We start from the raw sequence: 115,343 nt of genomic DNA on the forward strand, positions 1-115,343 counted from the left end.
AATCATAATTGGCACTGGCTTTACAAGCACCCTGTTGAGTTCTCAAAGAACAACCACACACCGAACCAAACACCACACTCAGTGGCACCAGCCCGGGGCTTTTTCGCTCTGCGTCCCGGCGCTTTCAGCGCCAGGCACTTTTACTACGTTACCCGCCCGTTTCCGCCGTGTCAAACCGGTGTTTCGCGGCTCGTCGTGCTTCATCCGGTAATGCGGGCACCATGCCTCGACCGGCTTGCGCCGCTCTCGTCACGGATTTGGTAGGCCGGCCGTCGCGATTTCCCGCGACCCGCCCGGTGCCCTACCGACTGCCAACCATACCCGGTCGGTTTCGCCGCGCCAAATCCGCCTCGCGGCGTTTCTGGTGGCACCTCCCGGTCCAGGATCCGGCGGGCACGCCCGCTCGGCTCCGAGGCCGTTCGCCGCGCTCCGCCCGATTTCGGCTTTCGCCTGTTTCGTCCGTTCCGCGCTGGCAGAGAGAAAGTTACGCGTCCGGCGGAGTGATCGTCAAATCCGCCGGACGCGTCCCCCGTCACACCGTCGACGGTCGACTATCCGCCCAGCTCAACGCCCGCGAAGGAGCGCTTGCCGCGGCGCAGCACCAGGTACCGACCGTGCAGCAGATCGTCCGGAGACACCGCGGCGTCCACCTCGGTCACCCGGTTGTTGTTGACGTACGCGCCGCCCTCGGCGATCACCCGGCGGGCCTCCTTGAGGCCGTTCACGAGCCCGGAGTCGCGAAGGAGGCCTGCCACGTCGGGCAGCTCGCCGGTGAGGCGTACCAGGCCCGCCTCGGTCAACGCCGCGCGCAGTGTCTCCGGGGCGAGGTCGTCGAGCGAACCACGCCCGAACAGCGCCTGGCTGGCGGCGACCGCCTGCCGGGTCTCCTCGGGGCCGTGCACGAGAGTGGTCAGCTCCTCGGCGAGCGCCCGCTGGGCCAGCCGGGCGGCCGGTCGTTCGGCGGTGGCCTTCGCCAGTTCCTCCAACTCTTCCCGGGAGCGGAAGCTGAAGTACCGCAGGTAGCGGTCGACCTCCCGGTCGTCCACGTTGAGCCAGAACTGGTAGAACGCGTACGGGCTGGTCATCGTGGGGTCGAGCCAGACGGCGCCGCCCTCGCTCTTGCCGAACTTCGTACCGTCGGCCTTGGTGACCAGGGGCGTGGTGAACGCCTGCACCGGCCCCGCGCCGCGCCTGCGGACGTAGTCGACGCCTGCGGTGATGTTGCCCCACTGGTCGGAGCCACCGAACTGGAGCTGACAGCCGCGCCGGCGGTGCAGCTCGTAGAAGTCGTTGGCCTGCAACAGCTGGTAGCTGAACTCGGTGAAGCTGATGCCGGTCTCCAGCCGGGCCCGCACCACCTCCCGGGCCAGCATCTTGTTCACCGGGAAGTGCTTGCCCACGTCGCGGAGGAACTCGACGATCGACATCTCGCCGGTCCAGTCCAGGTTGTTGACCAGCTGCGCCGCGTTGTCGCCGGTGTACGACACGAACGGTGCGAGCTGCTCGCGGATCCGCTCGACCCAGCCGGCGATCACGTCGAGTGGGTTGAGTGCCCGTTCGGCGCTCTCCTTCGGGTCACCGATCTGCCCGGTGGCCCCGCCGACCAGCAGCAACGGTCGGTGCCCGGCGAGTTGCAGCCGGCGGGCCATCAGGACCTGCATGAGGTTGCCGACGTGCAGGCTCGGGGCGGTGGGGTCGAAGCCCACGTAATAGGTGGCGGCAGCCCCGCCGTCGAGCAGCTCGCGCAGCTCGTCGAGGCCTGTCGAGTCCTGAATGAGGCCACGCCAGAGCAGGTCGTCGGTCAGGGAGTCCCGCTCGGTCGGCGGGGGGCTGCTGTCGGTCACGGTCACCGATTCTCCCCCATCGTCCGCCCCGACCCGTACCGGGTTTCGCGCAACACGTCCCGGTTAGGCTTGCGCCCCGTTGATCGAGGAGGGTTTTGCCGTGGAGAAGCCGGATCTGACGGGTGGGTTCGTCGCCCTGCTCGGGCTCACGTTCGAGGAGGCCACCGCCGACCGGGTGGTCATCAGCTGGCAGGTCCGACCGGAGCTGCACCAGCCGTTCGGCATCCAGCACGGCGGGGTGTACTGCTCGGTGGTGGAGACCGCGGCCAGCGTCGGTGGTTCGCTCTGGCTGGCCGACCGGGGGACTGTCGTCGGCGTGTCGAACCAGACCGACTTCCTGCGGGCCGTCCGGGAGGGCGAGCTGACCGCCGTCGGCACGCCCGTGCACCGGGGCCGCAGCCAGCAGCTCTGGCAGGTGGAGATCACCGACGGTGACGAGCGGTTGGTCGCCCGCGGGCAGGTCCGTCTCCAGAACCTCTCCCGCGACTGAGCCGCGCCCTCGACGGCGTCAGCTGCGGGCCTCGTCCAGCACCGGTTCGGCGTCCCGCTCGGCGTCCGTCTCGTCGGGCACCCGGCTCAGTCGTACCTCGGTGATGGCCCGGTGGTCGATGCCGGCCACCATCAGGACCCAGCCGTCCAGGGTCACGTCCTCACCGGCGACGGTGGGGATGTGCCCGAGGCGGGCCAGCACCAGCCCGGCGACTGTGGTGTAGTCGCCGTCCGGGCGCGACGGCAGCTCGACGCCGATGTCCGGAAGGTCGTGCACCGGGAAGGTGCCCGGCAGCACCAGGGCGCCGTCCGGTTCGCGGCGCACCGAGTAGCCGTCCCGGTCGGTCTCGTCGTAGATCTCCCCGACGATCTCCTCCAGGATGTCCTCAAGCGTGACGATCCCGTCGACGGCGCCGCGCTCGTCCACCACCAGGGCGATGTGCTGACGTTCGGCCTTGAACTGGCGCAGCGCGTCCACCACGGGCAGCGAGTCGGGCAGCAGCATCGGCGGGCGGGCGATCTCGTCGACCGGCCGGTCGTCGGGCACGCCGACCAGGTCACGCAGGTGGATCACGCCGGCCGTGTCGTCCAGGCCGCCGTGGCGCACCACAGGCGCGCGGGAGTGCCCGGTGGCGGCCAGCACGAGCCGCGCGGCCTCCGCGGTGGTCCCGCTGTCGAGCGTGAAGACCTGCAACCGGGGTACGAGGACAGCCCGCAGCCGCCGGTCGGCGATCTCGACGGCGCCGGCGATGATGGTGCGCTGCTCCTTGGTGAAGCCGTGGTTGCCGGCGACGATGTCGCGCAGCTCGTCGGGGCCGATCTCCTCCGGCTGGTGCTTCGGGTTCAGCCCGACCAGACGGACGACCAGGTCGCTGGTGGCGCCGAGCGCCCAGACGGCCGGGCGGGTGATGCTGGCGAGCAGGTCGAGCGGGCGGGCCACCAGCAGGGCCCACCGTTCGGCGGACTGCATGGCGATCCGCTTGGGGGCCAGCTCGCCGAAGACCAGGGTGACGAAGGTCAGCGCCAGGGTGACCACCACGATGGCGACCGTCTCGGCGGCGTTGCCGAACATGCCGAGCAGCGGCACGAGGGGCTTGGCCAGGGAGACCGCGGCGGCGGCGGAGGCCAGGAAACCGGCCAGGGTGATGCCGATCTGGATGGTGGCCAGGAAGCGGTTCGGGTCCTTCGCGAGGCGGGCCAGCACCCGCCCGGCCCGGCTGGTGCGCTCCAACCGCTGGATCTGGCTGTCCCGCAGCGACACCAACGCCATCTCACTGCCGGCGAAGAGCGCGTTGATGACGACCAGGATCCCGACCAGGGCCAGTTGGCTCCCGTAGCTCTGCACGCCCGCTTCGCTCCCTCAACGGTGGTGACGCCGGCGGGTACGCGCGGCGCCGCCGGTCGGCGAGCCGGCCGGCGTACGCGCTTCTGTGCCCCGTCCGGGGTCGACCGAATCCTGCTCGGGTGACGCTACGCCGATCCGGTGGTCGCCGGCGCCGGCAGGTCGAGGACGTACGAGCCGCCCTCGGGGCGGAAGCCGAGCCGGTGGTAGTACGGGGCGAGCATCCCGGGCGGGCTGACCACCCGGTGGAAGCCGCGTTCGGTGAAGAGGCGGCTGCGCCGGTAGACGAACTCGCCGGGGGTGAAGTCGCGGAACTTCGGGGTCACGTAGTCCAGGTCGATCTGGGCGATTCCGCGGGCCTCGGCGTGCGAGAGCACCACCCCGACCACCTCGTCGGCGGTGACCACCAGGAACGCGGAGCGACCGGGCGCGTCCGGCTCCCACTGGAAGTCGGGGTTGAACCGGGCGATGTCCGCACCGTGCACCCGCAGCGTGTGCGCCAGGAACTGGTCACCGACGCCGACCTCGACCACCTGGTAGGTCTTCTCGTCGTGCCGGGTGGCGAGCATCGCCCGCAGGTACCAGATGTTGATCACAGAGAGGACGATGTTGAGCCCGACCATGGGCCACACCTCGATGGCGGCGTTGTAGCCGATCAGCACGACGCAGCCGACGAGGTTGAGGGCGCGCAGCCGCAGGACGCGCGACTGCAACAGCGACCACACCAGCACCGCGGAGCCGGCCCAGCCGACCAGATCCAACCAGTTCACCCCGCGAGACTAGTGCCCGCCCAGGTCAGCGGAGTCGGCGGGCAGCTCCAGCAGCCACTCCTGGACGTCCTCGCCGCGCCCGTTGGCGTACCCCGAATCCTCGCCGACCACCACGAAGCCGCACTTGCGCAGCACCGCGAGGGAGGCCGCGTTGTCCTTGGCGGCGCGGGCGTGCACCGGCCGGGGCAGCTCGCGCAGCAGCGCGGACAGGGCCGCGGTGGCGTGACCCCGGCCCCAGCGGGCCGGGTCGATCCAGTAGCTGACCTCAATCTGGTCGTCAACAGGGAACGCGCTCACGTACCCGACGACCTCGCCGTCGGCCTCGACGGTGCGGACCAGGTTCGCCGGGTTGGTGAGCACCCGCGCCCAGTGCCTGGCGAACTCACGGTGGTCGGTCGAGTCCTTCGGGCCGAACGCGGCCATCCGGTTGGCCTCCGGGTCCTGCTGGTGCAGGAAGAACTCCACGAGGTCGTCCTCGCGGACCGGGCGCAGGCGCACGTCGGCGGTCATCCGACGAGGGTACGCGGGGAACGGGCCCTGCCCGCCGTGCGGCCCGGACGCCCGACACCGGGGGTCGTTGGTCCCGGGTCCGGCGGGCGCAACGCCCCTGCCGGCCGGGGCTCCACCAGGCGAGGGTTGGTGCGGACGGCGTGCCTGCGACACGCCGCGCGAGGGTGGGGAGCGCACGGTGGCAGAGACCGGCGGACAGAGCCGGACGCTGGACGACGCCGTCGACCAGCTCGTCCCGGTCGGGCTCGACGCGGCGGAGGCCGCCGCCCGGCTGCGCACGGACGGGCCCAACGCGGTGGCGCCGCCGCCGCGCCGGCATCTGGCCGTACGTGTGCTGCGCCAGCTCACCGATCCCCTGGTGGCGCTGCTGCTCGCCGCCGCAGTGGTGACCACCGCGCTCGGCGACTACCCGGACACCGCCGTGATCGTCCTGGTCGTGCTGGTGAACACGGTCATTGGGGTGGTGCAGGAGATCCGCGCGGACCGCGCCGTGGCGGCGCTGGGTCAGCTGGCCGCGCCCGCCGCCCGGGTCGTACGGGACGGCCGGGACCTTGCCGTCCCCGCAGCCGACCTGGTCCGGGGCGACCTCGTCCGGGTCGAGGCCGGCGACATCGTGCCCGCCGACCTGCTGCTGGTCGAGGCGAACCGCCTGCAACTGGACGAGTCCGCGTTGAGTGGCGAGTCGGTGCCGGTGGGGCGGACCGTCGGGCAGGACGCCCTGGCCGGAACCGTCGTCACCACCGGCCGCGCGGCCGGCACCGTGCGGCGGACCGGGCCGGCCAGCGCGCTGGGCCGGATCAGCACGCTGGTGGCGGGCACCCGGCCCACCGCCACGCCGTTGCAACGCCGGCTCGCCGTCCTGGGCCGCACGCTCGGGTTGGTCGCTGTCGCGCTGTCCGGGCTGGTCTTCGCCGCAGGGGTGGTCGCCGGCCGGCCGGTGGTCGACATGGCCATCACGGCGGTGAGCCTGGTCGTCGCGGCGGTACCCGAGTCCCTGCCCGCGGTGGTGACGCTGGCACTGGCTCTCGGCGCGCGCCGGATGGCCGCCTCGAACGCCATCCCGCGCCGGCTGCACGCGGTGGAGACGCTCGGCTCGGTGACCGTGATCGCCTCCGACAAGACAGGCACCCTCACCCAGGGGCGGATGGCGGTCCAGCAGGCCGTCACCACCGACGGGACGCGGTACGGCGTCACCGGCAGCGGGTACACCCCACACGGCGCCGTGCACCGTGACGGCGCGGCGGTGGCCGTACCTGAGGAACTGCGCCGCCTGGCGCGGGCCGGGCTGCTCTGCAACGACGCCGCCCTGTCACCTCCCGACGAGGAACGCGCCGAGTGGGGCGCCGTGGGCGACCCCCTGGAAGCGGCGCTCGTCGCCTTCGCGGCCCGCTGCGGCCTCGACCCGCAGGCCACCCGCAGCGCCTGGCCCCGGGTCGCCGAGCACCCCTTCGACCAGGCCCAACGTCGGATGGTCACCGTGCACCGCTCCTGCGACCGGCGCCACCTCGTGGTCTGCAAGGGCGCTCCGGAGAGCGTCCTTCACCCGCACCTGCTCGACGCCACCGACGACGAGATCGCCGCGCTGACCCGCACCGCCCACCGGCTCGCCGCGGAAGGGCTGCGGGTGCTCGCCGTCGCCGCCGCCCTGGTGGACATCCCGCCGGACCTCGCCGCGCCGACCGGTCTGCGCCCGCTCGGGCTGGTCGCCGTCGGCGACCCGCTGCGCCCGGGCGCCCCCGAGATCGCCGAGAGCCTCGACACCGCAGGGGTACGACTGCTGCTGATCACCGGGGACCACCCGGCCACTGCCGCCGCGATCGGCTCCCAGCTCGGCCTCTGGCGCGACGGCGACCCCCTCGCCCGCGGCGACGACGCGGCGACGCCGCACCCGGACACCCGGGTCTTCGCCCGCACCCAGCCGGAGCAGAAGCTCGACATCATCGCCGACCTCCAGGCGCGCGGGCACGTCGTCGCGATGACCGGAGACGGGGTCAACGACGCCCCGGCGTTGCGCCGCGCCGACATCGGGGTGGCGATGGGCGGCGGCACCGAGGTCGCCCGGCAGGCCGCCGACCTGGTCCTGGTCGACGACGACCTGTCCACCGTGGCCGCCGCCATCGGCGAGGGCCGGCGCATCTACGACAACATCAGGCGGTTCCTGCGGTACGCCCTCTCCGGCGGGGTTGCCGAGATCCTGGTGATGTTGATCGGGCCGCTGTTCGGGTTGACCGTGCCGCTGCTGCCCGCGCAGATCCTCTGGGTGAACCTGTTGACCCACGGCGTACCAGGGGTGGCCCTCGGCGCCGAACCGGCCGAACCGGGCACACTGCGACGGGCGCCCCGCTCGCCACAGGAGTCGGTGCTCGGCGCGGGGCTGGGTCGGGACGTCCTGCTCACCGGCGCGCTGATCGCCGCCGTCGTGCTCGGCGCCGGTGTGGTCGCCGCCGGCCGGGACCTGCCCTGGCAGTCGGTGGTCTTCGTGGTGCTCGGCCTGGCCCAGCTCGGCGTCGCGCTGGCGGTGCGGGCACCCCGCCCGGCGGGAGCCCGGCGTGGCAACCCAGGCCTCCTCGTCGCGGTCGCCGTGTCGGCGCTGCTACAGGTCGGCGGCGTGCTGATCGCCCCGCTGCGGGACCTGCTCGGCACCGACCCGCTGGCACCGGACGTGCTGCTGGCCTGCGCGGCGGTGAGCGCCGTCCCCGCGCTGGTGCTGTGGCTGACCCGCCGCCGCCCGACGCCGCCACCGGCACGAGGAGCCGACGGCGGCGACGACCCGGGCACCCGCGACGACGACGGCGGCGGCGAACCGTCCCGGCGAGGCGACCCGACCGTCCCGGCGGGGCGGCGCGGGGACGTGGTCGTGACGGGACCAACGGCCCCCGGGTCCCCTACCGTCCGCCCCTGACCGTCGGAGCAGGTACGCGTGACGATGGAGGCGCAACGAAGGAGGACGGAATGACCATCAGATCTGGTGCCCCCGTGGTGGTGGCCGTGGACGGTTCGACATCGGCGCTGGAGGCGGTGCGGGTCGCCGCCCGGGAAGCCGTGACGCGGGGTCGCCCGCTGCGGGTCGTGCACGCGTTCATCTGGGCGCTCTACGGCGTGTCGGTGGAGCCGGCGCCGGGCGCCCCCGCCGACTCCGGCTTCCGGCGCCAGGCGGACCAGTTGGTCGCCGACGCGGTGACCGAGGCCGGCAAGGTCGCGCCGGATCTCGCCGTCACCGGCGCGATCGTCGAGGGCGCTCCCACCCCGGTGCTGCTGGCCGAGGCCAGGGACGCGGCGCTGCTGGTGCTCGGCAGTCGGGGGCTCGGCGGATTCGGCGGACTGCTGATCGGCTCGGTGGCGGTGCAGGTCTCCGCCCGCGCCGACTGCCCGGTCCTCGTCGTCAAGGGTGAGGCCCGCGCCGACGGGCCGGTCCTGGTCGGAGTCGACGGGTCGGCCCGGTCCGCCGAGGCCCTGGGGTTCGCCTTCGAGGAGGCCTCCCTGCGGGGCACCGGTTTGGTGGCCGTCCACGCCTGGATCATCCCGGTCGCGCCGTCCGACCTCCTGCCTGTCGGGTACGACGTGGAAGCGCTGGTCGCCGAGGAGGAGCGGGAACTCGCCCAGGCGGTCGCCGGTTGGGCGCAGCGGTACCCCGACGTGCCGGTACGGCGCGTCGTGGCGTACGGCGCGCCGGCGCGGATGCTGGTGCAGGAGTCGGCCACGGCCCAGCTCACAGTGGTCGGGGCACGCGGCCGGGGCGCGCTGGCCGGCATGCTGCTCGGCTCGGTGAGCCACGCGGTCCTGCACCACGCGCACAGCCCGGTGGTGGTCGTCCGGAACCGCGAGGATCGAGAAGGCTGACACCCCGTCCGCCCGGGCGTGGGGCGCCGCGTCCGGGCGGCGGCGCGTACCGGCAAATGCCGGCGTCGCGCGGTGGGTGCGCCGACAATGGCCTGACCGACCCAGGGAGTGCCGATGAACCGACCTGTCGTGGTGGGTGTGGACGGCTCACCGTCCAGCCTCGTCGCCGCCGAGCACGCGGCACGCGCCGCCCTGCTCCGGTCCCGCCCGTTACGGCTTGTGCACGGCTACCTGCATCCGCTCGGCTACGGCGTGCCGCTCAACCCGTACGACCTCGGGGTGCCGGCGCCCTCCGGGGAGGCGCAGGAGATGCTGGAACGGACGGCGGCCGACCTCACCGACCGCTGGCCCGGCCTCACCGTCGAGGTGAGCCAGGTCGCCGGGGGCCCCGGCGCCACGATGGTCGAGGAGTCCCGCCGGGCCGAGCTCGTCGTCGTGGGTAGTCGCGGGCTGGGCGGGTTCACCGGGTTGCTGCTCGGCTCGGTGGGCGCACAGGTCGCCGCGCACGCGCACTGCCCGGTGCTTGTGGTCCGCCCGGACGAGCAGCCGATCCCGGTGGACGCGCCGGTGCTCGTCGGCGTGGACGGGTCCGGGTCGTCCGGGTTCGCCGTGCGCCTCGGCGCGTACGAGGCCTCGCTACGCACCGTGCCGCTGGTGCTCACGCACATCAGCCCGCCGCCGGACGGGGACCGGCCGATACCTGAGGAGATCGAGGAGTCGCAGGCCGCGTACCAGGCCGAGTCGGTGCGACTGCTCGCCGACGCGTCCGCCGCCGTCCGGGCCGAGCATCCCGACCTCGTGGTGCGGGAGCATCCGGTCCAGGCGGCCGGCGCGGCCCAGGGGCTCATCGAGGCCAGCGGCACGGCGTCGCTGCTGGTCGTGGGCACCCGGGGCCGGTCCGGATTCACCGGTCTGCTGCTCGGATCGGTCAGTCAGGCGGCGATCCAGCACGCGCACTGCCCGGTGCTGGTCGCCCACCCGGTCAGCTGACAGCGGTGTCGCCGCCCCTGCCGAGCATCTGGAGGAAGTCGGTGGTGAGGGCGAACGGGTCGGCGGGGCCACTCGACGGCGGCCGACGCTCGATCTGGTCGGCCAGCTCCCCCGCGGCACGCCGGATCCGGCCACGCAGCGCGCCGTCCGCGGTGCCGTCGGACCAGTCCTCAGGCGCGGCGAAGACCGCGGTGGGGACCACCACCGCCCGCAGGTAGCTGAACATCGGGCGGACGGCGTGCTCCAGCGCCAGCGAGTGCCGGGCGGTGCCGCCGGTCGCCCCGATCAGCACCGGCCGGTCGACGAGCGACCCCGCGTCGAGCACGTCGAAGAAGGACTTGAACAGACCGTTGTACGAGGCACTGAAGATCGGGGTGACGGCGATGATCCCGTCCGCCCCGGTCACCGCCTCGATGGCCTCGCGCAGCGCGGTCGGCGGGAACCCGGTGAGCATGTTGTTCACCACGTCGTGGGCGTACTCCCGCAGGTCGACGACGCGCAGATCGACCTCGTGGCCGCGCCGGACCAGCTCGTCACGGGTCGCCCCGGCGAGCTGGTCGGCGAGCAGCCGGGTCGACGAGGGCTGACTCAGCCCCGCCGAGACCACGGCCAGGGTGCGGCGGGTCATCGGGTCGCCCCCTCCGGTGCCTTGCCCGTCACGTCGTCCACCGCGTGCACGGTGCTGTCCTTGCCACCGCCGGCGGCGGCGACCAGCGAGGCGTGGGTCGGCGCCTGGGGCACGTGCGCCGGGCGCAGCGCCTCGAACTCCTTGCGCAGCACCGGAACGACCTCCTCGCCGAGCAGGTCGAGCTGCTCCAGCACCGTCTTCAGGGGCAGCCCCGCGTGGTCCATCAGGAACAGCTGGCGCTGGTAGTCACCGACGTACTCGCGGAAGCCCAGCGTGCGGTCGATGACCTGCTGCGGGCTGCCCACGGTCAGCGGGGTCTCTCTGGTGAAGTCCTCCAGCGACGGCCCGTGCCCGTAGACCGGGGCGTTGTCGAAGTACGGTCGGAACTCCCGGACCGCGTCCTGCGAGTTGCGCCGCATGAACACCTGCCCACCGAGGCCGACGATGGCCTGGTCGGCGGTGCCGTGCCCGTAGTGGGCGTACCGCTCGCGGTAGAGCCCGACCATCCGCTGGGTGTGCTCCTTGGGCCAGAAGATGTGGTTGGCGAAGAAGCCGTCACCGTAGTAGGCGGCCTGCTCGGCGATCTCCGGGCTACGGATCGAGCCGTGCCAGACGAACGGAGGCACCCCGTCGAGCGGGCGCGGCGTCGAGGTGAAGGACTGCAACGGGGTGCGGAACTTGCCCTTCCAGTCGACCACGTCCTCGCGCCACAGCCGGTGCAGCAGGTCGTAGTTCTCGATGGCGAGGGGGATGCCGGCGCGGATGTCCTTGCCGAACCACGGGTACACCGGACCGGTGTTGCCCCGGCCCATCATCAGGTCCACCCGGCCGTCGGACAGGTGCTGGAGCATCGCGTAGTCCTCGGCGATCTTCACCGGGTCGTTGGTGGTGATCAGCGTCGTCGCGGTGGACAGCAGCAGCCGCTCGGTGCGCGCCGCGATGTAGCCCAGCATGGTCGTCGGCGAGGACGGCACGAACGGCGGGTTGTGGTGCTCGCCGGTGGCGAAGACGTCCAGGCCGACCTCCTCGGCCTTCAACGCGATGGTGACCATCGCCTTGATCCGCTCATGCTCGGTCGGCTCCCGACCGGTGGTCGGGTCGACCGTGACGTCGCCGACGGTGAAGACTCCGAACTGCATGACCAGCTCCTCGCGTGTCTACCGGGTCCGTCGTGGTACCCGGACGCAGCTCACAACTTATTTGACGACGCAACTATTCCGTGGGCGGCCTATCTGCGGGTGGCGCGGGTCACGCCGGAAACGGGATATACCCGTACGTTCGGCTTCAACCGCCCGCCACCGAGGGCAGCACCCGCACCTCGGCCCCGTCGCCGACCGGGGTGGCCAGCCCTCCCGAGTGCCGACAATCCTCGCCGTCGACGTAGACGTTCACGTACCGGCGCAGCTCGCCGCTCTCGTCGCGGAGCCGCCGGGCCAGCCGCGGATGCGCGACGGCCAGCTCGTCGAGGACCGCCCGCAGCGTGCCGGCGGCGGAGACGCTGAGCCGGCTGGCACCGCCGGCCTCGCCGCGCAGCGGGCCGGGTAGCAGCACGGTGACCACGTCAGACCGCCGCGGCGCGGACGCAGAGCACGTCGGGCAGGTGCGCGGCCACCAGCGACCAGGAGTCGCCCTCGTCGCGGCTCGCGTAGACGGCGCCCGAGCGGGTGCCGAAGTAGACCCCGCCCGGGCTGGCGTCATCGGCGCACATCGCGTCGCGCAGCACCGCCGGATAGAACGGGCCCTCGGGCAGACCCACCGACAGCGGCTCCCATCCGGCGCCGGCGTCGGTCGAGCGGAACACCCGGCAGCGACTGTCGACGGGGAAGCGCTCACCGTCGGCCACCAGTGGAAACGTCCACACCGTGTCGGGCCGCGACGGGTGCGACACCATCGGGAAGCCGAAGTCGCTGGGCAGCCCGCCGGCGATCGAGGCCCAGGTGCGCCCGTCGTCGTCGGAGCGGTAGACGCCGTGGTGGTTCTGCGCGTACAGCCGCTCGGGGTTGCCGGAGTCACGAGCCACCTTGTGCACGCACTGGCCGAACTCCGGCCACTCGTCGGGCAGGAAGGAGGCGCGGATGCCCGTGTTGCCCGGCGCCCAGCTCGCCCCCGCGTCCTGCGAGCGGTAGACGCCGCCGGTGGACATGGCGACCAGCAGCCGAGCCGGGTCACGCGGGTGCGGCAGCACCGTGTGCACGGCCTGGCCACCGAACCCGGCCCCCCACTCCGGCCGGTGCGGATGGTCCCAGAGGGAGCGGACGAGCTCGAAGCTGCGACCGCCGTCGGTGGAACGGAACAGGGCCGACGGCTCGGTGCCGGCCCAGACCACGTCCGGCTCGTCGGGCCCGGCCGGCGTCAACTGCCAGACCCGACCGAGCGAGACGCCCGTGTCGGCCGGGAACGCGACAGGCGCGTGGTCGGGCTCGTCCCAGGAACCGCCGAGATCGTCGCTGGTGGCGACGCTGGGCCCGAAGTGCGAGCTGGTCATCCCGGCGAGCAGGCGCGGCGTGGCGCGACGGGTGTCGACAGCCACCGCGTACACCCCGGTCATCGGAAAGTGCGGGCCGCTGATCTCCCAGCTGCGCCGGTCGTCGGCGCTGGTGGCGAGGAACAGACCCTTGGCGGTGCCGATCGCGAGCAGTGTTGCCATGACGTCCTCCGAACCGTCCGTGAGCAGGTCCGGGTGATTATGGCCACATCCCCCGACACTTCGGGGAACGCCACATCCGGGTGTCAGCGCCGGGTGCGGGGCACATGCCGCCGGTAGGCGCTGACCGTCGGATCGCCGTCGAGCCAGAACCGCCACGGCAGGTCGTGCGCGCCCGTCACACCGACCCGCGGACCGGCGACCACCGCCTCCGGCGGCACCCGCCGTGCCGGTGGCCGCAACCGGACCGGTCCGTCGCCCAGCAGATACCCGCCGTACGCCGAGCGGTCGATGCCCAGCGTCGCGCAGAGCCGGGCCGGTCCCCGGGCCAGGTCCACGTCCCGCCGGATGGCCGGCCGACGCTCCCGTGCCGTGGCCAGCCCGTCGACCACCTCGCCGGCGCGCAGCAGCACGGCGGAGGCCTCCCCCTCGACACCCGTCACCACGTTCATGCACCAGTGCATCCCGTAGGTGAAGTAGACGTAGGCGTGCCCGGCGGGACCGAACATCACCGCGTTGCGCGGGGTGCGGCCCCGGTGGGCGTGCGAGGCCGGGTCACCGGCCGTGCCGGCGTACGCCTCGACCTCGGTGATCCGGACGGTGACACCGCCAGCGTGCAGCAGGCAGCCCAGCAGCCCGCGCGCCGCCGGCAGCAGAGGGCCGGCGAGCAGATTCGCCAGCGTCGCCAGGTCGGTGTCGGTGGCGTGGTCACCTGTCGACAGGTCCATGGCACGACGGTACCCATCCCGCCGCCCCGGCCACCGGGTCGACCTCCTGAGCCGGACCGGCACAAGGCTCCTGTCACACATCCGTCATCCGGGCCTGCGGCGGAACCCGGACGGCGGTCCGGGGGTGTGTGAGGCGTGTCGTCGCAGGGGGCGACGACCGCACCGAGAGGAAGTCACCATGACGGTACGGAGCATCCGACGGTCACTGATCGCCACCGGCCTCGTCGCGGCCGCCGCGACCCTGGCCTTCACCCCGTCCGCCAGCGCGAGCGTCCCGCTGCGGGCCGCGGCGCAGGCCGACGACAGCGCGCTGACCGCCCTCACGCTCGGCAGCACGGGCAAGCTCGACGCGAACGGCGCGGCGGTGTTCGTGCCGGTCACGGTGACCTGCTCGAAGGCCACCGAGTTCGACGTCACGGTCAAGGTCGCGCAGGCGGTCGGCCAGACGATGCGCGCCGGCACGACCGTTCGCCGGGTCACCTGCGCCGCGACCACCCAGGAGGTGCGGATCGCGGTGATCCCGGTCGAGCGTCCGTTCGCACAGGGCGTCGCGTTCGGCGTGGTCAGCGCGAACTCCTGCGACCCGGGCCCGACCTGCAACGCCTTCATCGACGAGCACCGGTTCGACCTGGCGCGTTGACATGTCGCCTGGCGGCACGGGAGGACCGTGCCGCCAGGCTTCAACAATCTATTGGCAATACGCCGTTCATAGGGTGTGCTCGGGACATGACGACCGACGATCCGTTCATCACCCCACCCAGGTCGGTGCCGCCTGACCGCCGCGCCAACCCTCCTGCCGCACATCTGCGCCGAATTGGACGCCCTGAAGGCGGCACTGTCGAGAGCGGACCGGTGCTGCTGAGAGCCTCAACGGAAAGTGAAGACCAGTCGGGCTATGGATCTGATCCAGGCACAGGATCAGTGCGAGAGGTAATGAAATTTCCCGCCAAGCGGTCTATACACGACGAAATTCATGGCTGCGGCATCGACTCGGCCGTTCGACCCGACATATCCAAACGACACGCTGCGTAGGTGTTGGCTGCAGTACGAGTCGGGTCGGCCATCCGCGGCAAGTCGCGGTCATGCCGCGTCAGTCATCGACGCCTGCCGGGCCTGGTTCGCGCCCTCTCCAGCGGATAGACCAGCCAATGCCCTCAATGCCGGATTTGCACGTTGTTGCTGACAACACCATGTAGACGACGAAGGATGCTGCCGCGGGTCATGGGCGACTGATACCGCCTTCTAATGGATAATGGCGTCATGGCATTGATCAACGTGTCGTTGCTCGACGGCAGCCAGAATGATTTACATTCCCTGTTCAGTTGGCTTCAGCGCACTGACGAACTGCGCGGGAGAGTACGGACGCTGCCTCGCCAACCCGGCCCGCACGAGATGGGCGGCGCCGTGGAGATCGTCTCCGTGGCGCTGAGCAGCGGTGGCGCGGCCGCCGTCCTTGCCAGCGCCCTGACAACGTGGCTGCAGACGCGGCGCGCTCGGATCAGCGTGGAGTTCGTCGTCAACGAGACGGGCGAAACCCTTCGAAGGGTAGAGGTCGAAGCCCGTAACGAAGCGTCGGTCAAGGAGTTGTATGACGCACTAGCCTCGGAGCGGACGCAGCCGTGAGCGCGAGGATGCCGGATCGACAGACGTCGCGGGCGCTACTCATCGGGGCGTCACGGTTCTCCAACCAAGACCTGCACGATCTTCCGGCGGTGGTGAACAACGTGCAGGCGTTGGCCGAAGCGCTCACCGATCCGACTCTCGGCGGCTTCGATCAATCGGGTTGTCGAATGCTGACCGACCCAACGACACAGCAGCAGATCGGAGACCAGCTCCATGCTGTCGTGGACGAGGCATTGGACACGCTCGTGTTGTACTACGCGGGCCACGGGGTACTCAGTCGGCGTGGTGACCTGTTTTTGGCCATCGAAGGCACCGACCCCGACTCGCGCCGGGTGCACTACTCAGGTGTGCCGATGGAGTGGTTCCGGTCCGCGCTTGCCGACAGCCCTGCACGTAACCGAATCCTGATCCTGGACTGTTGTTTCTCCGGGCACGCCGCGGAGTCGATGTCGGGCACGACCTCGGCGGTCAGTGGAAAGCTCGACATCCGTGGCACGTACACCCTTGCCTCCGCACCTGCCCACGAAACAGCGGTCGCACCGGTCGGCGCGCAGTTCACTGCCTTCACCGGTGAATTGTTGAACACGCTGCAGCAGGGTGTCCCGGGTGACGGACCGCTACTGACGCTCGGCGAGATCTACCCCGCGCTGACCCGGGCGCTGCTAGCGAGCGGCATGCCGTGTCCGCAGCGTCTAGGCACTGGTCTGGCCGACCACATCGCACTGACCCGCAATCGCGCCTATCGCCCAGCGGCTTCACCGGCTGCCAAGCCGAGGCAGGTGTCAGAATCGCATCGAATTTCGACCGTGCCATGCCGGCGAATCGCCGAGGAGCAGGATCCGAAGGCCGCCGCCGAGTTCCATGCCGCCATGCTGGAGGGTTACCGCAAGGCCAAGAAAGAGCTGAACTACAACGCCGCCTACTTCCTGAAAATGGTGCAGGAGGTAGGCGGACTGGAAGCGGCCCGGCGGCTACTCAGAGCAAGCTCTGTGTCCAGCGGCTTCACCACCCTGTGGGAGAAGGGCCGGCTCGACCTCGCTGTGGAGGCGGTGGTGCTGCAGGACCGCTTCGTCGGGCTATTCACCGACGAGGAACTCGAGATAGCCCGACACCGGTTGGCGGAATATGGCTACCACCTGCCCGCTCAGACCTCGTAGACCTTGACCACCTCGTCGCCGTAGTGGTTGACCACCTTCACTGCAATCTTGCCGGACTCGGGCGGAGGAAACGCGCGAGAACGGTGGCCGTAGAGGCTACCCCAAGCCGATTCGTCGATCTGCGCCCGAAGTGCCTTGCGAAGGCGCTCGTACGGGTCAAGCCCGTCTGGCTTACCCTCGCTGCCGGCGAAGTAGATGTGCCGGACGAAGAACTCTTCCCCGTTGTAGTCGGTATCTATCATCCATAGAGCAATGTCTTCGACTCCGTTATCCGGCCGCAACTCACCGGTCGTGGGGTTGTAGACGTCAACGCCACGGATCTCGACCACGAGCCCATCCGGTGCGGGGTCGATGGCGATATCGGGCTCGCCGAAGACCGTGAAGAGGTTCGCCGTGCCGGTCTTCTTCAACAAAGTGTCGCCCATCGCCAGGTCCGCGTTCATCCGAACCAGCAGCACGGGAAGCCGACCTAGCTGACGCTGCTCTGCAACAGTGGCGAAGTCGTCGCCTTCCGGCGCGAATTCGCCGGCAGCTTCGCTGGCGCGCCCGCCGAAACCGAACGCGCATACCAGCAGCAGGTCGAACCCGACACCCCGGAGCGCCTCCCGGGCCGCGTCCTTGACCCAATCGGCATCCACCGTGCCGTACTGCGGGCCGACGCTCACCGCGATCCGGGCCGACGTGCCGTCGTCGTTGCGCCTGGCAGCTTCCGCGTGAATGAGCTTCCCCGGGTGCGGGGCCAGCGACGCGAACTCCAACCGTTCGTTGCGCCAGCCATTCTGCACGCCTGCCTTGGCCAGGTTGTCCAGGATCGTCTTGTGGTAGGCGTTGACGTCGGTACCGCTCGACTGTTCCTCGCCTACGGAGAACGTTGCCGGCCGGTGCGGTGACAGGCTCTCGACGGTGAACCTGCCGGCGACGCGGACGCGCTTCTTGTCCTCGTACGGCCGGTCGTACAGCAGTTCTGTGTCGGCGTGCCGAGCAATCGCCGCGTCGATCTCCTGACGGCTCATGCCCTCCTTGATGTCCGGATTGTTGGCGATGGACTTGAGGGTCACATGCGCCACACGCTCGTAGACAAAGCCCTTGCGCATGTCGTGACCAGGCGACATGGGCGGCGGTTCAACGCCGGACAACTCCCGCTCCTTTACCCGACCTTCGACGGAGTCGGCCAGCAGGTACGCGGGGTACTTAGCACCGATCAGCCGCTGGCGAGCAAGCGTGATCGCGACACGGGAGGTGTCGATGGTTATCCACCGCCGCCCCCACTGCTCGGCCACATAGGCGCTTGTTCCCGAGCCACAGGTTGGATCCAACACCAAGTCCCCCGGGTCGGTGCACATCAGCATGCACCGCTCAACCACCTTTGTATTCGTCTGCACGACATAAAGCTTGGGGTCGCCGTATCCAGCGACGGTCGTGTCGCTCCAGAAGTTCGTTATCGGGAACACTGGAAAGTCGTCCAAATAGCGAACGTATCGGAGGGTTTTTCCAGCGACAGTCAACCGCCTAGCTAATTGGAGGCGTTTCATTCCTGCATCGTTAGTCTTCCAGCGAGCTTTTGAGCCAGGGTTGAACTCTCCACCCTCGAACTCTACGTTGAACCAGGACGCCGCACCTTCACCCTTAGCCCGGCCCGCGCTTTGGCTAGTTAGATTATCGGCAGTGAAGACGCGTCGGTCGGGTCGAATTTCCCCATCTTGATTGAAGTCTTGCCCGTTGATCGTCCGACGACTCCCATCCAAAAGCTCCACCCGCGTATATCCCGACCCACCCACACCCCCAGTAAACTTCGCCTGAAAGATGGGGCGGCGCCTTAAGTTCGGTCGATCCTTTGCATACCACAGAATGTAGTCAGAAACGCCCCCGAAGTCTCCCGTGGAGGACGTTGTTTTAAGGAACGTGATCAGTGAGACGAAATTGTCTGGGCCGAAGATCTCGTCGAGGAGGCAGCGGACCAGGTGAACATTTTCGTCCCCGATTTGAAGGAAAATACTGCCGGAATCAGTAAGCAAGTCACGAGCGATCAATAACCTGTCCCGAAGATAAGCCAGGTAGGAGTTGATCCCCAGCTCCCAGGTGTCCCGGAAGGCTTTGATCTGCTCGACCTCACGGGTCACGTCGGCGAGGTTGCCGTCCTTGACGTCCCGCTTCCGGGCCGACATCTGCCAGTTAGAGCCGAACTTGATGCCGTACGGCGGGTCGATGTAGATCATCTGAACCTTGCCGCGCAACCGCTCCTTCTCCGCCAGCGACGCCATGACCCGCAGCGAGTCGCCGAGGATCATCCGGTTCGACCAGTTGGCCTCGTGCTGGTAGTACTCGACCGACTGCCAGTCGTCCAAGCCGTCGAAGTTTGTGTAGTCGTCCGCGAAGAGGCCGAGTTGTTCGTTCTCGCGAGGGCGGGATTTTTCGCTGGCCCTCCGTACCTCCTCGATGAGGGTGCGCGGGGCGATCTTCTCCTGGATGTAGATCGGCGGGGCCTCGACCACTAGATCTTCGGCGTCCTGCTCCTCCTTGCCGATCCAGACGAGCTGAGGGTCCAGACTCGGGTCGCGCTCCTTGACGACCTGCTCGATCCGGGCGGCATCGGGCGAGAGGAACTCCTGACCGTCCGCTGTCGGCAGGTGCACTCGCCGGTCGGTCGGGTGCGCGATCGCCTGCACTGGGACGCTGGCGACAGGCTTACGACTTCTCGGGGGCATCAGACCAACTCCTCCTCGGCGGATACGACATCCGTGAGCGCCGACGCGCCTTGCAGGTTGAAGAGTGCTTCGATCGCGGGCCGGAGATCACGTTTGGCGGTGGTCGGGTCACGAAGCTCGCAGAAGCTCCAGCGCCCGAATGTGCCACTGTTGTTGACCGCCGGCACCCAGAGCTTGCGGGCGGCCCACGCCTTCTGCGCGGCCTCGGCCTGCGACTTGCGGCCTCCGGAGACCTCGACGATCAGAGTGCGGGGGATCCCGTCGCCGGCATCGGCCAGCTTTACTAGAAAGTCCGGGTAGAACCGCCGGCTCCGGCCGGCATGCTCGTACGGGATGAAGAAGTCGAGGTGATCGTTGCGGACGTACGCCATTACCTCGTCATCGGGTAACGACTCGATCGCCTGCGCCACCGCTCGCTCCCAGGCGTTGCCGTCCTTGCCGTCCAGTGTGACGAGGTTGACCTGGCACCGCCTCGGGTCCGTCGGCCAGACCTCCCTTGTCGTCCGGAAGTCCACACTGGACGTGGTACCAACTGGATCGGTTGTCCTCAGCACCGGCAGTACCCAGCGTTCCTTTCGGCCTTCCTGCCGTGTGATTGACTGCCAGATTTTCTCGACCGCCTCGGCCTCGCGCAGCAGGATGAGGCCGATCGCCTGGTCATCGCGGAGGTCGACACAGCGCCGCAGCCACTCCTGGGCGATCTCCAATACCTGTGGGAAATACCAAGGCCGCAGGTCACCTTCCTCGGTGCGTAGCTTGCGCTTGAGGACCTCGCTGGCCAGCCGATACGCCACAAACTGGCCGCGGTGACGCTTCAACCGCTCAAGGTCGTGGACGTCTTCCTCGCCAACCTGGCCTGCCATCGTGGTCTTCGTCGGCAGGTCAGCCCGGGAGAGGATCATCCGAACGCCCGGGTCCGAGAAGTCGGGCACCAGCCGTTTATCGAGCGCCTCTAGGTGGTAGCCGACCACCCGCGGGAAGGTGATTTCCAGCTTGCTCGCGTCTCGGTCCGGCTCGGCCCGCACGTTACGAACCGGTTTCATCGGCAGTTCGCGGCTCACGGCCACGGTGGGGATGAACTGGAACGGAACCCCGTAGACATCCGCATATTCAGGGGTGAACATGCCGTTCTCGTCGGCAACGTACGAGCGTCGCCGGAGGCCGCGGCCAACCACTTGCTCGCACAGCAACTGTGTGCCGAAGGCTCGCACCCCCAGGATGTGAGTGACCGTGTTGGCGTCCCACCCCTCTGTCAGCATGGAGACGCTGACGACGCACCGCACGGGTTCACCGAGTTTTCCGGGCTTGCCGACGGTGTTCATCACCTCTCGCATCAGCTCCGCATCGCCGATGTCGTCGGCCGTCCTGCCGGGGAACCGCTCCGCGTACTCCTGCTTGAACTCGGCAATCTCACGAGCAGCCGCCCCCCGGAATTCTGACGACAGGCTGCCGGACTCGAACTCTGCGGCGTCGACCAAAATCGTCCTCGGTCGAGTCAGCCACTGCCCGTCTGCCACGTTGCTGAACAGGGAGAGCTGTCCGGCCGTCGGCAGCAGTGTGCCACCCTGTTCACGGTCGTAACCACCGATCCACTCGTAGACCGCTTTCGAGATGGTCGTGTTGCTGCAGACAACGATGAAGACGGGTGGCGGTTGCCCGTGCGCTGCTGCCGCTGACCTCTCCCATGCCTCATAAGCCGTCACGTAGGAGCCGTAGAGACTGTGCAAGGCGGCGGTCAACGTCCCAGGCAGATCCATTGCGGTGAAGCCCTGATTGGACCTACGTCCTCCCTTGGGCAGGGCATCCCGCACCTCCTGCCACAGATCTAGGTACGTCACCCGGTTGGCGACTCGGTCGTCGTCCACGGGCACCCGCGGAATCTTGACGATGCCGGCTTCAATGGCGTCGATCAGGGAAAAATCGCTGACCACCCAGGGAAAGAGCGTGCCTTCGCGGTAGCCGGAGCCGGATAGGAAGAACGGCGTCGCGGAAAGGTCGTACACCTTCTTAATGCCGATCTTGGCACGGATTGCTTCGAGGCCGTTGAACCAGACCCGCGCCTCCTCAGCCCGGTCGGCGGCTTCCTTACGCTCCTCGCCGCGCAGGTTCTCGACCGTGTCGGCGTCCGGCTCCGGGTCGCCGATGCGCCCTCGGTAGCAGTGGTGCGCCTCGTCGTTGAAGACCACGATCTCCGAAGACCCGCCGAGTTCGCGCAGCACCCGGCTGACCATCTGAGCGGGCGCCTCTTGGAAGGGATTTGGCCGGCCGGGCGCGACCAAGAGCTTCGTGTTCCCGGTCGCGTTCCGGCCGAACCGCGTTTCGCGGAGCTGAAAGGCGTGGAAGTTGGTAATGACGATCTTTGCCTGGCCGAGATCATCGGCAAACTCGACCGGCATCAGGTCCCGCTCGCGGTAGTAGTTGCCGGCGTCTTCGGGAAGCAGCACTCGCAACCGGTCGCGGATGGTGAGACCAGGTGTCACCACCAGGAACCGCTTGGCGAACGTCTTGTCGTACGGTGCGTGGACCTTGTTGACCGTTTGCCAAACGATCAACATGGCCATCACGATCGTCTTGCCGGTGCCGGTCGCCATCTTCAGCGCGACGCGCGGCATCCCGTTGTTGTACTCGGCGTTGTGCGCGTTCAGGTCATTGTTGATCCAGCTCCCGTGCCACTTGGTCGCGCCCTCGGCCAGGAAGATCGCCGTCTCGACCGCCTCAAGCTGGCAAAACAGGAGTTTGTTGTCCCGCTCCGGATCGCTCCAGTACTCCAGTAGGCGCCTGGTTACCGGAGTGACGTTGGGCCAGCCGGCCTCCCGCCAGGCGTCGACACGCTCACGGACGTCGTTGACCTGCTTGTTGGGCTTGATGTCGTCTTCGGTGAAGACCTGCAGCTCAAGTTGCTGCCCCCGCTTGCGGGGCCGGGGTACCGGGATGAAGAAGCTCGACGGGCGTCGCTGCTCCTCGATCCGGTGGTGATGCCGTCGCGGTCGAAGGCGAAATGGCGGTTCGGACGCCCGTATGGTGAGTTGATAATCGGGTTGTCGATGACCCGGTCGCTCACCGCTAGACCTCCTGGTGGAGTGGGATGTTGCACAACAGAGCGAGAGCCTATACCGGGCGTTAAGACACTCGGCATGGCACCTACCCCCAACATCCCTCTGTGGCAGCAGCGGAGAACTGATATCGATGACACGCCCGCCCACGCTTCAACAGACTGTTGACAATCGCTCGTTTATGGGCTGAGCTTGTGGCATGACGACGGACGACCCATTCACCGCGCCCGACCCGGGTCGCGCCCGCGCCCACCGCACCCACGAAGCTCTCCAGCGGATCAGCGAGCGGCACGCTGGCTCCGATGCCCGCCGGGGACGGTGGGCCCACCCATTAGTGCTGGACCCATGGGAAGCCGTTGCCCTGGTCACCGCCCTGGCCGCCGGTGGGGCCGAACGGGAACCCACCGAGGAACCTGTCGACGCCGCCGACCTGACCGCCGCGCTGACCCTCCTGCCGCACGTCCGCGCCGAGTTGGACGCCCTGGAGGCGGGGCTGTTGACGCTGGCCCGCGACCGGGGGCTGACCTGGCAGGCCATCGCGTACGGGCTGGGCCTGGGCAGCGCGCAGGCGGCCCGCCAGCGCTACGAGCGGGTGGCCGCACGCTCGTCCGAACAGGCCGGCTGACCGGTAGAGCGGCACGCCGCGTGCCTGTGGACACCCGGACGGGCAGACTGAGCCCACGACGAGGAGGTCCCATGGAACGCGCGGAGATGCTGGCGTACTGCCTGGCCAAACCGGGAGCATGGCTGGACCGGCCATGGGAGAACGACGAGGTGGTGAAGGTCGGCGGGCGGATCTTCGCGTTCCTCGGCAACGGCGACGGGAAGCCCACTGTCGGCATCAAGTGCGGCGCGACCCGCGAGATCGCCGACGAGTGGCTGCACCGCCATCCCGGCGACGCCCGCCCGATGGCCTACATCGGCCGATCGGGATGGAACACGCTGAGCCTCGACGGTGGCATCGACCCCGACGAGCTGACCGAGGCGGTCGACGCGTCGTACGACATGGTGGTGGCCAAGCTCCCCAAGCGGGAGCGTCCGACGGCCTGAACCGACCGCGGCGCCGGCGACACGCGCCGGCGCCACGGCGAGGTCAGCGGGGTACGACCCGCTCGGTGGCCCACTCCCGCCAGCCGACGAGGCGGTCCGCGGCGGTGGCGAGCTGGTCGGCGACCGGGCCCGGGCCGGTCGAGCCGGGCGTCGTCCGGGCCGCGAGTGCCGAACGCACCGACAGCACGTCCCGCACCGACGGGTCGAGGTGCTCACTGACCGCGGCCAGGTCCTCGTCGGAGACGTCCTCCAGCTCACACTCCCGGGCCGCGCACAACGCCACCAGCCGGCCGGTGATCTCGTGCGCGTCGCGGAACGGCACGTTGCGCCGGACCAGCCAGTCGGCGACCTCGGTGGCGAGGGAGAAGCCCACAGGCGCGGCGGCGACGAGGCGGTCCACCCGGACCGTCATCGTGGAGATCATGCCCGCGAGGGCCGGCAGCAGCAGTTCCAGGGTGTCGACCGCGTCGAAGGCGGGCTCCTTGTCCTCCTGCATGTCCCGGTCGTACGTCATCGGCAGACCCTTGAGCATGGTCAGCACCGTCATCAGGCCGCCGACGAGCCGGCCGGACTTGCCCCGGGCCAGCTCGGCGATGTCCGCGTTCTTCTTCTGCGGCATGATCGACGAGCCGGTGGCGAACGCGTCGTCAAGCTCCACCCAGCCGAACTCGTGCGAGGTCCAGAGCACCACCTCCTCGCCGAGGCGGGACAGGTGCACGCCGATCAGGGCGGTGGTGAAGAGGAACTCGGCGACGAAGTCCCGGTCCGCCACCGCGTCCATCGAGTTGGCGAACGACGTGCGGAAACCCAGCTCCTTGGCCACTGCCACCGGGTCCAGGGGTAGGCCGGAACCGGCAAGCGCACCCGCGCCGAGCGGGCTGATCGCCGCCCGGTGGTCCCAGTCGCGCAGCCGTTCCAGGTCCCGCAGCAACGGCTGCACGTGGGCCAGCAGCCAGTGCCCGAACGTGACAGGCTGGGCGTGCTGCAGGTGCGTCATGCCGGGCGCGGCGGTGTCGACGTGCCGCTCGGCCTGCTCGACCAGCGCCTCGGCCAGCTCGACCAGGCGGCTGGCCACGCCCCGGGCATGGTCCCGCAGGTAGAGCCGCAGGTCCGTGGCGACCTGGTCGTTGCGGGACCGGCCGGCGCGCAGCTTGCCGCCGAGGCTGCCGAGGCGCTCCAGCAGCCCCCGCTCCAGCGCGGTGTGCACGTCCTCGTCGTCGATGGTGGGGCGGAACGCCCCGGAGGCGCAGGCGGCCTCCAGGTCGTCCAGGGCCGCCAGGATCCGGCCCAGCTCCTCGGGGTCGAGGAGGCCGGCGCCGGCGAGGACCCGGGCGTGCGCCCGGGAACCGGCGATGTCGTACGGGGCCAGGCGCCAGTCGAACTGCACGCTCACCGACAGTCGGGCGAGCGCCTCGGCGGGGCCGCCGGCGAACCGGCCACCCCACAGGCTCGTCCGGTTCGTGCCGGCGCTGTTCTCGGTGAGGCTCTTGTCGTCCACGCCGCCCATTGTCGTCCCCATGCTCGTCAGCCACCCAGCCGGGCGTCGCGGGCCGCCGCCATCCGACTCGGCAGCCCCCACAGCTGCACGAAACCCTTCGCCAGGGACTGGTCGAAGGTGTCGCCGGTGTCGTAGGTGGCCATGCCGAAGTCGTACAGGCTCGCCTCGGAGCGCCGGCCGGTGACCGTGGCGCGTCCGCCGTGCAGGACCATCCGCACCTCACCGCTGACGTGCCGCTGCGCGTCGTCGATGAACGCGTCGAGCGAGTCCTTCAGCGGCGAGAACCACAGGCCGTCGTACACCAGCTCGCCCCAGCGCTGGTCCACGCTCTTCTTGAACCGGGCCAGGTCCCGCTCCACCGTCACCGCCTCCAGCTCCTGGTGGGCGGTGACCAGCGCGATCGCGCCGGGTGCCTCGTACACCTCGCGGCTCTTGATGCCGACGAGGCGGTCCTCGACCATGTCGAGCCGGCCGACGCCCTGCGCGCCGGCGCGCCTGTTTAGCTCCAGGATCGCCTGGTACGGGGTGACCGTCTCACCGTCGATCGCCACCGGCACGCCGCCGTCGAAGGTGATCACGATCTCGTCGGCGTCGCGGGGCTCGGACGGGTCGGCCGTGTACGAGTAGAGGTCCTCGACGGGGGCGTTCCAGATGTCCTCCAGGAAGCCCGTCTCCACGGCGCGACCCCACAGGTTCTGGTCGATCGAGTACGGGGACTTCGCCGACACGTCGATCGGGAGGCCCTTCTCCTCGGCGAAGGCGATCGCCTTGTCCCGCGTCCAGGCGAAGTCCCGGGCCGGCGCGATGATCCTCAGGTCGGGGGCGAGGGCGTTCAGGCCCACCTCGAACCGGACCTGGTCGTTGCCCTTGCCGGTGCAGCCGTGCGACACGATCGTGCCGCCGTGCTTGCGCGCCGCCGCCACCAGGTGCTTGACGATCAGCGGTCGGGACAGCGCCGAGACGAGGGGGTAGCGGTCCATGTAGAGGGCGTTGGCCCGGATCGCCGGCAGGCAGTAGTCGGCCGCGAACTCGTCGCGCGCGTCCACCACCTCGGACTCGGCGGCGCCGCAGTCCAGGGCGCGCTGCCGGATGGCGTCGAGGTCCTCGCCGCCCTGCCCGACGTCGACCGCCACCGCGATCACCTCGGCGCCGGTCTGCTCGGCCAGGTAGGGAATGGCGACGGAGGTGTCCAACCCTCCGGAGTACGCCAGGACGACCCGGTCGGTCATGGTGTGGTGTTCCCTTCGACTGTGTCTTCCCGGCGGGCCCAGCCGGCGAGCTTGTCGCCGAGCGCGGCCCCGCCGACGGACTCGCGGGCCACCACGAGAATGGTGTCGTCGCCGGCGATGGTGCCGACGACCTCGGGCAGTCCCGCTCGGTCCAACGCGCTGGCCAGGTACTGGGCTGCGCCCGGCGGGGTACGCAGCACGGCGATGTTGCCGCTGGAGTCGACGCCGTTGAGCAGTTCACGCAACAGCCGCACCAGCCGGGCCGGTGCGGCCTCGGCGTCGCGCAGGGGTCGGTGGCCGTCCTCGGGGATCAGGTAGACGGCCGGGCCGTCGCCGCCGCGCACCTTGACCGCGCCCAGCTCCTCCAGGTCCCGCGAGAGGGTGGCCTGGGTGACACCGACGCCGTCGGCGGCGAGCAGGTCGGCCAGTTCGGTCTGCGAACGCACGGCCCGGTCCCGGATCAGCTCCACGATCCGGGCGTGCCGGGCGGCGCGGGTCAACGGGGCGGTCATCGCGTCGTCCCGGTGGCGGCGAGCAGGAACGTCAGCAGCGCCTTCTGGGCGTGCAGCCGGTTCTCCGCCTGGTCGAAGACCGCGCTCTGCGGCCCGTCGAGCACCTCGTCGGTGATCTCCTCGCCCCGGTGCGCGGGCAGGCAGTGCAGCACAATCGCGTCCGGCGCGGCCTGGCCGAGCAGCTCCTTGTTGACCTGGTACGGCAGGAACGGGGTGACCCGGTCCAGACCGTCGGCCTCCTGCCCCATCGACGTCCACGTGTCGGTGGCCAGCACGTCGGCGTCGCGGACCGCCTGGGCCGGGTCGGTGAGGACCCGTACCGACCCGCCGGTGCCGGCGGCGATCCGGGCCGCGGCGTCGACCACCGCCTCGTCCGGCGCGAACCCGTCCGGCCCGGCGACGCGGACGTGCATCCCGGCCGTCGCCCCGGCCAGCAGGTACGACTGCGCCATGTTGTTCGCGCCGTCGCCCACGTAGGTGAGGGTGCGCCCGGCCGTGCCGCCGCACCGCTCCCGGATGGTGAGCAGGTCGGCGAGCAGTTGGCAGGGGTGGAAACCGTCGGTGAGCGCGTTGACCACAGGAACGCTGGCGCCCTGCGCCACCTCGGCGATCCGGTCGTCGCCGTGGGTGCGCAGCACGATCGCCGCCACGTAACGGGACAGCACCCGTCCGGCGTCCGCGAGGGTCTCGCCCCGGCCGAAGTGGGTGACCTGGGTGTCCACGACCAGCGGGTGACCGCCCAGCTCGGCGATGCCGGCGTCGAACGAGATCCGGGTCCGCAGGCTCTGCTTGTCGAACAGCACCGCCACCGAGCGGGGGCCGGCCAGCGGCTGGTGACCGAACCTGTCCGCCTTCATCCGCGCCGCCAGGTCGAGCACCGTCGACTGCTCGTCGGGCGAGAGGTCGTCGTCGCGCAGGAAGTGCCGGATCATGCGATCGTCCCCGTCGTGGTGGGCTGGGTGGAGGGTTCGGGTGCCGTGCCGGAGGCCGCCGGGGCCGGGTGGCCGCCCGTGCCGGCGGCGGCCGGGGCCGTCACGTCGAGCGCCGCGGGGAGCGCGGCGAGGAAGGCGTCCGCCTGGTCGACGGTGAGGATCAACGGCGGGGCGAGCCGGAGCACACCCGGCTGCACCGGGTTGACCAGGAAACCGGCCTCGCGCAGCGCCTCGGCCAGGACCGTCGCCACCGGCGCGGTGAGCGTCACGCCGAGCAGCAGCCCGGCGCCGCGTACGCCGTCGATCAGTGGGTGTCCCAGTGCCTCGACGCCCCGGCGCAGCCGCTCGCCGACGCGCTTGACGTGGTCGAGCAGCCCCTCGTTGGCGATCGTCGCCACCACGGCGAGCGCCGCCGCGCAGCTGACCGGGTTGCCGCCGAAGGTGGTGCCGTGCGAGCCCGGGGTGAGCAGGTCGGCGGCCCGGCCGAAGGCGACCGTGGCGCCGATGGGCAACCCACCGCCCAGGCCCTTGGCCAGCGTGACCACGTCCGGCTCCACGCCCTCGGCCTGGTGCGCGAACCAGTGCCCGGTCCGGCCGATGCCGGTCTGCACCTCGTCGAGCACCAGCAGCGCGCCGTGCCGGGCGGTGATCTGCCGTGCCGCCGCGAGATAACCCGCCGGCGGGACGACCACACCGTTCTCGCCCTGGATCGGCTCCAGGATCACCATGGCGGTCGCGTCGGTGACCGCCGCCTCCAGCGCGGCGACGTCGCCGTACCCGACGTGGGTCACCTCGCCGGGCAACGGCCGGAACGGGTCGGCCTTGGCCGGCTGGCCGGTCAGCGCGAGGGCGCCCATGGTGCGGCCGTGGAACCCGCCCACTGTGGCGACCACGTGGCTGCGCCCGGTACGCCGGGACAGCTTGAACGCCGCCTCGTTCGCCTCCGCGCCGGAGTTGGCGAAGAAGACTCGGCCTGGCCGGCCGGCGAGGGCCAGCAGCAACTCGGCCAGGGCGACCGGAGGTTCGGCGATGAAGAGGTTGGAGACATGCCCGAGGGTGGCGACCTGCTTCGACACGGCGGCCACCACTGCCGGGTGGGCGTGGCCGAGCGAGTTCACCGCAATGCCGCCCACGAGATCCAGGTATTCCCGGCCGGCGTCGTCGACCACCACCGCGCCGGCCCCGGACACCAACGCCAGCGGCGGCGTACCGTAGTTGTCCATCATGGACTGACCCCAGCGCTGCGTCAGCGCGGTCATGACCCGATCACCATCGTTCCGAACCCTTCCGAGGTGAACACCTCAAGCAACGTGGAGTGCGCCACCCGACCATCGACGACGTGCGCGGCGGGCACTCCCCCGCGCACCGCCCGCAGGCAGGCCTCCATCTTGGGAACCATCCCCGACTCGAGGCTGGGCAGCAGCTTCGCCAGGTCGTCAGTGGTGATCTCGGAAACCAGGCTTGTGGTGTCCGGCCAGTCGGCGTACAGGCCGGCCACGTCGGTGAGCACCACGAGCTTGCGGGCCCGCAACGCGATCGCCAGAGCGGCGGCGGCCGTGTCCGCGTTCAGGTTGTGCAGCACCCCGTCGACGTCCGGCGCGACAGTCGAGATCACCGGGATCCGGCCGGCGTCGATCAGGTCGGTCACCGCCGACACGTCCACCGACTCGACGTCGCCGACCTGGCCGACGTCCACCGGCTGCCCGTCCACGTACGCCGGCCGGCGCACAGCGGTGAACAGCCGGGCGTCCTCACCCGACAGGCCCACGGCGAACGGACCATGCGAGTTGATCAGCCCGACCAACTCCCGACCCACCTGCCCGACCAGCACCATCCGGACGACGTCCATCGCCTCGGCGGTCGTCACCCGCAGACCACCACGGAACTCACTGGCGATGCCGAGCCGGCCCAGCATGGCCGAGATCTGCGGACCTCCCCCGTGCACCACCACCGGCTTGAGGCCGGCGTACCGCAGGAAGACCATGTCGGCGGCGAACGCCCGCTGCAACTCCGGGTCCGTCATGGCGTTGCCGCCGTACTTCACCACCACAGTCGAACCGGAGAAACGCGCCAACCACGGCAGCGCCTCGATCAACGTCTCCGCCTTGACCTGCGCGCGGGTGAGATCACTACTGAGACTCATGTCGAATACGCCGAGTTCTCGTGCACGTACGCGTGGGACAGGTCGTTGGTCCAGATCGTCGCGGTCGAGTCGCCGGCGTGCAGGTCGATCCGGATGGTCACGTCCCGCCCGGTGAGGTCGGCCTTCGAGCGGTCCTCGGCGGCGGCACCGCCCCGGCACAGCCACACGCCGTTGACCGCCACGTCCACCTCGTCCGGCTCGAAGGCGGCGGCCGTGGTGCCGACCGAGGCGAGGATCCGACCCCAGTTCGGGTCGTTGCCGAACAGCGCGGTCTTGACCAGGTTGCTGCGGGCCACCGACCGACCCACCTCGACCGCGTCGTCCTCGCTCGCCGCGCCCACCACGTCGATGGCGACCTGTTTCGTGGCGCCCTCCGCGTCGGCGATGAGCTGCTGGGCCAGGTCGTGGCAGGCCGCGGTGACCGCGGCGGCCAGCTCGGCCGGCGTCGGCTCGATGCCACTCGCGCCACTGGACAGCAGCAGCACGGTGTCGTTCGTGGACATGCAGCCGTCCGAGTCGACCCGGTCGAACGTGACCCGGGTGGCCGCCCGCAACGCCTCGTCCAGCGTGGCCGGCCCGGCCACCGCATCCGTGGTGAGCACGCAGAGCATGGTGGCCATCCCCGGCGCGAGCATGCCGGAGCCCTTGGCCATCCCGCCGACCGTCCAGCCGCTGCCCCGGGCCACAGTGGTCTTCGGCCGGGTGTCGGTGGTCATGATGGCCTCGGCGGCGGCCAGACCACCGTCCCTGGACAACCCCCGGATCGCCGAACGGACACCGGGCAGCAGCTTCGGCATCGGCAACCGCTCGCCGATCAGGCCGGTGGAGCAGACCGCCACCTCCCCGGCACCGAGGAGCAGCCGCGGGCTGACCGCGCTCAGCGCGGAGGCGGTGTGCTCGGCGGTCGCGTGCGTGTCCTGGAAGCCGCCCGGGCCGGTGCAGGCGTTGGCGCCGCCGGAGTTGAGCACCACCGCCCGCACCACACCGCCCTGCACGACCTGCTGGCTCCAGAGCACCGGCGCTGCCTTGACCCTGTTGGTGGTGAAGACACCTGCCACACCGGCGTCGGGGCCGTCGTTGACCACCAGAGCGACGTCCGCGCCGCCACTGGCCTTCAACCCGGCGGCCACCCCGGCCGCCCGGAACCCCCGAGGGGTGGTGACGCTCATGGTGCGACTCCCCAGATCGACAGGCCCGTCGTCTCCGGCAGGCCCAGCATGAGATTGGCGTTCTGCACGGCCTGACCGGCCGCGCCCTTGCCCAGGTTGTCCAGCGCGCTCAGCACGATCAGCCGGCCCGAGTCGACGTCGACGGTCGCCTGGAGGTGGCACGCGTTGGAACCCAGCGTGGCGGCCGTATGCGGCCAGCGGCCCTCCGGCAGCACGTGCACGAACGGCGCGTCGGCGTACGCCCGCGCCAGCACCTCCTGCGGGTCGACGCCACGCGCCGGCGTCGCGGTCACCGTGGCGAGGATGCCGCGCGGCATCGGCGCCAGGACCGGCGTGAACGACAGCCCGGTCGCGCCGGACGCCTGCTTGATCTCTGGTACGTGCTGGTGGGTGCCGACCCGGTACGGCGACAGGTCACCCATCACCTCGCTGGCCAGCAGGTGTGGCTTCGCCGCCCGCCCCGCGCCCGACGTGCCGGAGGCGGCGACCACCACCACGTCGGCCGGGTTGGCCGCGCCGTCCGCGATGAGCGGGGCGAGCGCCAGCGTGATCGCCGCCGCGTAGCAGCCCGTGTTCGCCACCCGGGTGGAGCCGGCGATCAACTCCCGCTGGCCGGGCAGCTCAGGCAGGCCGTAGGTCCACTGCCCGGCGTGCGTACCGCCGTAGTACTGCGCCCAGGCGTACGGGTCGGCCAACCGGTGGTCGGCGCCCAGGTCGACGACACGCACCTCGGACGGCAGGTGGGCCGCGAGGGCCGCCGACTCGCCGTGCGGCAGGGCCAGGAAGACCAGATCGGCGTCGGCCAGGGTCGCCGCGTCGGTCTCCCCGAGCACCAGGTCGAGCCCGGTGAGCTGCGGGTGCACCACATCGACGCGATGCCCGGCCTGACTGTGCGCGGTGGCGGCGACCAGGTCGAACTCCGGGTGCCCGGCGATCAGGCGCAGCAGCTCACCCCCGGCGTACCCGCTCGCACCGGCGACCGCGACTCGGATCCCCATACCCACCTCCGCATGACTATGCAGGGGAGGTTAACAAACAATGAGGGCGCGCTGCAAGTTCATGCAGAGTAATGCATGGCGATGAGGCGTTCGGCTCGTTGCTCGACGGGGGTTCCCGCAAAGTTACCCGTCCAAATCGGCGGTGGCGGTGGTGCGGCCCCGCCACTCGAGCCACTTTCGCAGGAACCCATACACGTCGTCGTTCTCCCCCTCCACCGGCGGTCGCGTTTCCGTCGCCAGGTCCGCGTCCGGCGCCACCAGGAGGAGCGAGGCTATCGCGGAGGTCCGGTTGTCCATGTCATCATCCCGCGCCCCCTGCCTGAGCGCGGCGAGCGTCGTCGGGGACTGCGGCCAGTTGCTTGCCAGGTGGGCCAGTGCGCTACGGCGTACGGCGGGGTCCGGATCGGCGGTGGCCCGGCGAAGGTACGCCGGGGTGTCGACACGATCGGCCCAGGCGGAGAGGATCGCGCTCATCGCGACGTATCGGACGCCCGGACAGGATGATGCGGCGGCCCGGCGCAACGCCGGCAGGGTGTCCCGATGGTCGGCGAATCGGCCGGCCAGTTCCTGGAGGGCCTCGCATCGGGCCGCGTGGTTGCGGCTTCGTACCGCGGCCAGCAGCGCGGCCGGCCCAGCGAGCCGAGGGGTGTGCGGACCTGCGGCGGACCCACCCCACGCGGTGAGCGCCTCGTTGGCCACCCATCGCGTGTACATGCGCGGGCTGCATGTCGCGACGCGGATGGCCGACACAATCTCGGGCGCCTCGGGCCAGGCGGCGCCCAGCACCACCACCGCCTGCTGACCCACCCCGTTGTTCGCGTCGGCCGTCGCCGCGGCAGCCACCGTCGGCAGGACCTCGGCGCGGTCGAGCCAGCGCGTGGCCAGGAGAATGATGGCCAGGGAACGCACGAGCTGATCCGGGTCTGTGGCGGCCGCGTGAACGAGGCCGAAGGTCGCGGGGTGATCCGGCCATCTCCGCACCAACACCTGCACTGCTCCGTACCGGACCCACCAGTCCACGTCGGTCGTCGCGTCCTGGACGGTACGGAGCGTCGCCGGTCGGTCCGACCAGAGGCCGGCCAGCACACTGATGGCGTGGTGCCGGACCTCGGCGTCACCATCGGCGGAGAGCCGGCGAACCGCTCGCAGGGTTTCCGGATCGTCGGGCCAGCGAGCGGTGATCGCGGTCAGGCTGTCGAATCGGACGATCCAGCTCGGAGCGCGGGTGGACCGGTACGTTTCGGCCCTGGTCGGCAGCGGTCCCCGTTGTTGCCGGGCCACGGCGTCGCGGCGGGCCGCCCGCACATCGGCATCCGGATCGTCCGTCGCCCGACGCAGGACGGCGAGCGTGTGGGGATTGCCGGACCAGTGATTCGTCAGCGTCTGCACGGCATCGGCGCGCACCCTTTCGTGTGCCTCCGCGGCCGCTCGGCAGAGCGCGTTCACCGTCTCGGGGTGCTCGTGCCACCAGGCGGTCAAGGCCCGCAGGGCGGCCTGGCGCACATCCGGTTGCGGATGTCGCGTCGCGCCGAGCACCGCCGCGAACGTGTCCGGATGATCCGGCAGATGTTCGACAAGCGCCTGGAGCGCCGCGACGGCGGCCTTGGCCGTCCCGGAACGGACCGCCCGGTGGAATATGGGCCGCGCCTCCGGATGCGTCGGCCACCAGCACCCCAACGCCCGCACCGCGCTCCCCCGGACGTCCGGATCCGGGTGGGTGGCAGCCCGCAACACGGTCGCCCCGGACTCGGGATCAGCGGACCAGCGCGCACCGAGGGCATGGAGCGCGGTCGCCCGGACCAGCCCCATGGTCGCGTCGACGACCGCGGCCCGCGCGGCGGCGAACGCCTCCGGCTGATCCGGCCAATGCATGAGCAGCGCCTGAAGACCGGCGAGACGGTGGACGTTGTTCTCGTGCCGGGTGGCAGCCACGGCGTCTTCCACCCGCACCACCCGATCGGAGCCGCCACCGAACACCTCGGGTGCCGTGGCGGCCATCCACCGGATGTCGCAGTCCAGGTCCCGTTGAGCCCGGCGGACCACCTCCCGAGTCCGTGCATCGTCCCGCCACCTGACGGCCAGGAACTCGAAGCAGGTGCGGCGGACGTGGGAACTGTGGTCACGAAGGCCGCTCTCGATCCGGCCGCGGGTATCGGGATGGTCAGCCCAGCGGGTGGCCAGCGCGACCAGGGCCGCGGACCGGACGTTGTCGTCGGGATCCAGCGACGCGTCGCCGACCGCGACCAGGCTCCCCGGATGTCCGTCCCACCGGGCGGCCAACGTGTCCAGGGCCGCCCGGCGTACCCCCCAGTTCCGGTCACGGCTGGCCTCACACAGCGCGGCGTGGATCCGGTCGTCCGGCTCAGTACGCAACGCCAGCGTCTCCAGCGCCGTCTGGCGTACGTTCTCGTGCGGATCGCGGAGCGCCCGGACCAGTGCCTCCTCTGTTCCGCGATGCTGGCTCCAGGTGGCCGCGAGTGCGTGCAGTGCCTGGCCCCGGATCAAGCTCTCCGGATCACGGGTAGCGCGAAGAAAAGCATCGACCGCCTCCGGCCGATCGGCCCGGTGCGCGGCGAGGATGTCGAGTGTGACTGTTCGTACATCTGCGCTTCCGTCGATGAGACAGCGTTGAACAGCGCGCCAGGTCGTGGCCTGGTCGGGCCACCGCATGGCGAGGGTGAGGACCGCGGTACACCGGACCGCCGCGTCAGGTGAACGCAGCGCCGCGTGTACCGCGTTCCTCGACCGCCAGGAAGCCGTCCACGTGGCGGCCATGGCGTCGATCGCGGCGATGCGGGTGCCGTGATGGCCGTCCCGGGTGGCCGCCAGCACGATCGCCTGGTGTGCGGGGGACGCGCCGAGGTCAGCCGCGAGTGCCTCGATCGCTGTCTGGCGGACGATTCCGGCTTCGTCCCGGCAACCATGGGCCAGGGCGGCAATCGTCTCCGGTGCGGTCGGCCAGCAGGCGACCAGGGATTCCACGGCCATCTGCCGCAACCGCCAACTGTCGGAACGGGTCGCCCGAACCAACACGCCGCGCAGCGCCGGGTCGTCCGCCCAGTAGGTGGCGGTGGCCCGGAACGCGGCCTCGCGTACCCCGGCATCGAGGTCGACGACCGCCCGCGCGAGGGCGGTCCGCGTGTGCGGGTGCTCGACGCAGTGTTCGGCCAACGCGGCTATCGCGGCCTTGCGCACATCGGGGCTGGGGTCGGTGAGCGCGTGCAGGAACGCGCTGCGGCTTGCGTGCTCCTCGGGCCAACTCCGGGCGAGGGCTTCGACGGTGGATCGGCGGACATCGTCGCTGGCGTCCCGCGCCGTCTCGTGGAGAAGGGCCGCGACCGGGTCGGGCGGCCGCTGACGCCGCAGGGCCGCCTCGATGGCGGTGCAGCGGACCTCACCGTTGAGGTCGGTGGTCAGCCGGTCGAGAACGGCGTGCGTGCTGGCGTGATCGGGCCACCGTGCCAGCAGCGCGCCGAGAGCTGCCTTGCGCACGGTGTCGTCGATGTCCTCGGCTGCGCGACACACCATCGGCAACGTGTCCCGGTGGTCCGACCACCGGCTGGACAGTGCCTCCACGGCGGCCGCGCGGACGTCTTCGTCGGAGTCCGCGAGCGCGTGCCGGACTGCCACGTACGTGTCGTCCTGCTTCGTCAGACGGGTCGCCATTGCCTGGACTGCCGCACGGCGGACCTCCCAGGCGGGATCGCTGCACGCCGCGCGCAGCGCTGTCCGGGCTTCGGGACGGTCCGGCCAGCGGCTGCCCAGGCACTCCACTGCCGCTTGGCGGACCTGCCGGCTCGGGTCGCGTGCCGCCCGGCCCAGGAAGACGGGATATGTCGCGGTGGCGTCACTCCAGTGGACGTTCAGTGCATCCAGTGAGTCCTTGCGGACGTCGGCGTGCACGTCCCGCACCATCACAAGAAGGGCGTCGAGCGTATGGGACGCAGCAGGCCAGTGGGTGGTGAGGACCTCGATCGCCGCTCTGCGAACGACGAGAGCGGGATCGCGGAGGCTGCGGTTTACCAGTTGCCGGGTCTGCGGGGCGTCGGTCCATGCCGCCGCGTGACCGAGCAGACAAGCACGGCGTTGCTGCGCACTGGCACCGGTGACGGCGTCTTCCGCGAGCAGGCCCGCGATGTCCGGCGAATCGGGAAAGAGCGCGGCGGCGATCCTGGCCGCGTGCTGCACCGCGGGACGCAGCGTGGCGCGACGACCCTGAGCGCGGAACCAGTCCAGGTAGATCTCTCGGCCCGGCCACCGGGCGCCGATCGCGGCGATGATCGGAAGGATCGTGTCCATTCGGGCCCCGTGGCGGTCGTCCTTGAACGAGCGCGTCGGGCAGCGGAGCAGGTCAATGACCGATCGCAGCACGAGCTCGGCCGAGCCCGCTGCGGCGCCCAGGTTCCTGACCTCGGCAAGGCACTGCACGGCCAGCACCACGGCGCCGAGGGGCGGCCGGTCCAGCACGGTCGACCGGCTCGGTCTTGCTTCCGTGAGCAGATAGGTGACGAGTTGGTCGGCGATCGTCGCGTCGACCATGCCGGCGATGAGCCGGAGGACCTCCGCCCAGGCGGGATCCTCCCAGTGCGCTGCGTAGACCTTCGAGGTCAGGTCCGCCTCGGTCAGCTCACGGGTCTTCTCGAACCGGAAGACGATCTCGCTGGCGCAGAAGAACTCCAGGAGGGCCCGGTGCACGAAGCCGTACACGCCGGAGCCGTATCGCGCCAGGACGAAGTTGCGGGTCCGGAACTGCTCGATCATCACCGTGGCGACCGCGGTGGCGTGGGCCTCGCCGTACTGGAACCGGAACCGAAGGTAGTTCCGTATCTCCGTTAAGAGATCGTCCTCCCACAGGTGATTTCCGGCGAGGCCGCGGACACCCTCCTGCATCCGATGCGCCAGAAGCCTCAGGAGTTCCTTCTTGTCGTCCTCACGGATGATCGCCGCGTCGATTCGGGCATCGCTGAGGTGCTTGTTGATGTCCCAGTGCTGCACGAGCACGCTCGCCGCGTGGTCGTAGACCTTCCACCGTTCACGCGGTAGCTCCTGGTGTTTGCCGATGATCGCCAGGATTGTCAGCAGCAGCGGATTGCCGGCGAGTTCCCGAATGGGCGGTGATTCGGAGATGGCCGAGGCCAGGCGCTGGCGGCGCTCCGCGGCCATCGCCGGCCGGTCGTGCAGAGCCAGTTCGTACCAGGACCCGAGGAACGCGTCGACCTGCCGGGGATCGAGATCCTGGACGGTGTACAGGCCAAACCCGGCGTCCCGCAGGACTCTGGGGCGATAGCCGATGATCCGCGACGTGACGAGGATCCGGACCTGCGGATATGCGGCGGCGAATCCGGCGATCTGAAGCGAGATGGCCTCCCGCTCCCGCTGGTCGAACAACTCGTCCAAGCCGTCGAAGATCATGAGAGCCCGGCCGCCGTGCGTCAGGTACCCGTCGAAAACCTCGGCGGGAACTCCCAACCCGTCCGACCGGTGCCGGTAAGCCAGATACTCGGTGAACGTCTCGTACTTCTGTCGGTGCAGGGCGTACTCACGCAGCTCGACAAGCACCGGCTGGTACCCGTGCAGGGGTTCGAGCCGGTCGCCGGGCCGCTCGTCGATCAACGCCAGGCTGACGTACCGGGCCAGGGTGGACTTGCCCGCCCCCGGGTCACCGAGGAGGACGCAGGCCCGCTGCGCGACCGAGGTCAGCACGTCGAAGGCCGGCGTCGCGGGCCGCGCCCGGTAGGTCCGCCGCGCGTCCTCCAAGTCCTGACGGTCCATACCCTTCGGTACGTCCGCGGACGACAGTTCGGCGGCGTCCTGCAGCTTGCGCTGAAGTTCCTTGGACAACTCGGCCGGCGGCACATCCTCGCGCACAGTGGGCTCGACGAAGACCTCGCGCAACTGTATCTGCAGGTACTCCTCCCGGTCTGGCGGAGTCAACGCATCGAGGTCGAGCCGTCGGTACTGCTCCGTTAACCGACGCTTGTAGGCATCCCATGCAGTGACGGTGGCGGCGGTGACACCCAATTCGGCATCCGCGCCGCGGACCGTGCTCTGCATCCATCGGCTGACCGCCTCCGACACCGCAGGGCGGAGGTCCTGCGCGGAGCTGAAGAACTCGCAGACGTGTGCCGTCGCCAGTTCGGACCTGAGCGCCCGGATCCGGTCCTGGGCGGGATTGCCGAGATCCATCAACGTCGGAGGCCATGGCGCGTCCTCCCGCAGCAGAAAGATCAGCCGAGGAATGCCGGCGGCACCAGCGGCCCGATACTCCAGCTCGGTTATCGAGTGCTGATGTCCCTCCGGGATGAAGCCGTACCGCCAGGCGAACAATCCAATGTAGACGTCGCATGATCGTACGTCCGCCAGGGACAGGTCGACCGGTCGGGCCTCCTCGGCCGTGTTGGTCTCCATGGCCACGTCTTCGACGCCCAGCCGCTGGAGCGCCTTGCGCACCTGCTCCCGGCACTCCCGCAGATCCGTGAAGGTCGACGAGACGAAGGCGCGCAATCTGCCGCGCCGTCTCGGGTCCCGCTGAAGGGGAATGACAGGCCTGCCGAGGTGGCCATCGATCGTCCGATGGTGCGCCGCGTACGTGTCGGATCCGGCCGACACGCCCTGCCGGGGCCGACCGTCGTCCCTCGTGTGAGTCACCTCGTATCCACCCTGAGCAGCTCGACGACCGATCCTCACGCCCGTCACAGTGGTTGAGCCGCCCCTCACGGTCACCCTGCGTGGATCGCTGGCGCATCTGCAGTGTCACTGATGTGCTTCCTGGCCCGGAACAGAAGTCAATCACACGACTCTAAGCTGGATAGATTTCCCTGGATGCGGTAATCGACAGTCCACCGGTTCTTGAGCGACCAACCCGCCGCAGGGCACGAACAAGGCCCCGACCCGGGATTGACACCCAGGTCAGGGCCTCGATCGTTGCTGCGCTACCAGGCTCTTCCGCCACCCACGGGACGTAGGATCCGATCCGTCAGGCGCCGCGCAGAATCGCTCCGAAGCGCTCGGCCGCTACCGCAACCGCCGCGTCCCGGGCCGCCACGGCCTCCTCGACGGTCAGCGTCCGGTCCGGAGCCCGGAAGGTCAGCTTGTACGCCAGTGACCGGCGGCCCTCGCCGAGCTGCGCGCCGGAGTACACGTCGAAGAGCCGCACGTCCTCCAGCAGCTCGCCGGCGCCTGCCTCCAGCGCGCGGCGTACCTGCTCGGCCGGCACCGAGTCGTCCACCACCAGGGCCACGTCGATCAGGGCCGGCGGGAAGCCGGACACCGTCGGCGCGGGCGTTACCGGGGTCGGCGGCAGCGCATCGAGGTCCAGTTCCATGGCGCAGGTGCGCCGGGGCAGCTCCAGCGCCGCCACCACGGCCGGGTGCAGCTCACCGGCGTGTCCGACGACCGCGTCGTCGACCCGCAGCTCGGCGCAGCGGCCGGGGTGCCACGGCGCGTACTCGGCCGCGCGTACCTCGACCCGCTCGTCCGGGATCCCGGAGGCGGCCAGCACGTCACGCGCCGCCTCGATGGCGTCCGCCCAGCCGGCCGGTCGACCGGCGCCCCACCAGCCGGCCGGGTCGATGTCCCCGGCGAGGACCACCGCTACGTGCACCGGCTGCGCCGGCACCACCGCGTCGGCCGCGGCGAACTCCTCGTCGGTGGGCCGCCGGTCCACGCCCATCGCGGGCGGGCTGCCGGCACCGGGGCGCGGGTGGAAGACCGCGCCGATCTCGTAGAGGGCGAGGTCGCGGTGACCCCGCCCGAGGTTGCGCTTGAGGATGCCGAGCAGCGGGCCGAGCAGCGTGGTGCGCAGCAGCGGCTCCTCCTCGGACAGCGGATTGGCCAGGCGCACCGCGGGTCGGCGCGGATCGTCGGCGGGCAGGCCGAGCTGGTCGGCGAGTTCCGGCGACACGAACGGGTGTGCGAGGACCTCCACGTACCCCCGCTCGGCAAGCGACCAGGCGACGGCCCGGCGGCGACGCTGCCGGGGGGTCAGGCCGCGACCGGGGGGTGCGGTCGGCAGCACCGACGGCACCTTGTCGTACCCGTCGAGGCGCACGACCTCCTCGACCAGGTCGGCCGGGTCGGTCAGGTCGGGTCGCCAGGTCGGCGGGGTGACGCTGAGCGCCGTCCCCGCGCCGCTGGCCACGCCGACCGCGCCCGGGTCCTCGGACAGCCGGTCCGTGCCCTGCGCGACGGTGCAGCCGACCCGTTCCAGCAGGGCGACGACCCGCGCCGGCGGGTACTCGACGCCGACCCGCCGGGTGGGCAGGTCCGCCGGCAGGGTGATCGGGGTACGCGGCCGGACGTGGTCGATGTCCAGGATCTCGGCGCTCGGGGTGCCGCCGCCGTGCTCGGTGAGCAGCCCGACGGCCCGCTCCAGCGCGACAAGCGGCACGGCCGGGTCGACACCCCGCTCCCAGCGCTTCGCGGCCTCGCTGAACAGCTTGTGCCGGCGCGCGGTCCGGCCGACCATGGCCGGGTCCCAGTGCGCCGCCTCGAAGAGCACGTTGGTGGTGGTTCCGGTGTCGACCTCGCTCGTCTCGCCGCCCATCACCGCCGCGAGGGAGATCGGCCCGGTGTCGTCGCAGATGACCATGTCGTCGGCGGTGAGCACCCGGTTGACCCCGTCCAGGGTGGTCAGCTTCTCCCCCGCCTCGGCGCGGCGGACCACGAGCGGCCCGACGATCCGGTCGGCGTCGAACGCGTGCATGGGCTGGCCCAGCTCCAACATCACGTAGTTGGTGATGTCGACAGGCAGCGAGATGCTGCGGATGCCGGCGGTGACGAGCCGCTGGGCCATCCACGCCGGGGTGGGCGCGGTCGGGTCGACGCCGCGGACCAGGCGGGCGGTGAATCGGTCACAGCCGACCGTGTCACGGACCTCCACCGGGTACGCGGGCGTCTCGGTGCCGCGCGGCGCGGGCGCGAGGGCCGGGTCGCGCAACGGCACGTCGAACGCGTGCGACAGCTCCCGGGCCAGGCCGCGCAGGCTCAGCGCGTACCCCCGGTCCGGGGTGATCTCCAGCTCGAGCACGACGTCGTCGAGGCCCACGACCGGGCGGGCGTCGTCGCCCGGCTTGGCGGCCACGTCCGGCGGCAGCACGATGATGCCGGAGTGGTCGTCGCCCAGGCCCAGCTCCTTCGCCGAGCAGATCATGCCCGCCGAGTTGTGCCCGTACGTCTTGCGGGCGCCGATGGCGAACCCGCCGGGCAGCACACCGCCGGGCAGGATCACCACCACGCGGTCACCGACGGCGAAGTTGCGCGCCCCGCAGACGATCTCCTGGCGCTCGCCTGTGCCGTTGGCGGCGCCCACGTCCACCCGGCAGAACCGGATCGGCTTCTTGAAGCCGGTCAGCTCCTCGATCTCGCGCACCTCGCCGACGACGAGCTGACCGGTGACCGACGCGGCCAGGTCCACCACGGACTCGACCTCGATGCCGAGGTCGACAAGGGCCTGCTCCAGATCACCGGTGGGCAGGTCGGCGGGGAGGTCGACGTACTCCCGCAGCCAACTGACAGAAACTCGCATGACTTCAGACCACCGTTCCCGTGTCTCGTACCCGCATCGCCCTACGCCCCGGTCCCGAGCGCCCGGCTGAACCGCACGTCGCCCTCGAAGAGATGGCGGATGTCGCTGACCCCGTGCCGGACCATCAGGGTCCGGTCGATGCCCATGCCGAAGGCGAATCCGGAGTAGACCTCCGGGTCGACGCCGCAGGCGCGCAGCACGCGCGGGTTGACCATGCCGCAGCCACCCCACTCGACCCACTGCGGGCCGTCGCGGTGCTCCGGGAACCACACGTCGAACTCCGCCGACGGCTCGGTGAACGGGAAGTAGTGCGGCCGCCACCGGGTCTTCGCCTCCGGGCCGAACATCGCCCGGGCGAAGTGGTCGAGCGTGCCCCGCAGGTGCGCCATCGTGATGCCCTTGTCCACGACGAGGCCCTCGGCCTGGTGGAACACCGGGCTGTGCGTGGCGTCGATCTCGTCGGTGCGGTAGACGCGGCCGGGCACGATCACGTAGATCGGCGGCTTGCGGCTGAGCATGGTGCGGGTCTGCACCGTCGACGTGTGCGTACGGAGAACGAGGCCGGAACCCTCCGGCGCGATGTGGAACGTGTCCATCAACCCGCGCGCCGGGTGGTCGGCGGGGATGTTCAACGCGTCGAAGTTGACCCACTCCAGGTCGACCTCGGGCCCCTCGGCCACCTCGTAGCCCATCCCGACGAACAGGTCGCTTATCGACTCCATCAGGGTGCTCAGTGGATGCCGGGCGCCGCGCGGACGCCTGTCGTACGGCAGGGTGACGTCCACCCGCTCCTCGACGAGCACGCGCTCGGCCTGTTCGCGCTCCACCACCTCGGCGCGCTCGGCGTACGCGGACTCGATCGCCCGGCGGGCCTCGTTGACCCGCTTACCGGCGTCGGACTTCGCGGCAGGCGGCAACGCACCGATCTCCCGGCGGGCCAGGGAGACGGGTGACCTGTCACCCAGGTGCACCGACCGCAGCGCGGCCAGGGCATCCGGGTCGGCGGCGGCCTCGAACGCCTTCGTGGCGTCCGCGACGGCCTCGGCCAGGGCGGCGGGGTCGAGCAGGGCGACCTGCTTCGGGTCGTACGGATCGTTGCGGTAGCTCATGGCGTACGGGCACTCCCTCACGGCGGCGCCAGCCCTCACCGGGGCGGCTAGGCGAGTCTACGGACGCGCGGCTGTGCCGCAGCCCGCCGGTAGGAGTTGCGCAGGGAGCAGGTCAGGCCCGCCGCCCGCCGACACCGGCGGGCTGGCTAAACGAACGCCGTGGCGCGTTCATGGGCGGACGGTCTCCCCTGCTGTCAGTCGCGCCGGGCATGCCTCAGCGCTGTGCTCTCGCTGAAGCGTACAGGCATACCGCGGCTGCGGCAGCCAGGTTGAGGCTCTCCGCGCGCCCGTACAGCGGCACCCGCACGCGGGCGTCAGCGGCGGCGGTCAACGCCTCGGGCAGGCCGTGCGCCTCCGAGCCGAACAGCCAGGCGGTGGGCCCGACGAGCCGTCCGTAGTCGGTCAGGTCGTCCAGGTCGCTGTCGCCGTACCCCGTGGTCGCGAAGATCGACAGCCCGGCGGCGCGCAGCGCGTCGACCACCTCGACCGGGTCGGGCGCGCGGACCACGTCGACGTGGAAGAGGCTGCCGGCGGACGCCCGCACACACTTGCCGTTGTACGGGTCGACGGCGTCGCCGGCGAAGACCACCGCCCCCGCACCGGCCGCGTCGGCGGTGCGCAGCACAGTGCCGGCGTTGCCCGGGTCGCGGATCTCCGCGAGCACCGCCACCAGCCGGGGAGCACCGGCGAGGGCCTGCTCCAACGACACGTCGAGGTGCCGGCAGACCGCGACCAGCCCCTGCGGGGCGACGGTCTCGGCCAGCGCGGCGAGAGCGTCGTCGGTCACCTCGGAGACGGGCACGTCGGCGCGGGCCGCCGTGGCGGCCAGCTCCGGGTGCCGGTCCAGCGCGGTGGGCGTACCAAACAATTCGGTGACCACCCCCGGCCGCGCCAGGGCCTCGCGGACCGCCTGGGGGCCCTCTGCCAGGAACCGGCCTGTGGCGTCGCGGTCCCGGCGGCGTTGCAGACGGCGGGCGGCGACAACCCTGGGGGTACGCGGGGTGAAGGCCATGGTGTGCGCTCCTCCGGCACGATCGAGGCGCCCCCCGGACGGCGGTGCCGACACGGGAGACGCCTCGCTCTGGTGCGTGGGGATCAGGCGGCCTGAGCCGCCGCGCCGCCGGTGCCCTCGGCCGTGACCGCGGCCCGGGCCAGCTCGACGATCGCCGCGAACGAGGCGGCGTCGTTGACAGCCATGTCGGCCAGGATCTTGCGGTCGACCTCGATGCCGGCCAGACGCAGGCCCTGGATCAGGCGGTTGTAGGTCATCCCGTTCGCACGGGCGCCCGCGTTGATCCGCTGGATCCACAGCTGCCGGAAGTCGCCCTTGCGGTCGCGACGGTCCCGGTAGGCGTACTGCATCGAGTGCAGCACCTGCTCCTTGGCCTTGCGGTACAGCCGGGAGCGCTGACCGCGGTAACCGCTCGCGGTCTCCAGCAGGGTACGACGCTTCTTCTGGGCGTTCACAGCCCGCTTGACGCGTGCCATCTCAACTCCTTCTTACGTAAAGGTGGCGCGCGTCAGCGGCCGAGCAGCTTCTTGATGCGCTTGACGTCGGCCTTGGCCAGCACGACCGTGCCGGTCAGCCGGCGGGTCTGGGTGGAGGGCTTCTTCTCCAGGTTGTGGCGCAGGCCAGCCTGCTGGGCAACGATCTTGCCCTTGCCGGTGACCCGGACCCGCTTACCCATACCCGTGTGGCTCTTCATCTTCGGCATGTGGAACGTCTCTCCCCTGTTACTCGCCGCTGGTGTCGGTGGCGGTGCCACCGTCAACGGCTGCTGCGGTCTCGCCGCCCGCCGCGGTCTCATCGGTGGCCGGCGCGGACTCGTCCGCCCCCCGGTCCCGAGGTGCACCGCGGGACGCCGTAGCGGCGACCGCGGAGGCCTTGACGGCCCGATGCGGAGCGAGAACCATGATCATGTTTCGACCGTCCTGCTTCGGAGCGGCCTCGACGTATCCCAGGTCCGTGATCTCGGACTCGAGCCGACGCAGGAGCCGGTAACCCAGCTCCGGGCGACTCTGCTCGCGACCACGGAACATGATCGTCACCTTGACCTTGTCGCCCGCCTTGAGGAACCGCACCACGTGACCCTTCTTGGTCTCGTAGTCGTGCGGGTCGATCTTCGGCCGAAGCTTCATTTCCTTGATGACGGTCTGCTGCTGGTTACGCCGCGCTTCGCGCGCCTTGAGTGCGCTCTCGTACTTGAACTTGCCGAAGTCCATGAGCTTGCACACCGGCGGGCGCGCCATCGGCGCAACCTCGACCAGGTCCAGATCGACGTCCGCGGCCAGCTGAAGGGCGCGCTCCAGCGGGACGATGCCCACCTGCTCACCCTCGGGGCCGACCAGTCGGACCTCACGTGCCCGGATCTGATCGTTCACGCGTGGTTCGACGCTGATGGGGCCTCCTCGAGTCGTTTCTGCTCAGTTGCCGACCCTCGCGGCCCCCGGGTGGGGGTCATCCTGGAAAGCAGAAGGCCCCGGCGCATGCCAGGGCCCGCTCGACCGGTCAGCACGATCACAGGATCGCGCATCCGGAACCGGGACGCACCCGGAACCGGGGACCGGACCCGGCCACCGTGGCGGCGACTCGGGTGGGAGCAGGCGCTCCGCTTTCGTGGCTGTCTGCTCGCACGCGGAGACAGCCTGGTCGACCCCACAACACTACACCCCGCCCCCGGGCGCGCCCAAACCGGGACACCCGGGGCGTCACGGGTTCCGTTTTCCGGTTCCGGTTCTGGTTCCCTGGCTTCTGGTTTTCTGGGTTGTTTCTGGCGCACGGCTTCCCCGCGTTCCACCCGAGGCCGGACCGGCTCAGCCGTGCGGATCGGGCGGCGCGGAGTCAGCGGCCTGCCGCGCGTTCGGCGAGGCGGGCCAGGTGCGCCTCGTGCAGCCGGCGCAGGGCACGGACCCCGTCGACGGCCAGTTCCTTGTCGGCGGCCTGCAGGGCGACCATCGGCAGCAGGTCGTCGTCGTGCAGCTCCAGGCTGGCCCACGGCGCGCCCCGGTCGAAGCGGACCCCCCGCACGACCTCCCAGGGCAGCTCGTACGAGCTGATGACGTTGCGCACCCGGATGCCCCGCGCGTCGGCCTCCACCCGCGGGCGGGTGAACAACAGGAAGCCCAGCGCGCCGAAGACGCCCAGGCCGATCATGGCGATCTGGTCACCGCGCTGGAAACTGCCGTAGCCGTCGCCGGTCGGCCCGCTCAGCGAGGTGGCGACGAGAGCGAACACCACCACCAGGGCGACCGCCGCCGACCAGCAGACCACCCGGATACGGCGGGGCTTCAGGCGGACCAGCTCGGTTTCACTCACCCCACCAGTCTGCCATCCGTACCCGGCGACCGACCGCACCACCCGCCGAGCCACCACTCAGCGCACCGCCGCATCGGGTCCGCCCCGCACGTTCGCCCCCAGCGGCCCACCGCGCTGACCGCGCCGCGCCGCACTGGGCCGCGCCGCAAGATCGTGCTCGAACATGGATGTAGTGGTGTCGGTGGCGGTGGGAGGGCACTACTTCCATGTTCGTGCGCGATCTTGCGGGGCCGGACGGGCTCTGCGGCGCAACCCTCGCCCCGGGAACGCGGATGGTCAGAGGCGGCAGGCGTGGATGTTGGTGACCAGGATGGCGCGGGCGCCCAGGTCGTACAGCTCGTCCATGATCCGGTGCACGTCGTCGCGGAGCACCATCGCCTGCACGGCCACCCAACCCTCGCGGTGCAGGGGCGACACGGTGGGCGACTCGATGCCCGGGGTGAGGCCGCTGGCCCGGTCCAGGAGGCCGGCCGGCACGTCGTAGGCGAGCATCACGTAGCGGCGGGCCACCAGCACGCCGTGCAGGCGGCGCAGCAACTGCTCGGCCTGCTGGTGCGCGGGCGCGCCGGCCCGGCGGACCAGCACGGCCGAGGAGCGCAGCAGCGGCTCCCCGAAGACCACGAGGCCAGCCTGGCGCAGGGTGGCGCCGGTCTCCACGACGTCGGCGACCACGTCGGCGACGCCGAGGCGTACGGCGTTCTCCACCGCACCGTCGAGGCGGATCACCTCGGCCTTGAGACCCAGGTCAGCGAGGTGCCGCTCGACGAGCCCCGGGTACGCGGTGGCGATCCGGTGGCCGCCCAGGTCCTGTACGGAGGCGATGTCGTCGGGGCGGGCGGCGAAGCGGAAGGTGGCCCGGCCGAACGCGAGGTCGACGACCTCCTCGGCGGGCGCTGCCGAGTCGATCAGCAGGTCCCGGCCGGTGATGCCGAGGTCAAGGTCGCCGGAGCCGACGTAGGTGGCGATGTCCTTGGGACGCAGGTAGAAGAATTCGACGTCGTTGGCCTCGTCACGGCAGACGAGGTCCTTGGGGTCGGTGCGCTGGCGGTAGCCCGCCTCGCGCAGCATCTGGGCGGCCGGTTCGGCCAGGGTGCCCTTGTTGGGGATGGCGACACGCAGCATGACGGAGTGCTCCTTCGATCCGGATGGCGATCAACGGGTGGGGGCACTCACAGATGTCGGTAGACGTCCTTGAGCTCCAGACCGCTGGCCAGCATCAGGACCTGGACCTGGTAGAGCAGCTGGGAGATCTCCTCGGCGGTGCGCTGCGGCCCCTCGTGCTCGGCGGCCATCCACGACTCGGCCGCCTCCTCGACGACCTTCTTGCCGATGAAATGCACGCCTTTCTCCAGGGCGGCGACGGTGCCCGAGCCGGGGGTGCCCGCTGCGGCCTTGGCCTGCAACTCGGCGAACAACTCCTCGAACGTCTTCACGGGTAGCGATTCTTCCAGCCGCCCGGGTGACGCCCCTCCCCCGGGTCCGCCGGCATCCAGCAGGCGGGCAATTCCCTATCAACATGGTGGGACAATCTTCGATCGACGCCCGTTGAGCTCTACGCTGTCCGCCATGGCCAGCAGCTCTCGTCTCGTCGCGCTCACCCTCGCCGGTGCCGTCGCCGCCGCCACCGCCGGGTGCGCTCCCCAGCAGGAGACACCGACCCCGAATGTCACGGCGGCTCCGTCCTGCACGAAGGAGAGCCTGCCCACGCGTACGCCGGGCAAGCTCACCATCGCCACCGACCAGCCCGCCTACGAGCCGTGGTTCCGACAGGACAAGCCGGACAACGGCGAGGGCTTCGAGGCCGCCGTCGCGTACGCGGTGGCCGAGAAGCTGGGCTACTCCCGCGCCGACGTGACGTGGACCCGGGTCAAGTTCGACTCCGCGATCGCGCCCGGGCCGAAGACCTTCGACTTCGACATCAACCAGTTCTCCATCACCGAGGAGCGCAAGCAGGCGGTGGACTTCTCCGCGCCGTACTACCTGGTGCGCCAGAGCGTCATCGCGCTGAGGTCGTCGAAGATCGCCGGTAGGACGTCGCTGGCCGACCTGCGCGACGCCCGGCTCGGCGCCCAGGTGGGGACGACCAGCTACCAGGCGATCACCGACGTGATCAAGCCGAGCGCGAAGCCGCAGGTCTACAACAGCAACGACGACGCCAAGAAGGCTCTGCAGAACGGGCAGCTCGACGGTCTCGTGGTGGACCTGCCGACGGCCTTCTACATCACCGGTGCGGAGATCACCGACGCGACTATCGTCGGGCAGGTGCCGCAGGTGGGTGTGCCGGAGGCGTTCGGGCTGCTGCTGGACCGGAACTCCCCGCTGACGTCCTGCGTGAGCGGCGCGATCGGGCAGCTCAGCGAGGCGGGCACGCTTACCCAGCTGGAGCAGAAGTGGCTCGCGCAGGTGGCGGGGGCGGCCGAGCTCAGGTGACCCTGCTGGATCACATCCCCTCCGAGGCCCAGCAGCGGCGGGCCGCGTACCGGCGGCGGCAGACGGTCTTCAGCGTGCTGGTGGCGGCGTCCTCGACGGCGGCGCTCGGCACGCTGCTGGTCGTCGCGGTGACCGGGGCGCCGGGCTGGGAACGGGTGCGGCGGTCCTTTCTGGACCCGGAGATCGCCCGGGACGCGCTGCCCGCGGTGCTGGCCGGGCTCTGGCTCAACGTACGGCTGCTGGTTTGTTGCGCGGCCGGCGCGCTGCTGCTCGGGCTGGTGATCGCCGTGCTGCGCACGCTGCGCGGGCCGATCTTCTTTCCGGTCCGGGCGCTGGCCGCCGGCTACACGTACACCTTCCGCGGCCTGCCGTTGATCATCGTGCTGTACCTGCTCACCCTCGGCGTGCCGGGGCTGCGTCTGCAGGGCATGCCGCCGGTGCTGGTGCTGGGCGGGCTCGCGCTGGTGCTCACCTACGGCGGCTACCTCGCCGAGGTGTTCCGGGCCGGCATCGAGTCGGTGCACCCCAGCCAGCTCGCCGCGGCCCGGTCGCTGGGCCTGACGTACCGGCAGACGATGCGGCACGTGGTCCTGCCGCAGGCGGTCCGTCGGGTGGCACCGCCGCTGCTCAACGACGTGGTGGCGTTGCAGAAGGACGTCGGTCTGGTCTCGCTCGCCGGGCCGATCGACGCCGTCCGCGCCGCCCAGATCGCCACGGCGCAGACGTTCAACTACACGCCGTACGTCGTGGCGGGGGTGCTCTTCGTGCTGCTCGCGATCCCGCTGATCGCGGTCACCGACTGGGTGACGCTGCGCTCGGCCCGTCGGCAGTCGGGAGGCTCGTGATGGCGCTGCTGCGCTGCCGGGGACTGCGCAAGGAGTACGCCGGCACCGTCGTGCTCGACGGGCTCGACCTGACGGTCGCCGAGCATCAGGTGGTCGCGCTGATCGGCGCGTCCGGGTCGGGCAAGTCCACACTGCTGCGCTGCGTGAACCTCCTCGACGACCTCGACGACGGCACCATCGAGCTGGACGGCGAGGACATCTCCGACCCCCGGGTGGACGCCGACCGGGTACGCAGGCGGATCGGCATGGTGTTCCAGGCGTACAACCTGTTCCCGCATCTGAGCGTGCTGGAGAACATCACCCTCGCCCCGCGTCGGGTGCACCGGAGGGCCCGCGCGGAGGCCGAGGCGCAGGCCCGTGAACTCCTCGACCGGGTGGGGCTGGGCGCCAGGGCGGACGCGTACCCGGACCGGCTCTCGGGCGGGCAGCAGCAGCGGGTGGCGATCGTGCGGGCGCTGGCCAACTCGCCGCGACTGATGTTGCTGGACGAGGTGACCTCGGCGCTGGACCCGGAACTCGTCGGTGAGGTGCTGGCGATGATCCGGGACCTCAAGGCCGACGGGATGACGATGGTGCTGGCCACCCACGAGATGGGTTTCGCCAGGGAGGTCGCCGACGAGGTCTGCTTTCTCGACGCGGGACGGGTCGTCGAGAGCGGCCCACCCGAGCAGGTGCTCGGCGAGCCGACGCAGCCCCGGACGCGGCAGTTCCTGCGCCGGATCATCGAGGCCGGCCGGCTCTGAGGGCCACCCCGACACGACACGCCAGCCCGACACGACACGCCAGCCGACACGGACGCCAGCGGGCAGGCGGGTCAGCCGCCGAAGCCGACCCGCTGGGCGTTGCCGGCGGCCACGGCCCGGACGGCGAGCGCGGCGTCGAGCGCGGCGACGGTGGCCGACCAGCCCTTGTCCTCGGCCGAGCCGGGCAGCCCGGCCCGGTCCCGGGCCTGCTCGATGGTCTCCACGGTGAGCACCCCGTGGGCGACCGGTTTGCCCTCGTCCAACGCCACCCGGGTCAGCCCGTCGGTGACCGAACGGCAGACGTAGTCGAAGTGGGCGGTGGCGCCCCGGACCACCACGCCGAGCGCGACCACGACGTCGCAGCGGCGCGCGAGGGCCTGGGCGACCACGGGCAGCTCGACCGAGCCGGCGACCCGGGCGACCACCGAACGCGCCCCGCACGCCTCGGCGGCGGCTACCGCGCGCTCGAGCATGTGGTCGGTCAGCTCGCCGTGCCACCGGGCGGCGACCACACCGACGGTCAGCCCCGCGGCGTCCACCGCGTCGACCCCCGGCTCACCGAAACCCGCCATCGTCATGCTCCGATCTCGTCGTTGGCGACCGGACGCCCCATCGGCGCCTCGGTCGCCTCACCCAACTCCAGCAGGTGACCCATCCGGTCCCGCTTGGTGCGCAGGTAGCGCAGGTTCTCCGGGTGCGCGCCGGCCGGCAGCCCCTCCCGGCCGGTGATGGTCAACCCGTAGCCCTCCAGCCCGGCCCGCTTGGCCGGGTTGTTGGTCAACAGCCGCATCGAGCGCACACCCAGGTCGTAGAGGATCTGCGCGCCGGTGCCGTAGTCGCGGGCATCGGCCGGCAGACCCAGGTCGAGGTTGGCGTCCACTGTGTCGCGGCCCTGGTCCTGCAACTGGTACGCCTGGAGCTTGTGCAGCAGCCCGATGCCGCGCCCCTCGTGTCCCCGGACGTAGAGCACCACGCCCCGGCCCTCGCGGGCGACGCGGGCCAGCGCGGCGTCCAACTGGGGGCCGCAGTCGCAGCGCAGCGAGCCGAACACGTCGCCGGTCAGGCATTCGGAGTGCACCCGGACCAGGACGTCCTGGCCGTCGCCGAGGTCGCCCAGGACCATCGCGACGTGCTCGGCCGGGTCGTGCTCGGCGCGGTAGCCCAGGGCCCGGAACACCCCGTGCCGGGTGGGCATCCGGGCGTCGGCGACCAGCTCGACCTGCTTCTCGGTGCGCCGTCGGTAGGCGATCAGGTCGGCGATGGTGATCAGGGTGAGGCCGTGCTCGGCGGAGAACTTCTCCAGGTCCGGCAGCCGCATCATGGTGCCGTCGTCGTTGACCAGCTCGCACAGCACGCCGGCGGGGCGCAGCGCGGCGAGCCGGGTCAGGTCGACGGCGGCCTCGGTGTGCCCGGGGCGGCGCAGGACCCCGCCCTCGCGGGCGCGCAGCGGCACCACGTGCCCGGGGCGGGCCAGGTCGGTCGGGTCGGTCGCGGCGTCGGCGAGCAGCCGGCTGGTGTGCGCGCGGTCGGCCGCCGAGATGCCGGTGCTGACGCCCTCCCGGGCGTCCACGGTCACCGTGTACGCGGTGCCGCGCCGGTCCTGGTTGGTGTGGTGCATCGGCGGCAGGTCGAGCCGGTCGGCCTCGCTCTCGGTCAACGCCACGCAGACGTATCCGGAGGTGTGGCGCACCATGAACGCCATCAGTTCCGGCGTGGCCAGCCCGGCCGCGAAGATCAGGTCGCCCTCGTTCTCGCGGTCGGCGTCGTCGACGACGACGACCGGCCGTCCGGCCGCGATCTCGGCGATCGCCTGCTCGATACTCCCGAATGCGCTCATGCCGCCGCTCCGCTGCGCTCGGTGGCGCCGTGGGACACCAACGGGCTGAGCCTGATGATTCGCTCGCTCATGCGACGGCCTCCGTGTAGATGGGCGTACGGGGCTTGGCCGGCCCGGTGACGCGCGAGGTGCGCCACCAGGCGGCGAATCCCCAGGCGCAGAGCGCGCCGTAGATCAGGTACATGGCTGCCGACGGGTAGAACCCGCCGCGCAGCAGCAGTGGCACACCCACCGCGTCCACGGCGATCCAGACCAGCCAGAACTCCACCCAGCCGCGGGCCATGCCGTAGGTCGCAAGCAGGCTGCCGGTGAGGATCCAGGCGTCCGGCAGCGGGCCCCAGGAGCCCAGCGCGGCGAGCACCGGGTAGGCGGCGGCGGTGCCGACGGCGGCGGCCAGCAGCATCGCCAGTCGCTCCCGCCAGGTGGCCCAGCGCGGCAGCACCGCGGCGTGCCCGGCGTCGGTGCGACGGTTGCGCCGCCAGCGCCACCAGCCGTAGACGCTGACCGCGAAGAAGAACACCTGCCTCCCGGCCTGCCCGTACAGGTCGTGCGCCTGCGGCGTGGCGAACACCCCGCCCAGGAAGACGGTGAGCAGCAGCGCGTTGCCGATCATGCCGACCGGCCACGCCCAGACCAGCCGACGCAGCCCGAGCAGCGCGGAGACCAGCCCGAACGCGTTGCCGACGATCTCCCGGACCAGCACGGGCGACCCGGCGATCTGCACCTGGGCGTCGAGCAGCCAACCGAGGGTGCCCATCAGGCCACCCCGCCGGTCTCGGCGACGCGGGCGCCCAGCAGCCGCTCCACGTACTTCGCCAGCACGTCGACCTCCAGGTTGACCGGGTCGCCGACGCCCTTCGCGCCGAGCGTGGTAAGCGCGAGGGTGGTGGGGATCAGCCCGACGGCGAACTCGTCCGCGCCCACCTCGGCGACGGTGAGCGAGACGCCGTCGATGGTGATGGAGCCCTTTTCCACGACGTACCGGGCCAGGGCGGCGGGCAGCCGGAACCGGACCGTCTCCCACTGCTCGGCGGGCTCCCGGGAGAGCACCTCCCCGACGCCGTCCACGTGGCCCTGCACGAGGTGCCCGCCGAGCCGGCTGCCCAGTGCGGCCGCCCGCTCCAGGTTCACCGGATCGCCGGCGCGCAGCGCGCCAAGCGCGGAGCGGCGCAGCGTCTCGCCCATCACGTCGGCGGTGAAGACGCCGTCGGCGACGTCCACGACGGTCAGGCAGACGCCGTTGACGGCGATGGAGTCGCCGTGCCGGGCGTCGGAGGTGACAAGCGGGCCGCGTACGGCGACGAGCGCCGAATCGCCCGCCGTCGCCGTCACCCGGACGACCTCGCCCATTTCCTCGACAATGCCGGTGAACATGTCAGCCCTCCCTCTTACGGGGCAAAGCGGTGATCCGGAGGTCCGGACCGACCTGCGTAACGTCGACGAACTCCAGATCGATTGCCTCGGCGATGGTCGTCACTCCCGCGTCGAGCAGGGCCGTGGGGCCGGCGCCGAGCAACCGGGGCGCGACGTACCCGATGATCTTGTCGACCAGGCCGGCGGCGAGGAACGCGCCGGCCAGCCGGGGGCCGCCCTCCAGGAGCACCGCGCGGACCCCGCGCTGGTGCAGCGCCGCGAGCAGCGCCGGCAGGTCGACCCGGCCGTCCGGGCCGGCGCCGACCTCCGCGGCGGTCGCGATCCACGTCTTGGCGGCGCCGTCGCGGACCCGGGCGTCGGTCGGGGTACGCCCCGAGCTGTCCACCACCACCCGCAGCGGCTGCCGGATGGCCAGGCTGCCGTCGCGCAGGTTGCGGGCGGTCAGCCGGGGATCGTCGGCGAGCACGGTGCCCACCCCGGCGAGGACCGCGTCGACGGTGCCGCGCAGCGCGTGCACGTCGATCCGGGCCGCCTCCGAGGTGATCCACATGCTGGTGCCGTCCGCCGCGGCGGAGCGCCCGTCGAGGGTGGCGGCGTACTTCCAGATGACGTACGGCCAGCCCCGGCGCATCGAGGTCAGCCACGCGACGTTGCCGGCCTCGGCCTCGTCGCCGCGTACCCCCAGATCGACCCGGACCCCTGCGGAGCGCAACGTGGCGGCACCGCCGGAGGCCACCGGGTTGGGGTCGGGCACGGCGATGACCACCCGGGCCACCCCGGCCTGGACAAGCGCGGTGCTGCAGGGGCCCGTGCGACCCGTGTGGTTGCAGGGTTCCAGGGTGACGACCGCGGTGCCGCCCTTGGCGCGCTGCCCGGCCTGGGCCAACGCGACGATCTCGGCGTGCGGCCCGCCGGCGTAGGCGTGGAAGCCCTCCCCGACGACCTGACCGTCCTCGTCGAGCAGCACACAGCCGACCACCGGGTTGGGGCTGGTCGTGCCCAACCCCCGTGCGGCCAGCTCGATCGCACGCCGCATCGCCTCGTCGACGGAGACGCTGGCCATCGCCCTTTCCCGCCCTCTCACTCGCCGGTCCGCGCGCTGGCGGTCAGGGAGGCGGCATGGGCCGCGGGCAGGCGGTGGCGGATTCCGGGAACGGCACAGCCGCCCCCGGAGGGTGGGCACGGCACGCTGACGCCAGCGGCCGGGCGGACCCGTCCGTCCCGCGCGCTGTCTCCCATCCGGACTGTCTGGGTGCGGACGAACCGCTCCCAACCGTCGGCCCCGGAGTTTCACCAGGTCCACCGGCCGGCCGAAGCCGTCCGGGTCGCGGGCTGACCACGGTCGGACCGTGGATCACCGCCGGTTCGGAATTTCACCGAGTCCCGCCAGCGCGTGGTGGGTACCTCGCAGTCTTACACGCCGAACACGGTGTGTCCTTATCCAGGCGAGCTACTTCACAGCGGGATCACGCGTCAGGTGACGCCGCGCCGCCGGTCCACCGCCACGTACGAGCCGGGCTGACTCTTGGCGACCGTCTTCATCTCCGAGGCCACCGCGATGGCCTCCAGGGGGTCGGTGAACCGCTTGCCGGAGTCGGAGAGGGAGACCCCGATGGAGAGGGTGACCAGGGCGGCCCGGCGGATCGTGCCCCGTCGATCCTTCAACTCGACGAAGCCCCGCTCCCGGTCGGTCGGGTCGTAGAGCGTGTCGGCCGACTTCTCGAAGTCGACCACCGCCCGGGAGGTCAGCGGACGGACCTGGTCCGGCGCGCAGACGATGACGAAGTCGTCGCCGCCGACGTGGCCGAGGAAGGCCGGCGGCAACCCCACCGCGACAACCGCCCGGTGCAGGCTGCGGGCCAGGGCGGAGATGAAGTCGTCGCCCCGGACGAAGCCGTACCTGTCGTTGACGCTCTTGAACCGGTCGATGTCGATGTAGCCGACGGCGTAGTCCACGCCGTTCCGGACCCGGTCGCTGATCTCCCGCCGGATCCGGCTGTTGCCGGGCAGCCCGGTCAGCGGCGAGACCTCCCGGAACTCCTTGTTGCGGCGCAGGGTCGACGAGACGCGGGCCACCAGCTCGGCGGTGTCGAACGGCTTGACCAGGTAGTCGTCGGCGCCGGCGCTGAGCCCGTGCACCTTGTCCACGGTCATGCCCTTCGCGGTCAGCATGATCACCGGCAGGGCGGAGGTCATCGGGTCGGCGCGCAGCCGCCGGGTCAGCTCCAACCCGTCGATGCGGGGCATCATGAGGTCGACCACGGCCAGGTCGGGCCGCTGCCGCTCGATGACCTCCAGGGCCTCCTGGCCGTCGCTGGCGTGGATCACGTCGAAGCCGTGCAACCGCAGGTTGAACTCGACGAAACGAGCGATGTCCTCGTCGTCGTCGACGACGAGGATGATGTCCTTGCGGTCGCCGTCGGGCTCCACCTCAGGCCCCGGGAGTCGCGCGTTCCGCGAGTGCCCGCAGGTGCCGTACGGCCTGGGCCGGGTCGGCGGCGCCGTACACGGCGGTGCCGGCCACGAACGCGTCGGCGCCGGCGGACGCCGCCTGCTCGATGGTGTCGGCGGCGATCCCGCCGTCCACCTCGATGCGCAGCTCCAGGTGCCCGGTGTCGACGTGCCGGCGGGCGGCGCGGACCTTGTCCAGCAGTTGGGGGATGAACCGCTGCCCGCCGAAGCCCGCCTTGATCGTCATGATCAGCAGGGTGTCGAAGCTGGGCAGCAGGTCCAGGTACGGCTCGATCGGGGTGTCCCGGTCGATGGCCAGTCCGGCCTTCGCGCCCGCCGAACGCAGGTCCTTGGCCAGTGCCACCGGGTCGTCGCACGCCTCGGCGTGGAACGTCACGTTGTACGCCCCGGCGTCGGCGTAACCGGGGGCCCAGCGGCGCGGGTCCTCGATCATCAGGTGCACGTCGAACGGCATCTCGGTGACCGCCCGCAGGCTCTGCACCACAGGCAGACCGATCGTCAGGTTGGGCACGAAATGGTTGTCCATCACGTCCACGTGCAACCAGTCCGCGGCGTCCTGGACGGCGCGGACCTCTTCGGCGAGACGGGCGAAATCGGCGGCCAGGATGCTCGGCGCGACGATCGGCGGCGGTACGGTCACGAGGCCAGTGTACGAACGCGGCCACCCGCCGCCCGCATCGCGGCACCACCTCGGACGCGCTGTGACCCGGCAGTGACCAGTGGTGCAGAATTGGTCGATCCGGACTGGCGAATCCGGACGAACAGACATCAGCTACTGGCCGATCGACGGAAACGCGACGACACTCCAACCGGGACGGTGCCGTAGGCTGCACGCCCGCCGGGGTCTCGCCGCGGGGCGCGGTGACCGGCCGCCAGCTCCCGGGAGGCGGACGATGCGACGGTGGCTCGGAGTGCTGGCGTTGGTGTGCGTCACGACGGTGCTGCTGACCGGCTGCGGGCCGGCGCGGGGCGCGGACGGTGACCTGACCGACGACTGGCCCGGACTGGGCGCCCCCCAGCCGTTCACCCCGGCCACCGACACCTGCCTGCCGCGCATCACCTCCATCGTGCAGGCCAGCACGTACGAGACGGTGGACTGCGCGCGCAGCCACCTGGCCGAGGCGATCCACGTCGGCGCCTTCACCGGCCCCGCCGCGTCGACCAGGACCCGGCCCGGGCCGGGCTCACCGGCGCTGCGCGCCGCCCGCGCCGAGTGCGACCAGCGGGCCCGGGAGGTGCTCGGCGGCGACTGGCACACCGCACGGCTCAGCCTGTCCCTCGCGCTGCCGTCCGCACCCGCCTGGGCCGGCGGCGGCCGCTGGTTCCGCTGCGACCTGAGCGAGACCGACAGCATCGACAACACCCGCCCGGTGAACCGCAGCGGCAGCCTGCGTGGGGCGCTGATCGGCGACGCCCCACTGACGCACCGCTGCTTCGACCCCAAACTGATCGGCGACAACCTCAACTACATGGCGCCCGTGCTGTGCACCGAACCGCACCGGGCCGAGTTCGTCGGCGTCTACACCGAGCGCGACATGAGCTGGGCCGAGTTCACCCGCTCCGCCGAGCAGGCGCACCGCCGCTGCATGGCCCTGATCGCCGCGTACGCCGACGTGCCGAACAACGCCGACCTGCCGTACCGGGCCGGGTCCATCTACTACCCACCGTCGCAACGGGAGTGGGAGGAGGGCGACCGGGGCGTGCGGTGTTTCCTGTGGAGCGACGACCGCAAGCTCACCCGTTCGATGCGCGGCGTCGGCCCCGAGGGACTACCGGCGATCTGAACATCGGTGCCGTATGCTGCTGCGCCGTGGCGCTACCGACCGGCCGAGGGGTCGACCGGAGGCCACCAGCGGCGGGAGGTCGGAGATGCGACGGTGGTTGACGGCGGTTGCCGGTGGCGCGGCGGTTGCCCTGGCGCTCGCCGGGTGTGGCGCGCCGGCCGGGGTCGACCGCAACCTCACCGACGACTGGCCCGCGCCCGTCGCGGCGCAGCAGTTCGTTCCCGCCGCCGACGTCTGCCACCACTCCTCGCAGCAGGTCGGTTTCCTCACCGGCTACAACCCGATGTCGTGCGCCGAGTCGCACCGCGTGGAGACCCTGTTCGTCGGCACCCTCACCGGTAAGGGCGCGGAGCGCGGCACACCCCCGCCGGCCGGCTCGGAGGGCATGCGGGCCGCGCAGGCCGGCTGCGACAAGGAGGTCAGCAAGGCCGTCGGCGCGGACTGGCGCTCCGGCCGGCTCGGCCTGACCGTCGTCCTGCCGTCCGCGTCCGCCTGGGCCGGCGGGGCCCGCTGGTACCGCTGCGACGTCACCGAGATCGCCAGCATCGACGACACGGCAGTCGACCTGCGCACCGGCAGCCTCCGCGGGTCGCTGACCGGGGCGGCGCCGTTGGCGTACCGCTGCTTCAACCCCAAGCTCGTCAAGGACGACATCGACGAGATGGTCGCGGTGCCCTGCACCGCCAAGCACCACGCCGAGTTCGTCGGGATCTGGCAGGCCCCGGACATCAGCTACGCCGAGTTCACCCGCACCACGAAGCGGACCCACCGGGCCTGCCAGACGATGACCGCGAAGTTCGCCAAGGTGCCGGACAACTCGCAGCTCGACTTCCGCGCCGGGACGATCTACTACCAGCCGTACGAGCAGGAGTGGAAGAACGGGAACCGGGGCGTGCAGTGCTTCCTGTGGATCAGCGACCGGAACCTGACCCGTTCGCTGCGCAACGCGGGCACGAAGGGCCTCCCGGTCACCTGACCGGCCGGGCATGACCGCACCCGGCCAGGCCCGGCCGGGTGCGGTGTCGCGTCAGCCCTTGCGCAGGACGGCGAGGAACATCGCGTCGGTGCCGTGCCGGTGCGGCCAGAGCTGCACCGTCGGGCCGTCGCCGAGGCCCGGCATGCCGGCCGGCAGCAGCGGTCGGGCGTCGACGAAGTCCACCGACACACCGCTGCGGCGGGCCGCCTCGGTGACCGTCACGTGCGTCTCGACGGTGTGCGGCGAGCACGTGACGTAGGCGACCAGCCCGCCCGGACGGGCCGCCCGCAGCGCCGCGCCGAGCAGCTCACGTTGCAGTCGGGTCAACGGCGGCAGGTCCGAGGGCTGGCGGCGCCAGCGGGACTCCGGTCGGCGGCGCAGCGACCCCAACCCGGTGCAGGGGGCGTCCACCAGGACCCGGTCGAAGTGCCCCTCGGGCAGCTTCGGGTCGCCACCGACCTCACGGCCGTCCATTGTCAGCACGGCCACCGGCAGGCCCCGGGTCGCCTGGGACACCAGCCGGGCCCGGTGCTCGGCCACCTCCACAGCGGTCACCCGGGCGCCGCGCTGCGCGGCGAGCGCGCCGAGCAGCCCGGCCTTGCCGCCGGGACCGGCGCACAGGTCCAGCCAGCGCCCGTCCGGGCCGTCCAACGGCGCGTCGGCCAGGGCGGCGGCCACCAGCTGGGAGCCCTCGTCCTGGACGTGGGCGCGGCCGTCCGCCACCGCCGGCACGTCGCCAGGCGCGCCACCGGGCAGATAGACGGCGTACGGCGAGAACGCGCCAGGCGCGCCGCCGACCTGGTCGGCCAGCTCCACCGGGTCGATCAGGCCGGGCCGGGCGCACAGGTGCACCGGTGGCCGCTCGTTGTCCTCGATCAGGAGGCGTGCCGTCTCACCCAGGTCACCGTCGAGCGCCTCGGAGAAGGCCCGCACGATCCACTGCGGGTGGCTGTACGCGAGCGCCAGGTGCCCGACCGGGTCGGTCTCCATCGGCGGGGCGAGCTTCGCCACCCAGCCGTCGGAGTCGCGGGTCGACACCTCCCGCAGCACCGCGTTGGCGAACCCGGTGGCGCCCGGCGCGACCGCGCGGACCAGGTCCACCGTCGAGGAGACCGCGGCGTGCGGCGGCACCCGGGTGTGCAGGAGCTGGTACGCCCCGATCCGCAGCGCGTCGCGGACCGGCGGGTCGATCCGGGCCACGTCCCGGCCGGCCGCGTCGGTGAGGATCGCGTCCAACGTGCCCAGGTGACGCAGCGTGCCGTAGGTCAGCTCGGTGGCGAAGGCCGCGTCCCGGCCGAACAGCCCCTCCTCGCGCAGGATGATCGGCAGCACCAGGTTGGCGAACGCGTCGTCGCGGTGCACCGCCGCCACCGCCTCGTACGCCGCACGGCGCGGGCGGTCCATCGGCGGTCGTACCGGCCGACGGTCCCCACCACGACCTGTTGAGCGCGGCGGACGGGTGCCCTCCGGGGCCGTCACGCCAGGTCCTCGCCGGCGCCGACGCGGACTCCCCGCGCCCAGTCGGTCGCCGACATGGCCCGCTTGCCCGCGGCACGCACCTCGCCGAGGCGCACCGGTGCGGTGGCCGTACCGGCAAGCACCCGGGCCTTCTCCACAAGCAACTCCCCCGGCTTCAACTCCGGCCCGTCGGGCACCGGCACGACCGGGCCGAGTTTCACCCGCTCGCCCCGGAACGTCGTCCAGGCGCCCGGCGCGGGCGTGCACGCCCGGATCCGGCGGTCCACGGCGAACGCCGGGTCGGCCCAGCGCACCCGGGCGTCGTCCACAGTCAGCTTCGGCGCCAGCGACACCCCGTCGGCGGGCTGCGTCTCGGCGCGGGCGGTGCCGTCGGCGATCGCGTCGAGCACCGCCACGAGCAGCCCGGCGCCGGAGTCGGCGAGCCGCTCCAGCAGGTCACCGGACGTGTCGGTGGGGCGGATCTCGTCGGTAAGGGTGCCGTACACCGGGCCGGTGTCCAGGCCCTGCTCCAGCTGGAAGACGCTGGCGCCGGTCAGCTCGTCACCGTGCAGGACGGCGTGCTGCACGGGCGCGGCGCCCCGCCAGGCCGGCAACAGCGAGAAGTGCAGGTTGATCCAGCCGTACCGGGGGATCTCCAGGGCGGCCGGCGGCACCAGCGCGCCGTACGCGACAACGGGCACGCAGTCCGGTGCCAACTCGCGCAGCCGGTCGAGGAACTCCGGGTCGCGGGGGCGGGCCGGCGTGAGCACCTCCACGCCGTGCTCGTCGGCCCACTCGCCCACCGGGGAGCGGGACAGGCCCCGCCCACGCCCGGCAGGCGCGTCGGGTCGGGTGACCACGGCGACCAGCTCGTGCCGGGAGGCGGCGACGGCGGTCAGCGCGGGGACGGCGACGGCCGGCGTACCGGCGAAGATCACACGCATCCGGGTCACCGACCCAGACCGAACGGGTCGTTGAGGTGCGGGCTGAGCTTGACCGTGGGCGGGGCAGCCGCGTCGTACCAGTCGGCCTGGCGGATCGCCTTCATGGCCTCCTTGCGCCCGGCGGCGTCCAGCCGGTCGAGGAAGAGCACTCCGTCGAGGTGGTCGGTCTCGTGCTGGACGCAGCGGGCCATCAGGCCGGTGCCGACGATCTGCATCGGGTCGCCGAACGAGCTGAAGCCCTTGGCGATGACGTTCTGCCGGCGCTTGGTGTCGAAGTAGAGCCCGGGGATGGACAGGCAGCCCTCGGGGCCGTCCTGCTCCTCCTCGTCGGGGAACTCCAGGACCGGGTTGACCAGGTGCCCGAGAACGTCGTCGACGTCGAAGGCGAAAACCCGCAGGCTCACGCCGAGCTGCGGGGCGGCCAGGCCGGCGCCGTTCTGCTCACGCATCGTGTCGGTGAGGTCGGCGACGAGCCTACGCAGCTCGGCGTCGAAGTCGACAACCGGATCGGCCGGCGTGCGCAGCACCGGATCCCCAAAAAGACGGATGGGCTGGACGGTCACGCGGGACGGCTCCTTCATGGGTGGGACGGGCGGTGCCGTACCAGTCTACGGAGTGCCCGGGCGCGTACCGGCCGGCGCACCTCGATCGGCAGGCGCCGGTGTGCCGAGCGTCACCAGGAGGCTCTCGTAGCCGCGCAGGGTCAGCCGGGTCCGGTGCCGGGGCGGCTCGGCCAGGGCCAGCTCGGGCAGCCGGCGCAGCAGCATCGGGAACGCCAGCTGCGCCTCCAGCCGGGCCAGGCCGGCGCCGAGGCAGTAGTGCGGGCCGGCACCGAAGGACAGCGGATGCGCCTGCCCTCGGGTCGGGTCGAAACTCTCCGGGTCGGGAAACCGGCGCGGGTCGCGGTTGGCCGCGCCGAGCAGCAGCAGCGTCGTGCTGCCGGCCGGCAGGTCGAGCCCGCCGCAGCGCACCGGCGCCGTGCTGGTCCGGGTGGTCAGCTGCACCGGGGAGTCGTAGCGCAACAGCTCCTCGACGTACGCCGGGGCGAGCGCGGGGTCGGCGCGCAGCGCGTCGGCGGCCGCCGGGTGGCGCAGGAGCACGACGAGGCCGTTGCCGAGCAGGTTGGTGGTGGTCTCGAAGCCGGCCACCAGCAGCACCACGAGGTTGGCCAGCAGCTCGTCGCCGGTGAGCCGCTCACCGTCGGCGTCGTGCACCTGGACCAGCGCGGTGGTCAGGTCGTCGGCCGGCGCCCGGCGTCGGGCGACGATCAGCTCGACGAAGTAGTCGCGCAGCTCGGCGGCGCCCGCGTCGGCGACGGCCAACTCCTCGGTGGTGATCTCCGGCTCCAGCACCCCGGTGAGGTCCCCGGCCCAGCGCCGGAACAGCGGCCGGTCGGCCGCCGGCACGCCGAGCAGCGCGCAGATCACCCCGACCGGCAGCGGGTACGCGAAGTCGGCGAGCACGTCGACCGGGTCGCCGCCCCCGGCGCGCTCGACGATCGCGTCGAGCAGCTCCTCGGCCTGCGCCCGCACCACGTCGCGCATCCCGGCGATCCGGCGCGGACTGAACGCCCCGGCGGCCAGCCGACGCATCCGGCTGTGGTCGGGCGGGTTGGTCCGCAGCATCGACCTGGCGATCGACGACACGGCGGGGCTCTGCCGCCAGTTCGGCCACATCTGGTCCCGCAGCGCGTCGTCGAGCACCCCGAGCCGGGGGTCGCGCAGCAGCTCGTCGACCTCCGGGTAGCCGGTCACCACGTACAGGCCGGGCAGCGCCTGCACCACGGGTCCGTGCGCGCGCAGCCGCTCGTACGTCGGGTAGGGGTCGACCCGCCCCTGCGGCGACATGAGCAGTGTGAGCGCCTCGGCAGCGTCCATGACCGGCCTCCCCGTCGATGCGTCGAAGCTCCATCATGCCCACGCCGCCGGCGCCCGGGCACCCCCGCTCGGGAGCCGACGTCGGGTCAGGCGCTGACGCTCGGGTCCCCCGCGAGCACCGCGTCGCCGCCGAGCAGGGCGGGCTCCGGCAGCGGCAGCTGGATCCGGTGGGCCGCCTCCCAGTCGTAGACCAGGCCGGGACGCACCTGCGCGGCGAAGTAGTCGATGGCGGTCATGCCGCCCACCACCTGCTCGTCGACCTCCGCGACGAGCTGGGCCGGTACGAGGGAGAAGCCGCTCTGCAGTGCGGCGCTGAGCCGGCGGTGGCCGTCGACGACGAAGAAGTACTCACCCGTGAAGCCGATCTTCAACGGCTCCAGCCCCTCGTCACCGGCCTCGGCGACCTCACCGACGAACTCGGTGTCCCACAGTCCGCGCAGCGTGGCGATGTCCTCGGTCGGGTAGACCCGGGCGGGGTCGAGCAGCAGCAGCGGCGGGCCGTCGCGCAGCACCTCGGCGCCGAGCGTCCCCTCGTACGCGGCGACGATGTGCTCGATCACCTCGCCGGCCGACGCACGGGTGGTGTCGCACACCAGGTCGTAGTTGCGCAGGCGGGCCTTGTCCACCCCGTACCTGACGATGAACCGGCTGCGCTCGCTCTCGCTGCGCTCACGGAGCTTGGCCTTGGCCTCCTCCAGCGAGGCGTAGCTCTCCGCCGGCCCCGAGGGGCGGGCCAGCACCCGGCGGGCCGCCTCACCCGGCTCGGTGATCATGTGGACCTTGAGCGCGTCGGTGAAGAAGTGCCAGGCCAGCCGCGAATCCATGATCAGGCTTTCGCCGGAGGCGGCGATGTCCCGCTGGAGCTGGTCGACGTAGCCGTCGACGGCCTGGTCCAGCTCGGCGTGCAGGTTGAGTTGCAGAGCGGTCATCTGCCGCTGCTGCGCCATCTCCCGGTAGAGGTCACCCACGCTGACCCGGCGCATCCCGAGCCGCTTGGCGATCTCCACCGACACGGTGCTCTTGCCGCTGCCGAGGTCTCCGTTGAAGACGATCGATTGTCGAACGGTCACGACTGGTCCACCCCTGATAACCGGCTGTTTGACATCATCGACATCGCGTCCGACCGACGCGTTCCCGCCACCGTCGCCGTCCTGCGGTGGCTCCGGTCCGGCGCTTTCGACGCCGCACCGCAACCAGGAACCGTCGTACGCCCGGGCATGACGGGCGATGCTACCACCCGAGCGGCGGCGCTCAGCCGGACGCGGTGTGCGGGCGCCACCCCCGCCGAGCAGGTCGGGGGCCGCCGGCGGCGGCCGGACCGGTCAGAACAGGCTCAGCGGATCGACCTGGAGGCGGACCGGATCGGCGGCCTTGCGGGCGGCCCGCGCCCCGGCGGCCGAGTGCAGCGCCTCGGCCAGCGCGGCGGCCCGGGCCCGGGGCACCCGGACGAGCATCCGCTCCCGGCCCTCGTCGGCGGGCACCGGCCCGAGCACCTCGGCATCGACGGGCAGCCGGGCGGCGGCGAGCAGGTCGGCCACGGCCTCCGCCGGGCCGGTGACGCTCGCCATCCGCACCGCCGGGGGGAAGCCCAGCTCCCGGCGCTCGGCCAGCTCCCGGCCGGCGAACCAGGCCGCGTCCCAGCGCAGCAGCGCCTGCACCGGGGCCAACGCGCCGTCGGCGACCACCACCACCCGGCCCGCCGGGGCCGGGCGGGCCAGCGCCGCCGCGGCCAGCCAGCGGCGCAGCGCCTCCTCACCGGCCCGCAGGTCGGCCCGGGTCAGCAACGCCCACGAGTCGAGCAGCAGCACCGCGCCGTACCCGCCCTCGGCGACCGGCTCCGCGCCCGGGGTGGCCACCACCAGGGCCGCCCCGCCGGGCACCTCGGTGAGCACCTCCTCCCGCCCCGAGGTGCGCACCGGCACGCCGGGGAACGCCCGCCCCAACTCCTCGGCCGTCCGCCGCGCGCCGGTCACCGCGGCCCGCAGCCGCCGCCCCCCGCACTGCGGGCAGGCGTACGCGGCGGCCACCCGGGCGCACCAGCGGCAGGCCGGGGTGCCACCGGCCGAGGGCAGCGCCAGCGGGCCGGCGCAGTGCGCGCAGCGCGCCGGCGTACGGCAGTCGGCGCACGCGATGGACGGCAGGTAGCCGCGCCGGGGCACCTGCACCAGCACCGGCAGGTCCGCCCGGACGGCGTCCCGGGCGGCCGTCCAGGCCAGGCTGGGCAGCCGGGCGGTCGCCGCGCCCGGGTCACGGGCCAGCTGGGGGTCGTCGCCGGTCGGCGCGATGGCCGGAACCCGGGCGCGCACCGTCGCCCGGTCCGCCACGACCTCCCGCGCCCAGCCGGTCTCCAGCAGCAGCTGCGCCTCGGCGGTGCGGGCGAACCCACCGACGAGCGCACCGGCCTCGGCGAGCTGGGCGCGGGTGAGCAGGACGTCGCGGGCGTGCGGATAGGGCGCGCGGGGCTCGGAGTGCAGGTCGTCGCCGTCATCCCAGACGGCGACCAGGCCGAGCCGGTCCACCGGGGCGAACATCGCCGCCCGGGTGCCGATCACCACAGGCACGCGCCCGCGCCGGGCGGCGAGGAACGCCCGGTACCGCCGGGCCGGGCCGAGCGCGGCGGAGAGGCTGACGTGCCGCCCCGGACCGAGGACGGCCGTGAGCGCGGCGTCGAGCCGGTCGAGGTCGCGGGCGTCGGGTACCACCACCACGGCGCCCCGCCCACCGGCCACCGTCGCGGCTACCGCATCGGCGTAGCGGGCGGCCCAGTCCTCGCCGGGCAACGCCGACCAGACCGCGCGGGGCGCCCGGCCGTCGGTGAGCGCCCGCAGCAGGGCCGGGCCGGTCGGGTAGTCCCGCCAGCCTCGCGGGTCCCCCGGGTCAGCGACCTCCTCCTCGGCGGCGGTCGCCCCTTCGGCGGGGGCGACGGACGCCGGCTCGTCGTCGCGGGGCTCCTTCTCCACCCGGGCGTGCCGGGGCGGCACCGCGAGCCGCAGCACGTCGGCGAGGCTGCCCGCGTACCTGTCGGCCACCGCGCGGGCCAGCCGGGCGATCTCCGGCGCCAGCACCGGCTCCGGGGAGACCACCTTCTCCAGGTACGCGAGCCGGCCGGTGTGCCCGGAGTCGTCGGCGCGGGACAGCAGCCACCCGTCGACGAGCTGCCCCGCGAAGCGCACCTTCACCCGGGTGCCGGGCACCGCCACGTCGTCCAGCTCGGCAGGCACCAGGTAGTCGAACGGCCGGTCCAGGTGCGCCAGCGGGACATCCACGCAGACGCGCGCGACCGGCGACCCGTCCGCGGGTCGCCGGTCGCTACGCCTGGTGGCGGTCAGGCTCCCGCGGCCGACTTGAGGTCGGCGGCCCGGTCGGTGCTCTCCCACGTCAGGTCCGGCAGCTCCCGGCCGAAGTGGCCGTACGCGGCGGTCTGCTGGTAGATGGGGCGGAGCAGGTTGAGGTCCCGGATGATCGCGGCCGGGCGCAGGTCGAACACCTCGCCGACGGCCTTCTCGATCGAGGAGACGGGCACCGTCTCGGTGCCGAACGTCTCGATGAACAGGCTCACCGGGTGCGCCTTGCCGATGGCGTAGGCGACCTGCGCCTCGCACCGCTCGGCCAGGCCGGCGGCGACCACGTTCTTGGCCACCCACCGCATCGCGTACGCGGCCGAGCGGTCCACCTTCGACGGGTCCTTGCCGGAGAACGCGCCGCCGCCGTGCCGGGCGTACCCGCCGTACGTGTCGACGATGATCTTGCGGCCGGTGAGGCCCGCGTCCCCCATCGGACCGCCGATCTCGAACCGGCCGGTCGGGTTGACGAGCAGCCGGTAGCCGTCGGTGTCCAGACCGAGGCTCTCCAGCTCGGGGGCGATGACGTGGTCACGCACGTCCGGGGTGAGCAGCGAGTCCAGGGAGATGTCCGCGGCGTGCTGGCTGGACACGACCACCGTGTTCAACCGGACCGGGCGCAGCCCCTCGTACTCGATGGTGACCTGGGTCTTGCCGTCCGGGCGCAGGTACGGGATCGTGCCGTCCTTGCGGACCGCGGCGAGCCGGCGCGCCAGACGGTGCGCGAGGGCGATCGGCAGCGGCATCAGCTCGGGCGTCTCCGAGCAGGCGAAGCCGAACATCATGCCCTGGTCGCCGGCGCCCTGCGCGTCAAGCGCGCTCTCCGACGCGCCGGTACGCAGCTCGAAGGCGTTGTCCACGCCCTGGGCGATGTCCTCGGACTGGGCGCCGATGGAGACACTGACGCCGCAGGACGCACCGTCGAAGCCCTTCTTCGACGAGTCGTAGCCGATGTCGAGGATGGTCCGGCGGACGATCGTCGGGATGTCGGCGTACGCCTTGGTGGTCACCTCGCCGGCGATGTGCACCTGGCCGGTGGTGATCATGGTCTCGACCGCTACCCGGCTGCGCGGGTCCTCGGCGAGCAGGGCGTCGAGGATGCCATCGCTGATCTGGTCGGCGATCTTGTCCGGGTGGCCTTCCGTGACCGATTCGGACGTGAAGAGGCGGCGTGTCACGGCACTCCTAAGCGTGTGATGTCGTTCCGCGGCAGTCTAGTCACGACTGCGGCAGGTGTCGGGATCGGTTCCGCCCTGTTCCACCCGTCAGGAGCGGTCGGCCAGCCGCGCCACGACGAGGTCCCACACGGTGTCGGCGACGTCCTCCTTGGCCTGCTCCGGCAGCCGGCTGACCGAGCCGTCCGCGCCGATGACCGTCACCGTGTTGGTGTCGGCCCCGAAGACCTTGTCCGTGCCGACCTCGTTGATGACGATGAGGTCGGCCCGCTTCCGGGCGAGTTTCGCCCGGCCGTTGGCCTCGGCGTCGCCGGTCTCGGCGGCGAACACGACAAGCACCTGCCCGGATCGTTTGCGCTGGCCGAGCTCGGCGGCGATGTCCGGGTTCGTGACGAGTTCGATGGTGGGAGCGACGCCGTCGTCCGACTTCTTGATTTTGCCAGGCGCGTACGTCGCCGGCCGGAAATCGGCCGGAGCCGCCGCCATCACCACCGCGTCGGCCTGGTCGGCGGCCTTGACCGTCGCCTCGCGCAGTTCGGCGGTGGAGCCGACGCGGACCAGGTCGACCCCCGCAGGGTCGGGGAGGGAGACGTTCGCGGCGATCAGGGTGACCCGGGCGCCCCGGGCGACCGCCGCGCGGGCGAAGGCGTAGCCCTGCTTGCCGGAGGAGCGGTTGCCGAGGAAGCGGACCGGGTCCAGCGGTTCGCGGGTGCCACCGGCGGTGACGACCACCCGCCGTCCGGCCAGGTCGTCGGTGGGTGCGAAGGCGCCCCGGGCGAGGACCCGACGGGCCACGGCGAAGATCTCCGCCGGGTCGGGCAGCCGGCCCTTGCCGCTGTCCGCGCCGGTGAGCCGCCCGACGGCCGGCTCGATGACCCGGACCCCGCGGGCGCGCAGTGTGGCGACGTTCGCCACCGTGGCCGGGTGCTCCCACATCTCGGTGTGCATGGCCGGGGCCAGCAGCACCGGGCAGCGGGCGGTCAGCAGCGTGTTGGTCAGCAGGTCGTCGGCGAGCCCGTGCGCGGCCTTGGCGAGCAGGTCGGTGGTGGTCGGCGCGACCACCACCAGGTCGGCCTGCTGGCCGAGGCGCACGTGCGGGACCTCGTGCACGTCGGACCAGACGTCGTCGGCGACCGGCTGGCCGGACAGCGCCGCCCAGGTCGGCGCTCCGACGAAGCGGAGCGCCGACGCGGTCGGCACGACGCGGACCCGGTGGCCCGACTCGGTGAAGAGTCGCAGCAGCTCACACGCCTTGTAGGCGGCGATGCCGCCGCCGACCCCGAGGACGATCGAGGCGGACATCGACGGTTGCGGGCTTACGGCTGGTCGGTCGGCTCGGCCGTCAGCAGGCCCGCGTTGATCTCGCGCATGGCGATGGAGAGGGGCTTCTCCTGGGGGGTGGTCTCCACGAGCGGGCCGACGTACTCGAGCAGGCCCTCACCGAGCTGGCTGTAGTAGGCGTTGACCTGGCGCGCCCGCTTGGCGGCGAAGATGACAAGCGCGTACTTCGACGTCGTCTTCTCGAGGAGCTCGTCGATCGGCGGGTTGGTGATGCCTTCGGGGTTGGCGATGGATCCCACGAATTAACCTCTGCGTCTTTCGAGCCGCGCGGACGCGGTGCTGAGTCTCAACGGTGGCCGGCGGTCAGCCGCGCACGCGCGACCAGGCCGGATCCGGATAAGAAGAACCGAGTAAGCCTACCAGCTCGTCGACGACCCGCTCGGTGTGGTCGTGCGTCAGGGCGTGGTCGAACCGGGCCACGACGGCGGCGTCGGGCGGTTGCCCGGGCGGGCTCAGCAACACCAGCCGGGCGTCGGGCAGGCGCGCCCGGATCAGAGGGGCGCCGCGCAGGTCGAGCGGGAGCAGCACCGGCTGCCCGGTGTCGAGCCGGGCGCGCAGCGGCGGATACGGCGTACCCCGGCGGTGTGGGCCGGCCCTTGACCACTCCAGCAGCTCGCCGGCGGCGACCCGGCGGTCGAACTCGGCCGGGGCGAGGAACACCCGGTCGACGCCGTCCACCTCGTGCTCCCGGCGCGGCCTGGTCGTGGCCTGCACCGGGATCCACACGGACGGAGAACGCGCCCGGACGAGCTCGACGACACTCTCCCTGCCGGAACCCGAAGGTCCAGCCAGGACAGTGAGCCGAGCCGCCGGGCGCGCCTCGTCATCCGTGCTCACTGCTTGTTTCTACACGCTGCCAGGTTCAGTTGGCGGCGAACTCTCCAAGCAGTGCCTTGCGCTGCTGCTCGCCGAGGCCACGCAGGCGACGGCTGTCAGCGATCTTGAGCTTCTCCATGATCTGGGTAGCCCGGATCTTGCCGATGCCCGGCATCGCCTGCAGGACGGCCGAAACCTTGAGCTTGCCCACGACGTCGTCGCTCTCGGCGCGCTCGAGGACGGCACCAAGGGTGGTCTTGCCCTGCTTGAGCTGCTCCTTCAGCTCGGCACGGGCCTTGCGGATCTCCGCGGCCTTCTCGAGCGCGGCAGCGCGCTGTTCGGGGGTCAGTGACGGGAGCGGCACCAGTTCTCCTCAGGTCCCTATCGCGGCGGGCGGGGCGCACCGCCGCATCTGTGAAACGTGGTGTCGCTGTGAACCAAGGGGTCCGTGGTTCCCAGCGCGGGGAAAACTAGCGGTCAACGGAGCTTTCGGCAACGTGGGCGCGCGATGATCACCACAAAGTGACCGAGCCGTCAGTCAGTCACCGGGCAGCCAGAACGGCCCGACACTCGCCCAGCACCCGGTCCGCGGCGGCCCGCAGCGCGGCGACGTCGGGGCCCGCCGAGAGCACTTCCCGGGAGTACGAGGGAAGCACCGCGGCGAGGCTCGGACCGAAGACGGTACGCAGATCGTCCGCCCCGGCGCCCTGCGCGCCGAGCCCCGGTGCGAGCAGCGGACCCCCCACGCCGGAGAGGTCGTGACCGGTGTCACCGATGGTCGCGCCGACCACCAAACCGAAGCTGCCGAGCGGCTCCGCACCCTTGTTGAGCTGGGAAATCTCGTCGATCACGGTCTGCGCGACGGTGCGCCCGTCAGCCGTGCGGGCGCGCTGCACGGCGGCTCCCTCGGGGTTGGAGGTGAGGGCGAGCACGAAGACGCCGCCGCCGTGCTCGGCGGCCAGCTCGAACATCGGGGCCAGCGAACCTACTCCCAGGTAGGGGCTCGCCGTGACCGCGTCGACATACATCGGGCTGGATGGATCAAGGTACGCGGAGGCGTACGCGTGGACCGTCGAGCCGATGTCGCCGCGCTTGACGTCCAGCAGAACGAGCGATCCGGCATTACGTAACTGTCGGATAGTTGACTCAAGAACAGCCACTCCGCGGGAGCCGAAACGTTCGAAAAAGGCCGACTGAGGCTTGACCACCGCAACCCGGTCACCGAGGGCGTCCACGACGGTCCGGGTGAACCGGTCAAGACCCTGGACGTCGTCGTCGAGGCCCCAGCGGGCCAGCAGAGCGGGATGCGGGTCGATGCCCACACAGAGCGGTCCCCGTTCGGTGACCGCCCGGTGCAGCCGGGTTCCGAAGGTCTCCATCGCGTACTTCCTCTCTCGTCAGCCGGCCGCCACCGCCGCCGCCACCCCGGACGTGATCCGGGCCAGGTCGGCGTCGTCGGTGACGTACGGCGGCATCGTGTAGACCAGGTCGCGGAACGGCCGCAACCACACCCCCCGCTCGACGGCCGCGGTGGTGGCCGCGCCGAGGTCGACCTCGTGGTCGAGCTGGACCACGCCGATCGCGCCGAGCACCCGCACGTCCGCCACCCCTGACGCGCCGCGCAGCGGCTCCAGGCCGGCGCGTAGACCGGCACCCACCCTCGCGACCTGCGCCGCCCAGTCCCCGGCCCGCAGCAGCCCGATGGAGGCGTTGGCGACCGCGCACGCCAGGGGGTTGCCCATGAACGTGGGCCCGTGCGCGAGCACGCCGCCCGCGGAGATGCCCCGGGCGACCTCGGGGGTGCACAGCGTCGCGGCGAGGGTCAGGTACCCGCCGGTGAGCGCCTTGCCCACGCACAGCACGTCAGGGGTGACGCCGGCGTGCTCGGCGGCGAACATCTCGCCGGTACGGCCGAAGCCGGTGGCGATCTCGTCGAAGATCAGCAGGATCCCGTGCGCCCGGGTCACCTCGCGCAGGACGCGCAGGTAACCCGGGTGGTGAAAGCGCATCCCGCCGGCGCCCTGCACCACCGGCTCCACGATCACCGCGGCCACCTCGTCGGCGTGCCGCTCGACGGTGTCCACGAGCGCCGCCACGTACGCCTCGTCGGGCGGGTCGGTGAAGCCACCCGGGGGGACCGGCGCGAAGACCTGCCGGGGCAGCACGTCGCCCCAGAGGTGGTGCATGCCGCCCTCGGGGTCGCAGACGCTCATCGGGTGGAACGTGTCGCCGTGGTAGCCGCCCCGCCAGGTTGCCAACCGGCGCCGCTGCGGCCGTCCGACGGCCCGCTGGTACTGCAGGCACATCTTCACCGCCACCTCGACGCTGACCGAGCCGGAGTCGGCCAGGAAGACGTGTTCCAGGCCGTCAGGCGTCAGCTCGACCAGGTTTTGGGCGAGTCGCACCGCGGGCTCGTGGGTGAGCCCGCCGAACATCACGTGGCTCATCCGGCCGAGCTGGTCGGTGACCGCCGCGTCCAGCACCGGGTGCCGGTACCCGTGGATCGCCGCCCACCAGGACGACATCCCGTCCACCAGCTCCCGGCCGTCGGCGAGCCGCAGCCGCACCCCCTCGGCGCTGCGCACCACGTACGGCGGGTTCGCCGGCGGCAGCGCGGCATACGGGTGCCAGACGTGCGCCCGGTCGGCAGCCAGGATCTCCTCGGGTGTCACACGTACTCCTTCGCGCCAGGAACGGTCCGGACGGCGGACCTTTCGCGGGGGCTTCGAACCCCTCCCCCGCCACCTCCGCCACCACAGTTGCTCTGCACCCCCGGAGGCGACACCGCCGGATGCGACGCCTGCGGATGCGACACCCGCAGGCGCGACGCACCGTGCCGCGGGCGGTCACCGCGGTCACCGACCGGCGACCGGGTCCGGTGCCGCCGCCGTGGCCGTCGCGCGGGCGGCTGCCCGCACCAGGGCCGGACCCCGGTAGATGAAGCCGGTGTAGAGCTGCACCAGGGCCGCCCCGGCGTCGAACATCCGCGCCGCGTCGTCCGGGTCCAGCACCCCGCCGACGCCGATGATCGGCAGCCGGCCACCGGTCTCGGAGTGCACGAACGCGACCACGTCGCGGGCCCGCGCGGTCAGTGGCCGGCCGGAGAGACCGCCGGCCTCGGCGCCGCGTTCGGCGTCCACAGTGGCCAGCCCGGCACGGGCCAGTGTGGTGTTGGTGGCGATCACCCCGGCCGCGCCCCGCGCCAGGCAGACCTCCAGCAGCTCGGCGATGGCCGCGTCGGTCAGGTCCGGTGCGATCTTGACGAGCACCGGCTTCTCCCCCACCAGAGCGGCGAGCAGTGCGTCCAGGTGCGCCCGGTCCTGAAGGGACCGCAGGCCCGGCGTGTTCGGCGAGGAGACGTTCACCGCGAAGTAGTCGCCGTGCCCGCGCAGCGCCCGGTACGAGGCGAGATAGTCCTCGACCGCCTCGTCCAACGGGGTCACCTTCGACTTGCCCAGCGAGATGCCCAGGGGCACCCCGAGCGGGCGCGGCAGCGCCGCCAGCCGGGCGGCCAGCGCCTCGGCGCCGGCGTTGTTGAAGCCCATCCGGTTGACCACCGCCTCGCTGGCCGGTAGCCGGAACAGCCGGGGCCGGGGGTTGCCCGGCTGGGCGTGCGCGGTGACCGTGCCGACCTCGACGAAACCGAAGCCGAGGGCCGGCCACGCCGGTAGTGCCGCGCCGTCCTTGTCCATGCCGGCGGCCAGCCCCACCGGGTTGGGGAACCGCACGCCGAACACCGTGCGCGGCGCCTGGACCGCGTAACGGGCCCGCAGGGCCGCCAACGCCGCCGGACGCCGGGAGAGCGCGGCGAGCCTCCGCAACGTCCACTCGTGGGCCGCCTCGGCGTCCCCGCCGCCGAGGCGGAACAGCTGGGGCCGCACCACCCGCTCGAACACTGTCACTGGGCCGCCCGCAGGGTGGCGTGCAGATCCTGCAACGGGCGGACCTGCATGTCACCGCGAATGCGCGCCTCGACGCCCATCACGGCCGCTGCCGCGCCGGGGACCGTGGTAATGCACGGGATGTCCGCGGTGACTGCCGCGCTGCGGATCTCGTACCCGTCGGAGCGGGCACTGGCACCCGAACCCTGCGGCGTGTTGATCACCAGCGCCACGTCGCCACGGAGGATCAGCGACACCGCGTCGTCGCCCTCACCGGCCTCGTAGTGCTTGCGGATCTGCTCGCAGGCGATGCCGTGCCGGCGCAGCACCTCGGCCGTGCCGGTGGTCGCCACGATCTCGAAGCCCAGATCGGCCAGCCGCTTGATCGGGAAGATCATGCCGCGCTTGTCCCGGTTGGCCACCGAGACGAAGATCTTCCCGTCGGTCGGCAGCGACCCGTACGCGGCAGACTGGCTCTTGGCGAAGGCGTGCCCGAAGTTGGTGTCGATGCCCATCACCTCGCCCGTCGACTTCATCTCCGGCCCGAGCAGCGAGTCGATGCCCTTGCCCGCGCGGGTACGGAAACGCTTGAACGGCAGCACCGCCTCCTTGACCGCGATCGGCGCGTCGGCGGGCATCGTGCCCCCGTCCCCGGTCGCCGGCAACAGGCCCTCGGCGCGCAGTTCGGCGATGCTCGCGCCGAGCGCGATCCGGGCCGCCGCCTTGGCCAGCGGCACCGCCGTGGCCTTGGAGACGAACGGGACCGTCCGCGACGCGCGCGGGTTGGCCTCCAGGACGTAGAGCACGTCGTCCTTGAGCGCGTACTGCACGTTGAGCAGGCCTCGGACGCCGACGCCCCGCGCGATCGCCTCGGTGTAGCGGCGCACCTCGGCCAGGTGCGAGCCGGCGAGGGTGATCGGCGGCAACGCGCAGGACGAGTCGCCGGAGTGGATGCCGGCCTCCTCGATGTGCTCCATCACCCCGCCGATGTAGACCTCACCGTCGGCGTCGCAGAGCGCGTCCACGTCGATCTCGATGGCGTCGTCGAGGAACCGGTCCACGAGTACCGGGTGGTCCGGGGAGATGTCGGTGGCCCGGCCGATGTAGTCGCGCAGCGTCGGGTCGTCGTAGACGATCTCCATGCCCCGACCGCCCAGCACGTACGACGGGCGGACCAGCACCGGGTAGCCGATCTCGTCGGCGATCGCCTTGGCCTCGTCGTAGGACGTGGCCATGCCGTGCGCCGGCGCGCGCAGCCCGGCCCGGGCCAGCACCGCGCCGAACGCGCCCCGCTCCTCGGCGAGGTGGATCGACTCCGGGGAGGTGCCGACCACAGGTACGCCGGCGTTCTTGAGCCGCTGCGCCAGGCCCAGCGGGGTCTGCCCGCCGAGCTGCACGACCACGCCGACCACACCCGGCCCGCCGGCCGCCCGGCCGGACGAGTCCTCCGCGTGCCAGACCTCCAGGACGTCCTCGAAGGTCAGCGGCTCGAAGTAGAGCCGGTCGGCGGTGTCGTAGTCGGTGGAGACCGTCTCCGGGTTGCAGTTGACCATGACGGTCTCAAAACCGGTGCCGGCGGCACCGGAACCGGACGCAGCGGCTGCACCGATCGGCGCGCTTCGCAGCGCCTGTACCGCGTGCACGCAGGAGTAGTCGAACTCGATGCCCTGCCCGATCCGGTTCGGCCCGGAGCCCAGGATCAGCACCTTCGGCCGGTCCGACGGCACGACCTCGGTCTCGGAGTCGTACGACGAGTAGTGGTACGGGGTGGTCGCCTCGAACTCGGCCGCGCAGGTGTCCACCGTCTTGTAGACCGGGCGTACGTCGAGGCGGTGTCGCAGGGCGCGGACGCCGTCCTCGGCGGCCAGCTCCGGGCGCAGCGCGGCGAGCTGCCGGTCGGACAGGCCGGCCCGCTTGGCCCGGCGCAGCAGGTCGGCGTCGAGCACCGGGGCGTCCAGGATCTCGGCGCGCAGCTCGATCAGCGCGACGATCTGGTCCAGGAACCAGGGGTCGATCCCGCCGGACGCCTCGGCGACCTCGGCGATCGACGCGCCGAGGCGCAGCGCCCGCTCGACTGTGTACAGCCGGCCGTCGTGCGGGATGCGCAGCGCGGCCAGGGTGTCGGCGAGGGTGACGCCCGCCGGGTCGGGCTGCGTCCAGAACCCAGATGATTTGGTCTCCATTGAGCGCATCGCCTTGTTGAGCGCCTCGGTGAAGTTACGCCCGAGGCTCATGGCCTCGCCCACCGACTTCATGGTGGTGGTCAGCTCCGGGTCCGCTCCGGGGAACTTCTCGAACGCGAACCGGGGGATCTTCACGACCACGTAGTCGAGGGTCGGCTCGAAGGCCGCAGGGGTCTTCAACGTGATGTCGTTGGGGATCTCGTCGAGGGTGTAGCCGATGGCCAGCTTGGCGGCGATCTTCGCGATCGGGAAGCCTGTCGCCTTGGATGCCAGCGCCGAGGAGCGCGACACCCGGGGGTTCATCTCGATCACGACGATCCGGCCGTCGACCGGGTTGACCGCGAACTGGATGTTGCAACCGCCGGTGTCCACCCCGACCTCGCGCAGCACGGCGATGCCCAGGTCACGCAGGCGCTGGTACTCCCGGTCGGTGAGCGTCATGGCGGGGGCCACCGTGACGCTGTCGCCGGTGTGCACGCCCATCGGGTCGATGTTCTCGATCGAGCAGACCACCACGACGTTGTCGTGCCGGTCGCGCATCAGCTCGAGTTCGTACTCCTTCCAGCCGAGCACGCTCTCCTCGATGAGGACCTCGTGCACCGGGCTGGCGGCCAGGCCGTCGCCGGCGATGCGGGCCAGGTCCTCAGGGGTGTGCGCCATGCCGGAACCCAGGCCACCCATGGTGAACGACGGCCGGATCACCACCGGCAGGCCCAGCTCGGCGACTGTCGCCTCGACCTCGTCCATCGAGTGGCAGACCCGGGAGCGGGGCACCAGCGCGGCCGGGTCGTCGACACCGAGGCGTACGCCTGCCTTCGCGACGATCTCCTTGAACAGCTGCCGGTCCTCGCCCCGGTTGATGGCGTCGATGTTGGCACCGATCAGCTCGACGCCGTACTTCTCCAGGACGCCGCCCTCGTGCAGGGCGACAGCCGTGTTCAGCGCGGTCTGCCCGCCGAGGGTCGCGAGGATCGCGTCCGGGCGTTCCTTGGCGATGACCAGCTCCACGAACTCCGGGGTGATCGGCTCGACGTAGGTGGCGTCGGCGAACTCCGGGTCCGTCATGATCGTCGCCGGGTTGGAGTTGACCAGGCTGACCCGGATCCCCTCGCTGCGCAGCACCCGGCAGGCCTGGGTGCCGGAGTAGTCGAACTCGCAGGCCTGCCCGATGACGATCGGCCCGGAGCCGATCACGAGGATGTGCTTGAGATCGGTCCGCTTAGGCATTGCTGCGCCCCCTGCTGTGGGTCAGGCCTTCGATCAATTCGGCGAAACGGTCGAAGAGGTAGTCCGCGTCGTGCGGACCGGCCGCCGCCTCCGGGTGGTACTGCACGGTGAACGCGGGCACGTCGATCGCCCGAAGCCCCTCGACCACGTTGTCATTGAGGCAGACGTGGGACACCTGGACGCCACCGAACTCGGTGTCGATCACCTGGTCGGGGACGACCGCGCCGGCACCCGCACCTGGCACCCGCACCGCGAAGCCGTGGTTGTGGCTTGTCACCTCGACCTTGCCGGTGGCCCGGTCGAGGACCGGCTGGTTGATGCCCCGGTGGCCGTAGCCCAGCTTGTACGTGCCGAAGCCCAGCGCCCGGCCGAGGATCTGGCTGCCGAAGCAGATGCCGAACAGCGGGATCCGCCGGGTCAGCACCTCCCGGGCCAGCGCCACCGGCCCGTCGGCGGTCCCCGGGTCACCCGGACCGGGCGAGAAGAAGACCGCGTCCGCGCCGGTGGCGAGCAGGTCGTCGATGCTCGACGAGGCAGGCAGGACGTGGGTGGTCACCCCGCGCGCGGCGAGCCGGCGCGGCACGTTGCGCTTGATGCCCAGGTCGAGCGCCGCCACGGTGAACCGGTGCTCGCCCACCGCCTCGACGACGTACGGCTGGGCGGTGGTCACCTCGGCGGACAGGTCCGCGCCGACCATCTGCGGTGACTGGCGGACCCGGGCCAGCAGGCTCTGCGGGTCGGTGTCCACACTGGAGATTCCGACCCGCATGGCGCCCCGCTCGCGCAGGTGCCGGGTCAGCGCCCGGGTGTCCACCCCACTGATGCCCACCACACCCTCGGTGGCGAGCCGGTCCTCCAGCGAGCCCGTGGCCCGCCAGTTCGAGCCGATCCGGGCGGGGTCGCGCACGACGTAGCCCGCCACCCAGATCCGGCCGGACTCGTCGTCCTCGCCGTTGACTCCTGTGTTGCCGATGTGCGGCGCGGTCTGCACCACCACCTGCCGGTGGTAGGACGGGTCGGTGAGGGTCTCCTGGTAGCCGGTCATGCCTGTGTTGAAGACCGCCTCGCCGAAGGTCTCACCGACACTGCCGTACGCCTCACCGGGGAACGTGCGCCCATCTTCCAGTACCAGGATTGCGGGTCTGCGCTTACTCACTTGACAGCCTTTCCGTCCAGGACCGTCGGCTCGCCGCGCAGGAAGGTCGCCACGATGCGACCTGGCAGCGTCATGCGGGCGTACGGGGTGTTGCGACTGCGACTGGCCAGCTCCGCCGGCTCGATGGTGCGGCGGGCGGCCGGGTCGATGAGTGTCAGGTTGGCCGGCACGCCTGGCGCCGGGTCGACGCCGTGCCCGGTCAGCCCGGCGATCCGGGCGGGGGTACGCGACATCCGCTCGGCGATCAGGTCCCACTCGGGGCCGAGCACGTCCAGGGCGATGGACAGGGCGGTCTCCAGACCGAGCATCCCCGGGCGGGCGTACGCCCACTCGCACTCCTTGTCCTCCACGGCGTGCGGGGCGTGGTCGGTGGCGATGATGTCGATCACGCCGTCGGCGAGCGCGGCCCGCAGCGCGGCGATGTCCGCCGCCGTCCGCAACGGCGGGTTGACCTTGAACACGGGGTCGTACGTCTGCGCGCGCTCGTCGGTGAGCAGCAGGTGGTGCGGGGTGACCTCGGCGGTGACGCGTACCCCACGGGCCTTCGCCTGGCGCAGCACCTCGACGCTGCCGGCGGTGGAGACGTGGCAGACGTGCAGTCGGCTGCCCACGTGCTCGGCGAGCAGCACATCCCGGGCGATGATCGCCTCCTCGGCGACGGCCGGCCAGCCGATCAGACCGAGTCGGGTGGAGACCTCACCCTCGTGCATCTGGGCGCCCTCGGTGAGCCGGGGCTCCTCGGCGTGCTGGGCGATGATCCCGTCGAACGCCTTGACGTACTCCAGGGCGCGGCGCATCAGCTTCGGGTCGGCGACGCAGTGCCCGTCGTCGGAGAAGATCCGCACCCGGGCCGCGGAGTCGGCCATCGCGCCGAGTTCGGCGAGGCGCTCGCCGGCCAGCCCGACGGTGACCGCGCCGACGGGCTGCACGTCGACAAGTCCGGCCTCGCGGCCGAGCCGCCAGACCTGCTCGACCACGCCCGCGGTGTCGGCGACAGGCGAGGTGTTCGCCATCGCGCAGACCGCCGTGTAGCCGCCCAGCGCCGCCGCGCGGGATCCGGATTCGACGGTCTCGGCGTCCTCGCGGCCGGGCTCGCGCAGGTGGGTGTGCAGGTCGACGAGGCCGGGCAGGGCGACCAGCCCGGTGCCGTCGACGACTGTGGCGTCCGGCGCGGACAGGTCGGGGCCGACCTCGGCGACGACGCCGTCGCGGATCAGCAGGTCGGTCGGCGCGGCGCCGACGACGCTCACGTTGGCGATCAGGTACGCGGTCACCTGTTGTTCCCTCCGAGCAGCAGGTACAGAACAGCCATCCGCACGGAGACCCCGTTGGTGACCTGTTCGACGATTGTGGATCGGGGTGAGTCGGCCACCTCGGGGGTGATCTCCATCCCGCGGTTCATCGGGCCGGGGTGCATGACGATCGCGTGCTCGGGCAGCCGGCGCATGCGCGGGCCGTCCAGGCCGTAGCGGCGGGCGTACTCGCGCGCGGAGGGGAAGTAGGAGTCGTTCATCCGTTCCCGCTGGACGCGCAGCATCATCACCACGTCCACGTTCGGCACCACCGAGTCGAGGTCGTAGGAGACGTCCGTGCCGGGGGCGAGCGCCGCCGCGATGTCCACCGGGATGAGGGTGGGCGGGCCGACCAGGGTGACCTTGGCGCCGAGGGTGGACAGCAGCAGGACGTTGGAGCGGGCCACCCGGGAGTGCAGCACGTCCCCGACGACCGCTACCGACAGGCCGGCGAGCCGGCCCAGCCGGGACCGCATGGTGTACGCGTCGAGCAGCGCCTGGGTGGGGTGCTCGTGGGTGCCGTCGCCGGCGTTGACCACCGACCCGTCCACCCAGTTCGCGAGGCGGTGCGGCGCTCCGGAGGCCGGGTGCCTGACGACCACCGCGTCGGCGCCCATGGCCTGCAGGGTCAGCGCGGTGTCCTTCAGGCTCTCGCCCTTGGTGACGCTCGACCCCTTCGCGGAAAAATTGATCACATCGGCGCTGAGACGCTTCGCCGCCGCCTCGAAGGAGATCCGGGTACGGGTCGAGTCCTCGTAGAAGAGGTTCACCACCGTACGGCCACGCAGGGCGGGCAACTTCTTGATCTCCCGGCCGGCCACCGTGGCCATCTCGGCGGCGGTGTCCAGGATCTCGGTGGCGGTGTCGGCGTCCAGGTCGGCGCCGGAGAGCAGGTGCCTGATCATGCGAGCTGCGCCTGCCTTTCGTTCGCGACTGCGGGGCTCCGCTGCGCTGCACTCCTCGCGCTCACCGCGCACCCCCGTACAACTTGACCTCGTCCGTCCCGTCGGTCTCGGCGAGCGTCACCTTCACGCTCTCGGAGAGCGAGGTCGGGATGTTCTTGCCGACGTAGTCGGCGCGGATCGGCAACTCCCGGTGCCCGCGGTCGACCAGGACGGCGAGTTGCACGGACGCCGGGCGGCCGACGTCGTTGAGCGCGTCGAGCGCGGCCCGCACGGTGCGGCCGGAGAAGAGCACGTCGTCGACGAGGATGACCCGCTTGCCGTCGATGCCGCCGGTGGGCACCTGGGTCGGGCCGATCGCGCGGGTGGCGTGCCGGCGCAGGTCGTCGCGGTAGAGCGTGATGTCGAGCACACCCACCGGAACGACGACGTCCTCGAAGGTGCTGATCCGGTCGGCGAGCCGCCGAGCGAGAGGCGTACCTCTGGTGGGAATCCCCAGCAGCACCGTGTTGGCGGCGCCCTGGGTCTTCTCCAGGATCTGGTGGGCGATGCGGTCGACCACGCGTTGCACGTCGGCGCTGGCGAGGATCACCTTCACCGAGGGTTGTCGCGGTGGTGACGAACGGGCAGCCGGTGGGTACGCCACGGCGGACCTCCTTCCCCGCCTCACGGGACGGGTCGTTAAAGGATGTCGGGCACCTCCGGCGGACCGCGGGAGCGGACCTGGGCCGGGGCTTCACGCCACGTTACCAGTGGTCACCGGGCCGATGGTCGGCGGCCACTGACCACCGGATCAGGTCGACGAAATGGGGATAACTCCCCCGGTGCTCCCCAACGGTAAGGTCACGACCACTTGACCAGGTGTCGCAATCCCCGTACCGTCACGCTCCGTAGCGATCGACGGGAGAACCCCGAGCAGCACTGGGAGTGTCCGAATGCCCTCTGAATACGCCAAGTCTCTGGGCGCCCGCCTGCGCTCCATCCGCCAGCAGCAGGGTCTGTCCCTGCAGGGCGTGGAGGAGAAGTCGAACGGGCGGTGGAAGGCAGTGGTGGTCGGCTCGTACGAGCGCGGCGACCGGGCCGTGACGGTTTCCCGTCTGGCCGAGCTGGCCGAGTTCTACCGTGTCCCCGTCTCGGAGCTGCTGCCCGACGGCAGTGGTGTCCGTCACGAGCCCACCAGCAAGATCGTCCTGGACCTGGAGCGGCTCTACGACGAGGCCTCCGAGGACCTGGCCTACGTGGCCCGCTACGCCCGCGCGATCCAGCAGCAGCGCGGTGACTACAACGGTCGGGTGCTCTCCATCCGCGCCGACGACCTGCGGGCGCTCGCGATTGTCTACGACGCCTCGCCGTCAGGTCTGATCGAGCGGCTCACCGAGCACGGCGTGCTGGTGGCCGACCCCCGGGCGTTCTTCGCCTCCTGAGTCGCCACCCGCAGCACCGAAAGGGCCCGTGCCGTACGGCACGGGCCCTTTCGGTGCTGCGGGTGGCGACTCAGCGGGTGGCGTACTCGGCGATCCGGCCGAGCACCCCGTTGAGGAAGCGCGGCGAATCGTCCGTCGACATCTGCCGGGCCAGCTCCACGGCCTCGCTGATCGCCACCGCGTCGTCGATCTCGTCGACGTAGAGCAGCTCGTACACGGCGATCCGGGCGAGGTTGCGGTCGACCACGGGCATCCGCTCCAGGGTCCACCCCTCGGCGTAGCTGGCGATCAGTTCGTCGATCCGGTTGAGGTGCTCGGCGACACCCTCGACCAGGCCGACGGCGTAGCCGAGGTGCTCCGGTCGGGGCTGCTCGATCCGCTGCACGTAACCGGCGAGCACCTCCACCGGAGGCTTGTCCCGCAGGTCGGCCTCGTAGAGGACATCCAGCGCCCGCTTGCGCGCCTTGCGGCGCGCCGGCATCTGCTGCTTGGAACCCTCGGCCATCAGGCGCGGCCGAGGTAACGGCCGTCGCGGGTGTCGACCTTGATCTTCTCGCCGGTGGTGATGAACAGCGGAACCGGCACGGTGGCGCCGGTCTCCACGGTCGCCGGCTTGGTGCCGCCGGTCGAGCGGTCGCCCTGAAGGCCGGGCTCGGTGTAGGTGACCTCCAGCACGACGCTGGTGGGCAGCTCGATGTAGAGCGGCACACCCTCGTGCTGGGCGACTGTCGCCTCCGCCTCGGGCAGCAGGTAGTTGGCTGCCTCACCGACGGTGCCACCGGGAACGGTGATCTGGTCGAAGGTCTCCAGATCCATGAAGACGAAGTCTTCGCCGTCGGCGTACAGGTACTGCATCGTGCGCTTGTCCACGGTCGCGGTCTCGACCTTGGTGCCCGCGTTGAAGGTCTTGTCGACCACCTTCCCGGACAGCACGTTCTTCAGCGTGGTGCGCACGAAGGCACCACCCTTACCGGGCTTGACGTGCTGGAACTCGACGACGGCCCAGAGCTCGCCGTCAAGGTTGAGTACCAGGCCGTTTTTGAGGTCGTTGGTGGAGGCCATTTCCTGCCTTGATCATCAATTGGCGGACAGACCCTACGAGTCTACTAGCTGCGTCGAATCGGCCCGCCCCCGCTCGGGGCGGCCCTTCAACGGGCGGCCAGATGGTGCAGCGCGAGACGATAACCGTCAATGCCGAGACCGCAGATCACACCTGTCGCCACGGCGGAGACCACCGAATGGTGTCGGAACTCCTCGCGGGCGTGGATGTTGGACAGGTGCACCTCCACCAGCGGCCCGCGCAGCATGGCGCAGGCGTCCCGCACCGCGTACGAGTAGTGCGACCAGGCGGCCGGATTCAGCACCACCGCGGCCTCCTCGTCGGCCGCGGCGTGCAGCCAGCCGAGCAGTTCGTGTTCGGCGTCGGTCTGCCGGACCGTCACGTCCAGCCCCAGCTCCCGGCCGGTCTCCTCGCAGAGCGCCACGAGATCGGCGTAGGTCGTCGAGCCGTACACCGCCGGCTCCCGGGTGCCCAGCCGGCCCAGATTCGGCCCGTTCAGGACGTGGACCCTCACGGGGCCGTCGTTCGTTCGCGACTGCGGGGCTCGCAAACCCGGCTCACTCCTCGCGCTCACGGGGCCACCGCCTCCCGGTAGGCGGCCTCCAGCAGCGCGTCGTCCGGGCCCTCCAGCATCGCCGGGCGGGCCAGCCCGTCCAGCACCACGAACCGCAGCCGGCTGCCCCGGGCCTTCTTGTCCACCCGCATGACGGCCAGCAGTCGCTCCCAGGCGTCCGCCGGGTAGCTCACCGGCAGACCGAGCGCGGTCAGGGTGCCGCGGTGCCGCTCGGCGGTGGGCGCGTCGAGCCGGCCGGCGAGGCGGGCCAGCGCTGCCGCGTACACCAGGCCGACGGAGACGGCGTGGCCGTGCCGCCAGCGGTAGCCCTCGTTCTGCTCGATGGCGTGCGCGAGGGTGTGCCCGTAGTTGAGCACCTCCCGCAGGCCCGACTCACGCAGGTCGCCGGCGACCACGTCGGCCTTGACCCGGATCGCCCGCTCGATCAGCTCCCGGCTCACCGGCCCCCGGGGATCGGTGGCGGCCGCCGGGTCACCCTCGATCAGGTCCAGGATCACCGGGTCGGCGATGAACCCGCACTTGACCACCTCGGCGAGCCCCGCCCTCAGGTCGACAGCGGGCAGGCTGTCCAGGGTGGCCAGGTCGGCGAGCACCCCGACCGGCGGGTGGAACGCGCCGACCAGGTTCTTGCCGGCGGTCGTGTTGACGCCCGTCTTGCCGCCCACCGCCGCGTCCACCATGCCCAGCAGCGAGGTGGCCACCGGCACCCAGCGAACGCCGCGCAGCCAGCAGGCCGCCACGAAACCGGCCAGGTCGGTCACCGCGCCGCCGCCCACGCCTACCACCGCGTCGGTACGGGTGAAGCCCGCCGCACCGAGCCGGTCCCAGCAGGCGGCGGCCACGTCGATCTGCTTTCCCGACTCGGCGTCGGGCACCTCGATGGGAAGCGGCTCGACGCCGGCCGCGCGCAGCCGCTCGCCGAGCACGTCCGCCAGGGCCTTGAGCGGGGGCGCGTGCAGCACCGCCGCCCGACTCGCGCCGGGCAGCAGGCCGGGCAGCGCGCCCAGCAGGTCGCGTCCCACAAGCACGTCGTACGGCCGCTCGCCGCCGACCGGGATCCGGGTCACCTCGTCCATCGCCGGCAGCCTAGTCGAGCGGACGTCGTGGTGCGGGTGGCTGCCCACCTGCTGGCCGGCCCGCCCAGCCGGCGAGCAGGCGGGCGTGCTCGGCCACGGCGGCGCGCAGCGCGTCCGGGTGTCGCACGGTGAACGGGCAGCCCAGACCGGCGAGCAGCGCGGCCATCCCGGGCAGGCTCTCGGCCCGGGCCCGCAGCAGCACCCCGTCGGCGGTGGCGGTCAACTCGGCCACGCTCGGCGGGATGCGGCGGCGGGCGGCGACCAGGTCGGTCTCCACCAGCACCTCGACCTCGTGGGTGTACGGCACGCCGGCCAGCGACCGGGTCACCCGGTCCACCGGATCGAAGCCGTCCGGCACCGTGAACGTCGCAGTGCCGGGGGTGACGGCGCCGACGCGGTCCAGCCGGAAGGTGCGGACCTCCCCGCGCCGGTGGTCGTGGCCTGTGACGTACCAGCGGCCGGCGTGGAAGACCAGGCCGTACGGGTCGAGCTCCCGGTGCGTCCGCTCACCGCGCCAGGATCGGTAGTCGAGTGCCACCCGCCGCCGGTGCCGGGCGGCCTCGGCCAGGGCGAGCAGGGTGCCGGACGCGGGCCGGGGCTCCGATCCGGGCGGCCGCAGGGTGAAGCCGAGGTGCTCCTGCACGGCGGTCAGCCGGTCGGCGAGTGCCGCCGGCAGCACCCGGCGGATCTTCGCCAGCGCCGTCGCCGTGGCCGGCTGCTCGGTGGCGAGACCTACCCGTTCGGCGATGACCAGGCCGAGCAGCACGGCGACCGCCTCGTCGTCGGTGAGCATCAGCGGCGGCAGTTTGAAGCCGGGGTGCAGGCGGTAGCCGCCGTGGCGGCCCCGGTCGGCGGTGACCGGGATGCCCAGCTCGACCAGGGTGGCCGCGTACCGGCGCACGGTCCGCTCGTCGACGCCGAGCCGGCCGGCGAGTTCGCCGGCCGTGGCCCGGTGCCGGGCCTGGAGCAGTTCGAGCAGGGCGAGCACCCGGCCAGCGGGATGGGACACGGAAAACTCCTGGAAACCGGGCGGATGTTGTCCGGTTTCGATCGTACGGTCTGTCGGTAGCCGAGAGAAGGAGCGACAGATGGCGACGTTCGTGCTGGTGCCGGGGTTCTGGTTGGGTGCGTGGGCGTGGCGGGAGGTGACCGGACTGCTGCGCGCGCAGGGGCATGACGTCTACCCGATGACCCTTACCGGGTTGGCCGAGCGCGACCACCTCGCCGGGCCGGAGGTGAGCCTGGAGACGCACACGACCGACATCGTCCGGCTGATCGAGGTCGAGGACCTGCACGACGTGCTGCTGGTCGGGCATTCCGGCGGTGGGATGCCTGTCGCGCAGGCCGCCGACCGCATCCCGCAGCGCGTCGCCCGCGTGGTCTACGTGGAGAGTGGACCGTTGCCGGACGGCACCGCGCAGTTCGACACCGTCCCCCCACCTGAGCAGCAGCGGCTGCGGGAGGCGATCGGCGACGGGCACCTGCTGCCGCCGCCCGCCTGGGATCCGGTGGCCGACCCGAGCAACCTGGCCGGGTTGGACGAGGCGACACTCGCCGTCCTGCGCTCCCGCGCCACCCCGCAGCCGCTGCGCACGGCCACCGATCCGGTCCGGCGCACCGGCGGCCGCCCGGTGCCCACCGCCCTGGTCGCCAGCACCTTCCCGCTCAGCGTGGTGCGGGAGATGATCGACAAGGGCCACCCGTTCTTCACCGGGCTCGCCGGTGGTCAGCTGTTCGAGCTGCCCACCGGGCACTGGCCGATGCTCAGCGAACCGAAGGCGCTTGCCGACGTGCTCGACGCGGCCGCCCGCGGCTGAGCCGGGTCAGCGGGGCAGCAGCGCGGCGACCTCGGCGACGACCTGCGCCGGGGTCCGGCCGTCGGTGACCACCGTCTCGGTGGCCACCTCCGCGTAGAGCGGCCGGCGCTGGTCCAGCAGGTGTTTGAGGGTGGCCCGCGGGTTGATCGCCAGCAGGGGTCGGCCGGCACCGAGCCCGACCCGCTTCACGGCGTCGGGCAGCTCCACGGACAGGTGCACCACCCGGTGGCCCACCAGTGCGGCGCGGTTCTCCTCGGCCAGGACCGCGCCGCCGCCGAGGGCGAGCACGCCCGTGCCGGCGGCGAGCGCCGCGGCCACGGCGGCCCGCTCCAGGGTACGGAAGTGCGCCTCACCCTCGTCGATGAAGATCTCCGGGATGGGCTTGCCGGCCATCGACTCGATGTCGGCGTCGGTGTCGCGGAACTCCACCCCGAGGGTGGCCGCGAGCGCCTGCCCGACAGTGGTCTTGCCGCAGCCCGGCGCGCCGACCAGCACGACGACCGGCGCCATCAGCGGATGACCAGCGCGTCGAGGTAGCCGGCCAGGTTGCGGCGGATCTCGGTGATCGAGTCTCCGCCGAACTTCTCGGTGGCCGCCTCGGCGAGCACCAGCGCCACCATCGCCTCGGCGACGACCGCCGCGGCGGGCACCGCGCAGACGTCCGAGCGCTGGTTGATCGCGGTGGCCGGCTCGCCGGTGGTGACGTCCACGGTGGCCAGCGCCCGGTTCAGTGACGAGATCGGCTTCATGGCGGCGCGCACCCGCAGCGGCTCGCCCGTGGTGATGCCGCCCTCCAGCCCACCGGCGCGGTCGGTGACCCGTCGGACGCCTGTCGCCGAGGGGATGATCTCGTCGTGCGCCTCGGAGCCCCGGGAGCGGGCCTGCTGCCAACCGTCGCCGATCTCCACGCCCTTGATCGCCTGGATGGACATCAGCGCGGTGGCCAGCCGGGCGTCGAGCTTGCGGTCCCACTGCACGTGGCTGCCCAGGCCCGGCGGCACCCCGTACGCCAGGACCTCGACCACGCCGCCGAGGGTGTCGGCTGCCTTCTTCGCGGCGTCCACCTCGGCGACCATCAGGGCGCTGGCGTCCGGGTCGAGGCAGCGCAGCGGGTCGGCGTCGATGCGGGCGGCGTCGGCCGGGGTCGGGCGCAGCCCGGGCTTCGCGGCCACCGGACCCAGCTCGACGACGTGCGAGACGATCTCGATGCCGAGCGCCTGACGGATCAGCGCCTTGGCGACCGCGCCGACCGCGACCCGGGCGGCGGTCTCCCGGGCGCTGGCGCGTTCCAGGATCGGGCGGGCGTCGGTGTGGCCGTACTTCTGCATGCCGGCCAGGTCGGCGTGGCCCGGCCGGGGACGGGTCAGCGGGGCGTTGCGCGCCTGGCGGGCCAGCTCGTCGGGGTCGACGGGGTCGGCGGCCATCACCGTCTGCCATTTCGGCCACTCGGAGTTGCCCACCCGGATGGCTACCGGGCTGCCCAGGGTGACGCCGTGCCGCAGGCCGCCGAGCACCTCGACCTCGTCCCGCTCGAAGGACATCCGCGCGCCCCGGCCGTAGCCGAGCCGGCGGCGGGCCAGGTCGTCGGCGATCTCGGTGGTGGTCACCTCGATGCCGGCCGGCACCCCCTCCAGCAGCGCGACGAGGGCGGGACCGTGCGATTCACCTGCAGTCAACCAGCGCAACACAGCGATCAGTCTGTCACGGCCCGCCACCGGCCCGGTGCGCTGCCCGCCGCGTCCCGCCCAGCGGACGCCGGCGCCCGGTCGGCCGGGCGCCGGCGGCAGCTCAGATGCCCCGGCCGCGCCTGTGCAGGGTGCGCAGCACCGCGTCCGCGCCGACCACCCGGCCGGCCACCGCGAGCGCCAGGTACGCGCGCGGCTCGCGCGGGTTGCTGCGCAGCGTGCGCCGGGCCCAGCGCACCGCCCCCCGCCGGTCCCCCGAGGCCGCCCGGGCGAACGCGATCTGCCCGGTTACCCGGGCCTCGCCGGCCGGCTGGCCGGCGAACTCCGGGTACCGCAGCAGCAGCCACTGCAACGCCTCGGAGATGGTGTCCCACCGCTGCGCGAAGTAGGAGCGCTTGTGCCAGCGGACCAGCACCGCGGGCGTACGCAGGTTGATCAGCGGGGCGCTGCGCGCGGCCCGCAGCAGGAACTCGTAGTCCTCCGCGTAGCTGCCCGGGATCTCCTCGTCGACCAGACCGAAGCCCTCGCGCAGCGCGGTGGCGCGGATCAGGAAGGTGGACGGATGCAGCTCGGTCATCCGGTCCCGCAGCAGGTCGTCCAGGGTGATCCGGTCCTTGTCGAGCACCCGGTCGACGGTGTTCCCCTCGTAGCTGACCCGGATGCCGCAGCAGACGAACTCGGCGGCCGGGTCGGCGGTCAGGGCGTCGACCTGGGCGGCCAACTTCCCGGGCAGCCACTCGTCGTCGTCGTCGCAGAACGCGACGAGCTGCCCTCCGGCGGCGAGGGTGCCGCTGTTGCGCGCGCCGGCCAGCCCCGGCGTGCGGCAGTTGCGGATCACCCGGACCGCCCGGTCCGGGCCGGCGAGGTCGGCAAGTGACCCGTCGGGGGTGGACTGGTCGAACACCACCACGACCTCGATCGGGCCGGGATACTCCTGGGCCAGGATCGCCCGGATGGCGGAGCGCAGCAGCTCGGGGCGGTCCCGGGTGGGCACCACCACGCTGACGCTCGGCGGCGCGGTCATCGTCGTCCCTCCGTCCGGTCGGATCGTGGCCAGGGCCGCCACCGTGGTGGGCGTCGGGCGGCGCGGGCCACCAGGTCCTCCACGATCTGACCGACCCGCGCCACCGCGGCGCGGCGCGCCTCGTGGGCGTCGGGGTCGGCGGCGACCGCGAACCGGGAGGCGTCGGCCAGCCCGGCGGCCAGCGCGTCGTGCAACTGTTCGCGGGTCTCGCAGAGCGCCACCAGCCCGGCGGCGCCGAGCCGGCGGGCGAAGAGCTGCTGGTGGTCGTCGACGTGCTCGCCGCGACCCGGGTCGCGGGGCACCACGATCGGCAGGTGACCGTGCCGGCGTGCCTCCAGGATGGTGGCCGGCCCTCCGTGGCAGACCACCAGGTCGGCGTCGGCCATCTCCTGCTGAAGGGCGTCGTGGCCGAGGAACGGCACGGCACCGGGCAGGCCGGGTGCCTTCGTGTGCCCGTGCTGGACGGTCAGCCCGACCGCGTCGGGGGCGTCGGCGTGCCACTGGGCCAGCCAGTCGACGAGCCTGTCGAAGGGGTGCTTGTCGGTGCCGACCGCGACAAGCAGCCGGGTCTGCCCGGTGGGCGCGGTGTCGCGCTGGCGGGGCAACCGGGCCGGTTCGGCGGCGGGCCGGGGCGGTTGCGGACGTGGACTGGTGTCGATCTCCCCGCTCACAGCAGCGCCCCCACGACTATCGCCTCGGGATACTGCCGCCGCTGCTCGTCCCACTGCACGAGCATCGCGGACAGGAACGGCCGGCAGAGCCGGGCGGTGAGCGTCGCGGTGTCGATCCGGTCGTACACCTCGATGTAGATGGTCGGGATGCGCCGCAGCCGGGCCAGCACCACGAACGGCAGGGCCACGCCGGCACCCGTGGTGACCACCGCGGCGACCCGCCGACGCCGCAGTACGCGCCAGGCCAGCAGCGCGTTGCGCAGCAGGTTCGGCACACTGCGGGTGGTCGGGTGGTACGCGGGCACCAGGTCCTCGCCGGCCAGCAGCGACACCGCCTCCGGGGTGTCGAAGGTGACCCAGCAGCGCGGCAGCTTCTCGTACCAGGACCGCAGGGCGAGCAGTTGGGCCAGATGTCCACCGCTGGAACTGACCAGCAGCAGCACGGGCGGCTCGGACTCGTCGTTGTTCACGTCCACGCGACTCCCCACAAGTTCGCTTGGAATTTCGGTCTACGCCAGGCAGAAGCAGATCACAGGTTTCCCGGTTCGTTGAACAGCGCGACCGGGCGGGCCAGCGATCTCCACCTGGGAATATCGGGGGCGCCGGCCCCCCGAGGTCCATCGATAATCATCACGACCTGCTAGTTTGCCGTCACTCTGCGACACGCCGGTGGTCCGTCGATTTCACCGGATCAACCGCTATGTCGTTTCTCGATGACGTCCAGCAGTGCGGGATGCAGCGCCGCGTTCCAGCCCGCCCCCGCGTGGGCCAACCGCCAGGTCCGCAGCCACATCTCCACCAGGTACGCGTCGGCCACCAGCCGGCGCTGCGCGGAGCCGAGGCCGAGCCGCTCGCCGTGGTGCTCCAGGTGCCCGTCCACCGCCGACGCGGCCACCGCCGCCGGCTCGCCGCGCAGCACCAGTGCCCGCTGGAAGGCGTCGTGGGCCAGGTCGAACCCGACAGGTACGTCCGGCGCGCTGTGCTCCCAGTCCCAGGCGACCAGCCGGCCGGCGTGCCGGCCCAGGTTCCACGGCACCCAGTCACCGTGCCAGTGACCGAACTCGACAGCGGTCTCACCGTGCCGGCGGCCCAGCGCGGCCACCGCGTCGACGGCCCGCGCGCCGGCCGGCACGGCGTCGGCCGCCCGGTCGGCCTGCGCGGCCAGCCGGGTCAGGAACGGCGAGGAGGCCAGGGGTCGGGGCGTACCGGCGGGACCGCCACGACGGGCGACCGCGAGCAGCGCCGCGATCCGTGGCGGGTCGTCGACGGGCACACCCCGGACGTCCGGTGGCAGCGGCTCGATCACCGCGACAACCTGGCCGGCCCACGCTGTCTCGGTGAGCAGCCCCGGCGGCACCGGATGGTCGGCGACACCCGCCGTGTCCCGCACCGCCCGCAGGGCGGCCGCCTCGGCGGTGACGAGCGCCCGCGTCGCGTCGTTCCAGCCGATTTTCGCGTAGCCGCGCGGGCGACCGTCTGCGGTGAACAGTTGCAGGGTGGGTTTGCCGTTCGGGTCCGGCGGGCGGACACCGCAGGCCGCCAGCAGCGGCGCACCGCCCAGCGCGGCGGCGAGCCGCTCGGTCAGCAGCAGCTCGGCCGGCGCCGCACCGGACGGCACCGAGACGTTCAACGTCGGAAAGGGCGCCAGACCCACCGCGCCGAACCGGGCCAGACCGCCCAGCACCGCACGCAGCGCGCGCACCTTCGGTGGCCGCAACGCGTTGTACGCCAGCAGCGACGCCGCACCGGCCCGGGGCGCGCCCAACGGCACCAGGAACCGCGCCCGGGCCACCGACGGCACCACCGCGTACCGGGCCATCACCCGGTGACCCGCCGGCGGGCTGCCGCCCACGCGCAGGGCGACCCGGTCGTCCGGGAAGACCGCGCGGCTCACCCAGCCCAGCCCGTCCACTCTCGACCGAGGATCGGTGGACGGGTCGACACGCGTCGTCACGCCGCCCGGTCCGCCCAGTCGAGGTCCAGCCCCAACCGCTGACGCAACGCGTCGTTGTACGGGCGGTAGTAGTCGGTCAACTCGGCGCGCACCGCCGGATCCAGTGGAGCCGAACGCCGATCGTTGTAGACCTTGAAGTCGGGCAGGTCGTACGCGGGCAGCCCGAGGAAGTCCAGGGTGCGCCGGTAGGTCGCGCGGGCGTCGCCGTACAGGTCCTCGCTGGGCAGGAAGAGGATCTGCGAGGTGTCGAACCGCTCCAGCCACGGCTCCAGGTGCTCCAGGTACCGCCCCCGGGCCCGGTACGTGTACCAGTCGTACGCCTCGCTGAACGACTCCGGTTCGGCGATCAGCCGTTCCCGCTCCCCCGCCGTGCGCTCCGGTTCGGCGGCCAGCGCGGCGGCGAAGTCCAGCGGCTCGATGCCGTGCGTGCGGCGTTCCTTCCAGTGCGAGTACGCCCGCTCCACCGGGTCGCGCAGGAGAACGATCAGCTTCACCGTGGGCATGAGCGCGGCGACCCGCTGCGCGGCGAGCGGGTGGAACATGTACAGCGGTGCGGCCTCGCCGACCCGGACCGGCCCGCCGTGCCGCCTGGCCAGGGCGTCGCGCTGGCGCTGGGTCGGGAAGTGCGAGCGGTACCAGGCCTCGCCGCGCCCCCAGTGCTCCTCGAAGTAGTGCGCCGACTTGGTGTTCCACGCGGGGAAGAGCCGGGGCACGAGGGGGTGCTGGATGAGGTAGTTCCACAGGGACGTGGTGCCACCCCGCTTGGTACCGATGATCAGGAAGTCCGGCAGGGGCCGCCGGTCGCTGGTACGGACCCCGTAGTCCACAAGGGACTCCTTCACCCGGACGGTGACCTGGGTCGGGACCAGCTGCTTCATCCGGTCACGGATGGACGCCACGACGGACCTCACCTGCCTTTCGTCGATGCCGGGGCGGGGCCGGCGGCCGGGGCCGCGTCGTCCCGTCCACGAATCTGTCTCATGGTCACCCGGATGCCGGCGCGTACCCGGGGCAACGTCAACAAGCCGACGCACGCGGCCGCCAGCACGACCAGTGCCACCGCCAGGCCGGGAAGGCCCCGCCCGCCGGCCAGGACGCCGACAGCGGCCGCCACGCCGACACCGGCGAGGGTCACCGCCGCAGCGCGCAGCATCGCGGTGTCGACGAGCGGTTCCCGGACCACCGTGCGGGCGAGGAAGGCGGCGGTCAGGTTCTCGGTGGCGATGCCGGCGGCCCACGCGGCCGCCGCGCCGGTGGCGCCGTGCCCGGGGATCAGCCAGAGGCCCAGCGACACGGTCACGGTGAGCCCGGCGAGCGTGGCCGCCAGGTGCAGGCCGCTACGCCCGCCCATCAGCAGCAGGCTCTGCACGTTGCCCACGCCGGTGTTCACGAGCATCGCCAGCGCGAGCACGGTCATCGCCGGCACGCCTGCGGTGAACTCCGGCCCGAACAGCTGGAGGAACGCCAGCGCGAACACCGCGAGCAGCAGGTACACCGGCCAGGACAGCACCAGCCCCCAGATCGTCAACCGCCTGTGCACCGCCGCGGCGGCGGCCCGCTCGCCACGGCCGAGCAGTCGGGACAACTGCGGTGACACCGCGACCCGCAACCCCTGCATGGCCAGTTGGCCGGCGAGGACGTACCGGCCGACCGCGCCGAACACCCCGGCGTCGGCCGGGCCGGCCAGCACCGAGGTGAGCAGCACGCCCACCCACATGCTTCCCGCGTCGATGGCCGCCGACGCGGCACGGGGCAGCGCGAAACGCCAGAACGTCGACCAGTCGGTGCGCCCGGGCCGCAGCGCCGCGCCCCGGCCCAGCCCGAGCGGCCCGGCCACCAGCACGAGACACGCCAGCAGCGCCAGCGCGGCCGGCACCAGCCAGCCGGTCATGCCGGCGAGCAGGCCGCCACCGGCCAGCGCCGCCGCGCCGACAAGCGCCGGTCGGGCGACCGGCAGCAGGAGGAACTGCACCCCCACGTACGCCCGGATGGGTCGTACGCAGCGCAGGGCGGCCAGCAGCAGGGTCATGGCCACCACCACCGGCACGGCGGCGAAGGTGAGGGTGAGCAGCGCGCCGCCGTCCGCGCCGGAGCCGCGCAGCAGCCGGGGGGCGAGCGCGTCGGCGGCCAGGACACCCGCGGCGGCGACCACGAGGGCGGCCAGCAGCGGCGGGACGAGGGCCACCGGCAGCACCCGGGCCGCGTCCCCCCGGGCGCCGGTACGACGTCGCGGCAGCGCCCACATGAGACCCGTCTCGGCGCCGAGGGTGCAGACGGCGGTGGCCACGGTGACCACACCGATCGCGGCGAAGAACGCGCCGGAGCCCGCCGTGCCGTACTCCCGGGTGATCACCACGGCCAGCACGAAGCCGAACAGACCGCTGGTGGCCGCGCCGAGCAGGCCGGCCACGCCGTTGCGCGCGCTGCGCCGGGTCTCGGCCGCGCCGGCGTCGCCCGCGCCGACAGTGGCTACCGGCGGCGGCCGGTCCGGGTCGGCCGGCGGCCTGGTCACGGCGGTCACGCCGGCACCCCCACGGGCCGGGCCGGCAGCGGACGCCACCGGGCGGACCGTTCCCGTTCGGTGAGGGCCATCGCGAACGCGACAGCGAAGAACGCGACAGACAGGTTCTGGTTGGCCATGCCGTAGAACGGGATCTGCACCAGACAGACCACAGGCACCACGGCCAGCCACTGCCCGGCCGCCGACGTCGCCCGCGCGCAGATCACCGCGGCGGCCACGAACCAGGCCAGGAAGCAGAGCAACGCCGGTACGCCGTGACTGAACAGCACCATCCAGAACTGCCCCTGGGTGCCGATCGGCGCCGCCGCGGAGACCGTGTCCACGTTCACCGGTGCGCCGTAGCCCAGCCACGGCGACTCCTGCACCCGGCGGATCACCTCCGTGTAGAGCGAGAGCCGGTCGGTGTTGGTGTCGCTGGAGTCGACCCGCTTGTTGATCAGGTCGGTGATGGGGATGAACAGCGTGGCCAGCGCCCCGATCAGCACCAGCCCGACGATGGACGCGGCGACCCGCACGTTGCCGCGCAGGCTCGCCCGCACCCCGAGCACCGCGAGGCCCGCGCCCAGGCTGAGGAACATCGCCCGGTTGAGGGTGAGGAACGCGGGCGCCAGCGACAGCGGCAGCGACGCCAGCAGCACCCAGCGCAGCAGCCCGCGCGGGCGCAGCATGGCGAAGGCCACCACGCACGGCAGGGTCATCGCGTACGCGCTGCCGTAGTTGTTCGTGTACGCGAACGGCGCGGCCGGCCGGTAGATCGGGTTGAGCGAGCGGGCGCTGTACTCGGCGGTGGTCAGGTGGACCATGTCCTGGATGAACGGTGTGCCGGCCACCCCGCCGGGCAGCAGCACCTCCATCGGGGTGCTCATCGCCAGCCGGGGCGCCAGCACGCCCAGCCAGCCCAGCACGACCAGGCCGAACCAGAACGCGCAGAGCGGGCTGAGCACCGCCACCAGGTCGGCGCGTTCCCGGGCGGCGGCGTGCACGTAGACGCCGACCACCAGCGCGGTCAGGTAGAAGGCCAACCGCAGGGCGAAGGTGAGCAGCGAGGCCGGCGACGCCAGCTGGGTGGCGCTGACCACCACGATGGCCAGGAACAGCAGCCAGATGGCGCTCGCCGGCGGCAGCGGCACCCGTCCCCGGGTGAGCAGCAACGCGAGCAGCAACGCCCCCAGCAGCGGCCACCCCAGGTAGAACGCGCCGAGCGCCCACCACAGGGGCACCAGGCCGAACATCAGCGACAGCGGCCAGAGCGGCAGCCGGGGCGGCGGTGGGGGCGGCGACACCGGCCCGCCGGCGGCAGGAGAGTCACCTGGCGGCGGCTCGGTGGCCGGTGCGCGGGTGACAGTCACCGGTCAGGCCCGACCGTTGCGGGTGAGGACGAAACCCAGCGGGGTCACCCCTGCGGCGCGCAGCCGCTGCACGAGGCGACGCAGGTCGACCTGGCGGGTGCGGTCCCGCTCGACCACCACGACCGCGCTGCCCTGCCGGGCCACCGCGACGCCGCGCTCGTCGGATTCGGCAGGTGGGGCGTTGAACAGCACGAGCCCGTGGTCGGCGCCCTGCCGCCAGGTGCCGAACCGGACGCCGCCCACCCCCACGCTCACCTCGTCCGGGGCGGCGACCCGGCCGTTCTCGGCCCGGGCGGGCGACGCCCGGGGCAGCGTGAGCGTGGCGTCCGGATCGGCGGACGGGCGGGCGCCCGGCGGGTGCGGGGACGGTCGGCGGGCGGGCACCGTCTCGGCGGCGGCGCCCGGGCTGGCGGGGCTGCCGGCCGGGCGGGGCTTGGGCACGAGCGGCCGGGACGCGTCGATCGGCAACCGCCCCCGGTCGGCGAGCACCGCGGCGCGCAGCCGCTCGGTACGTCCGCTGTCGTCGGCGACGAAGACCTCCCGGCCGTCGACGGCGAGCGCCACCGCGAGCCCGGCGGTGAGCGCCGTGGCGTCCTCCCGGGCGGCGAGCAGCGCCACCCGGGCCGGCTGGCGGACCCGCTCGGCGACCGCCATCGCCACGTACCTGATGTCCGCGTCGACGGCCCGGGGACTGCCCCGCCACGGCGGGCGGCGGACCGTGCCGAGCAGCGGCAGGCCTGTGGCGTCCCGACCGTCGGCGACCGAACGGACCCGCCGGTCGGTCGACTCCCACACGTACGCCAGCACCACGCCGATCAGGGCGCCACCGAGCAGGCCGGCGACCAGGTAGAGCGGGCGGTGCCCGGCGGAGGTGACCAGGGCGCGCTCGGCGGTCTGCGTGACCCAGCCGGGGTTGATGTCCACGGCGGCGATCTCGGTACGGGCGGCGTTGAGCTGGGTGAGCTGGTTGTTGATCCCGGCCAGTTCGGCCACCGCGGCGTCCCCGGCGGTGGTGTCCTTGGCGGTGCTCGCCCGTTTCTGCACCGCCGCCTGCTGGGCGGCGACCTTCGTGATGCTCGCGTCGTACGAGCGCAGCATCTCGGCGCGCTGCTGCTCGTACATCGTGCGCCGCACGTCCAGGTAGGCGCGCGCGGCGAGGTTGGCGCTCTGCACCGCCCGCTGCGCGTCCTTCGCCTGGTAGCTGAAGCGCAGGATCTGCCCGCCGGTGGGCACCTCGACCTCGAGCGCGTTACGGATGTCGCGCGGGTCGGCGCCGGCCGCGTCGGCGAGCCGCTGCACCACCTCGGTGCCGGTGGCGATGCCGCTCTCCACGTTCATGTTGACCGCCCGGTCGGCGCCCGCGCCGCTGGGGGTGAACGCGTCGGTCACCACCGGACGGACCGCCACCACGGCGTTCGCGGTCATCGCCGCCGGCACCATCAGCACATAGCCGAGCGCGAGGAGCAGCCCGACCACGGCCACGGCCGTCACCAGCCGCAGCCGGTGCATCGGCACCCGCAGCAGGTCGGTCACCGTGACGGTGCGATCGGCGCCGGCGGCCGGGGCGTCCGTCGACCAGGAGGTGGGAGTCGCGTCAGTCATGGAACTTCTTCACCGTCTGTTGAGGATTGCCGACGACCACGACGCCTGGCGGCACGTCCGTACGGATCACCGCCGCCGCGCCCACGACGCTGTCCCGGCCGACGCGTACGCCCTTCATCACCAGCGCATGCGCTCCGACCCACACGTTGTCCTCGAGGACGATGGGGGCGCGGGTGGCCGGGCCGGGAGGCTCGTGCCGCTGCTCCGGTGGCAGGTTGTGGAAGTCGTTGTCGAGCAGCTCGCAGTCGGACAGCAGGCACCTGTCGCCGACGGTCACCGAGGTCCAGGTGCCGATCCAGGTCGCGTTCAACAGACAGTCGGCGCCGATGCGCACCTCGCCCGGGCCGGCGAAGCGGACCAGCTTGTTCAACCGGGTGCGGTCGCCGATTGTCACCCGTACTCCGCGGCGCAGCCGGACCCGGCCCCGGATCTCCACGTCCCGGCCGAGCGTCAGCCGCCGGTAGCGCAGCCTGTACCAGCCACGTTTGACCGCGAAGACCAGGCGCACCGCGTGTCGCGCGCGGATGCCAGCGGCGCCGACCAACCGACCCCTCCCCCACATCGCGGGGCCGGCAGCGGTGGTGCCGCCGCCGACCCAACGTGAACAATCTATCGATCCTCCGTCACGAACCGTAGACCCTTACTGCACGGAGAAGAATGTTGAAGGGGTGGACCAGGACAACTCGGGCGTCGCGAGGGCGAGCACCGTCGCTGCCGTGCCGTCGACCACAGCGCTCGGCGCGGCCGTCGGGTTGAACGGCACACTACGCAGCGTGCCGTCGGTAGCACCGTAGACGATCCGTCCGGCCACCCACGCCATGCCACGCACCCCGGACCACGGAACGCCAGTCGTCGGCACCGTGAACTCGGTGGCGCCGAGGTAGTTGCCGTCGATCTCGAAGTACCTGTAGTACAGGTTGTTGGCGCCGGTACGCGTGTAGTAGAGCCGGCCGTCGAGGAAGAAGGCGCCGCTCAGCACCGCCGGGTTGTACCAGTCGTTGTAGCCGGACGCCTCCCACGGCGCCCCGATCGCCCCTCCGTTGAACAGCGAGACGTCGATCCGGCTGCCGGTGGGCGTGCCCGCGACCGTGTGCGACCAGTAGATCCGGTCGTCGACCCGCCACGTCGCGCCGGCCGCCGTGTAGGCCGGCTGGCTGACCGTGGTCGGGGTGCCCAGCGTGGTGCCGTCGAACGGCACCCGGGCCACTGTGGCCGGGGCGGTGCTCAGGTAGAGGTTGCCGGTGGTGGCGGTCGGCGGGTTCTTCGGGGTGAACGTCCGTCCACCCGCGAGCGGGAACATGCCGAGCCGACCGTGGTACTCCTCGCCCATGCCGTCGGAGTTGTGCCCGAAGTAGAGGCCGTCCGTACCGCGCCACAGCACCGGCACCGACGAACCCCAACTGCTGGTGCCGGCCGGCATCGAGGCGCTGCCGCTGCGGCGCGGGTTCCAGTTCACCGGCATGCCGGTGGCCGGGGTGACAGCCGCGATGCCGAGCCGGTCGACCGCCCCGGGGCCGGCGACGTCGACGCCGTTGGGGTTGTTCAACCAGCGGAAGTGCCCGCCGAGGTAGATGACGTTGTCGGCGACCTCGACCGAGGTGATGGTGTCGTTGCCCGTGTAGTCGGCCCAGGTGGCGAGCTGCCCGCTGCCCCGGTTGGCCGTCTCGAACCGGACGAGCGTGTCGCAGTAGGCGGCCGGCCACCCCGAACCACCGTTGGTGCCGACCACGAACCAGCTGCCGTCCGCGCCGAACTTCACGTCCTGCACGTAGTGCACGAACGTCGACGGGGAGGCGCACGGCGGAATGAACTTCTCGGTGCTCCAGTCGATGAGCGTGGGAGTCGCGGAGACGTCCACAAGCGCCATCTGGTTACGCGGCAGGTCGTTGACGAGCGTGAAGTTGCCGCCGACGGCCAGCGTGTTGCCGTCCGGCGTGACGTCGATGGTCCAGACGTACGAGGTGGTGCTGTGCCGCCCGACCGTGGCGTTGATGGCGAAGGTCGGGTCGATGGCGCCGGTGGTCGCGTTGAGCCGGGCGAGGCCGGCGTGCGCGGTGCCGTTGAGCCAGTTGAACGCGCCGGCCACGTACAGCCAGTTGTCGTGCAGCACGACCTTGCGGACGTTGCCGCCGTCGGAGCGCCCCACCCACGCGTCGATGATCGCGCCGCTGGACGGGTCGAGGGCCACCAGGTTCCTGCGGGAGACGCCGTTGACGTTCTTGAAGGCCCCGCCGACGATCAGCGTGCCGCCCGGGCCGGCGACGAGTGTGTTGACCGCGCCGTCGAGCACCGGCAGGAACGTGGTGGACACGGTGCCGGTGGTGCGGTCGTACGCGAAGAGGTAGGGCTGGCTGATCCACGGCGAGCTGGCGGTCTGCCGGAGCTGCGTGAAGCTGCCGCCGACGAAGACCGTATTGCCCACCTGCGCGAACGCCCGGGTTTCACCGTTGCGGGCGTGCGGGGTCGAGTCGGCGGGGTTCGCCGACACGAGGGTCGCCGTCTCCGGGACCGGAACCACAGCCGCCGAGGACACCGAGGGCACACCGAGCACCGCGGCGACGATCGCCAGCGCGACCATCCCCGCCCGAGTACGACGTCGTCCTGCGAAACGCCACATGTGCGGAAGTTTGGGCACGCTGCGCCTCCAAGGTGGATGAGAACCCGAGGTAGCGTCCCTCGCCCACGCTGGCAGGCGCATCCGCCGATTGGGCGGTGCATCGATCAGCAAGATGACAGAACACCTGGGGGTCGGATATGCGATCCGACCAGGCGATGTGCCGTCACCACAAATTCACGATCGTCAGCGGCTCACCCCGGTGGGCTGCCGCAGGTACCCGTCCCGGCCGGCCTGGGAGAAACCTTCCAGCGCCGACGCGTCGTGGTTCATCGTCATGTCACAGGTCGAGGTGCGGGTCGTCATGCCCGGCGAGTTGAAGTAGATGGCCGCCTTGATCTTCGGGTGCGCCTTCAGCGCCGCCGGGAACTCCTGGAACCAGCGCTGCTTGGCGCCCGGGTCGGCGGAGTTGAAGTTGGTGCCGAACTCGGCGAGCATCCGCGGCTTGCCGGCACCGATGCCGTTTTCGTCCAACCAGCGGTAGAAGCCGCCCACCGTCGTGCTGGGGCTCTTCCACACAGTGCTGCCGTTGCAGACGTGGAAGTTGTACGGGTCGTAGGCCACCCAGTCGACGTAGCGGTCCCCGGGGTAGAGACCGGCGTACCGGGAGTAGTGACCGGACCAGCCCATCATCGTCCAGACCCACACCGCGTTCGTCGCGCCGGCCTTCGCGAACCGCTCGTACACGTACCGCCAGGCCCTGACGAAATCGGCGTCGCTGCCCTTGCCCGGCTCGTCCTCGGGCTCGTGGTCGAAGCCCAGGAAGACCGGCACCCCGGTGGCGCGGATCCTCCCGGCGACCGCGTCGATCGTCGCGTCCTGCCGGCCACTGTAGACCTCCGCCCACTTCAGCGTGGTGCCGGCGGAGAAGTCGCGGGACTCCCAGGCGAAGAACATCAGCCGGCCCTCGCGCATCTGCTGCGTCTCGTACGTGTCCGGGAAGGCGCCGTTGCTGCCCGAGTTGGAGAAGTCGTGATAGCGGTGCACGATGTCGAACTTGCGGCCGACCTGCGCCTCCACGTCGGTGATCGCCTTGCCGTGGTCCCAGCCGCCGGCCGCGCTGGCGGGTGAGTACATGCCCCACCACGCGCCGCAGGAGGGCACGAGCTTGGCGGACACCGACCCGCACTTGCCGGTCGGGAGGGTGGTGCTCGCGCTCGGCGTTGGCGTCCGGGTCGGGACGGCTGTCGGGGACGGCTTCGGCGCGGTCGTCGGCGACGCGCTGGGCGACGGCGCCGGCCGGGTGGTCGTCACCGACGACGGCCGGGCCCCGACGTCGTAGCTGATCACCAGGCTGGGCCGCAGGTCGGGGTTCCGGTTCTCCACCGACGCCCAGTAGATCCGGGTGTCCAGACCGGACTGGGCGAGCGACACCGTCCAGGTGCCGTTGCCGGTGACCAGCTTGGACACGTCCCACTCGTTGACGCCCTTGGACACACCTGTCACGGTGTCCAGCGCGGCGCCGGCGGACGCCAGGGCCGGGCGCGCCTCGCGGGCGCTCAGCGGCGAGGCGTGCGCCGTCACCGTCGCGGCGAACTGCTGCCAGGCGTGCAGCCGCAGCGTCGCCCGCACGTTGACCGCGGCGGCCGGCACGGTGGTCACCGCGAACTCGATGACCGCCTCACGGCCACCACGCGGGTTGCCGTCGCAGCGCGTCGGGCAGGTGGCCAGTGTCGTCTTGGCGGCGTTGTCGCCGTCCTGCGCCACCGCCGTGGCGGTGGTGTCCGCCACCGCCTGGATCGACAGTTCATCGCTTGCCAACAGCGGCATCATGGTCGCCACGATGCCCGCCACCACCGAGCCGCCGACCACCCCGACCGCGATGGCCTTGCGCCGGGGACCGTTGCGGAGCCGGGTGATGCGGTGCAGTCCGTGCCTGGTCAAGGAGTACTCCCTGTGTCTGCTGCGGTAACCGTGAGCAGCGTATCGATGACCAGGGCAGGTCGTGGGCAGGACAGTTTTCCGTAAGCGCGTCTTAACTGTCCGCTAAGGAAGGCGTCGGTCCAGCGCGGCACGCATCGCCTCAACCGGGGCGCGCACGCCTGTGAACTGCTCGAACTGGCCTGCGGCCTGCGCCAGCAGCAGGTCCAGTCCGGACACCACCCGCAGGCCGGCCGCGAGCGCGGACGAGGCCAACGGCGTCGGCCACGGGTCGTACAGCGCGTCGAAGAACACCGCGTCGGGCCGCCAGTGCGCCTCGTCGGCGAGCGGGTCGGCCACGCCCTTCGGCACCGTCGAGACGACCACGTCGGCCGCGAGGTGCCGGGAGGCGTCGGCCCAGGCGCCGGCGCTCAGCGACACACCCACCGCCGCCGACACCTGCCGCAACTCGTCGACCGCCTCGGCGCGGCGGGCCACCACGGTGACCGAGGAGCAGCCCAACTGCGCGGCGGCGGCGAGCGCGGCGCGTGCCGTGCCCCCCGCGCCGAGCACCGTCACCGTGGCACCGGGCACCACCCCGGCCTCGTCGAGCACGTGCACCATGCCGGCGACGTCGGTGTTGTCCGCGTACCAGGAGCCGTCCGGACGGCGTACCAACGTGTTGGCCGCGCCGACGGCGGCGGCAACCGGCGACGCGGCGTCGGCCACGGCGAGCGCCGCCTCCTTGCCCGGCATGGTCACCGACAGCCCGGCCCACTCCGGGCCCAGGCCGGCGACCAGATCCGGCAGCTCCGCGGCCGCGCACTCGATCCGGGTGTACGACCACCCGGTCAACCCGGCGGCGGCGTAGCCGGCGGTGTGGATCACCGGGGAGAGCGAGTGCGCGATGGGCTTGCCCAGCACCGCCGCCCGCCGTCGGAGCGTCATCAGATGATGCCGGCCTCGCGGGCCTTCGCCTCGTTGCGCTGGTGCTGCTCGTAGTCCTCCGCGAAGGCCGAGTGGCCCTTGTCGTCGATCGCCACGAAGTAGAGCCACTTGCCCACCGGCGGGTCCATCGCCCCTTCCAGGGCCTGTTTACCCGGGTTGTTGATGGGCGTGGGAACCAGACCCTTGAGCTTGCGGTTGTACGGGTTCTTCGGGTCGTCCAACTCCGACGCCGTCATCTGCTTCGACGACTTGGTCGGTTTGCCGATCGACTCCAGGTAGTAGTTGACGGTGACGTCCATCTCCAGGCAGTTGCAGTTGAACTCGCCGTACACCCGGTTGTAGGCCACCCGGGCGACCTTGCCGAGGTCGTCCTTGTTGCCGGCCTCGGCCTGGGCGAGCGAGGCCACGATCAACGCCTCGTACGGGCTGACGCCGCCCCGCTCCTTCTGCACCCGGTCGGCGAACTTCATCTCACCTGTCACCGAGAGGAAGTTGTCCACCATGAGTTTGAGGATGCTCTCCGCGGTGGCCTTCGGCGGGATCTCGTACGTGTCCGGGTAGAGGAACCCCTCGACGGACTTGACGACCTTCTTGCCGTCCCCACGCGTGAACCACCAGTCCGGTACGCCGAGCGCCTCCGGGTCCTTGGCGGCGGCCTCGAACTCCTTCACCGGGATCTTGGTCTTGTCGGAGAGCAGCTTGTAGATGTTCTTGCTGGTGCGGCCCTCGGGGATGGTCAACCCGTTGACGATCTTGTTCTTGAGGTCGAGCATCGCGGTGACCGCGCTCGCGCCGCTCATCTGCTTGCGCAGCTTGTACGTGCCCGGCTGGATGTTCTTGCTGCGCGAGTTGGCCTCGGCGGCCTCGATGAACGCCTTCTGGCTCTTCACCACGTCGGCGGCGACCAGGGCGTCGGCCATGTCGGCGAGCAACGCGCCGTTCTTGATCTCGACGGTGATCTCACCGGTGCCCGAGCCGTCGTAGTCGGGGGTGACGAAGTAGTTCTGGATCCGGTCGAAGCCGTAGAACGCCCCGCCGCCGATGCCGCCCAGCAGGAACAGGGCCAGCAGCAGCGCCAGGAACGTCTTGCCCCGGCCGCCACCCGAACCGCCCTTGCCCTTGCGCTTCTGCACGAAGCCCCGCCGGTGCCGGCCCTTCTCCCCCCGCTCCGGCTCGTCGAATCCAAGATCCAGGTCGTCGATCATTGCGTCCGCCTCCGCTGCGCATCCAGCCAGCTCTGCAGGATCTCCACCGCGGCCGCCTGGTCGACAACCGCACGTTGACGTTTACCTCGGACGCCACGCTCGGCAAGCCTACGAGAAGCCACCACGGTCGACATCCTCTCGTCAGTGAGCGTTACCGGGACGGGCGCTATCACATCGACCAGTCGGTCAGCGTACGCCTTCACATGGACAGCCGCCGGGCCGTGCCTGCCGGCGAGGTTGACCGGAAGACCGACCACCACCTCGACAGCCTCGTGCTCGGCCACCAGCGCGGCCAGTTCGGCGAGGTCAGTGGGCATCGCGTCCGGTGCCGCCGTGAGATCGCGGGCCAGGGTCACCAGCGGCGTCGCCAGGATCCCGTCCGGATCCGAGCGGGAAATCCCCACCCGCACCTGCCCGACGTCCACCCCGATCCGCACACCACGCGTCAGCTCAGCCACCGAGGGTCACCCCCGGGGACCTACGAACCAGGGCGGACCGAACGGTCCGCCCTGGTCGACAATGCTCGTCCATCACGCCTCGGTGATCGCCTTCTCTACGGTGAGCAGCAGCTTCGGCGCCTCGGCGGCCGGCAAACCGCCACCCTGGGCCAGATCGGGACTGCCCCCGCCGCGCCCGGAGAACGCCGCCTTCACCAGGTCCGAGGCGGCCAGGCCCCGGCCCCGGGCGGCCTGGTTCACCGCCACCACGAGCGAGGCCTTGCCGTTCGCCCGAGCCACCACCGCGACCACCGCCGGCCGCGCCGGGTCGATCTTGCCGCGGATCTCCTGGGCGAGGGTCCGCACGTCGTTGCCGGCCGCGCCCTCCGGCGCCTCGGTGCCGACGTACGCCACCCCGCCCACGTCCTTGGCCTGCGCCGCGAGCGCCGACGCGCCACCCAGCACCAGCTGGGCGCGCAGCTTCTCCAGCTCCTTCTCCGCGTCGCGCAGCTGGGTGACGGTCTGCTCCACCCGGTCGGCGACCTGCTCGCTGGGCACCCGGTACAGCTCCGCCAGCCGGGAGACCAGCAGGTGCTCGCGGGCCAGGAAGCTGAACGCGTCCATCCCGACGAGCGCCTCGACCCGACGCACACCGGAACCGATCGACGACTCGGAGAGGATCTTCACGAGGCCGAGCTGGGCCGAACGTGCCACGTGCGTGCCACCGCACAGCTCCCGCGCGTAGTCACCCACCTCGACGACCCGCACCTCGTCGCCGTACTTCTCGCCGAACAGCGCCATCGCGCCGATCCGCCGCGCCTCCTCCAGCGAGGTGATGAAGGCGTGCACCTCCAGGTCGGCCAGGAGCACCTCGTTGACCTGCTGCTCCACGTCCCGCAGAACGCTCGGCGACACCCCCGTCGGGGTGTTGAAGTCGAACCGCAGCCGGCCCGGCGCGTTCAACGAACCCGCCTGCGTCGCCGACTCGCCGAGGAAGTTCCGCATGGTCTGGTGCACCAGGTGCGTGGCCGTGTGCGACCGCGAGATCGCCCGACGGCGGGTCGTGTCGATCTCCGCGTAGCCGGCCTCGCCCGCGCGCACCTCACCCCGGATCACCCGGGCCCGGTGCACGATCAGACCCGGCACCGGCTGCTGCACGTCGAGCACCTCGACCTGACCGCCACCAACGGTGATCATGCCGTGGTCGGGCTGCTGGCCACCACCCTCGGCGTAGAACGGGGTCGTGTCGAGCACCAGCTCGACGGTCTCGCCCTCGGTCGCCGCCGCGCGCGGCCCCTCCGCGCCGAGCAGCGCCCGCACCGTCGCCTCGCGGGCCACCTCGGCGTACCCGGTGAACGTCACCGGACCACCCGAGTCGAGCACCGACCGGTACGCCGACACGTCGGTGTGCCCGGTCTTGCGCGCCTGAGCGTCGGCCTTCGCCCGCGTCCGCTGGTCGGCCATCAGTCGGCGGAAACCCTCGTCGTCGACCTTGAGGCCCTGCTCGGCGGCGATCTCCAGGGTCAGGTCGATCGGGAAGCCGTACGTGTCGTGCAACTGGAACGCCTTCGCGCCGGACAGCGCCGTGCCGCCCGCCGTCCGGGTCTCCGCGATCGCCGTGTCCAGGATCGTCGTCCCCGCCCGCAGGGTGGACAGGAACGCCTCCTCCTCCGCGTACGCGTACTGCGAGATCCGGTCGAAGTCGGTAGCCAACTCCGGGTACGACGGCGCCATGCAGTCCCGCGCCACCGGCAGCAGCTCGGGCAGCGCCCGGTCCTGCCAGCCGAGCAGCCGGATCGAGCGGATCGCCCGGCGCATGATCCGCCGCAGCACGTACCCGCGACCCTCGTTGCTCGGGGTCACCCCGTCGCCGATCAGCATCAGCGCCGTGCGCACGTGGTCGGCGACGACCCGCAGCCGCACGTCGTCCGGGTGCGACTCGCTCGCCACATGACCGGAGTGCGCGCCGTACCGCTTGCCGGTCAGCTCGGCCGCCCGGGCCAGGATCGGCCGGACCTCGTCGATCTCGTACAGGTTGTCGACACCCTGCAGGATCGAGGCCATCCGCTCCAGGCCCATGCCGGTGTCGATGTTCTTCGCCGGCAGGTCACCCAGGATCGGGTAGTCCTCCTTGCTGGTGCCCGGACCCCGCTCGAACTGCATGAAGACGAGGTTCCAGAACTCCATGTAGCGGTCCTCGTCGACCGCCGGGCCGCCCTCGCGGCCGTACTCGGGACCCCTGTCGTAGAACAGCTCCGAGGACGGGCCGCACGGCCCGGGGATGCCCATCGACCAGAAGTTGTCAGCCTTGCCCCGGCGCACGATCCGCTCCGCCGGAACGCCGATCGAGCGCCAGATCTCGAACGCCTCGTCGTCGTCGAGGTAGATCGACGGCCAGATCCGCTCCGGGTCCAGGCCGTACCCGCCCTGGTCCAGTGGCTTCGTGATCAACTCCCAGGCGAGCGGGATCGCCCCCTCCTTGAAGTAGTCACCGAAGGAGAAGTTGCCGTTCATCTGGAAGAACGTCCCGTGCCGGCTGGTCTTGCCGACCTCGTCGATGTCCGGCGTACGCAGGCACTTCTGCACGCTTACCGCCCGCTGGTACGGCGGCGCCTGCTGACCCAGGAAGTAGGGGACGAACTGCACCATACCGGCGTTGACGAACAGGAGGTTCGGGTCGCTGATGGCGGGCAGCGGAGCGGACGGCACCACGGCGTGGCCATTCGCCTCGAAGTGCGCGAGGTACCGCCGCTTGATCTCCGCCGTCTTCATCGCTGGTGTTCCTCCGGAAAGATGTGTCGATCGCCGATCCGCGGGTCCTCCCGCAGCTCGGCGAACTTGTCGTCGAACGCCTCGCCCTGGGCGAACGCCTGGTGGATCTCCTGCTCGCGCTCGGCCATCCCGATGCGAACGTCCTCCACGAAGCTACGCAGCGACTCGACCAGCCCGCCAGCGGATTCCGACAACGAGCTGGCCATGCCGGCCGGGGTGTACGCCTGCGCGGTCTTGGTCGCCTTGCGGACCACCACGACGCCAACGGCGAGCCCGATGCCGAGCCAGAACAACCGCCTCATGTCTTGCTACCTCCTGGTACGGCTGCCGGTCAGCGGTTGCCGCGCTTCGCGGCCCGCCGCTGCTGCTTGATGGTGTCGCGCACCTCGCGCTCGGTCTCGGCGTGCCGACGGCCGGCGGCGGCCTTGCGCACCCCGTAGCCGAACGCCGCCACCTTGACCAGCGGATTCGCCGCCGCGGCGGAGACCACGGTGGCCAGGTTGGCGACGTTTGCGGTCACGTTCTGTGCGTGGCTGGTCATCGTGTCGACCTTCGCCAGCTGGAGGTTCACGCCGTCCAACGAGGTCTGCACCTGCTCCAGCGCGACGTTGACGTTCTTCACGGTGGTGTTCACGTCACCGAGCAGCGGCGCGGTCCGATCGTTGAGGTCGTTGATCATCCGCGTGGTGGCGTCCACCGTGTGCCGCAGCCGCAGGATGGGCAGCGTCAGGATGAGCACCAGCACCGCGAACGCGCACGCCGCGACCAGCGCCGCGATCGCTCCAATGTCGCCCACGCCTGTCCTCCTCAAGCAGAGTTCCGCAGGATCCGACGTCCCCGGAACGCACAACGGTGCTACGAATACCAGACACGCCGACCGTCGCCGGTCGGCGGAGGCGGGAGAGCCCGCCAGCCCCAGACCCTACCGTCCGTGATGGAAACCGGCTCAGGACGGTGAGGGTGTCAGGTCGCCGAGCGGGTCACCACTGACTGTCGGGAACGGATCCTCTCCGGTCAGTGACGGATCCGTGGTCGGCTGGGGCCTGGTCCGTTCGTCGTCGATCGCGTTGCGCACCTTCACCGACACCAACGAGCCGGCGCACTCGGTCGCAGCGGCCGACGCCTCGGGAGACGGCACGATCGCGGGCTCGCCGTCGACCGGCGGCGGCACGCAGGTCGGCTCGCGCACCCACAGGTCGAGGGTCAGCTCGTCCCGACGCCAGCAGGTGTAGCTGCCCTTGGTCTCCTGCTCCGGGCAGCGGCTCACCTTCCACGGTCGCCAGCCGTCCTCGCGCAGCGCGTCCTCGTAGACCTTCGTGGTCTCCGCGGGTGACTTCTGGGAGGTGACGGTGCGCTCGCGCAGCCGGCAGTCGAGCAGGCACCAGCGGCTGCCGCTGACGTCGTCGTCGGTCTTCGCGGCCGCCCAGGCCGGCACGTTGAGCTGGTCCAGGTTGTCGAAGACCGGGTCGCGGCTCAGCGTACGGATGCCGAAGAAGAGCGGCACCGCACCGAGCAGCACGATGCTGACCAACGCCAGTGCCAGCGCCCGCAGCCGCCGCCGCTCGCGCGTCTGCCGACGCTGCTCGGACCGGGCGCCGGTGGCGGGGCCGTCGTCCTCGGGGGTGTCCTGACCGGCCTGGCGCAACGCGGGGCCGGGCGCCACTTCGGGTGCCGGCCGGTCCACCGGTCCCGCCGGGGCGGGCACCGCGGCGGCGGCGCGTGCCACACCGACGGGTTCTCCCGGGCGTCCCGCCGGCCCGACGGGCGCGACTCCGGACGGTTCGGGGCGGCCGGGCTCCCGGTGCGGCGGCAGCGCGCGGCCGGCGGCACGGTCCGCCGGCGTGGGTCGGACGGCCGGCGCCCCGCCCCGGGCCACCACGGGTGCCCCGGGGTCTGCCCCGGTCGGTGGGCCGACCCGGTCGTCGACGCCGGGCGGACCGGCGACGCCGGGCGGGCGTACGGCCGCGCGGGCCGGGCCGTCCGGGCGTAGGCGCCCCGGACCGTCGGGACGCGAACGGGTCGGACCGTCGGGACCCGGGCGGGACGGACCGTCGGGGCCGGCACCCGGTGGGACGGCGGCCCGGGCGGCGCCGTCGGGCCGGACGGCGGCTCGGGCGGCGGGCTCGGCGCCCGGGCCGGTTCGAGCGGGACCGTCGGGGCCACGGCCGTCGCCGAGCGGCGGCATGTCGCCGGGCGCCTGTCGGGCCCGGCCGGGACGGGCGGCACCACGCGGCGGCGCGCCAGCACCGGCGGGACCGCCGGCGGGCGCGGGCCGGCCACCCGCGGCGGCGGGACCGGTGTACGTGTCGCCCGCCGCGCCGGGTCGCCCCGGGCCGGCCGGACCGTCGGAGCCGGGTTCCGTCGGAGGGCGGCGGCGTCGGACGGTCGGGTCCGGCGGGGGCGCCGAGGCACCCCGGCGGGTGATGGGCCGTTCGCCGGTGCTCGACCCGTAGGTCGGACCGCCGCTGGGCTGCTCCCCGGTGGGGTCCGGCGCGTCGGGTCGGGCACCCCGGCGACCGGTCGGCGGCTCCGCGCCCGGGTCCGGCGGCGGCCCGACGGGCCGGCGGCCGGGCCGCTCGGCGGCCGGATCGGGCACGGCGAGCCGGCCGGACGGACGCTCGCTCAGATCACCCGGTGGCGGTGCCGGGCGGTGCGCGGCGGCCTGCCCACCGGCAGGACCACCTCGTCGGTTGACCACCGGCAGGCCGGGATCGGTGTGCGGCAGGCGCCCGGCCTGCCGCAGCCAGTCCGCCGGCCGCTCCGGGCGATCCGCCCGGGGTTCGCCGCCGACCTGCGGACGCCGCTCCTGCTCGTCGGGGACGGCGCGGCGACGCCCGGCACGGTCGGCCGGGCCGACGGTGGGCGTGCCACCGGTGGGCGTGCCGACGGTGGGCATGACGCCTGTGGTGCCGCCTGTCGCGTCGGGCACCGGCGGGGCGTTGCCCGAGCGGGGCACCACCGGCGGGGCCGGCTCGGCGGCGCGGCGGCGGCCGGCGGAGGCTGCGCGGGCCCCGGTGGCGGGCCCGGAGGCTGTCGGCTCGGGCGCTCCGGGGTCGACCGGTCCCGGGCGCCGCCGAGCGGTCCGGGGGTCGACGTCGATGGCGGGATCGGGGCGCAGTCCGTCGGAGACCTGCGGCACGACGCCAGCCGGCGGGGCGTCGAACCGGGCCGCTGCACGAGCGCCGGGCGGACCGGCGGCGCGCGCCGGATCGGTCGCCGGACCGGCCACGCGACCAGCAGCACCGGCCGCCGGACCGGCCACGCGACCAGCACCGGTCGCCGGACCGGCTACACGGCCGGCGGCGGGCCTGCCACCGGCGGGCGTCGGGCGGGCGGGCTCGGTGGTCTCCGGGCCGGGACGAGCCGGTGGCACGGCATCCGGCCGGCGCAGCGGCGGCACGGCGTCCGCCCGACCGGTCGGAGCGGGGACGTGCGGGCGACGGCCGGCCGGGGCGCCGGGCACCGGCGGACCGGCGGGCGCACCGGGCGGGACCGCCCCCGGAGCAGAGCGGGCCGGTCCAACCGGAGCGCCGGACGTCGAGCGGGCGCCGGGAGGACCCGCCGGACCGCCGGACGTCGGGTGCGGGCCGGGAGGTCCCGCCGGCTCAGCGGCGGCGGGACGGGCTGCGGGGGGCGGTGCGGCAGAGCGGGCACCGGGCGCCGCGCCGCGCCGTGCCGGCTCACCGGCTGCGGGCGCACCCGCGACCGGGGGCCGGTCGGCGGGGTTGCGGGGCGGCGGCGGGGTCTCGCCCGGCCACGGACCATCCACGGGACGGCGCGCGGCGGCGCCCTCCGGGTCACCACGTCGTACACCAGGGGGCGGCGCCGGGGCGGCACCGCGCGGGCCGGCGGGCTCCGCCGCAGCGCCCTCGGGGCCGAGTTCCGTACGCTGCTGCTTGGCCGAGCGCAGGTCGTCGATCCAGCCGAACTCCTCACCCGACACCGGCTCCTCCGGCTCGGCCTCGGCTCGGCCCCGACCCCAGCGGCGGCCCTTCGGACGGGTATCGCGCCGCTCGTCCGGGCTCTCGTCCGGGCGGTCCCCACCACGCGATTTCACTGTTGACCCTCTCCTGCGGCGTCGGTGCCGCTGTCCTGCGTCGATCCGGATCCGCCCGGGTCCGTCGTCGGGCGATCGTTCTCGCCAGCAGGCGCTGGCGCGGTCCGCTCCGTTACGCGCTGCCCGGCATTCGCGGTCTCCGGACGGACCGCCGGGGCGGGCAGCCCGCGCACGATGCGGCGCAGCAGCGGCAGCCGGGTGGCCACCGACCGCTCCGCCCCGTGCGGGCTCGGCTGGTAGTAGTCGGTGCCCACGAGGTCGTCGGGAAGGTACTGCTGGGTGACCACGCCCCGCTTGTCGTCGTGCGGGTAGCGGTAGCCGGTCCCGTGGCCCAGCCCCCGGGCGCCTGCGTAGTGCGCGTCGCGCAGACCGCGGGGCACCGGACCACCCCGGCCGGCCCGTACGTCGGCGATCGCGGCGCCGATGGCTGTGGTGGCCGAGTTGGACTTGGGTGCGGTGGCCAGGTGGATCACCGCCTGGGCCAGGTTGAGCTGCGCCTCGGGCAACCCCACGTACTCGACCGCGTGCGCGGCGGCGGTGGCCACGCTCAACGCGTCGGGGTCGGCCATGCCGACGTCCTCGCTGGCGAAGATGACAAGCCGGCGGGCGATGAACCGGGCGTCCTCGCCGGCGACAAGCATCCGGGCCAGCCAGTGCACGGCGGCGTCCACGTCCGAGCCGCGCATGCTCTTGATGAACGCGCTGACCACGTCGTAGTGGGCGTCGCCGTCGCGGTCGTAGCGCACCGCGGCCACGTCGACGGCCTGCTCGGCGGTGGCGAGGTCGATCCGGCCGGTGCCGAGCGCCGTGGCCGAGGCGGCCGCCGCCTCCAACGCGGTCAGCGCCTTGCGGACGTCGCCGGAGGCGAGGCGTACCAGGTGGTCCTCGGCGTCGGTGGTCACGGTGAGCGCGCCACCGAGGCCGCGCTCGTCGGCGGCCGCGCGGCGCAGCAGGCCCCGGACCGCCTCGTCGTCGAGCGGTTGCAGGGTGAGCAGCACGCACCGGGACAGCAGCGGCGAGATGACCGAGAAGTACGGGTTTTCCGTGGTGGCCGCCAGCAACGTGACCGTGCGGTTCTCGACGGCGGCGAGCAGTGAATCCTGCTGCGTCTTGCTGAACCGGTGCACCTCGTCGATGAACAGCACGGTCTGCGGGCCGCCTGCGCGGCGCTGACGGCGGGCCGTCTCGATGACCGCGCGGACGTCCTTGACCCCGGCGGAGAGCGCCGACATGGCCACGAACCGGCGGTCGGTGGCCGCGGCGACGAGGTGCGCGACGGTGGTCTTGCCGCTGCCCGGAGGTCCCCAGAGGATGACCGACATCGGCGCGCCGCCGGAGACCAGTTGCCGCAGCGGAGCCCCGGGGGCGAGCAGGTGGTCCTGCCCGACCAACTCGTCGAGGGTCGTCGGGCGCATCCGGACGGGTAGGGGCGAATCGTCAGCTACCGGAGTGAACCCGTCGACACCAACGGGACCGGCGGGCGCGTCACGCGGCCCGGCGGGGGCACCGAGGGAGAAGAGGGCGTCGGACTCCATCACGAAGACAGTACCGGGCCGGGCCCACGGCGCCTGAATCGCGCCGTGGGCCCGCCACCGGTGATCGCTTCCGGTCAGCCGCGGCCGGGGCGACGACCCCGGTACCAGCGGCCGCCGCCACCGCCGCGCGGGCCGCTGCCCACACCGGCCAGGTAGAGCGAGAGCAGGAGCAATCCGATGAGCACGAGAGTGTTCCAGTTGAACAGGTCCGGCGCTCCGAAGTCGGTGCCGAGCAGGTCGAGAAGCAGGGCGAAGCCAAAGACGATGGCCGCGAGAATGGCGAGCATGTCGGTCCTCCGGTGGGGGTTCCCAGTAGGTCGGCGCGTGATGTACCCAATCGGTCGACTCGTCAATCTCCACCGTGGATCGGGTGCGCGCCGCCGGCCCGACGCGGCCGTTCGCCCCGCGGCTCCTAGGCTGGTCCGCATGATCATCGACGACCAGGTGCTCCACGGTCGGGCCGCCGTCCTGGCCGCCGCCGGTCACCACCCGTTCGCCAGGCACGCACTCGGTGGCCGCGCGTCGGCGCGCGGCTACCGGCGCGACGGCGCCGTGCTGTGGTTGGTGCCGCCCGAGCACGGGCCGGCCGGATGTGCGATCGGCCCGGCCGGCCCGGCGATCGAGATGTGTGCCGCGCTCGTCGCCGCCGGGACGTTGCGTCCGGGCCAGCGGCTGCACCTGCCACGGCACGACCGCGAGCTGCTGTCCGACCGGCTGCCGGTGACCGAGCACAGCGACTGGGTCTTCCACTGGACCGCCACCCCGCCACCGCCCCAGGCGGACGAGGAGAGGGTCGTACGCCTCACCGACGCCGACCGCCCCGCCATGGAGGCGCTCGTCGACGAGGCGTTCCCGAGCACCACCTCACGCCCGGGCGATCCACGGGTGGTGGACTGGTACGGCATCCGGGCCGGCGACCGGCTGGTGGCGTGCGGGGCGGACCGCAGCCAGGGCGAGATCGGTTTCCTCGCCGGCCTGACCGTGGCCCCCGACCTGCGGGGGCGGGGGCTCGGTGCGGCGCTGACCGCCGGGATGACCCGTGCCCTGCTGGCCCGCTTCGACACCGTGGGGCTCGGCGTCTATCCGAGCAACGTCGGTGCGGTGCGGCTCTACCGTCGGCTCGGCTTCACCGACACCCTCGCGCTCAGCTCGTTCCGCCTCGGGTGACGCGCAAAGGGCCGCCTGTCGACAACAGGCGGCCCTCCCCTCACCTGTCGGCGGCCGGTACCGCGACCGGGGTCGGCTCGGCGGCGGACTCCTGCCGCCGGCCCGCCCGCCAGGCGGGCAGGTAGAGCGGGGCGGCGACGGCGAGCACGATCGCGCCGACCACCATCGCGGTGCCGACGCTGGTGGCGGCGGCAAGTGCGGTCAGCACCACCCCGCCGAGCGCGGCGCCCGGCTGGGCCACCATCGAGTTGAGGGAGAGCACGCTGGTCCGGTACGGCCCGTCGACCTGCCGGTGCAACAGGGCACTGTGCAGCGGGTTCGACGCGCCGTGCACGGCGTAACAGGCCAGGTAGGCCACGAGCACCCCGACCGGCCCGGCGAGCAGGCCCATCCCGACGACCGTGACTCCCTGCACGATGCGCAGCAGGGCCGCGCCCGGGGCGGCCCCGAACCAGCGCAGCAGCAGTGGGGTCAGGGCCGCGCCGGCGGCCGAGGCGAGCCAGGCGGCCGAGCTGGCCGGTCCGAGGAGCGCGGCGGCGCGTTCCGGGTCGCCGATCACCTCGGCGAGCCGCACCGGCAGCAGAGACTCGAAGGTGATCATGCCGAAGCCCCAGAACAGCTCCACCGCCACCAGGGCCAGCAGCACCCGGGAGCGACGCAGCAGCCCGACCGCCTGACCGATCATCCGGGGTGCCTCGAGCACCGAGGCCCGCAGCGCCACGAATCCGGTGGCTGGCCGTTCCTCGACAAGCAGGACGAGCAGCGCGACAAGCGCCACGGCCTGGGCGACGATGGCGACCAGCACGGGCACGGTGAGCGCACTGACCGGCCCGATCGGGCCGAGCGCCACCAGGCCACCGCTGAGCAGCGCCCCGGCCGCGATGGCCGCGCCGATGACGGTGCCGGCGTACCCGAGGCCCTTCTCGTACTCGGCCTGCGGGTCGGCGGCAAGGGTGGCATCGACGTACCAGGACTCCAACGGGCCGCTGTCCAGCGCCCGGTAGACGCCTTGCAGGGCCCAGACCAGGAAGAACAGCGCAAACGAGTCGGCCACCGCGAACAGCGCGAGCGAGGCGAGGTTGAGCACGCCGGCGGCGAGGAGCACCGGTCGACGGCCGAGAGCGTCGGCCAGCCCACCGGTGGGCAGCTCCAGCGCGAGCACCAGCAGCCCCTGCGCGGTGAAGGTCAGGCCGATCTGCGGCAGCGACAGGCCACGCTCCTGCATGAGCAGGATCGTCACCGGGATCATCAGACCGGTCGGCAGCCAGCGCAGGCCGTACAACGTGAGGTAACGACGGCGAACCTGGCGTACGGTCAGCGCGCTCATCGGGGACCGTCCAGCAGCGGGTAGGCCGCCAGGAACACCTGCACCTGGCGAGCCTCCGGGTCAACCGCGTCGGCGGCCCCGGCCTCGCGGTTGTACCGCTCCAGCACCTGCCACACCTCCGCCTTGAGCGCCTCCAGCCGGTCCGGCGGGATGGTCATGAAGACGTCGCCCATGCCGAGGGCGTCCCGCCAGGCGGGGGCCCACTCGTGCTGGGTGGCGAACCAGCGCTCAGCGTGCTCGACAAGGAGGCGCACCTGGTCGCCCTGGATCCATTCGATCGCGGCACGGGCGTCGGGGTCGTCGTCGAAGTCGCTCGGCTCCCAGCTGGTGACGTCGTGCGCGGCCTGCCACCAGCGCTGCCGTCCGCTGCCCCGCTCGGGATCCTCGGTGACGAGCCCGACCTCGGCGAGTTGCCGCAGGTGGTAGCTGGTCGCGCCGGTGTTGGTGCCGAGCAGCTCGGCGAGGGTGGTGGCGGTGGCGGGCCCGTGTACGCGCAGGGCGCCGACCAGCCGCATCCGCAGTGGGTGCGCGAGCACCCGGACCTGCCGCTTGTCGATCCGTACCTCGCGCGGGGCCGGCCGCGGGGTCGCTTCGTCATTGGCCATGACTGCACACTATCTCTGCACACTTCTTGTGCACAAGAGTCATGCACAAGAAGTGTGCATGGGTCAGGCCAAGAGCTCCCGCACCCCCCGCAACCTCGTCCGCAGCAGGTTCGCGGCACGCGCGCAGTCCAGACGTACGTCGGTGGGGCCGGCCTGCCCGGCGGCGGCGCTGGTGGTGGTCTTCAGCCCGGCCGCGTCCA

102 protein-coding genes (1 of these 102 running past the window's edge) are annotated in these 115,343 nt (G+C 72.0%); 17 read left to right on the forward strand and 85 right to left on the reverse strand.

The annotated features are described in order from the left end of the window. Window positions 1-551: 551 nt before the first annotated feature. Complete coding sequence (tyrS, locus tag AB0N27_RS18615; RefSeq protein WP_364372075.1) at window positions 552-1,844, reverse strand: tyrosine--tRNA ligase; 1,293 nt, start codon at window positions 1,842-1,844, stop codon at window positions 552-554. Between the two features lie 82 nt (window positions 1,845-1,926). Between tyrS and AB0N27_RS18620 the strand changes: the two genes are divergently transcribed. Next, window positions 1,927-2,334, forward strand: a complete 408-nt coding sequence (locus AB0N27_RS18620; RefSeq protein WP_364372078.1) for a PaaI family thioesterase — start codon at window positions 1,927-1,929, stop codon at window positions 2,332-2,334. Window positions 2,335-2,352: 18 nt separating this feature from the next. Here the strand turns inward: AB0N27_RS18620 and AB0N27_RS18625 are convergent, their stop codons facing one another. From AB0N27_RS18625 to AB0N27_RS18635, 3 genes are all read right to left on the reverse strand, one after another. Continuing rightward, window positions 2,353-3,678, reverse strand: a complete 1,326-nt coding sequence (locus AB0N27_RS18625; RefSeq protein WP_364370929.1) for a hemolysin family protein — start codon at window positions 3,676-3,678, stop codon at window positions 2,353-2,355. A 125-nt stretch (window positions 3,679-3,803) separates the two neighbouring features. Beyond that, complete coding sequence (locus AB0N27_RS18630) at window positions 3,804-4,445, reverse strand: hypothetical protein (RefSeq protein WP_364370932.1); 642 nt, start codon at window positions 4,443-4,445, stop codon at window positions 3,804-3,806. 9 nt (window positions 4,446-4,454) lie between these two features. After that, window positions 4,455-4,955, reverse strand: a complete 501-nt coding sequence (locus tag AB0N27_RS18635) for a GNAT family N-acetyltransferase (protein ID WP_364370934.1) — start codon at window positions 4,953-4,955, stop codon at window positions 4,455-4,457. Between the two features lie 178 nt (window positions 4,956-5,133). Between AB0N27_RS18635 and AB0N27_RS18640 the strand changes: the two genes are divergently transcribed. From AB0N27_RS18640 to AB0N27_RS18650, 3 genes are all read left to right on the forward strand, one after another. Continuing rightward, window positions 5,134-7,857: a cation-transporting P-type ATPase gene (locus tag AB0N27_RS18640; protein WP_364370937.1), complete on the forward strand. Its 2,724-nt coding sequence runs from the start codon at window positions 5,134-5,136 to the stop codon at window positions 7,855-7,857. A gap of 50 nt (window positions 7,858-7,907) precedes the next feature. Further along, the gene (locus AB0N27_RS18645; RefSeq protein ID WP_364370939.1) at window positions 7,908-8,795 is read left to right on the forward strand and encodes a universal stress protein; all 888 of its coding nucleotides are present in this window, start codon (window positions 7,908-7,910) and stop codon (window positions 8,793-8,795) included. A gap of 108 nt (window positions 8,796-8,903) precedes the next feature. Next, the gene (locus AB0N27_RS18650) at window positions 8,904-9,785 is read left to right on the forward strand and encodes a universal stress protein (RefSeq protein WP_364370942.1); all 882 of its coding nucleotides are present in this window, start codon (window positions 8,904-8,906) and stop codon (window positions 9,783-9,785) included. On the opposite strand, the gene AB0N27_RS18655 is transcribed toward AB0N27_RS18650, so the two are convergent. The 5 genes from AB0N27_RS18655 to AB0N27_RS18675 all read right to left on the reverse strand — a co-directional run bounded on the left by AB0N27_RS18655 (window position 9,778) and on the right by AB0N27_RS18675 (window position 13,785). After that, a complete protein-coding gene (locus tag AB0N27_RS18655) occupies window positions 9,778-10,413 on the reverse strand; it encodes an FMN reductase (RefSeq protein WP_364370945.1) in 636 nt (211 codons plus the stop codon). The two genes, AB0N27_RS18650 and AB0N27_RS18655, sit on opposite strands and share 8 nt — an antisense overlap. Continuing rightward, a complete protein-coding gene (locus AB0N27_RS18660) occupies window positions 10,410-11,552 on the reverse strand; it encodes an LLM class flavin-dependent oxidoreductase (protein WP_364370948.1) in 1,143 nt (380 codons plus the stop codon). The genes AB0N27_RS18655 and AB0N27_RS18660 overlap by 4 nt, the downstream gene beginning before the upstream one ends. A 145-nt stretch (window positions 11,553-11,697) precedes the next feature. Next, window positions 11,698-11,964: a ubiquitin-like small modifier protein 1 gene (locus AB0N27_RS18665; RefSeq protein ID WP_364370951.1), complete on the reverse strand. Its 267-nt coding sequence runs from the start codon at window positions 11,962-11,964 to the stop codon at window positions 11,698-11,700. A 10-nt stretch (window positions 11,965-11,974) separates the two neighbouring features. Then, window positions 11,975-13,060: an exo-alpha-sialidase gene (locus AB0N27_RS18670; RefSeq protein ID WP_364370954.1), complete on the reverse strand. Its 1,086-nt coding sequence runs from the start codon at window positions 13,058-13,060 to the stop codon at window positions 11,975-11,977. A gap of 83 nt (window positions 13,061-13,143) precedes the next feature. After that, a complete protein-coding gene (locus AB0N27_RS18675) occupies window positions 13,144-13,785 on the reverse strand; it encodes a DNA-3-methyladenine glycosylase (RefSeq protein WP_364370956.1) in 642 nt (213 codons plus the stop codon). 178 nt (window positions 13,786-13,963) lie between these two features. On the opposite strand from AB0N27_RS18675, the gene AB0N27_RS18680 reads away from it, so the two are divergent. The 3 genes from AB0N27_RS18680 to AB0N27_RS18690 all read left to right on the forward strand — a co-directional run bounded on the left by AB0N27_RS18680 (window position 13,964) and on the right by AB0N27_RS18690 (window position 16,565). Then, window positions 13,964-14,425 (forward strand): hypothetical protein, encoded by a 462-nt coding sequence (locus AB0N27_RS18680; RefSeq protein ID WP_364370959.1) that lies wholly within the window; start codon window positions 13,964-13,966, stop codon window positions 14,423-14,425. A 620-nt stretch (window positions 14,426-15,045) separates the two neighbouring features. Then, entirely contained in the window at window positions 15,046-15,408 is a 363-nt protein-coding gene (locus AB0N27_RS18685) for a hypothetical protein (RefSeq protein ID WP_364370961.1), read from the forward strand. An 8-nt stretch (window positions 15,409-15,416) separates the two neighbouring features. After that, entirely contained in the window at window positions 15,417-16,565 is a 1,149-nt protein-coding gene (locus AB0N27_RS18690) for a caspase family protein (protein WP_364372081.1), read from the forward strand. Here AB0N27_RS18690 and AB0N27_RS18695 read toward each other — a convergent pair. Together AB0N27_RS18695 and AB0N27_RS18700 are read right to left on the reverse strand one after the other, a co-directional pair. Further along, window positions 16,553-19,231 (reverse strand): site-specific DNA-methyltransferase, encoded by a 2,679-nt coding sequence (locus AB0N27_RS18695; protein ID WP_364370963.1) that lies wholly within the window; start codon window positions 19,229-19,231, stop codon window positions 16,553-16,555. The two genes, AB0N27_RS18690 and AB0N27_RS18695, sit on opposite strands and share 13 nt — an antisense overlap. Window positions 19,232-19,269: 38 nt before the next feature. Continuing rightward, the gene (locus AB0N27_RS18700; RefSeq protein WP_364370966.1) at window positions 19,270-22,473 is read right to left on the reverse strand and encodes a BPTD_3080 family restriction endonuclease; all 3,204 of its coding nucleotides are present in this window, start codon (window positions 22,471-22,473) and stop codon (window positions 19,270-19,272) included. Between the two features lie 49 nt (window positions 22,474-22,522). Here AB0N27_RS18700 and AB0N27_RS18705 point away from each other — a divergent pair, with 49 nt between their 5' ends. Next, window positions 22,523-22,948 carry a DNA-binding protein gene (locus AB0N27_RS18705; RefSeq protein ID WP_364370969.1) on the forward strand — a complete coding sequence of 142 codons (426 nt, stop codon included), beginning with the start codon at window positions 22,523-22,525 and terminating at the stop codon, window positions 22,946-22,948. A gap of 71 nt (window positions 22,949-23,019) precedes the next feature. Then, the gene (locus AB0N27_RS18710; RefSeq protein WP_364370972.1) at window positions 23,020-23,373 is read left to right on the forward strand and encodes an MmcQ/YjbR family DNA-binding protein; all 354 of its coding nucleotides are present in this window, start codon (window positions 23,020-23,022) and stop codon (window positions 23,371-23,373) included. A 43-nt stretch (window positions 23,374-23,416) separates the two neighbouring features. Here the strand turns inward: AB0N27_RS18710 and argH are convergent, their stop codons facing one another. The 18 genes from argH to AB0N27_RS18800 all read right to left on the reverse strand — a co-directional run bounded on the left by argH (window position 23,417) and on the right by AB0N27_RS18800 (window position 47,256). Then, on the reverse strand, window positions 23,417-24,880 hold the full coding sequence (gene argH, locus AB0N27_RS18715) for an argininosuccinate lyase (protein WP_364372084.1): 1,464 nt from the start codon (window positions 24,878-24,880) through the stop codon (window positions 23,417-23,419). A gap of 17 nt (window positions 24,881-24,897) precedes the next feature. Further along, window positions 24,898-26,100: an argininosuccinate synthase gene (locus AB0N27_RS18720; protein ID WP_364370974.1), complete on the reverse strand. Its 1,203-nt coding sequence runs from the start codon at window positions 26,098-26,100 to the stop codon at window positions 24,898-24,900. Then, window positions 26,097-26,612 (reverse strand): arginine repressor, encoded by a 516-nt coding sequence (locus AB0N27_RS18725; protein ID WP_364370977.1) that lies wholly within the window; start codon window positions 26,610-26,612, stop codon window positions 26,097-26,099. Before AB0N27_RS18725 ends, AB0N27_RS18720 begins: the two co-directional genes overlap by 4 nt. Further along, a complete protein-coding gene (gene argF, locus AB0N27_RS18730; RefSeq protein ID WP_364370980.1) occupies window positions 26,609-27,544 on the reverse strand; it encodes an ornithine carbamoyltransferase in 936 nt (311 codons plus the stop codon). The genes AB0N27_RS18725 and argF overlap by 4 nt, the downstream gene beginning before the upstream one ends. After that, window positions 27,541-28,803 (reverse strand): acetylornithine transaminase, encoded by a 1,263-nt coding sequence (locus AB0N27_RS18735; RefSeq protein WP_364370983.1) that lies wholly within the window; start codon window positions 28,801-28,803, stop codon window positions 27,541-27,543. The genes argF and AB0N27_RS18735 overlap by 4 nt, the downstream gene beginning before the upstream one ends. Next, window positions 28,800-29,687: an acetylglutamate kinase gene (argB, locus tag AB0N27_RS18740; protein WP_364370986.1), complete on the reverse strand. Its 888-nt coding sequence runs from the start codon at window positions 29,685-29,687 to the stop codon at window positions 28,800-28,802. Before argB ends, AB0N27_RS18735 begins: the two co-directional genes overlap by 4 nt. Further along, the gene (argJ, locus tag AB0N27_RS18745) at window positions 29,684-30,856 is read right to left on the reverse strand and encodes a bifunctional glutamate N-acetyltransferase/amino-acid acetyltransferase ArgJ (RefSeq protein WP_364370989.1); all 1,173 of its coding nucleotides are present in this window, start codon (window positions 30,854-30,856) and stop codon (window positions 29,684-29,686) included. The genes argB and argJ overlap by 4 nt, the downstream gene beginning before the upstream one ends. Beyond that, window positions 30,853-31,854, reverse strand: a complete 1,002-nt coding sequence (argC, locus tag AB0N27_RS18750; protein ID WP_364370992.1) for an N-acetyl-gamma-glutamyl-phosphate reductase — start codon at window positions 31,852-31,854, stop codon at window positions 30,853-30,855. The genes argJ and argC overlap by 4 nt, the downstream gene beginning before the upstream one ends. Window positions 31,855-31,977: 123 nt before the next feature. Next, window positions 31,978-38,502, reverse strand: a complete 6,525-nt coding sequence (locus AB0N27_RS18755; protein WP_364370995.1) for a HEAT repeat domain-containing protein — start codon at window positions 38,500-38,502, stop codon at window positions 31,978-31,980. Window positions 38,503-38,830: 328 nt separating this feature from the next. Continuing rightward, window positions 38,831-41,380 carry a phenylalanine--tRNA ligase subunit beta gene (gene pheT, locus AB0N27_RS18760; RefSeq protein ID WP_364370998.1) on the reverse strand — a complete coding sequence of 850 codons (2,550 nt, stop codon included), beginning with the start codon at window positions 41,378-41,380 and terminating at the stop codon, window positions 38,831-38,833. Window positions 41,381-41,421: 41 nt separating this feature from the next. Further along, window positions 41,422-42,489 carry a phenylalanine--tRNA ligase subunit alpha gene (pheS, locus tag AB0N27_RS18765; protein WP_285797665.1) on the reverse strand — a complete coding sequence of 356 codons (1,068 nt, stop codon included), beginning with the start codon at window positions 42,487-42,489 and terminating at the stop codon, window positions 41,422-41,424. A gap of 214 nt (window positions 42,490-42,703) precedes the next feature. After that, entirely contained in the window at window positions 42,704-43,555 is an 852-nt protein-coding gene (locus AB0N27_RS18770) for an RNA methyltransferase (protein WP_364371002.1), read from the reverse strand. A 29-nt stretch (window positions 43,556-43,584) separates the two neighbouring features. Further along, the gene (rplT, locus tag AB0N27_RS18775) at window positions 43,585-43,977 is read right to left on the reverse strand and encodes a 50S ribosomal protein L20 (RefSeq protein WP_007458417.1); all 393 of its coding nucleotides are present in this window, start codon (window positions 43,975-43,977) and stop codon (window positions 43,585-43,587) included. 32 nt (window positions 43,978-44,009) lie between these two features. Beyond that, entirely contained in the window at window positions 44,010-44,204 is a 195-nt protein-coding gene (rpmI, locus tag AB0N27_RS18780; RefSeq protein ID WP_030488428.1) for a 50S ribosomal protein L35, read from the reverse strand. A 19-nt stretch (window positions 44,205-44,223) separates the two neighbouring features. Continuing rightward, entirely contained in the window at window positions 44,224-44,871 is a 648-nt protein-coding gene (gene infC, locus AB0N27_RS18785; protein ID WP_364371006.1) for a translation initiation factor IF-3, read from the reverse strand. Between the two features lie 460 nt (window positions 44,872-45,331). After that, window positions 45,332-45,805 carry a PH domain-containing protein gene (locus AB0N27_RS18790; protein WP_364371009.1) on the reverse strand — a complete coding sequence of 158 codons (474 nt, stop codon included), beginning with the start codon at window positions 45,803-45,805 and terminating at the stop codon, window positions 45,332-45,334. Between the two features lie 276 nt (window positions 45,806-46,081). After that, entirely contained in the window at window positions 46,082-46,927 is an 846-nt protein-coding gene (hisG, locus tag AB0N27_RS18795; protein ID WP_364371012.1) for an ATP phosphoribosyltransferase, read from the reverse strand. 47 nt (window positions 46,928-46,974) lie between these two features. Continuing rightward, window positions 46,975-47,256, reverse strand: a complete 282-nt coding sequence (locus AB0N27_RS18800; RefSeq protein WP_364372087.1) for a phosphoribosyl-ATP diphosphatase — start codon at window positions 47,254-47,256, stop codon at window positions 46,975-46,977. A gap of 115 nt (window positions 47,257-47,371) precedes the next feature. On the opposite strand from AB0N27_RS18800, the gene AB0N27_RS18805 reads away from it, so the two are divergent. From AB0N27_RS18805 to AB0N27_RS18815, 3 genes are read left to right on the forward strand one after another with little or no spacing between them, the layout of a single operon-like run. Continuing rightward, a complete protein-coding gene (locus tag AB0N27_RS18805; RefSeq protein ID WP_364371014.1) occupies window positions 47,372-48,235 on the forward strand; it encodes a transporter substrate-binding domain-containing protein in 864 nt (287 codons plus the stop codon). After that, window positions 48,232-49,080 (forward strand): amino acid ABC transporter permease, encoded by an 849-nt coding sequence (locus tag AB0N27_RS18810; RefSeq protein WP_364371016.1) that lies wholly within the window; start codon window positions 48,232-48,234, stop codon window positions 49,078-49,080. Before AB0N27_RS18805 ends, AB0N27_RS18810 begins: the two co-directional genes overlap by 4 nt. After that, window positions 49,080-49,823: an amino acid ABC transporter ATP-binding protein gene (locus AB0N27_RS18815; RefSeq protein WP_364371020.1), complete on the forward strand. Its 744-nt coding sequence runs from the start codon at window positions 49,080-49,082 to the stop codon at window positions 49,821-49,823. Before AB0N27_RS18810 ends, AB0N27_RS18815 begins: the two co-directional genes overlap by 1 nt. A 71-nt stretch (window positions 49,824-49,894) precedes the next feature. On the opposite strand, the gene ribH is transcribed toward AB0N27_RS18815, so the two are convergent. From ribH to rpe, 7 genes are all read right to left on the reverse strand, one after another. Beyond that, entirely contained in the window at window positions 49,895-50,395 is a 501-nt protein-coding gene (gene ribH / locus AB0N27_RS18820; RefSeq protein ID WP_364372090.1) for a 6,7-dimethyl-8-ribityllumazine synthase, read from the reverse strand. A 2-nt stretch (window positions 50,396-50,397) separates the two neighbouring features. Then, window positions 50,398-51,660 (reverse strand): bifunctional 3,4-dihydroxy-2-butanone-4-phosphate synthase/GTP cyclohydrolase II, encoded by a 1,263-nt coding sequence (locus tag AB0N27_RS18825; RefSeq protein ID WP_357987639.1) that lies wholly within the window; start codon window positions 51,658-51,660, stop codon window positions 50,398-50,400. 67 nt (window positions 51,661-51,727) lie between these two features. Next, the gene (gene pnuC, locus AB0N27_RS18830) at window positions 51,728-52,417 is read right to left on the reverse strand and encodes a nicotinamide riboside transporter PnuC (RefSeq protein ID WP_364371024.1); all 690 of its coding nucleotides are present in this window, start codon (window positions 52,415-52,417) and stop codon (window positions 51,728-51,730) included. Next, window positions 52,417-53,034: a riboflavin synthase gene (locus AB0N27_RS18835; RefSeq protein WP_364371027.1), complete on the reverse strand. Its 618-nt coding sequence runs from the start codon at window positions 53,032-53,034 to the stop codon at window positions 52,417-52,419. The genes pnuC and AB0N27_RS18835 overlap by 1 nt, the downstream gene beginning before the upstream one ends. Window position 53,035: 1 nt before the next feature. Continuing rightward, on the reverse strand, window positions 53,036-54,097 hold the full coding sequence (gene ribD, locus AB0N27_RS18840; protein WP_364371029.1) for a bifunctional diaminohydroxyphosphoribosylaminopyrimidine deaminase/5-amino-6-(5-phosphoribosylamino)uracil reductase RibD: 1,062 nt from the start codon (window positions 54,095-54,097) through the stop codon (window positions 53,036-53,038). Window positions 54,098-54,507: 410 nt separating this feature from the next. Continuing rightward, complete coding sequence (locus tag AB0N27_RS18845) at window positions 54,508-55,464, reverse strand: response regulator (RefSeq protein WP_364371032.1); 957 nt, start codon at window positions 55,462-55,464, stop codon at window positions 54,508-54,510. A 1-nt stretch (window position 55,465) separates the two neighbouring features. After that, the gene (gene rpe, locus AB0N27_RS18850) at window positions 55,466-56,146 is read right to left on the reverse strand and encodes a ribulose-phosphate 3-epimerase (RefSeq protein WP_364371035.1); all 681 of its coding nucleotides are present in this window, start codon (window positions 56,144-56,146) and stop codon (window positions 55,466-55,468) included. A 253-nt stretch (window positions 56,147-56,399) separates the two neighbouring features. On the opposite strand from rpe, the gene AB0N27_RS18855 reads away from it, so the two are divergent. Beyond that, a complete protein-coding gene (locus AB0N27_RS18855; protein WP_364371038.1) occupies window positions 56,400-57,290 on the forward strand; it encodes a septum formation family protein in 891 nt (296 codons plus the stop codon). Window positions 57,291-57,375: 85 nt separating this feature from the next. Continuing rightward, window positions 57,376-58,266: a septum formation family protein gene (locus tag AB0N27_RS18860; protein WP_364371041.1), complete on the forward strand. Its 891-nt coding sequence runs from the start codon at window positions 57,376-57,378 to the stop codon at window positions 58,264-58,266. Window positions 58,267-58,317: 51 nt separating this feature from the next. Here the strand turns inward: AB0N27_RS18860 and AB0N27_RS18865 are convergent, their stop codons facing one another. The 19 genes from AB0N27_RS18865 to pyrR form a co-directional block, all read right to left on the reverse strand. Beyond that, on the reverse strand, window positions 58,318-59,745 hold the full coding sequence (locus AB0N27_RS18865) for a transcription antitermination factor NusB (protein WP_364371044.1): 1,428 nt from the start codon (window positions 59,743-59,745) through the stop codon (window positions 58,318-58,320). Continuing rightward, entirely contained in the window at window positions 59,742-60,668 is a 927-nt protein-coding gene (gene fmt / locus AB0N27_RS18870; RefSeq protein ID WP_364371047.1) for a methionyl-tRNA formyltransferase, read from the reverse strand. The genes AB0N27_RS18865 and fmt overlap by 4 nt, the downstream gene beginning before the upstream one ends. A gap of 5 nt (window positions 60,669-60,673) precedes the next feature. Further along, window positions 60,674-61,231, reverse strand: a complete 558-nt coding sequence (def, locus tag AB0N27_RS18875; protein ID WP_354828958.1) for a peptide deformylase — start codon at window positions 61,229-61,231, stop codon at window positions 60,674-60,676. 45 nt (window positions 61,232-61,276) lie between these two features. Then, entirely contained in the window at window positions 61,277-62,545 is a 1,269-nt protein-coding gene (locus AB0N27_RS18880; protein WP_364371051.1) for a cytochrome P450, read from the reverse strand. Between the two features lie 86 nt (window positions 62,546-62,631). Next, window positions 62,632-63,615, reverse strand: coding sequence for an AAA family ATPase (locus AB0N27_RS18885; RefSeq protein WP_364371054.1), 984 nt, complete (start codon window positions 63,613-63,615; stop codon window positions 62,632-62,634). 252 nt (window positions 63,616-63,867) lie between these two features. Continuing rightward, window positions 63,868-65,811 carry a primosomal protein N' gene (locus AB0N27_RS18890; protein WP_364371057.1) on the reverse strand — a complete coding sequence of 648 codons (1,944 nt, stop codon included), beginning with the start codon at window positions 65,809-65,811 and terminating at the stop codon, window positions 63,868-63,870. 59 nt (window positions 65,812-65,870) lie between these two features. After that, a complete protein-coding gene (metK, locus tag AB0N27_RS18895; RefSeq protein WP_364371060.1) occupies window positions 65,871-67,064 on the reverse strand; it encodes a methionine adenosyltransferase in 1,194 nt (397 codons plus the stop codon). An 87-nt stretch (window positions 67,065-67,151) separates the two neighbouring features. Further along, window positions 67,152-68,363 carry a bifunctional phosphopantothenoylcysteine decarboxylase/phosphopantothenate--cysteine ligase CoaBC gene (coaBC, locus tag AB0N27_RS18900; RefSeq protein WP_364371063.1) on the reverse strand — a complete coding sequence of 404 codons (1,212 nt, stop codon included), beginning with the start codon at window positions 68,361-68,363 and terminating at the stop codon, window positions 67,152-67,154. A 14-nt stretch (window positions 68,364-68,377) separates the two neighbouring features. Next, complete coding sequence (rpoZ, locus tag AB0N27_RS18905; protein WP_007075826.1) at window positions 68,378-68,641, reverse strand: DNA-directed RNA polymerase subunit omega; 264 nt, start codon at window positions 68,639-68,641, stop codon at window positions 68,378-68,380. 64 nt (window positions 68,642-68,705) lie between these two features. After that, window positions 68,706-69,239, reverse strand: a complete 534-nt coding sequence (locus AB0N27_RS18910) for a guanylate kinase (RefSeq protein WP_364371066.1) — start codon at window positions 69,237-69,239, stop codon at window positions 68,706-68,708. Window positions 69,240-69,264: 25 nt separating this feature from the next. Then, window positions 69,265-69,582, reverse strand: a complete 318-nt coding sequence (gene mihF / locus AB0N27_RS18915) for an integration host factor, actinobacterial type (protein WP_007458370.1) — start codon at window positions 69,580-69,582, stop codon at window positions 69,265-69,267. 178 nt (window positions 69,583-69,760) lie between these two features. After that, window positions 69,761-70,597, reverse strand: a complete 837-nt coding sequence (pyrF, locus tag AB0N27_RS18920; protein ID WP_364371070.1) for an orotidine-5'-phosphate decarboxylase — start codon at window positions 70,595-70,597, stop codon at window positions 69,761-69,763. An 18-nt stretch (window positions 70,598-70,615) separates the two neighbouring features. After that, complete coding sequence (locus tag AB0N27_RS18925; protein WP_364371073.1) at window positions 70,616-71,890, reverse strand: adenosylmethionine--8-amino-7-oxononanoate transaminase; 1,275 nt, start codon at window positions 71,888-71,890, stop codon at window positions 70,616-70,618. Between the two features lie 183 nt (window positions 71,891-72,073). Further along, complete coding sequence (locus AB0N27_RS18930; protein WP_364371076.1) at window positions 72,074-73,120, reverse strand: quinone-dependent dihydroorotate dehydrogenase; 1,047 nt, start codon at window positions 73,118-73,120, stop codon at window positions 72,074-72,076. After that, on the reverse strand, window positions 73,117-76,509 hold the full coding sequence (gene carB / locus AB0N27_RS18935) for a carbamoyl-phosphate synthase large subunit (protein ID WP_364371079.1): 3,393 nt from the start codon (window positions 76,507-76,509) through the stop codon (window positions 73,117-73,119). Before carB ends, AB0N27_RS18930 begins: the two co-directional genes overlap by 4 nt. Further along, on the reverse strand, window positions 76,502-77,665 hold the full coding sequence (gene carA / locus AB0N27_RS18940) for a glutamine-hydrolyzing carbamoyl-phosphate synthase small subunit (RefSeq protein WP_364371082.1): 1,164 nt from the start codon (window positions 77,663-77,665) through the stop codon (window positions 76,502-76,504). The genes carB and carA overlap by 8 nt, the downstream gene beginning before the upstream one ends. Then, window positions 77,662-78,939, reverse strand: a complete 1,278-nt coding sequence (locus AB0N27_RS18945) for a dihydroorotase (protein WP_364371085.1) — start codon at window positions 78,937-78,939, stop codon at window positions 77,662-77,664. The genes carA and AB0N27_RS18945 overlap by 4 nt, the downstream gene beginning before the upstream one ends. Further along, entirely contained in the window at window positions 78,936-79,862 is a 927-nt protein-coding gene (locus tag AB0N27_RS18950) for an aspartate carbamoyltransferase catalytic subunit (RefSeq protein WP_364371088.1), read from the reverse strand. Before AB0N27_RS18950 ends, AB0N27_RS18945 begins: the two co-directional genes overlap by 4 nt. Window positions 79,863-79,923: 61 nt before the next feature. Beyond that, entirely contained in the window at window positions 79,924-80,505 is a 582-nt protein-coding gene (pyrR, locus tag AB0N27_RS18955) for a bifunctional pyr operon transcriptional regulator/uracil phosphoribosyltransferase PyrR (RefSeq protein ID WP_364371091.1), read from the reverse strand. Between the two features lie 289 nt (window positions 80,506-80,794). Between pyrR and AB0N27_RS18960 the strand changes: the two genes are divergently transcribed. Beyond that, window positions 80,795-81,283: a transcriptional regulator gene (locus AB0N27_RS18960; RefSeq protein ID WP_007458348.1), complete on the forward strand. Its 489-nt coding sequence runs from the start codon at window positions 80,795-80,797 to the stop codon at window positions 81,281-81,283. A 70-nt stretch (window positions 81,284-81,353) separates the two neighbouring features. Here AB0N27_RS18960 and nusB read toward each other — a convergent pair whose 3' ends face one another. From nusB to AB0N27_RS18985, 5 genes are all read right to left on the reverse strand, one after another. Then, complete coding sequence (gene nusB / locus AB0N27_RS18965; protein WP_184188983.1) at window positions 81,354-81,764, reverse strand: transcription antitermination factor NusB; 411 nt, start codon at window positions 81,762-81,764, stop codon at window positions 81,354-81,356. A 23-nt stretch (window positions 81,765-81,787) separates the two neighbouring features. After that, window positions 81,788-82,345, reverse strand: a complete 558-nt coding sequence (efp, locus tag AB0N27_RS18970; protein ID WP_007458344.1) for an elongation factor P — start codon at window positions 82,343-82,345, stop codon at window positions 81,788-81,790. Between the two features lie 86 nt (window positions 82,346-82,431). Further along, window positions 82,432-82,857 carry a type II 3-dehydroquinate dehydratase gene (gene aroQ, locus AB0N27_RS18975; RefSeq protein ID WP_364371095.1) on the reverse strand — a complete coding sequence of 142 codons (426 nt, stop codon included), beginning with the start codon at window positions 82,855-82,857 and terminating at the stop codon, window positions 82,432-82,434. 56 nt (window positions 82,858-82,913) lie between these two features. Beyond that, window positions 82,914-83,993: a 3-dehydroquinate synthase gene (aroB, locus tag AB0N27_RS18980; RefSeq protein ID WP_364371098.1), complete on the reverse strand. Its 1,080-nt coding sequence runs from the start codon at window positions 83,991-83,993 to the stop codon at window positions 82,914-82,916. Window positions 83,994-84,003: 10 nt separating this feature from the next. After that, the gene (locus AB0N27_RS18985; protein ID WP_364371101.1) at window positions 84,004-85,002 is read right to left on the reverse strand and encodes a YafY family protein; all 999 of its coding nucleotides are present in this window, start codon (window positions 85,000-85,002) and stop codon (window positions 84,004-84,006) included. A 79-nt stretch (window positions 85,003-85,081) separates the two neighbouring features. Between AB0N27_RS18985 and AB0N27_RS18990 the strand changes: the two genes are divergently transcribed. Further along, the gene (locus AB0N27_RS18990; protein WP_364371104.1) at window positions 85,082-85,810 is read left to right on the forward strand and encodes an alpha/beta fold hydrolase; all 729 of its coding nucleotides are present in this window, start codon (window positions 85,082-85,084) and stop codon (window positions 85,808-85,810) included. 6 nt (window positions 85,811-85,816) lie between these two features. On the opposite strand, the gene AB0N27_RS18995 is transcribed toward AB0N27_RS18990, so the two are convergent. From AB0N27_RS18995 to AB0N27_RS19100, 22 genes are all read right to left on the reverse strand, one after another. Further along, complete coding sequence (locus AB0N27_RS18995; protein WP_357987559.1) at window positions 85,817-86,320, reverse strand: shikimate kinase; 504 nt, start codon at window positions 86,318-86,320, stop codon at window positions 85,817-85,819. Beyond that, the gene (gene aroC, locus AB0N27_RS19000) at window positions 86,320-87,498 is read right to left on the reverse strand and encodes a chorismate synthase (RefSeq protein ID WP_357987556.1); all 1,179 of its coding nucleotides are present in this window, start codon (window positions 87,496-87,498) and stop codon (window positions 86,320-86,322) included. Before aroC ends, AB0N27_RS18995 begins: the two co-directional genes overlap by 1 nt. Before the next feature lie 100 nt (window positions 87,499-87,598). Next, on the reverse strand, window positions 87,599-88,519 hold the full coding sequence (locus AB0N27_RS19005; RefSeq protein WP_364371109.1) for a glycosyltransferase family A protein: 921 nt from the start codon (window positions 88,517-88,519) through the stop codon (window positions 87,599-87,601). Then, a complete protein-coding gene (locus AB0N27_RS19010) occupies window positions 88,516-89,082 on the reverse strand; it encodes a glycosyltransferase (RefSeq protein ID WP_364372095.1) in 567 nt (188 codons plus the stop codon). The genes AB0N27_RS19005 and AB0N27_RS19010 overlap by 4 nt, the downstream gene beginning before the upstream one ends. Window positions 89,083-89,186: 104 nt before the next feature. Then, window positions 89,187-89,666, reverse strand: a complete 480-nt coding sequence (locus AB0N27_RS19015; protein ID WP_364371112.1) for a UDP-N-acetylglucosamine--LPS N-acetylglucosamine transferase — start codon at window positions 89,664-89,666, stop codon at window positions 89,187-89,189. 215 nt (window positions 89,667-89,881) lie between these two features. Beyond that, window positions 89,882-91,144 (reverse strand): hypothetical protein, encoded by a 1,263-nt coding sequence (locus tag AB0N27_RS19020; protein ID WP_364371114.1) that lies wholly within the window; start codon window positions 91,142-91,144, stop codon window positions 89,882-89,884. Further along, window positions 91,141-92,043, reverse strand: coding sequence for a sulfotransferase domain-containing protein (locus tag AB0N27_RS19025; RefSeq protein ID WP_364371117.1), 903 nt, complete (start codon window positions 92,041-92,043; stop codon window positions 91,141-91,143). The genes AB0N27_RS19020 and AB0N27_RS19025 overlap by 4 nt, the downstream gene beginning before the upstream one ends. Before the next feature lie 8 nt (window positions 92,044-92,051). Then, window positions 92,052-93,656 (reverse strand): lipopolysaccharide biosynthesis protein, encoded by a 1,605-nt coding sequence (locus tag AB0N27_RS19030; protein WP_364372098.1) that lies wholly within the window; start codon window positions 93,654-93,656, stop codon window positions 92,052-92,054. Window positions 93,657-93,661: 5 nt separating this feature from the next. Further along, window positions 93,662-94,948, reverse strand: a complete 1,287-nt coding sequence (locus AB0N27_RS19035; RefSeq protein ID WP_364372101.1) for an O-antigen ligase family protein — start codon at window positions 94,946-94,948, stop codon at window positions 93,662-93,664. A gap of 69 nt (window positions 94,949-95,017) precedes the next feature. After that, window positions 95,018-96,616: a lipopolysaccharide biosynthesis protein gene (locus AB0N27_RS19040; RefSeq protein WP_364371120.1), complete on the reverse strand. Its 1,599-nt coding sequence runs from the start codon at window positions 96,614-96,616 to the stop codon at window positions 95,018-95,020. Then, window positions 96,609-97,160, reverse strand: a complete 552-nt coding sequence (locus tag AB0N27_RS19045) for a DapH/DapD/GlmU-related protein (protein ID WP_364371123.1) — start codon at window positions 97,158-97,160, stop codon at window positions 96,609-96,611. The genes AB0N27_RS19040 and AB0N27_RS19045 overlap by 8 nt, the downstream gene beginning before the upstream one ends. A gap of 96 nt (window positions 97,161-97,256) precedes the next feature. Beyond that, window positions 97,257-99,194 (reverse strand): delta-60 repeat domain-containing protein, encoded by a 1,938-nt coding sequence (locus AB0N27_RS19050; protein ID WP_364371126.1) that lies wholly within the window; start codon window positions 99,192-99,194, stop codon window positions 97,257-97,259. Between the two features lie 222 nt (window positions 99,195-99,416). Beyond that, complete coding sequence (locus AB0N27_RS19055; protein WP_364371129.1) at window positions 99,417-101,114, reverse strand: glycosyl hydrolase; 1,698 nt, start codon at window positions 101,112-101,114, stop codon at window positions 99,417-99,419. 102 nt (window positions 101,115-101,216) lie between these two features. After that, window positions 101,217-102,038, reverse strand: coding sequence for a shikimate dehydrogenase (locus tag AB0N27_RS19060; protein WP_364371132.1), 822 nt, complete (start codon window positions 102,036-102,038; stop codon window positions 101,217-101,219). Further along, window positions 102,038-103,243 (reverse strand): endolytic transglycosylase MltG, encoded by a 1,206-nt coding sequence (gene mltG / locus AB0N27_RS19065; protein ID WP_364371135.1) that lies wholly within the window; start codon window positions 103,241-103,243, stop codon window positions 102,038-102,040. Before mltG ends, AB0N27_RS19060 begins: the two co-directional genes overlap by 1 nt. Then, complete coding sequence (ruvX, locus tag AB0N27_RS19070; RefSeq protein ID WP_364371138.1) at window positions 103,240-103,701, reverse strand: Holliday junction resolvase RuvX; 462 nt, start codon at window positions 103,699-103,701, stop codon at window positions 103,240-103,242. The genes mltG and ruvX overlap by 4 nt, the downstream gene beginning before the upstream one ends. Window positions 103,702-103,773: 72 nt before the next feature. Beyond that, window positions 103,774-106,452 (reverse strand): alanine--tRNA ligase, encoded by a 2,679-nt coding sequence (alaS, locus tag AB0N27_RS19075; RefSeq protein WP_364371142.1) that lies wholly within the window; start codon window positions 106,450-106,452, stop codon window positions 103,774-103,776. After that, window positions 106,449-106,754 (reverse strand): hypothetical protein, encoded by a 306-nt coding sequence (locus tag AB0N27_RS19080; protein ID WP_357987521.1) that lies wholly within the window; start codon window positions 106,752-106,754, stop codon window positions 106,449-106,451. Before AB0N27_RS19080 ends, alaS begins: the two co-directional genes overlap by 4 nt. Before the next feature lie 29 nt (window positions 106,755-106,783). After that, a complete protein-coding gene (locus tag AB0N27_RS19085; RefSeq protein WP_139582396.1) occupies window positions 106,784-107,248 on the reverse strand; it encodes a DUF948 domain-containing protein in 465 nt (154 codons plus the stop codon). 150 nt (window positions 107,249-107,398) lie between these two features. Continuing rightward, the gene (locus AB0N27_RS19090) at window positions 107,399-108,097 is read right to left on the reverse strand and encodes a hypothetical protein (protein ID WP_364372104.1); all 699 of its coding nucleotides are present in this window, start codon (window positions 108,095-108,097) and stop codon (window positions 107,399-107,401) included. Window positions 108,098-110,505: 2,408 nt separating this feature from the next. Beyond that, a complete protein-coding gene (locus AB0N27_RS19095; protein WP_364371147.1) occupies window positions 110,506-112,044 on the reverse strand; it encodes a replication-associated recombination protein A in 1,539 nt (512 codons plus the stop codon). Between the two features lie 74 nt (window positions 112,045-112,118). Beyond that, a complete protein-coding gene (locus AB0N27_RS19100; RefSeq protein ID WP_124855015.1) occupies window positions 112,119-112,331 on the reverse strand; it encodes a hypothetical protein in 213 nt (70 codons plus the stop codon). A 139-nt stretch (window positions 112,332-112,470) separates the two neighbouring features. On the opposite strand from AB0N27_RS19100, the gene AB0N27_RS19105 reads away from it, so the two are divergent. Beyond that, window positions 112,471-113,211 (forward strand): N-acetyltransferase, encoded by a 741-nt coding sequence (locus AB0N27_RS19105; RefSeq protein ID WP_364371150.1) that lies wholly within the window; start codon window positions 112,471-112,473, stop codon window positions 113,209-113,211. A gap of 40 nt (window positions 113,212-113,251) precedes the next feature. Here AB0N27_RS19105 and AB0N27_RS19110 read toward each other — a convergent pair whose 3' ends face one another. The 3 genes from AB0N27_RS19110 to AB0N27_RS19120 form a co-directional block, all read right to left on the reverse strand. After that, window positions 113,252-114,538 (reverse strand): MFS transporter, encoded by a 1,287-nt coding sequence (locus AB0N27_RS19110; RefSeq protein WP_364371153.1) that lies wholly within the window; start codon window positions 114,536-114,538, stop codon window positions 113,252-113,254. Beyond that, window positions 114,535-115,143, reverse strand: a complete 609-nt coding sequence (locus AB0N27_RS19115; protein WP_364371156.1) for a helix-turn-helix domain-containing protein — start codon at window positions 115,141-115,143, stop codon at window positions 114,535-114,537. Before AB0N27_RS19115 ends, AB0N27_RS19110 begins: the two co-directional genes overlap by 4 nt. 63 nt (window positions 115,144-115,206) lie before the next feature. Continuing rightward, window positions 115,207-115,343, reverse strand: partial view of a sugar nucleotide-binding protein gene (locus AB0N27_RS19120; RefSeq protein WP_364371159.1) — the end only. Its footprint extends 673 nt past the window's final position; only the last 137 of its 810 coding nucleotides appear in the window; its start codon lies off the right edge, out of view — the gene reads right to left on this strand; its stop codon occupies window positions 115,207-115,209.

The organism is Micromonospora sp. NPDC093244 (assembly GCF_040683695.1).
In the GTDB taxonomy this organism is placed as follows: Bacteria; Actinomycetota; Actinomycetes; order Mycobacteriales; family Micromonosporaceae; genus Micromonospora.

Excerpts from the sequence above, each read along its gene's own strand:
- AB0N27_RS18990 (WP_364371104.1), top strand. The coding sequence starts at position 85,082 with ATGGCGACGTTCGTGCTGGTGCCGGGGTTCTGGTTGGGTGCGTGGGCG.
- argF (WP_364370980.1), bottom strand. The coding sequence starts at position 27,544 with ATGATCCGGCACTTCCTGCGCGACGACGACCTCTCGCCCGACGAGCAG.
- AB0N27_RS19040 (WP_364371120.1), bottom strand. The coding sequence starts at position 96,616 with ATGACTGACGCGACTCCCACCTCCTGGTCGACGGACGCCCCGGCCGCC.
- AB0N27_RS18635 (WP_364370934.1), bottom strand. The coding sequence starts at position 4,955 with ATGACCGCCGACGTGCGCCTGCGCCCGGTCCGCGAGGACGACCTCGTG.
- AB0N27_RS18880 (WP_364371051.1), bottom strand. The coding sequence starts at position 62,545 with ATGGACGCTGCCGAGGCGCTCACACTGCTCATGTCGCCGCAGGGGCGG.
- AB0N27_RS19060 (WP_364371132.1), bottom strand. The coding sequence starts at position 102,038 with ATGACGCTCCGACGGCGGGCGGCGGTGCTGGGCAAGCCCATCGCGCAC.
- AB0N27_RS19050 (WP_364371126.1), bottom strand. The coding sequence starts at position 99,194 with ATGGTCGCGCTGGCGATCGTCGCCGCGGTGCTCGGTGTGCCCTCGGTG.
- carB (WP_364371079.1), bottom strand. The coding sequence starts at position 76,509 with ATGCCTAAGCGGACCGATCTCAAGCACATCCTCGTGATCGGCTCCGGG.
- AB0N27_RS18855 (WP_364371038.1), top strand. The coding sequence starts at position 56,400 with ATGCGACGGTGGCTCGGAGTGCTGGCGTTGGTGTGCGTCACGACGGTG.
- rplT (WP_007458417.1), bottom strand. The coding sequence starts at position 43,977 with ATGGCACGCGTCAAGCGGGCTGTGAACGCCCAGAAGAAGCGTCGTACC.
- ribH (WP_364372090.1), bottom strand. The coding sequence starts at position 50,395 with ATGGCGGGTTTCGGTGAGCCGGGGGTCGACGCGGTGGACGCCGCGGGG.
- AB0N27_RS18825 (WP_357987639.1), bottom strand. The coding sequence starts at position 51,660 with ATGAGCGCATTCGGGAGTATCGAGCAGGCGATCGCCGAGATCGCGGCC.
- AB0N27_RS18835 (WP_364371027.1), bottom strand. The coding sequence starts at position 53,034 with ATGTTCACCGGCATTGTCGAGGAAATGGGCGAGGTCGTCCGGGTGACG.
- AB0N27_RS18960 (WP_007458348.1), top strand. The coding sequence starts at position 80,795 with ATGCCCTCTGAATACGCCAAGTCTCTGGGCGCCCGCCTGCGCTCCATC.
- argH (WP_364372084.1), bottom strand. The coding sequence starts at position 24,880 with ATGGGCGGCGTGGACGACAAGAGCCTCACCGAGAACAGCGCCGGCACG.
- AB0N27_RS19095 (WP_364371147.1), bottom strand. The coding sequence starts at position 112,044 with ATGGAGTCCGACGCCCTCTTCTCCCTCGGTGCCCCCGCCGGGCCGCGT.
- fmt (WP_364371047.1), bottom strand. The coding sequence starts at position 60,668 with ATGCGTGTGATCTTCGCCGGTACGCCGGCCGTCGCCGTCCCCGCGCTG.
- pheT (WP_364370998.1), bottom strand. The coding sequence starts at position 41,380 with ATGCGAGTTTCTGTCAGTTGGCTGCGGGAGTACGTCGACCTCCCCGCC.
- AB0N27_RS18735 (WP_364370983.1), bottom strand. The coding sequence starts at position 28,803 with ATGACCGCGCTGACGCAGCGCTGGGGTCAGTCCATGATGGACAACTAC.
- AB0N27_RS18670 (WP_364370954.1), bottom strand. The coding sequence starts at position 13,060 with ATGGCAACACTGCTCGCGATCGGCACCGCCAAGGGTCTGTTCCTCGCC.
- pyrF (WP_364371070.1), bottom strand. The coding sequence starts at position 70,597 with ATGGAGACCTTCGGAACCCGGCTGCACCGGGCGGTCACCGAACGGGGA.
- alaS (WP_364371142.1), bottom strand. The coding sequence starts at position 106,452 with ATGAAGACGGCGGAGATCAAGCGGCGGTACCTCGCGCACTTCGAGGCG.
- AB0N27_RS18950 (WP_364371088.1), bottom strand. The coding sequence starts at position 79,862 with ATGATCAGGCACCTGCTCTCCGGCGCCGACCTGGACGCCGACACCGCC.
- AB0N27_RS18655 (WP_364370945.1), bottom strand. The coding sequence starts at position 10,413 with ATGACCCGCCGCACCCTGGCCGTGGTCTCGGCGGGGCTGAGTCAGCCC.
- argB (WP_364370986.1), bottom strand. The coding sequence starts at position 29,687 with ATGAGTCTCAGTAGTGATCTCACCCGCGCGCAGGTCAAGGCGGAGACG.
- hisG (WP_364371012.1), bottom strand. The coding sequence starts at position 46,927 with ATGCTGCGTGTCGCCATCCCCAACAAGGGCACCCTGGCCGAACCGGCC.
- rpmI (WP_030488428.1), bottom strand. The coding sequence starts at position 44,204 with ATGCCGAAGATGAAGAGCCACACGGGTATGGGTAAGCGGGTCCGGGTC.
- AB0N27_RS18720 (WP_364370974.1), bottom strand. The coding sequence starts at position 26,100 with ATGACCGACCGGGTCGTCCTGGCGTACTCCGGAGGGTTGGACACCTCC.
- AB0N27_RS18805 (WP_364371014.1), top strand. The coding sequence starts at position 47,372 with ATGGCCAGCAGCTCTCGTCTCGTCGCGCTCACCCTCGCCGGTGCCGTC.
- pnuC (WP_364371024.1), bottom strand. The coding sequence starts at position 52,417 with ATGGGCACCCTCGGTTGGCTGCTCGACGCCCAGGTGCAGATCGCCGGG.
- AB0N27_RS18815 (WP_364371020.1), top strand. The coding sequence starts at position 49,080 with ATGGCGCTGCTGCGCTGCCGGGGACTGCGCAAGGAGTACGCCGGCACC.
- ribD (WP_364371029.1), bottom strand. The coding sequence starts at position 54,097 with ATGGCCAGCGTCTCCGTCGACGAGGCGATGCGGCGTGCGATCGAGCTG.
- coaBC (WP_364371063.1), bottom strand. The coding sequence starts at position 68,363 with ATGTCCGCCTCGATCGTCCTCGGGGTCGGCGGCGGCATCGCCGCCTAC.
- AB0N27_RS18680 (WP_364370959.1), top strand. The coding sequence starts at position 13,964 with ATGACGGTACGGAGCATCCGACGGTCACTGATCGCCACCGGCCTCGTC.
- AB0N27_RS19105 (WP_364371150.1), top strand. The coding sequence starts at position 112,471 with ATGATCATCGACGACCAGGTGCTCCACGGTCGGGCCGCCGTCCTGGCC.
- AB0N27_RS18675 (WP_364370956.1), bottom strand. The coding sequence starts at position 13,785 with ATGGACCTGTCGACAGGTGACCACGCCACCGACACCGACCTGGCGACG.
- AB0N27_RS18710 (WP_364370972.1), top strand. The coding sequence starts at position 23,020 with ATGGAACGCGCGGAGATGCTGGCGTACTGCCTGGCCAAACCGGGAGCA.
- AB0N27_RS18995 (WP_357987559.1), bottom strand. The coding sequence starts at position 86,320 with ATGGCGCCGGTCGTCGTGCTGGTCGGCGCGCCGGGCTGCGGCAAGACC.
- AB0N27_RS18660 (WP_364370948.1), bottom strand. The coding sequence starts at position 11,552 with ATGCAGTTCGGAGTCTTCACCGTCGGCGACGTCACGGTCGACCCGACC.
- AB0N27_RS19080 (WP_357987521.1), bottom strand. The coding sequence starts at position 106,754 with ATGAGGCGGTTGTTCTGGCTCGGCATCGGGCTCGCCGTTGGCGTCGTG.
- AB0N27_RS19100 (WP_124855015.1), bottom strand. The coding sequence starts at position 112,331 with ATGCTCGCCATTCTCGCGGCCATCGTCTTTGGCTTCGCCCTGCTTCTC.
- AB0N27_RS18685 (WP_364370961.1), top strand. The coding sequence starts at position 15,046 with ATGGCATTGATCAACGTGTCGTTGCTCGACGGCAGCCAGAATGATTTA.
- AB0N27_RS19115 (WP_364371156.1), bottom strand. The coding sequence starts at position 115,143 with ATGGCCAATGACGAAGCGACCCCGCGGCCGGCCCCGCGCGAGGTACGG.
- AB0N27_RS18645 (WP_364370939.1), top strand. The coding sequence starts at position 7,908 with ATGACCATCAGATCTGGTGCCCCCGTGGTGGTGGCCGTGGACGGTTCG.
- efp (WP_007458344.1), bottom strand. The coding sequence starts at position 82,345 with ATGGCCTCCACCAACGACCTCAAAAACGGCCTGGTACTCAACCTTGAC.
- aroB (WP_364371098.1), bottom strand. The coding sequence starts at position 83,993 with ATGGACGAGGTGACCCGGATCCCGGTCGGCGGCGAGCGGCCGTACGAC.
- argJ (WP_364370989.1), bottom strand. The coding sequence starts at position 30,856 with ATGAGCGTCACCACCCCTCGGGGGTTCCGGGCGGCCGGGGTGGCCGCC.
- AB0N27_RS19005 (WP_364371109.1), bottom strand. The coding sequence starts at position 88,519 with ATGACCGCGCCGCCGAGCGTCAGCGTGGTGGTGCCCACCCGGGACCGC.
- AB0N27_RS18690 (WP_364372081.1), top strand. The coding sequence starts at position 15,417 with ATGCCGGATCGACAGACGTCGCGGGCGCTACTCATCGGGGCGTCACGG.
- AB0N27_RS19110 (WP_364371153.1), bottom strand. The coding sequence starts at position 114,538 with ATGAGCGCGCTGACCGTACGCCAGGTTCGCCGTCGTTACCTCACGTTG.
- AB0N27_RS18725 (WP_364370977.1), bottom strand. The coding sequence starts at position 26,612 with ATGACCGCCCCGTTGACCCGCGCCGCCCGGCACGCCCGGATCGTGGAG.
- mltG (WP_364371135.1), bottom strand. The coding sequence starts at position 103,243 with ATGATCGACGACCTGGATCTTGGATTCGACGAGCCGGAGCGGGGGGAG.
- nusB (WP_184188983.1), bottom strand. The coding sequence starts at position 81,764 with ATGCCGGCGCGCCGCAAGGCGCGCAAGCGGGCGCTGGATGTCCTCTAC.
- AB0N27_RS18705 (WP_364370969.1), top strand. The coding sequence starts at position 22,523 with ATGACGACGGACGACCCATTCACCGCGCCCGACCCGGGTCGCGCCCGC.
- argC (WP_364370992.1), bottom strand. The coding sequence starts at position 31,854 with ATGGGGATCCGAGTCGCGGTCGCCGGTGCGAGCGGGTACGCCGGGGGT.
- AB0N27_RS18860 (WP_364371041.1), top strand. The coding sequence starts at position 57,376 with ATGCGACGGTGGTTGACGGCGGTTGCCGGTGGCGCGGCGGTTGCCCTG.
- pheS (WP_285797665.1), bottom strand. The coding sequence starts at position 42,489 with ATGAGCTACCGCAACGATCCGTACGACCCGAAGCAGGTCGCCCTGCTC.